The sequence below is a fragment of the Paenibacillus sp. Y859 genome (assembly GCF_056786405.1).
The window spans coordinates 634,386-749,728 of record NZ_JBXCIZ010000001.1; the positions used below are offsets into that span (position 1 = coordinate 634,386).

At 41.5% G+C, this 115,343-nt stretch carries 103 protein-coding genes, 1 tRNA gene, 1 other RNA gene and 1 pseudogene (1 of these 106 only partly in view); 37 read left to right on the forward strand and 69 right to left on the reverse strand.

Going from position 1 to position 115,343, the window contains the following annotated elements; all coding sequences use genetic code 11:
• The 4 genes in view from AC1TO8_RS03300 to AC1TO8_RS03315 are tightly spaced (at most 45 nt apart) and all read right to left on the reverse strand, a layout consistent with a single transcriptional unit that may run on beyond the window.
• Positions 1 to 280, reverse strand: partial view of a DeoR/GlpR family DNA-binding transcription regulator gene (locus AC1TO8_RS03300; protein ID WP_482054172.1) — the 5' portion only. The gene continues 479 nt to the left of window position 1, outside the view; the window shows 280 of its 759 coding nt (coding positions 1-280); the start codon lies at positions 278 to 280; its stop codon lies beyond the left edge, outside the window.
• A 45-nt stretch (positions 281 to 325) separates the two neighbouring features.
• Positions 326 to 1,795, reverse strand: a complete 1,470-nt coding sequence (locus AC1TO8_RS03305; RefSeq protein WP_482054173.1) for a rhamnulokinase — start codon at positions 1,793 to 1,795, stop codon at positions 326 to 328.
• A complete protein-coding gene (rhaI, locus tag AC1TO8_RS03310; RefSeq protein ID WP_482054174.1) occupies positions 1,792 to 3,012 on the reverse strand; it encodes an L-rhamnose isomerase in 1,221 nt (406 codons plus the stop codon). Before rhaI ends, AC1TO8_RS03305 begins: the two co-directional genes overlap by 4 nt.
• 34 nt (positions 3,013 to 3,046) lie before the next feature.
• On the reverse strand, positions 3,047 to 5,116 hold the full coding sequence (locus tag AC1TO8_RS03315) for a bifunctional aldolase/short-chain dehydrogenase (protein ID WP_482054175.1): 2,070 nt from the start codon (positions 5,114 to 5,116) through the stop codon (positions 3,047 to 3,049).
• Positions 5,117 to 5,370: 254 nt separating this feature from the next.
• On the opposite strand from AC1TO8_RS03315, the gene AC1TO8_RS03320 reads away from it, so the two are divergent.
• Positions 5,371 to 6,621 (forward strand): methyl-accepting chemotaxis protein, encoded by a 1,251-nt coding sequence (locus AC1TO8_RS03320; RefSeq protein WP_482054176.1) that lies wholly within the window; start codon positions 5,371 to 5,373, stop codon positions 6,619 to 6,621.
• Between the two features lie 74 nt (positions 6,622 to 6,695).
• Here the strand turns inward: AC1TO8_RS03320 and AC1TO8_RS03325 are convergent, their stop codons facing one another.
• Positions 6,696 to 7,730: a DUF4349 domain-containing protein gene (locus tag AC1TO8_RS03325; RefSeq protein ID WP_482054177.1), complete on the reverse strand. Its 1,035-nt coding sequence runs from the start codon at positions 7,728 to 7,730 to the stop codon at positions 6,696 to 6,698.
• 238 nt (positions 7,731 to 7,968) lie between these two features.
• Between AC1TO8_RS03325 and AC1TO8_RS03330 the strand changes: the two genes are divergently transcribed.
• Positions 7,969 to 8,613 (forward strand): metal-dependent hydrolase, encoded by a 645-nt coding sequence (locus AC1TO8_RS03330; protein ID WP_482054178.1) that lies wholly within the window; start codon positions 7,969 to 7,971, stop codon positions 8,611 to 8,613.
• A gap of 16 nt (positions 8,614 to 8,629) precedes the next feature.
• Here AC1TO8_RS03330 and AC1TO8_RS03335 read toward each other — a convergent pair whose 3' ends face one another.
• Entirely contained in the window at positions 8,630 to 8,944 is a 315-nt protein-coding gene (locus AC1TO8_RS03335; protein WP_482054497.1) for a helix-turn-helix transcriptional regulator, read from the reverse strand.
• A gap of 569 nt (positions 8,945 to 9,513) precedes the next feature.
• On the opposite strand from AC1TO8_RS03335, the gene AC1TO8_RS03340 reads away from it, so the two are divergent.
• From AC1TO8_RS03340 to AC1TO8_RS03355, 4 genes and pseudogenes are all read left to right on the forward strand, one after another.
• Positions 9,514 to 11,517 carry a beta-galactosidase gene (locus tag AC1TO8_RS03340; protein WP_482054179.1) on the forward strand — a complete coding sequence of 668 codons (2,004 nt, stop codon included), beginning with the start codon at positions 9,514 to 9,516 and terminating at the stop codon, positions 11,515 to 11,517.
• 51 nt (positions 11,518 to 11,568) lie between these two features.
• A complete protein-coding gene (locus AC1TO8_RS03345) occupies positions 11,569 to 12,552 on the forward strand; it encodes an aldo/keto reductase (RefSeq protein WP_482054180.1) in 984 nt (327 codons plus the stop codon).
• 292 nt (positions 12,553 to 12,844) lie between these two features.
• On the forward strand, positions 12,845 to 13,699 hold the full coding sequence (locus tag AC1TO8_RS03350) for an ATP-binding cassette domain-containing protein (protein ID WP_482054181.1): 855 nt from the start codon (positions 12,845 to 12,847) through the stop codon (positions 13,697 to 13,699).
• Positions 13,700 to 14,012: 313 nt separating this feature from the next.
• Positions 14,013 to 14,205, forward strand: a pseudogene (locus AC1TO8_RS03355) (helix-turn-helix domain-containing protein); the annotation flags it as partial.
• A gap of 158 nt (positions 14,206 to 14,363) precedes the next feature.
• On the opposite strand, the gene lacZ reads toward AC1TO8_RS03355, so the two are convergent.
• A complete protein-coding gene (gene lacZ, locus AC1TO8_RS03360) occupies positions 14,364 to 17,489 on the reverse strand; it encodes a beta-galactosidase, LacZ type (RefSeq protein WP_482054182.1) in 3,126 nt (1,041 codons plus the stop codon).
• Positions 17,490 to 17,615: 126 nt separating this feature from the next.
• On the opposite strand from lacZ, the gene AC1TO8_RS03365 reads away from it, so the two are divergent.
• Positions 17,616 to 18,440 (forward strand): AraC family transcriptional regulator, encoded by an 825-nt coding sequence (locus tag AC1TO8_RS03365; RefSeq protein ID WP_482054183.1) that lies wholly within the window; start codon positions 17,616 to 17,618, stop codon positions 18,438 to 18,440.
• Between the two features lie 120 nt (positions 18,441 to 18,560).
• On the opposite strand, the gene AC1TO8_RS03370 is transcribed toward AC1TO8_RS03365, so the two are convergent.
• From AC1TO8_RS03370 to AC1TO8_RS03380, 3 genes are all read right to left on the reverse strand, one after another.
• Positions 18,561 to 19,589 carry a Gfo/Idh/MocA family protein gene (locus AC1TO8_RS03370; RefSeq protein ID WP_482054184.1) on the reverse strand — a complete coding sequence of 343 codons (1,029 nt, stop codon included), beginning with the start codon at positions 19,587 to 19,589 and terminating at the stop codon, positions 18,561 to 18,563.
• Positions 19,590 to 19,635: 46 nt separating this feature from the next.
• Positions 19,636 to 20,262 carry an SGNH/GDSL hydrolase family protein gene (locus tag AC1TO8_RS03375; RefSeq protein ID WP_482054185.1) on the reverse strand — a complete coding sequence of 209 codons (627 nt, stop codon included), beginning with the start codon at positions 20,260 to 20,262 and terminating at the stop codon, positions 19,636 to 19,638.
• A 115-nt stretch (positions 20,263 to 20,377) separates the two neighbouring features.
• Positions 20,378 to 21,646, reverse strand: coding sequence for a DEAD/DEAH box helicase (locus AC1TO8_RS03380; protein ID WP_482054186.1), 1,269 nt, complete (start codon positions 21,644 to 21,646; stop codon positions 20,378 to 20,380).
• A 241-nt stretch (positions 21,647 to 21,887) separates the two neighbouring features.
• Here AC1TO8_RS03380 and AC1TO8_RS03385 point away from each other — a divergent pair, with 241 nt between their 5' ends.
• On the forward strand, positions 21,888 to 22,205 hold the full coding sequence (locus AC1TO8_RS03385) for an iron-sulfur cluster biosynthesis family protein (protein WP_482054187.1): 318 nt from the start codon (positions 21,888 to 21,890) through the stop codon (positions 22,203 to 22,205).
• 75 nt (positions 22,206 to 22,280) lie between these two features.
• On the opposite strand, the gene AC1TO8_RS03390 is transcribed toward AC1TO8_RS03385, so the two are convergent.
• The 6 genes from AC1TO8_RS03390 to AC1TO8_RS03415 all read right to left on the reverse strand — a co-directional run bounded on the left by AC1TO8_RS03390 (position 22,281) and on the right by AC1TO8_RS03415 (position 27,364).
• A complete protein-coding gene (locus tag AC1TO8_RS03390; protein WP_482054188.1) occupies positions 22,281 to 22,544 on the reverse strand; it encodes a hypothetical protein in 264 nt (87 codons plus the stop codon).
• The gene (locus AC1TO8_RS03395; RefSeq protein ID WP_482054189.1) at positions 22,541 to 23,566 is read right to left on the reverse strand and encodes a TIR domain-containing protein; all 1,026 of its coding nucleotides are present in this window, start codon (positions 23,564 to 23,566) and stop codon (positions 22,541 to 22,543) included. Before AC1TO8_RS03395 ends, AC1TO8_RS03390 begins: the two co-directional genes overlap by 4 nt.
• A gap of 199 nt (positions 23,567 to 23,765) precedes the next feature.
• On the reverse strand, positions 23,766 to 25,337 hold the full coding sequence (locus AC1TO8_RS03400; RefSeq protein ID WP_482054498.1) for a catalase: 1,572 nt from the start codon (positions 25,335 to 25,337) through the stop codon (positions 23,766 to 23,768).
• Between the two features lie 106 nt (positions 25,338 to 25,443).
• Complete coding sequence (locus AC1TO8_RS03405; protein WP_482054190.1) at positions 25,444 to 26,238, reverse strand: Nif3-like dinuclear metal center hexameric protein; 795 nt, start codon at positions 26,236 to 26,238, stop codon at positions 25,444 to 25,446.
• 26 nt (positions 26,239 to 26,264) lie between these two features.
• Positions 26,265 to 26,960: an LrgB family protein gene (locus AC1TO8_RS03410; RefSeq protein ID WP_482054191.1), complete on the reverse strand. Its 696-nt coding sequence runs from the start codon at positions 26,958 to 26,960 to the stop codon at positions 26,265 to 26,267.
• A complete protein-coding gene (locus tag AC1TO8_RS03415) occupies positions 26,960 to 27,364 on the reverse strand; it encodes a CidA/LrgA family holin-like protein (RefSeq protein ID WP_482054192.1) in 405 nt (134 codons plus the stop codon). The genes AC1TO8_RS03410 and AC1TO8_RS03415 overlap by 1 nt, the downstream gene beginning before the upstream one ends.
• Positions 27,365 to 27,539: 175 nt before the next feature.
• Between AC1TO8_RS03415 and thiD the strand changes: the two genes are divergently transcribed.
• Positions 27,540 to 28,355, forward strand: coding sequence for a bifunctional hydroxymethylpyrimidine kinase/phosphomethylpyrimidine kinase (thiD, locus tag AC1TO8_RS03420; protein WP_482054193.1), 816 nt, complete (start codon positions 27,540 to 27,542; stop codon positions 28,353 to 28,355).
• A 95-nt stretch (positions 28,356 to 28,450) separates the two neighbouring features.
• Here thiD and AC1TO8_RS03425 read toward each other — a convergent pair whose 3' ends face one another.
• The 7 genes from AC1TO8_RS03425 to AC1TO8_RS03455 all read right to left on the reverse strand — a co-directional run bounded on the left by AC1TO8_RS03425 (position 28,451) and on the right by AC1TO8_RS03455 (position 36,803).
• A complete protein-coding gene (locus AC1TO8_RS03425) occupies positions 28,451 to 29,161 on the reverse strand; it encodes a hypothetical protein (RefSeq protein WP_482054194.1) in 711 nt (236 codons plus the stop codon).
• A gap of 156 nt (positions 29,162 to 29,317) precedes the next feature.
• A complete protein-coding gene (locus AC1TO8_RS03430; RefSeq protein ID WP_482054195.1) occupies positions 29,318 to 32,794 on the reverse strand; it encodes a glycoside hydrolase family 2 TIM barrel-domain containing protein in 3,477 nt (1,158 codons plus the stop codon).
• 174 nt (positions 32,795 to 32,968) lie between these two features.
• Positions 32,969 to 33,124, reverse strand: coding sequence for a hypothetical protein (locus AC1TO8_RS03435; RefSeq protein ID WP_482054196.1), 156 nt, complete (start codon positions 33,122 to 33,124; stop codon positions 32,969 to 32,971).
• 87 nt (positions 33,125 to 33,211) lie between these two features.
• On the reverse strand, positions 33,212 to 34,219 hold the full coding sequence (locus AC1TO8_RS03440; RefSeq protein WP_482054197.1) for an SPFH domain-containing protein: 1,008 nt from the start codon (positions 34,217 to 34,219) through the stop codon (positions 33,212 to 33,214).
• Between the two features lie 20 nt (positions 34,220 to 34,239).
• Positions 34,240 to 35,106, reverse strand: a complete 867-nt coding sequence (locus tag AC1TO8_RS03445) for a TPM domain-containing protein (RefSeq protein WP_482054198.1) — start codon at positions 35,104 to 35,106, stop codon at positions 34,240 to 34,242.
• Positions 35,103 to 36,134: a TFIIB-type zinc ribbon-containing protein gene (locus AC1TO8_RS03450; protein ID WP_482054199.1), complete on the reverse strand. Its 1,032-nt coding sequence runs from the start codon at positions 36,132 to 36,134 to the stop codon at positions 35,103 to 35,105. Before AC1TO8_RS03450 ends, AC1TO8_RS03445 begins: the two co-directional genes overlap by 4 nt.
• A gap of 27 nt (positions 36,135 to 36,161) precedes the next feature.
• Positions 36,162 to 36,803: a PspA/IM30 family protein gene (locus tag AC1TO8_RS03455; protein WP_482054200.1), complete on the reverse strand. Its 642-nt coding sequence runs from the start codon at positions 36,801 to 36,803 to the stop codon at positions 36,162 to 36,164.
• 205 nt (positions 36,804 to 37,008) lie between these two features.
• Between AC1TO8_RS03455 and AC1TO8_RS03460 the strand changes: the two genes are divergently transcribed.
• Positions 37,009 to 37,815: a polysaccharide deacetylase family protein gene (locus AC1TO8_RS03460; protein ID WP_482054201.1), complete on the forward strand. Its 807-nt coding sequence runs from the start codon at positions 37,009 to 37,011 to the stop codon at positions 37,813 to 37,815.
• Between the two features lie 119 nt (positions 37,816 to 37,934).
• Here the strand turns inward: AC1TO8_RS03460 and AC1TO8_RS03465 are convergent, their stop codons facing one another.
• From AC1TO8_RS03465 to AC1TO8_RS03485, 5 genes are all read right to left on the reverse strand, one after another.
• Positions 37,935 to 38,306, reverse strand: coding sequence for an iron chaperone (locus AC1TO8_RS03465; RefSeq protein ID WP_482054202.1), 372 nt, complete (start codon positions 38,304 to 38,306; stop codon positions 37,935 to 37,937).
• A gap of 56 nt (positions 38,307 to 38,362) precedes the next feature.
• Positions 38,363 to 38,545, reverse strand: coding sequence for a hypothetical protein (locus tag AC1TO8_RS03470; RefSeq protein ID WP_482054203.1), 183 nt, complete (start codon positions 38,543 to 38,545; stop codon positions 38,363 to 38,365).
• Positions 38,546 to 38,792: 247 nt separating this feature from the next.
• Entirely contained in the window at positions 38,793 to 39,209 is a 417-nt protein-coding gene (locus tag AC1TO8_RS03475) for a hypothetical protein (protein WP_482054204.1), read from the reverse strand.
• An 84-nt stretch (positions 39,210 to 39,293) separates the two neighbouring features.
• Positions 39,294 to 40,580, reverse strand: coding sequence for a DUF5050 domain-containing protein (locus AC1TO8_RS03480; protein ID WP_482054205.1), 1,287 nt, complete (start codon positions 40,578 to 40,580; stop codon positions 39,294 to 39,296).
• Positions 40,581 to 40,987: 407 nt separating this feature from the next.
• Positions 40,988 to 43,612, reverse strand: coding sequence for an adenosylcobalamin-dependent ribonucleoside-diphosphate reductase (locus tag AC1TO8_RS03485; RefSeq protein ID WP_482054206.1), 2,625 nt, complete (start codon positions 43,610 to 43,612; stop codon positions 40,988 to 40,990).
• Between the two features lie 273 nt (positions 43,613 to 43,885).
• Here AC1TO8_RS03485 and AC1TO8_RS03490 point away from each other — a divergent pair, with 273 nt between their 5' ends.
• The 6 genes from AC1TO8_RS03490 to AC1TO8_RS03515 all read left to right on the forward strand — a co-directional run bounded on the left by AC1TO8_RS03490 (position 43,886) and on the right by AC1TO8_RS03515 (position 49,958).
• Entirely contained in the window at positions 43,886 to 45,652 is a 1,767-nt protein-coding gene (locus tag AC1TO8_RS03490) for a DEAD/DEAH box helicase (RefSeq protein WP_482054207.1), read from the forward strand.
• A 1-nt stretch (position 45,653) separates the two neighbouring features.
• Positions 45,654 to 46,595: a YqhG family protein gene (locus AC1TO8_RS03495; protein ID WP_482054208.1), complete on the forward strand. Its 942-nt coding sequence runs from the start codon at positions 45,654 to 45,656 to the stop codon at positions 46,593 to 46,595.
• Positions 46,596 to 46,829: 234 nt separating this feature from the next.
• Positions 46,830 to 47,870 (forward strand): hypothetical protein, encoded by a 1,041-nt coding sequence (locus AC1TO8_RS03500; RefSeq protein WP_482054209.1) that lies wholly within the window; start codon positions 46,830 to 46,832, stop codon positions 47,868 to 47,870.
• A gap of 221 nt (positions 47,871 to 48,091) precedes the next feature.
• Entirely contained in the window at positions 48,092 to 48,418 is a 327-nt protein-coding gene (locus AC1TO8_RS03505) for a PadR family transcriptional regulator (RefSeq protein ID WP_482054210.1), read from the forward strand.
• 75 nt (positions 48,419 to 48,493) lie between these two features.
• Positions 48,494 to 49,060: a DUF1700 domain-containing protein gene (locus AC1TO8_RS03510; RefSeq protein WP_482054211.1), complete on the forward strand. Its 567-nt coding sequence runs from the start codon at positions 48,494 to 48,496 to the stop codon at positions 49,058 to 49,060.
• Entirely contained in the window at positions 49,047 to 49,958 is a 912-nt protein-coding gene (locus tag AC1TO8_RS03515) for a DUF4097 family beta strand repeat-containing protein (RefSeq protein ID WP_482054212.1), read from the forward strand. Before AC1TO8_RS03510 ends, AC1TO8_RS03515 begins: the two co-directional genes overlap by 14 nt.
• Positions 49,959 to 50,106: 148 nt before the next feature.
• On the opposite strand, the gene AC1TO8_RS03520 is transcribed toward AC1TO8_RS03515, so the two are convergent.
• The 3 genes from AC1TO8_RS03520 to hflK all read right to left on the reverse strand — a co-directional run bounded on the left by AC1TO8_RS03520 (position 50,107) and on the right by hflK (position 52,354).
• Positions 50,107 to 50,316 (reverse strand): YqzE family protein, encoded by a 210-nt coding sequence (locus tag AC1TO8_RS03520; RefSeq protein ID WP_482054213.1) that lies wholly within the window; start codon positions 50,314 to 50,316, stop codon positions 50,107 to 50,109.
• A 128-nt stretch (positions 50,317 to 50,444) separates the two neighbouring features.
• Complete coding sequence (hflC, locus tag AC1TO8_RS03525) at positions 50,445 to 51,308, reverse strand: protease modulator HflC (RefSeq protein WP_482054214.1); 864 nt, start codon at positions 51,306 to 51,308, stop codon at positions 50,445 to 50,447.
• The gene (hflK, locus tag AC1TO8_RS03530; protein WP_482054215.1) at positions 51,305 to 52,354 is read right to left on the reverse strand and encodes an FtsH protease activity modulator HflK; all 1,050 of its coding nucleotides are present in this window, start codon (positions 52,352 to 52,354) and stop codon (positions 51,305 to 51,307) included. The genes hflC and hflK overlap by 4 nt, the downstream gene beginning before the upstream one ends.
• Positions 52,355 to 52,520: 166 nt before the next feature.
• On the opposite strand from hflK, the gene AC1TO8_RS03535 reads away from it, so the two are divergent.
• On the forward strand, positions 52,521 to 53,228 hold the full coding sequence (locus AC1TO8_RS03535) for an N-acetylmuramoyl-L-alanine amidase (protein WP_482054216.1): 708 nt from the start codon (positions 52,521 to 52,523) through the stop codon (positions 53,226 to 53,228).
• Here AC1TO8_RS03535 and AC1TO8_RS03540 read toward each other — a convergent pair.
• From AC1TO8_RS03540 to AC1TO8_RS03550, 3 genes are all read right to left on the reverse strand, one after another.
• On the reverse strand, positions 53,206 to 54,045 hold the full coding sequence (locus tag AC1TO8_RS03540; protein ID WP_482054217.1) for a divergent polysaccharide deacetylase family protein: 840 nt from the start codon (positions 54,043 to 54,045) through the stop codon (positions 53,206 to 53,208). The genes AC1TO8_RS03535 and AC1TO8_RS03540 overlap by 23 nt on opposite strands.
• Before the next feature lie 52 nt (positions 54,046 to 54,097).
• Complete coding sequence (locus tag AC1TO8_RS03545) at positions 54,098 to 54,274, reverse strand: hypothetical protein (RefSeq protein WP_482054218.1); 177 nt, start codon at positions 54,272 to 54,274, stop codon at positions 54,098 to 54,100.
• 590 nt (positions 54,275 to 54,864) lie between these two features.
• Positions 54,865 to 61,023 (reverse strand): S-layer homology domain-containing protein, encoded by a 6,159-nt coding sequence (locus AC1TO8_RS03550; protein ID WP_482054219.1) that lies wholly within the window; start codon positions 61,021 to 61,023, stop codon positions 54,865 to 54,867.
• Positions 61,024 to 61,157: 134 nt separating this feature from the next.
• Between AC1TO8_RS03550 and AC1TO8_RS03555 the strand changes: the two genes are divergently transcribed.
• Positions 61,158 to 61,466, forward strand: coding sequence for an IS66 family transposase (locus AC1TO8_RS03555; RefSeq protein ID WP_482054220.1), 309 nt, complete (start codon positions 61,158 to 61,160; stop codon positions 61,464 to 61,466).
• Complete coding sequence (locus AC1TO8_RS03560; protein WP_482054221.1) at positions 61,460 to 61,762, forward strand: IS66 family transposase; 303 nt, start codon at positions 61,460 to 61,462, stop codon at positions 61,760 to 61,762. Before AC1TO8_RS03555 ends, AC1TO8_RS03560 begins: the two co-directional genes overlap by 7 nt.
• A gap of 909 nt (positions 61,763 to 62,671) precedes the next feature.
• Here AC1TO8_RS03560 and AC1TO8_RS03565 read toward each other — a convergent pair.
• The 4 genes from AC1TO8_RS03565 to AC1TO8_RS03580 all read right to left on the reverse strand — a co-directional run bounded on the left by AC1TO8_RS03565 (position 62,672) and on the right by AC1TO8_RS03580 (position 64,199).
• Positions 62,672 to 62,755, reverse strand: a tRNA-Leu gene (locus AC1TO8_RS03565).
• Between the two features lie 121 nt (positions 62,756 to 62,876).
• Positions 62,877 to 63,092, reverse strand: coding sequence for a hypothetical protein (locus AC1TO8_RS03570; RefSeq protein ID WP_482054222.1), 216 nt, complete (start codon positions 63,090 to 63,092; stop codon positions 62,877 to 62,879).
• Between the two features lie 107 nt (positions 63,093 to 63,199).
• Positions 63,200 to 63,529 carry a hypothetical protein gene (locus AC1TO8_RS03575; RefSeq protein ID WP_482054223.1) on the reverse strand — a complete coding sequence of 110 codons (330 nt, stop codon included), beginning with the start codon at positions 63,527 to 63,529 and terminating at the stop codon, positions 63,200 to 63,202.
• 97 nt (positions 63,530 to 63,626) lie between these two features.
• Positions 63,627 to 64,199 (reverse strand): xanthine phosphoribosyltransferase, encoded by a 573-nt coding sequence (locus AC1TO8_RS03580; RefSeq protein WP_482054224.1) that lies wholly within the window; start codon positions 64,197 to 64,199, stop codon positions 63,627 to 63,629.
• 188 nt (positions 64,200 to 64,387) lie between these two features.
• Here AC1TO8_RS03580 and AC1TO8_RS03585 point away from each other — a divergent pair, with 188 nt between their 5' ends.
• Positions 64,388 to 65,416 carry a YkvI family membrane protein gene (locus AC1TO8_RS03585; protein ID WP_482054225.1) on the forward strand — a complete coding sequence of 343 codons (1,029 nt, stop codon included), beginning with the start codon at positions 64,388 to 64,390 and terminating at the stop codon, positions 65,414 to 65,416.
• Here the strand turns inward: AC1TO8_RS03585 and AC1TO8_RS03590 are convergent.
• From AC1TO8_RS03590 to AC1TO8_RS03600, 3 genes are read right to left on the reverse strand one after another with little or no spacing between them, the layout of a single operon-like run.
• Positions 65,391 to 68,585 carry an AAA family ATPase gene (locus tag AC1TO8_RS03590; protein WP_482054226.1) on the reverse strand — a complete coding sequence of 1,065 codons (3,195 nt, stop codon included), beginning with the start codon at positions 68,583 to 68,585 and terminating at the stop codon, positions 65,391 to 65,393. The genes AC1TO8_RS03585 and AC1TO8_RS03590 overlap by 26 nt on opposite strands.
• Complete coding sequence (locus AC1TO8_RS03595) at positions 68,585 to 69,889, reverse strand: metallophosphoesterase family protein (protein ID WP_482054227.1); 1,305 nt, start codon at positions 69,887 to 69,889, stop codon at positions 68,585 to 68,587. Before AC1TO8_RS03595 ends, AC1TO8_RS03590 begins: the two co-directional genes overlap by 1 nt.
• A gap of 2 nt (positions 69,890 to 69,891) precedes the next feature.
• The gene (locus AC1TO8_RS03600; RefSeq protein ID WP_482054228.1) at positions 69,892 to 71,028 is read right to left on the reverse strand and encodes a glycosyltransferase family 4 protein; all 1,137 of its coding nucleotides are present in this window, start codon (positions 71,026 to 71,028) and stop codon (positions 69,892 to 69,894) included.
• Between the two features lie 211 nt (positions 71,029 to 71,239).
• On the opposite strand from AC1TO8_RS03600, the gene AC1TO8_RS03605 reads away from it, so the two are divergent.
• Positions 71,240 to 72,319 carry a GGDEF domain-containing protein gene (locus AC1TO8_RS03605; protein WP_482054229.1) on the forward strand — a complete coding sequence of 360 codons (1,080 nt, stop codon included), beginning with the start codon at positions 71,240 to 71,242 and terminating at the stop codon, positions 72,317 to 72,319.
• Between the two features lie 273 nt (positions 72,320 to 72,592).
• On the opposite strand, the gene AC1TO8_RS03610 is transcribed toward AC1TO8_RS03605, so the two are convergent.
• From AC1TO8_RS03610 to AC1TO8_RS03630, 5 genes are all read right to left on the reverse strand, one after another.
• Positions 72,593 to 73,393, reverse strand: a complete 801-nt coding sequence (locus tag AC1TO8_RS03610; RefSeq protein WP_482054230.1) for a Cof-type HAD-IIB family hydrolase — start codon at positions 73,391 to 73,393, stop codon at positions 72,593 to 72,595.
• 48 nt (positions 73,394 to 73,441) lie between these two features.
• Entirely contained in the window at positions 73,442 to 74,191 is a 750-nt protein-coding gene (locus AC1TO8_RS03615) for a pseudouridine synthase (protein ID WP_482054231.1), read from the reverse strand.
• 148 nt (positions 74,192 to 74,339) lie between these two features.
• Positions 74,340 to 74,801 carry a DUF309 domain-containing protein gene (locus tag AC1TO8_RS03620; RefSeq protein ID WP_482054232.1) on the reverse strand — a complete coding sequence of 154 codons (462 nt, stop codon included), beginning with the start codon at positions 74,799 to 74,801 and terminating at the stop codon, positions 74,340 to 74,342.
• Entirely contained in the window at positions 74,791 to 75,603 is an 813-nt protein-coding gene (gene yjbM, locus AC1TO8_RS03625) for a GTP diphosphokinase (RefSeq protein ID WP_482054499.1), read from the reverse strand. The genes AC1TO8_RS03620 and yjbM overlap by 11 nt, the downstream gene beginning before the upstream one ends.
• Before the next feature lie 34 nt (positions 75,604 to 75,637).
• Positions 75,638 to 76,732: a quinone-dependent dihydroorotate dehydrogenase gene (locus tag AC1TO8_RS03630; protein ID WP_482054233.1), complete on the reverse strand. Its 1,095-nt coding sequence runs from the start codon at positions 76,730 to 76,732 to the stop codon at positions 75,638 to 75,640.
• 189 nt (positions 76,733 to 76,921) lie between these two features.
• On the opposite strand from AC1TO8_RS03630, the gene AC1TO8_RS03635 reads away from it, so the two are divergent.
• Positions 76,922 to 77,056 (forward strand): hypothetical protein, encoded by a 135-nt coding sequence (locus AC1TO8_RS03635; protein WP_482054234.1) that lies wholly within the window; start codon positions 76,922 to 76,924, stop codon positions 77,054 to 77,056.
• Here the strand turns inward: AC1TO8_RS03635 and AC1TO8_RS03640 are convergent.
• The 3 genes from AC1TO8_RS03640 to AC1TO8_RS03650 form a co-directional block, all read right to left on the reverse strand.
• A complete protein-coding gene (locus tag AC1TO8_RS03640) occupies positions 77,053 to 78,498 on the reverse strand; it encodes a L,D-transpeptidase (RefSeq protein ID WP_482054235.1) in 1,446 nt (481 codons plus the stop codon). The genes AC1TO8_RS03635 and AC1TO8_RS03640 overlap by 4 nt on opposite strands.
• A 130-nt stretch (positions 78,499 to 78,628) precedes the next feature.
• A complete protein-coding gene (locus AC1TO8_RS03645; RefSeq protein WP_482054236.1) occupies positions 78,629 to 78,871 on the reverse strand; it encodes a ferredoxin in 243 nt (80 codons plus the stop codon).
• A gap of 127 nt (positions 78,872 to 78,998) precedes the next feature.
• Positions 78,999 to 80,291: a DNA polymerase IV gene (locus tag AC1TO8_RS03650; protein ID WP_482054237.1), complete on the reverse strand. Its 1,293-nt coding sequence runs from the start codon at positions 80,289 to 80,291 to the stop codon at positions 78,999 to 79,001.
• A gap of 180 nt (positions 80,292 to 80,471) precedes the next feature.
• Here AC1TO8_RS03650 and cimA point away from each other — a divergent pair, with 180 nt between their 5' ends.
• A complete protein-coding gene (cimA, locus tag AC1TO8_RS03655; protein WP_482054238.1) occupies positions 80,472 to 82,091 on the forward strand; it encodes a citramalate synthase in 1,620 nt (539 codons plus the stop codon).
• An 85-nt stretch (positions 82,092 to 82,176) separates the two neighbouring features.
• On the opposite strand, the gene AC1TO8_RS03660 is transcribed toward cimA, so the two are convergent.
• The 4 genes from AC1TO8_RS03660 to AC1TO8_RS03675 form a co-directional block, all read right to left on the reverse strand.
• Positions 82,177 to 82,728, reverse strand: a complete 552-nt coding sequence (locus AC1TO8_RS03660) for a TlpA family protein disulfide reductase (RefSeq protein ID WP_482054239.1) — start codon at positions 82,726 to 82,728, stop codon at positions 82,177 to 82,179.
• 120 nt (positions 82,729 to 82,848) lie between these two features.
• Positions 82,849 to 83,547 carry an exonuclease domain-containing protein gene (locus tag AC1TO8_RS03665; RefSeq protein ID WP_482054500.1) on the reverse strand — a complete coding sequence of 233 codons (699 nt, stop codon included), beginning with the start codon at positions 83,545 to 83,547 and terminating at the stop codon, positions 82,849 to 82,851.
• Entirely contained in the window at positions 83,544 to 84,623 is a 1,080-nt protein-coding gene (locus AC1TO8_RS03670; protein WP_482054240.1) for a DUF294 nucleotidyltransferase-like domain-containing protein, read from the reverse strand. The genes AC1TO8_RS03665 and AC1TO8_RS03670 overlap by 4 nt, the downstream gene beginning before the upstream one ends.
• Positions 84,624 to 84,675: 52 nt before the next feature.
• Positions 84,676 to 86,085 carry an ammonium transporter gene (locus tag AC1TO8_RS03675; protein ID WP_482054241.1) on the reverse strand — a complete coding sequence of 470 codons (1,410 nt, stop codon included), beginning with the start codon at positions 86,083 to 86,085 and terminating at the stop codon, positions 84,676 to 84,678.
• 289 nt (positions 86,086 to 86,374) lie between these two features.
• Here AC1TO8_RS03675 and AC1TO8_RS03680 point away from each other — a divergent pair, with 289 nt between their 5' ends.
• Together AC1TO8_RS03680 and AC1TO8_RS03685 are read left to right on the forward strand one after the other, a co-directional pair.
• On the forward strand, positions 86,375 to 86,803 hold the full coding sequence (locus AC1TO8_RS03680; protein WP_482054242.1) for a MerR family transcriptional regulator: 429 nt from the start codon (positions 86,375 to 86,377) through the stop codon (positions 86,801 to 86,803).
• A 51-nt stretch (positions 86,804 to 86,854) separates the two neighbouring features.
• Positions 86,855 to 87,535, forward strand: a complete 681-nt coding sequence (locus AC1TO8_RS03685) for a zinc metallopeptidase (RefSeq protein ID WP_482054243.1) — start codon at positions 86,855 to 86,857, stop codon at positions 87,533 to 87,535.
• Between the two features lie 23 nt (positions 87,536 to 87,558).
• Here AC1TO8_RS03685 and gltC read toward each other — a convergent pair whose 3' ends face one another.
• Together gltC and AC1TO8_RS03695 are read right to left on the reverse strand one after the other, a co-directional pair.
• Positions 87,559 to 88,476 carry a glutamate biosynthesis transcriptional regulator GltC gene (gltC, locus tag AC1TO8_RS03690; RefSeq protein WP_482054244.1) on the reverse strand — a complete coding sequence of 306 codons (918 nt, stop codon included), beginning with the start codon at positions 88,474 to 88,476 and terminating at the stop codon, positions 87,559 to 87,561.
• A 43-nt stretch (positions 88,477 to 88,519) separates the two neighbouring features.
• Entirely contained in the window at positions 88,520 to 89,125 is a 606-nt protein-coding gene (locus tag AC1TO8_RS03695) for a rhomboid family intramembrane serine protease (protein WP_482054501.1), read from the reverse strand.
• A 118-nt stretch (positions 89,126 to 89,243) separates the two neighbouring features.
• Here AC1TO8_RS03695 and tpx point away from each other — a divergent pair, with 118 nt between their 5' ends.
• Positions 89,244 to 89,762, forward strand: a complete 519-nt coding sequence (gene tpx / locus AC1TO8_RS03700) for a thiol peroxidase (protein WP_482054245.1) — start codon at positions 89,244 to 89,246, stop codon at positions 89,760 to 89,762.
• A 111-nt stretch (positions 89,763 to 89,873) separates the two neighbouring features.
• On the opposite strand, the gene AC1TO8_RS03705 is transcribed toward tpx, so the two are convergent.
• The 3 genes from AC1TO8_RS03705 to AC1TO8_RS03715 all read right to left on the reverse strand — a co-directional run bounded on the left by AC1TO8_RS03705 (position 89,874) and on the right by AC1TO8_RS03715 (position 91,440).
• Positions 89,874 to 90,263, reverse strand: coding sequence for a DUF1499 domain-containing protein (locus AC1TO8_RS03705; protein WP_482054246.1), 390 nt, complete (start codon positions 90,261 to 90,263; stop codon positions 89,874 to 89,876).
• A 162-nt stretch (positions 90,264 to 90,425) separates the two neighbouring features.
• Positions 90,426 to 90,617, reverse strand: a non-coding RNA gene (gene ssrS, locus AC1TO8_RS03710) — 6S RNA.
• 64 nt (positions 90,618 to 90,681) lie between these two features.
• Positions 90,682 to 91,440 carry a YesL family protein gene (locus AC1TO8_RS03715; RefSeq protein WP_482054247.1) on the reverse strand — a complete coding sequence of 253 codons (759 nt, stop codon included), beginning with the start codon at positions 91,438 to 91,440 and terminating at the stop codon, positions 90,682 to 90,684.
• A 171-nt stretch (positions 91,441 to 91,611) separates the two neighbouring features.
• On the opposite strand from AC1TO8_RS03715, the gene AC1TO8_RS03720 reads away from it, so the two are divergent.
• The gene (locus tag AC1TO8_RS03720) at positions 91,612 to 91,710 is read left to right on the forward strand and encodes a YjcZ family sporulation protein (protein ID WP_482054248.1); all 99 of its coding nucleotides are present in this window, start codon (positions 91,612 to 91,614) and stop codon (positions 91,708 to 91,710) included.
• Positions 91,711 to 91,804: 94 nt separating this feature from the next.
• On the opposite strand, the gene cshA is transcribed toward AC1TO8_RS03720, so the two are convergent.
• A complete protein-coding gene (gene cshA / locus AC1TO8_RS03725; RefSeq protein ID WP_482054249.1) occupies positions 91,805 to 93,406 on the reverse strand; it encodes a degradosome RNA helicase CshA in 1,602 nt (533 codons plus the stop codon).
• Between the two features lie 345 nt (positions 93,407 to 93,751).
• Here cshA and AC1TO8_RS03730 point away from each other — a divergent pair, with 345 nt between their 5' ends.
• The 3 genes from AC1TO8_RS03730 to AC1TO8_RS03740 all read left to right on the forward strand — a co-directional run bounded on the left by AC1TO8_RS03730 (position 93,752) and on the right by AC1TO8_RS03740 (position 96,302).
• Entirely contained in the window at positions 93,752 to 94,573 is an 822-nt protein-coding gene (locus AC1TO8_RS03730; protein ID WP_482054250.1) for a YitT family protein, read from the forward strand.
• Positions 94,574 to 94,751: 178 nt separating this feature from the next.
• Positions 94,752 to 94,946, forward strand: a complete 195-nt coding sequence (locus AC1TO8_RS03735; RefSeq protein WP_482054251.1) for a hypothetical protein — start codon at positions 94,752 to 94,754, stop codon at positions 94,944 to 94,946.
• A gap of 171 nt (positions 94,947 to 95,117) precedes the next feature.
• Positions 95,118 to 96,302: a putative glycoside hydrolase gene (locus AC1TO8_RS03740; RefSeq protein ID WP_482054252.1), complete on the forward strand. Its 1,185-nt coding sequence runs from the start codon at positions 95,118 to 95,120 to the stop codon at positions 96,300 to 96,302.
• A 74-nt stretch (positions 96,303 to 96,376) separates the two neighbouring features.
• Here AC1TO8_RS03740 and pfkA read toward each other — a convergent pair whose 3' ends face one another.
• A complete protein-coding gene (gene pfkA / locus AC1TO8_RS03745; protein ID WP_482054502.1) occupies positions 96,377 to 97,348 on the reverse strand; it encodes a 6-phosphofructokinase in 972 nt (323 codons plus the stop codon).
• 18 nt (positions 97,349 to 97,366) lie between these two features.
• Positions 97,367 to 98,398 carry a tetraprenyl-beta-curcumene synthase family protein gene (locus AC1TO8_RS03750; RefSeq protein ID WP_482054503.1) on the reverse strand — a complete coding sequence of 344 codons (1,032 nt, stop codon included), beginning with the start codon at positions 98,396 to 98,398 and terminating at the stop codon, positions 97,367 to 97,369.
• 269 nt (positions 98,399 to 98,667) lie between these two features.
• Between AC1TO8_RS03750 and AC1TO8_RS03755 the strand changes: the two genes are divergently transcribed.
• Positions 98,668 to 99,999: an MATE family efflux transporter gene (locus AC1TO8_RS03755; protein ID WP_482054253.1), complete on the forward strand. Its 1,332-nt coding sequence runs from the start codon at positions 98,668 to 98,670 to the stop codon at positions 99,997 to 99,999.
• A 391-nt stretch (positions 100,000 to 100,390) separates the two neighbouring features.
• On the opposite strand, the gene AC1TO8_RS03760 is transcribed toward AC1TO8_RS03755, so the two are convergent.
• Positions 100,391 to 101,134 carry a YebC/PmpR family DNA-binding transcriptional regulator gene (locus AC1TO8_RS03760; protein WP_482054254.1) on the reverse strand — a complete coding sequence of 248 codons (744 nt, stop codon included), beginning with the start codon at positions 101,132 to 101,134 and terminating at the stop codon, positions 100,391 to 100,393.
• 433 nt (positions 101,135 to 101,567) lie between these two features.
• Here AC1TO8_RS03760 and AC1TO8_RS03765 point away from each other — a divergent pair, with 433 nt between their 5' ends.
• The 5 genes from AC1TO8_RS03765 (at position 101,568) to AC1TO8_RS03785 (ending at position 105,649) form a co-directional block, all read left to right on the forward strand.
• On the forward strand, positions 101,568 to 101,801 hold the full coding sequence (locus tag AC1TO8_RS03765; protein WP_482054255.1) for a hypothetical protein: 234 nt from the start codon (positions 101,568 to 101,570) through the stop codon (positions 101,799 to 101,801).
• Positions 101,802 to 101,807: 6 nt separating this feature from the next.
• The gene (locus AC1TO8_RS03770; protein ID WP_482054256.1) at positions 101,808 to 101,987 is read left to right on the forward strand and encodes a hypothetical protein; all 180 of its coding nucleotides are present in this window, start codon (positions 101,808 to 101,810) and stop codon (positions 101,985 to 101,987) included.
• A gap of 396 nt (positions 101,988 to 102,383) precedes the next feature.
• The gene (gene pepF / locus AC1TO8_RS03775; protein ID WP_482054257.1) at positions 102,384 to 104,174 is read left to right on the forward strand and encodes an oligoendopeptidase F; all 1,791 of its coding nucleotides are present in this window, start codon (positions 102,384 to 102,386) and stop codon (positions 104,172 to 104,174) included.
• A 115-nt stretch (positions 104,175 to 104,289) separates the two neighbouring features.
• A complete protein-coding gene (locus AC1TO8_RS03780) occupies positions 104,290 to 104,631 on the forward strand; it encodes a LapA family protein (protein WP_482054258.1) in 342 nt (113 codons plus the stop codon).
• Positions 104,612 to 105,649, forward strand: a complete 1,038-nt coding sequence (locus tag AC1TO8_RS03785) for a M42 family metallopeptidase (RefSeq protein ID WP_482054259.1) — start codon at positions 104,612 to 104,614, stop codon at positions 105,647 to 105,649. Before AC1TO8_RS03780 ends, AC1TO8_RS03785 begins: the two co-directional genes overlap by 20 nt.
• An 82-nt stretch (positions 105,650 to 105,731) precedes the next feature.
• Here AC1TO8_RS03785 and AC1TO8_RS03790 read toward each other — a convergent pair whose 3' ends face one another.
• The 6 genes from AC1TO8_RS03790 to hemE form a co-directional block, all read right to left on the reverse strand.
• Positions 105,732 to 107,660 carry an ABC-F family ATP-binding cassette domain-containing protein gene (locus tag AC1TO8_RS03790; RefSeq protein ID WP_482054260.1) on the reverse strand — a complete coding sequence of 643 codons (1,929 nt, stop codon included), beginning with the start codon at positions 107,658 to 107,660 and terminating at the stop codon, positions 105,732 to 105,734.
• 48 nt (positions 107,661 to 107,708) lie between these two features.
• The gene (locus AC1TO8_RS03795) at positions 107,709 to 108,506 is read right to left on the reverse strand and encodes a DUF92 domain-containing protein (RefSeq protein ID WP_482054261.1); all 798 of its coding nucleotides are present in this window, start codon (positions 108,504 to 108,506) and stop codon (positions 107,709 to 107,711) included.
• Between the two features lie 3 nt (positions 108,507 to 108,509).
• A complete protein-coding gene (locus tag AC1TO8_RS03800; protein WP_482054262.1) occupies positions 108,510 to 109,133 on the reverse strand; it encodes a fumarylacetoacetate hydrolase family protein in 624 nt (207 codons plus the stop codon).
• Between the two features lie 16 nt (positions 109,134 to 109,149).
• Positions 109,150 to 110,553, reverse strand: coding sequence for a CapA family protein (locus tag AC1TO8_RS03805; RefSeq protein ID WP_482054263.1), 1,404 nt, complete (start codon positions 110,551 to 110,553; stop codon positions 109,150 to 109,152).
• Positions 110,554 to 110,702: 149 nt separating this feature from the next.
• Complete coding sequence (gene hemH, locus AC1TO8_RS03810; protein WP_482054264.1) at positions 110,703 to 111,641, reverse strand: ferrochelatase; 939 nt, start codon at positions 111,639 to 111,641, stop codon at positions 110,703 to 110,705.
• Between the two features lie 55 nt (positions 111,642 to 111,696).
• On the reverse strand, positions 111,697 to 112,740 hold the full coding sequence (gene hemE, locus AC1TO8_RS03815; RefSeq protein WP_482054265.1) for a uroporphyrinogen decarboxylase: 1,044 nt from the start codon (positions 112,738 to 112,740) through the stop codon (positions 111,697 to 111,699).
• 198 nt (positions 112,741 to 112,938) lie between these two features.
• Here hemE and AC1TO8_RS03820 point away from each other — a divergent pair, with 198 nt between their 5' ends.
• On the forward strand, positions 112,939 to 114,135 hold the full coding sequence (locus AC1TO8_RS03820; protein ID WP_482054266.1) for an MFS transporter: 1,197 nt from the start codon (positions 112,939 to 112,941) through the stop codon (positions 114,133 to 114,135).
• 386 nt (positions 114,136 to 114,521) lie between these two features.
• On the opposite strand, the gene AC1TO8_RS03825 is transcribed toward AC1TO8_RS03820, so the two are convergent.
• Entirely contained in the window at positions 114,522 to 115,154 is a 633-nt protein-coding gene (locus AC1TO8_RS03825) for an O-methyltransferase (protein WP_482054267.1), read from the reverse strand.
• Positions 115,155 to 115,343 lie beyond the last annotated feature (189 nt).

The following is a 115,343-nucleotide window of genomic DNA, read 5'->3' on the forward strand; positions in this document are numbered from 1 at the left end:
CATTCGGTTGAATTCGCTTGACCGCTTCCTTAGCAATTCTTCGCTTCTCGTCAGCATGCATGATCTCCCGTTCCCCATAAGGTGTCTCGGGATGATGATCCTTTATATTCACCGCACCACCGTGAGAACGCCGCAAACGACCAGACTTCTCCAATCGATCAAGATCCCGACGAATCGTCTCCTCCGTCACCTGACATAACTCACTCAGCTCCGTTACCCGGATGCTACCTCTATCGTTCACCAATCCAACAATCATCTCGTATCGCTCTGCAACTAGCATAACTTACCTCTTTCTACAACTTTATTTGTACGATGGACCCGTCATTTATTCTAGATCCACCACTCTTCGAAACTGTCCATATGCTTCTTCCCACATCGCAGCCTGTTCAGGCTCATAAATAGTGATTGGGAAGGAATCTCTAATGACTTGCCTTGCTTCCCACACATCACTCAGATCGCCTTGAGCAATCCATTGAACAGCCAAATTACCGATGGCACTTCCTTCTGCAGGTCCTGCCCACACCGGTTTCCCTATGGCGTTCGCCGTCCATTGGCACAGAAGCGTATTTTGAATACCGCCTCCTACCATATGAAGTCCATGAAAAGCTTGCCCAGACAATCGTTCTGTCCATTCCAACACAAGCCTATATTTTAAAGCAAGACTCTCCAAAATGCACCTTACTATTGCACCGATCCCTTCAGGTGGTTTCTGCCCCGTCTGCAAAGCATAATTCCGAATTCGTTCAGACATATTTCCGGAAGGCAAGAAAACTGGATCATCCGGATCAATCATCGTAACGAATGAAGGTGCCTGTTGCGCAAGTTGAATTAGCTCTGGAAAAGAATACACCTCACCCGCTCGTTCCCATTCCCTTCTGCACTCTTGTAAAATCCATAATCCCATAATGTTCTTTAGCAACCGGAAGGTACCGTACGCACCACCTTCATTCGTGAAATTCAGATCAAGTGCCATATTACTTAGAACAGGCTCCTGCACTTCCGTTCCCATCAATGACCATGTACCACATATTAAATATGCGAAAGATCGTTCAGTAGCCGGAACAGCCACAACAGCAGAAGCAGTATCATGCTCAGCTGCAGTGAAGATAGGGATGGACGGCATACCAAGTTCATGCTGTAGCGCTGAACTTAGTTTACCAACATTCGTCCCCGGCTGGACAACTTGACCGAACCATGACTCCTTTAATCCCAACTTCCTTATTAATGTAGCATCCCATTGTCCTTCAACCGGTTTGTATAGCTGTGTCGTTGTGACATTCGTGAATTCATGGACCATTTCGCCACATAGGAAATAACGAAGAAGATCAGGAATCATCAATAAATGCTTACCGTCTTGTAATATAGGAGAATTGGCATGTTGTAGCGCCACCAATTGGTAAATCGTATTAAATGGTAAGAACTGAATACCCGTTCGACCGAATATCTCCTTCTGTGGGATCGTTGCCAATACTTCCTCCATGATCCCGTCCGTATGAAGATCACGGTAATGATACGGATTTCCAATGAGCTCGCCACTATGGCCTATCATTCCGAAATCCACCGCCCAAGAATCGATCGCCAAACTCTTTATCGTTAGCTTCTGATGCTTCGCTTTCAGTAATCCTTGCTTCATCTCATGGAATAGGCGGAGGATATCCCAGTGTAGGTGATTTCCTACCTGTACTGGGTCGTTAGAGAAGCGATGAAGCTCCTCTACTTCCATCGTGGTATCCTTCAACCTCCCAATAACGGCTCTTCCGCTACTGGCTCCGAGGTCATACGCTAGCACATTCACCAGCTTGCACCACCCTTACCCCTTACCTGTATATCTTGTTCGTAACTACTATCCATATAAGCTTTCATCGGATTCAGCGGTAAATTCTGTTCTTCCCGAATCGCATGAAGTAATGGAGTCACGTCGAATTCGTATGCTTGACGCACCGCATCCTCTGCAGCTAGAACGTCATTACGAACTTGTGCATCCTCTACTTCCGCATGGTTGACTAGAAGTGCCTTGGCAAATTGCGTCTGTACATTAAGGACAGAACGGATCATCGCCGGAATTTTCTGTTCAATATTATGACATTGATCAATCATATAAGCGATATTATTCACAGTTTGCACAATAGCCGCATCCTGATCTTCTGAAGCACTAATAATTTGATAGAATATGAGGAATAATTCATACGGATTAACCGAACCTACGATTAGATCATCATCTGCATATTTGCGAGCATTAAAGTGAAAACCACCCAATCTTTTCTCATCAATTAAATACGCAACGATATGTTCCACATTCGTGCCCTGCGCATGATGCCCCGTATCCACGAGTACTTGTGCTTGCGGCCCAAGCTTCATCGCCATATTATAGGCCATTCCCCAATCCGCTAAATCCGTATGATAGAAAGCAGGCTCGAATGATTTATATTCAATGAGCATCCGCATCTGTGGGGTCAACTTCTTATAGAGTTCAGACAAAGCTTCGTACATCCAAGCTTTACGCTTACGAATATGTCCCTGACCGGGGTAGTTAGTACCATCTGCGAACCACAGACTAATATCACGAGATCCTGTTTCTTTGGCAATATCAACACATTCTAATAGATGATCTGTCGCTTGACGGCGAACCATCGCATCAGAGTTCGTCACACTACCCAGCATATAATCCTCTTCTTGAAAAAGATTCGGGTTCACAGCACCGATGCTGAGTCCTAGACCTTCTGCATGAGCACGTAGCTTACCGTAATCCTCCACTTTATCCCATGGAATATGAATTGCCACGGAAGGAGCCAATCCGGTTATTGCATGGACCTGAGCTGCATCTTCCATTTTCTCAAATGGATTACGTGGGACACCATTCTTCTGATACACTTTGAATCGTGTGCCTGAGTCTCCATACCCCCAAGAAGGGGTCTCAATACGAAGTTCCTTCAATTTCTGTTTCACTTGGTCAAGGTCAATCCCTCTAGCCTGTTGTTGTTCCTCAAATAATGCGTAAGCGCGATCTATCATTGTTCGCATCCTCTCTTCATTCACATTAATATGATTATCTAGTAAATGCTGCCGGAACCCCACCATCGATCGTCATCATACATCCCGTTGTCTTCTCGGATTTGGAAGATGCGAAGAAAGCGATGCCTTCGGCGATATCCCTCGGATAAATATTGACCAATAATGTGGTCCGTTTGCGATAATACTCTTCGAGCTCATTCGGTTCAATTCCGTAAGCCGCTGCACGTTCATTGCGCCAATTGGAATTCCAGATCGCTGATCCTTGTAAAATAGCGTCCGGAAGAATCGTATTAACACGAATTCCGAATTCTCCACCCTCCGCTGCAATGCAACGTGCAAGATGTGCTTCAAGTGCTTTAGCAGAACTATACGCGGCTGCATTTTTCCCAGCATAAACGGAGTTTTTAGAGCCAATAAACACCATATTTCCACCGATAGCCTGCTCTTTCATAAGTTTAAATGCTTCACGAGCTACCAAGAAATAACCTGTACCCAGCACAGAAATATTGAGATTCCATTCCTTTAAAGTCGTTTCCGCAAAAGGACTGGAAGTTGCAAGCCCAGCATTATTTACGATAATGTCTATACCACCATATTCTACTGCCGCTTCTGCATAGGCATTTACAACATCCTCTTCTTTGGTAACATCCATTTGTACAGCTATCGCTCGATTCTCACCATATTGCGCATTAATCTCCGCTGCAACTTTTTGCGCACCTGCTAGATTGAGATCTGCAAGTACAACATGTGCTCCTTCAGACACTAATCTCCGAGCAGTTTCACTACCTATGCCACCCGCACCACCTGTAATAAAGGCTATCTTCCGAGAGAATTCCGTTTCTGCTGGAGCTAGAGACAACTTATATAATTCAAGTGGCCAATACTCTACGTTATAAGATTCATTCTCGCTGAGAGAGACGAAATTACCAATAGATGTGGCTCCTCTCATCACAGCAATGGCACGATGGTACAAGGCACCACTGACCTTAGAGTTGGAACAACTATTACCCGTATTGATCATACCAAGACCTGGGATTAATATGACACGAGGTGCCGGTTCGAACATAACATCCCCTTCATGCTTATTCTTCTCGAAATATGATTTATATTGCTCTATATAAGCACTTATCCCTTGGACTAGCTTGTTCTTCAGTCCTTCAACATCGTCAGCATTAGGCGTCCAATCTATGAAGAGCGGGACAACCTTCGTATGAACCAAATGGTCTGGGCAAGCCGCTCCAACTTGAGATAATCTAGCAGAGTCTCTACTATTTACGAATTGTAATATATTTTCCTTATCATCAAAAGTTAAGATCATTCTCTTCTCATGACTTACGAATCCTCTTATAAGGGGAGCGATCTGTGCGACGATGCTTCTACGCTCCAACGTGGGAAGCGCTTTCGAAGAAAGTCCACCAAATAGCTTCGCTTCATTTATATGATTCTCAATGTAATGCTCCGCTTCATTAATAATTTCGATCGTTTTGGAGTAGCATGCTTCTGAAGTATCCCCCCAAGTTACAAGACCATGCTTCTCCATCAATACCAATTCAGCCTTCGGATTAGCTAATACGCCTCTAGCAATCATTTGAGAGAGTGTGAACCCTGGTCTAATATATGGAACCCAAACGAATCGATCTCCAAATATTTCTCGGGCAATATTCTGTCCGTTATCCGCACAACATATGCTAATAATGACATCTGGATGGGTATGATCGACATGATTAAATGGTAGAAAGGCATGTAATAACGTCTCAATCGATGCCCGTGGATGTTGCGCATCGATCATGCAGTGATTCAAATACTGAACCATTTCATCATCTGTCATATCTGGCTTGCCATATAAAGGACGGATATCTTCTAATCGTAGACCTGTGAAATTACGTGCTTTCATAGTCGCAAGATCTGAACCACTCCCTTTCACCCACATCACCTCGACTTCTCGACCTCGGAAATCCTTAACGATAGTCTTCATCGATGTGTTACCGCCACCCCAATTGCATACTTGGCGATCTTCTCCAATAATGTTCGAGCGATACACGAGCTCTTCTAACCCATTTGAACAACTAGCAGCTTCCAATTGACTCCAATTATTCTGCACCATTAGAAATAACTACCTCCAATAAATATTGTGTTTTTTATATTGTATTACATTTGTTTGTGTTTGAATACAACAATTCCAAACATAAACAAATATTAATTCAAAAATACACTTTGTGACATCTTTATCTCAATTTATATATATAGTCCTTTTATCCTTATTTTTATAATTAATAGGTCTAAATATATAGACTATATAGACTATATGATGCTATTATGTGTGTTAGTAGTTTCCATATAATAAGGAGGATACATAATATGTCATGGTTTTTTAATCTACAGCTTTCTCAAAAGGTTATCGTTGGATGTTATCTCGTAGCAGCACTATTCTCAATTCCTGTCTTTGTAACCTTTATTGTTATTGGTAGGATTCTTATCGGGATTATACTAATCCTATTACTACTAGGCTTAACTTACCCCTTATCCCGCTTTATTGAGAGAACGCTTACATCTACTTTTGATGAAATAGCCATCGTTACTGCTCGAATTGCCCAAGGTGACTTTACCGAGCGTGCTAGCGAAACAGGTTCCATGATCAAATTAAATCAGTCCTTCAACAGCATGATTGACAAACTTACCAAGATTCTTAATGAAGCTTCTGTCATTACGAAGCAAGTTATGGGGACAAGCCGTGGAATTACAGACAAGAATCAAGAGCTTAAACTCGTTATGACACAGGTTGCCTCCTCTTCAAATGAATTAGCCATTGGCGCAAGTGAAATCTCTCAGGATATCGCTGGTATGACTGAATCCATTCAAGATATTGAAGAGAAAGTATCTAATTATACGATTTCAACGAAGAACATGAATGAACGTTCTATTCATACACTCAAACTCGTCGAAAGCGGTCGTCAATCCGTTGAGATGCAAGCTGAGGGTATGAAGAAGAATATTCATGCTACACAACAAGTTGCTAGTACGATCCAGGCTTTATCCATCAACGCACAAGGAATCTCCAAAATAACAAAGTCTATTTCTGAATTAGCAGAACAGACTAATTTATTGTCCCTAAACGCTTCGATTGAGGCTGCTCGTGCTGGTGAGCATGGAAGAGGCTTTGCCGTCGTCGCTGCAGAAGTACGTAAATTAGCTGAAGAGTCAGCTGCATCCACACAGGGTGTATTCAGCTTAGTAAAAAGTATTGAACAAGATGTAAAACAAGCGATCGAGCACATTCATGTCAACGAAGAGATCGTTACACATCAGAATGAAATGATCCATGAAGCTGAACAGATCTTTACCCAAATTGTACAAAGTGTCCAGTATATCACCGAACAAATTTCTTCCTTCTCTAAGGAAAGTGATGTGATGTTGGAAAGCGCTCTTAAAATATCTTCTGCGATTCAGAATATTTCAGCTATAACTGAACAATCCGCAGCGGGTACACAGCAGGTCTCTGCCTCTATGACTGAGCAAATTTCATCAATACAAGCCGTTGTTGATGAGGCAGAAACGATGAATAGAGCCGTCTTCCAGCTTCAGAAGACCATTCATATTTTCAAATTCTAATTCAACATAAGGATCAACGCAAAGAGGCCCGTTACCTAAACGGGCCTCTTTGTTTGCTGTATTATTGTGTTTCATTACTTCTGATCTTCCGTCGGATCCTGATCATCATGATGAGTCGCCTTTGGTTTCACTTTATTCCTTCCTACCAACCACAGTGTTAACCATATAACACCCCCAACAAGTAAGACAGGCAAAGCCCCGAAGAGAATGACGACTATCCACTGGAATAATAGTGTCAGAACATTTATCGTCCCTTTAAGTGCATCGTTCGCCCGTTCGAATAAAGGTGCCTGTTCTTTATCAATTAAAGCTGGATCTACGATGCCATCTTGCTGATACAAGCGAATTTCTACCGTTGAATAGGATACATTATTATTGATATAACGCATTCTTCCCTTAATCAGCTCAATGTCCTCCTGAATTTTTCCTAGCTCATTCGCAAAGGTTACTAATTCAGTCGTCTTTGTTGCTTTTTTCATAAACTCCGTATACTGAGTCTCCATTAGTTCCTTCACTTTAAGACGAGACTCCAAATCTACATACTCTTCAGTTACATCCTGACCTTTAATACTTTGCTGAAATGATTCATGTTTTATTTGCTCTAGCCCACCTAGTAATGATGAGAAGCCATTCGCTGGAACTTTAATAATAAAAGTTCCTCCAACCTCATGTGTCGATTGATTCTCTGAGAACTCTACAATGTACCCACCTGAGAGTGACACCAAATTTCTCACTTCTGATTGAGCCACTGCGTAATCCTTGATGCGCATTACCAGATTGGCTGTGTAAATGAGCTTCTTATTCAATGCCTCCGCAGTTGAAGCGCTATTAAATCCAGCTAGTTGCTCAACCGGTAGAACCGGTGATGCCGCTACAGTCTGCAATTCCTTCTCTGTTGTATTCACTTGCTGCGCAAGGTCCGCAGTTGGCTCAGTTGCTGAACCCCTATCCGCAGAAAACCCTGTTGATGTTGCCTTATTCTCCATACTGCTCTCTGACTTCGCATCAGTCTTCGCTGACGAATAGTCAGCATTATCCGAACTTGATGACCCACAGCCGCTTAACAATATTGATAATAGCAGAATGCAAATAAACCCCCGTTTACCCATACTCATTCCTCCCGCTTTCTTTGTTAATTCAGATCTATCTTATATAAGTTGTTCAAAAGATCTTCCTTTGAACATATACTTACATGTTAGACGTTTACAATACTTGGAAGGTTACACGATAATAACAATATTTCTTGTCTGTATATGTGAACTATGTGTATAATAGTAACACAAACATACGTTTGCATTTATTGATATGTATGTATCCAATCAACTTTGTCAGTCACAGGAGGTTCTTATGAAAGGTTCCACGCATCTCGCCATTGGAACGGTTATCGGCATCGCTGCAGCTATGTATCATCCGTTTTCCGTTCATAACACTGCTCTTTATATCGCAGTATCCACCTTTTCTGCTTTAAGTGCAGATCTTGATGGAAACAGTATTCTAAGCTCTAGAATAGGTAAACTTTCCAAACAAATTCGTCAACTTCTTGTCTGGGGTAGCCTTATACTCACCTCAGTACTCACATTCTTATTTCTTTACGATCAGACATTTCACGCCGAATATACTATTGTCTGTCTGATCGCTTTACTCTTTGGTTTCATCACTAAAGAAGGAATCATACGCAATGCACTGATTAGTGCTATCGGAGGATTACTAATGTATGGTGGCTGGCATTTCAATATGAATTGGTTGATTGGGCTGGGCCTATTCATCGCTTGGGCACCTTGGCTGAAACATCGGGGAATGACGCACACGGTGTGGGCTCTATGCCTATGGGGAATGATAAGCTATAGCATGGAACAACAGCTACAAGTAGATGGATTAATGGCTGTAGCGACGACCAGCTATCTCTCACATCTACTCGCGGATACATTAACACCACAGGGTGTGAAATGGTTGTATCCTCTTTATAAAAGATCCATAAAACTGCGGCTCTAATAGCCGCAGTTTTATTTCATATGAAATGATAGGTAAGCCGAAACTGATTAGGTGTCATCTCCTCTAGACGACGAAAATTATAAATGAAATAACTAGAGTTGGAGAATCCACACTGCAGCCCTATTTGTTTGACCGAAAGACTACTCGTTGCGAGTAACTTCTTAGCAAAGGTGATCCGAGCCTCCAACATATATTGAACAGGGGTTGTACCCATAATCTGACGAAACATTCGATTGAAGTAATAGATGCTATAACCGGAGACGGCCGCCATATCCGATAATGAAAGTAATTCGTGGCAGTGATTCTGAATATAGTCTGCCGTTGTGCGTATTTTATCATGATGACCGGACCGTAAAGAAAACCATTCCCTTCACCCAATTCCACCCACTCTTGCTTATCATGAACAAATACAAATCCCTTCCCTTGAAAAACCATATGAAGATTGAATTGTTGTAGTTGCCCGCTTAGGCGATTCTCTGCATGCAAGGGATCGATATAATGCCCACATGCATCTGGATAACATGTATAACCTTTAAAGCCTGGATTCGGCAAAAAATACTGAACTCTCATTTATTTCACTCCCTACAATATCGCAAGATCCTGATATAGTTCGCAATATAATTCTATATTATCTTCTGCTTCATTGATTTACAATGAATTTAGGACTTTACCTATTCTTCAAAATAACACTATTAGTGAGAGTTCAAAAAGTTAACTTTTCAGCACCGAGAAGATTGGATGAAGATAGGGAGTGAGGAGCGGAGCGTAGGCAGTACCTACGTGAGCACCGGAAGGACCGGCTGAATTCAATATTCGATGTCGAATAAGCCTCCTGCTAACCTTCGTGATCAAAAGATGACTTTTTGAACAACCTCTATCATTGAAAGGATGTCATATAGAATGAATAACTTCTCTAAGATTCAAATGGGTGTGGATTATTACCCCGAGCATTGGGATCCTTCCCTATGGGAACAGGATGCTATCCAGATGAAGGAAGTTGGCATTAAAATTGTCCGTGTTGGCGAATTCGCATGGAGTCGATTTGAGCCTAAGGAGGGGCAATTTAACTTCGAGTGGCTAGACCGCGCTTTAGATCTTTTTCACCGTCAAGGTATTCAGATTGTTATAGGTACTCCCACCCATACTCCTCCTAGATGGCTTACTGAGAAATATCCGGATATTCTACCTATCCAAGCCAATGGACAGACGTATCATGCCGGTGTTCGTGGGCATCGTTGTTTCAACAGTGTTTCATTACATTCTTATGGATCACGCATCATTGAGAAGCTAACACTTCATTACAAGGATCACCCTGCCATCATTGGTTGGCAGACTGATAATGAGTTCAGCCTAGTGTATTGTCACTGTGAATCCTGCAACGAACAATTTCGTGTATGGCTTCAAGCCAAATACGGTACTCTTGAACAGTTAAATCATGAATGGGGAACCGTGGTTTGGAGTGGTGAATACAACGACTGGAGCCAAGTAACGACACCTTATGGTGGATCACCATATCAGAATCCATCCTATCTACTGGACTTCTACCGCTTTCAATCTGTTTCCGTTCATCATTATCAACAGACTCAGATTGAGATCATTCGCGAGAATTGCCCAGAACATTTCATCACGCACAATTTTCATAGTTATCCACAAAAGCTGGACCTATACCCTTTAGGAGAGCAACTAGATGTAGCGGCCTTCGACTATTATCCGAATACGTCACCAGACAAAACATCTACAGGCCCATACAGTGGAGCGTTATCTCTAGATGTCACGCGAGGTATTAAACGACGTAATTTCTGGATTATGGAGCAATTAAGTGGACCTCCTGGTGGTTGGGGACCAATGTGGCGCACACCCTATCCAGGCTTCATTCGCGCCTATATATGGCAGACAATTGCTAGAGGCGCAGACACGGTTGTCCAATTTCGCTGGAGAAGTGCAACCATCGGGGCTGAACAATTCTGGCATGGATTGATCGATCACAGCAATGTGCCTGGTCGTCGATTTGAAGAATTCTCACAAGTATGTACAGAGGTGAATACACTCTCACGTTTATTGGAAGGAAGCGTAGTCCGCAATGATGTTGCTATTCTTCACTCTCATGACCAGCTCGTAGCTCTAGATATCCAACCGCAAGTCGAAGGGCTAGATTATTACGAGAATATCAAACAATGGCACCGAGCCTTAACCAAATTAGGTATTGGTACTGACGTTATTCATTGGACAGAGGACCTGTCTGGATACAAACTTATTATTGCACCAAGCCTATATTTAATGGATTCAACGGTTGCTACCTCTCTAGAAGCTTTCGCGGCAGCGGGAGGAACATTAATTATTACTCACCGAAGTGGTGTGAAGAATCTGAATAATGTATGCCTTATGGAGCCTTTGCCTGGCATGCTATCCTATTGTGCTGGAGTTCATGTAAGTGAGTATGATCCGATTGCCAACAGCCTCCATCACATCATTACAACGGATGAACAGACCTATTCCTCCACACAGTGGTGCGACATATTGCACCCGACTACAGCAGAGGTAGTAGCTACGTATCATGATGATTTCTATGCAGGGAAAGCGGCGATTACCGTTAATAGCTTTGGCAAGGGAAAAGTATATTATTTGGGTACCCATCCCGAGGAAAATTATATGAAATCACTACTTCATCAGTTAGCAGTAGCGCATGATATTCCACATTTCCCCGATCTACCAGAAGGTGTTCAAATATCTGTACGCATGCGTGATTCTCAAGCATTCTTCTTCCTATTAAATTTAAGTAGGGAATCTCGAAGTATTATCTTAGATCATCCGTATAAGAGTGTTCTCTATGATGGGATAACACATGAAGGAACACTAACTTTAGAACCTTATGGGGTAGAAATTTGCAAACGGTTTCCAATTTGATTACTGTTAATATATAGTTTGTCGAAAAGATAATATCGAGGAGGACAATAGATGAAATACCGTTTACTAGGGGATACAGAACTGAAGGTTAGTGAAGTTAGCTTTGGAACTTGGGCCATTGGAGGAGATTGGGGAAATTCTAATGATCAGGAAGCGATTTCCGGTCTTCAGCGTGCTATGGATGAAGGTGTTAATTTCTTTGACACGGCAGATGTTTACGGTTCGGGGCATGCAGAGGAGTTACTAGCTACAGCTACGAAAGGTAAAGAGGATACTGTACATATTGCCACCAAATTTTGTCGTGCAGGCGATGTTCAGGATCCAGCCAATTATTCAGAAGAAGCGATTCGCCAATATTGTGAGAATAGTCTAAAGCGTCTGCAACGCGAAAGAATCGATTTATATCAGATTCACTGTCCTCCACTTGCCATTCTAAAGGATGGTGTAGTGTTTGAAGTACTAGAGAAGCTACAACAAGAAGGAAAGATCCGTCATTTCGGTGTCAGTGTAGAGACGATCGAGGAGGGCTTATTCTGTCTGGACGTTCCGGGTCTGAAAGCACTTCAGGTCATATTTAACTTACTACGCCAAAAGCCAGCGAATGAACTGTTTCCAAAGGCTCATGCAGCTGGTGTAGGAATTCTTGTCAGATTGCCTCTTGCGAGTGGACTGCTTACAGGTAAATTCAATGAGAACAGTACATTTGCTGCAGATGACCACCGCAACTTTAACGCGAATGGAGAACAATTCAATGTAGGTGAGACATTCGCCGGGTTGCCTTTCACCAAGGGAGTAGAGCTTGCAAGGGAACTTGCATGGATCGCAGAAGGTCGGGGAGATATGGCACGCGCATCTATGCGCTGGATTCTTGAGAACCCGAATATCACCTGTGTCATTCCTGGATTTAAAAACGTCCTCCAAGTAGAGAATAATCTAGGTACCGTTGACGTGCCTGCATTTAGCACAAAAGAATTGGATCGATTACGTTCATTCTATGAGAATCAAGTAGAAACACATATTCGGGGAGCTTATTAGGATTAATTAGCACTATTCAAGTATGCGACCAGCCATAGGGACAGTCTCAGGATAACTATTCTGAAGGCTGTCCTTCTCTCATTTCGCCTTGACTGAAGTTGACGAATCTCATCGTCACACTAGACTTATCGGAGGTGTTCCATGCTTTATTTCACTTTGGCTTCAAAAGCTTATTCGCGGAATCTTCAATACCGCGGTGCACACATGTTACATAATGTGGCCAGTATGCTGTTCGGCTATATTTATGCTTGTGTCTGGATCGGCATTGGTCAGGATCGTTCGTTAGGAGAATATGGGGTTACATGGCATGGTGGCATATATCGCTTTCACTCAAGCCTCCCTATGGGTTTCTGGATTCACAACGAATGGGCTGGGCCATTCCTCAATCGGTACGTACAGGTCAGATCTCTCTAGACCTCATGCGTCCTATTCATTTGTTGTATTCGGACAGCGTAGTCAGCTGTGGTGGGATTTGCCAGTGAAGGATTCCTACGACATTCTGGCACAGATGTATAAAGTAGATCCGAAGGATGCCACGAAACGATTAGGTAAACTCTCCGAATTACTAGATTTACATGAATTCTGGATGACTTCCGTCCGCAAATTGTCATTAGGTCAACGTATGCGTGCGGATCTAGCGGCATCCATGCTTCATGACCCAGACATTCTTTTTCTAGACGAACCTACCATCGGTTTAGATGTCACCGCCAAACGCAACATTAGAACCTTTCTGAAGACTTTGAATCAAGACTTCGGTAAAACCATCCTGCTCACCACTCACGATATGGACGATATTGAGCAGTTATGTGAAAGAGTGATGGTCATTAACCATGGCGAGTTAAGCTATGATGGGACCATTCAGCGACTTCGGAACAAGATTGGGCTACCCACTTTATTTCGAGTCACGTTTAACAGAGAATTCAAGATTCCCATAGATGATCACTCCCATTTACCTGCTACATTCCAACTGTCAGATACAGAAACGATTCGAATTATGGAAATCAATGATTATTCCATCACTATTGAAGCTAACGGACAAAAATTGAAAGCGATGGATATTCTTCGTTACATGAGTCATTGGGGTGAAATCGAGGATATTCATATGGAGGAGCCATTATTTGAGGATATTATTCATCGAGTCTATTAGATCATTAGTAAAAGCAACCATCTTCATAATTCTAGAAATCTCACTCTTAAAAACTTGTGATACTGCATTCACGATTTGCATCGCATGCTCATAAGATGGATCTTTCATTTCCAAAGTTTACGTTCATATTCACTCCTTAATATACAAACCTATGCGTTTTTTTTCTTTTAGTTGTATTTTCAAGATGTTTGACGCTATAATGATACAAAATGTATCACACTACCTAGTGCTGATCTACAATACAATTTATATCATGTTAAGTTATTTTTATGTCTCCATTTTATAGGGTTATGATGCTTAGGGAGGAAGATGAATGAAGATTGAGAATCGAATTGCAGAATTGCGAGAGCAGAAAGGATGGACGCAAGAAGAAGTATCTACATCTATCGGGATCAGCCGTGCAGCATTATCCCACTACGAGAAAAGTAGACGAAAACCAGATTTCGAAACATTATCACAACTAGCTGATTTATTCCAAGTCTCCATTGATTATTTAATTGGAAGAAGAAATATCCCCCACAACATCTCGGAATCCGGAGAGCAAGAAATAGTAGAAGAATTAGATCCATTGAACGACAACACTTAAGATCATTCAGGAACAACAAAAAGGACTGATCTCAAAGGTCGATACTTTGACCTTTGTGACAGTCCTTCTTCTCATTATTTATTTTTGATATCCTTTCAAAGAGACACTGAAGCTATAGCTACGGTTCCCGAACAGTCTGTATTCTGGATGAGGTCTTGAACCCCAGCTATCATCACCACCAACACCCATTTGCTTGTAATTAATCCGAACGACTGTTGCATCAGACTTAGGTAACTTATAAGCATGGTCCGCAGCTTCAACTTCTGTTGGTGTATAAGGAAGAACATTCAGTTCGAACCGTGGAGATCCTTGAATAAAGAGCCCTACTTGTTGATTGTTCTCAATCGATGCGTAACGTACTTCTGTCTTATTCCCACATTCTTGTGGTCGTAAATAAGGAACCCACTGCTCGCTCACCTTACCAGAATATAGACCTACAGGTGCACCTGTATTGCGATCCCACTGATTCTCATGGGGTCCTTTACCATACCATTCTATTTGATCAAAGGAGCCACTCATCGCCAATAGTAATCCTATCTCAGGGATATCTGGAGAACCTTCTCCTGGGAGAAGATCCATATCCAAGATGACTTCTCCATCTCTATGGACGGTGTACGTAATGGTACATAATGAAGTCGTTGGAGTAGGGAGCGAATAAGATGTGATCAACTTCACCGTATGCTCTTGTATTTCGTAAGCAAACTGAACTAGCGTTCTTCTCGCGCCTGCCTCCCGCCACGTCCCACTACGTTCCTCATGACCATTCCCTCTGTCGTTATCCGTTAACGCACGCCAGAAGTTCGGAATAGGTGCTTGTTGAATTAGCTCCACACCCTTCAATTGGTACGAAGACATTTCACCTGTGAGCTTATCGAATTGCAAGAGGAACTGCTCACCACTTACTCTCAACACTTTCTCCTGGTCCACAACCTCCAATAAAGGAAGAGCATCCGACTGAGACGTAGATTCAACCTGCTCCCAAGCTATCGGTAACACAACGAATTGGTCATAGGCAATTTCATGCCCTCGCTTGGCCCACGCTGTATCTTCTTTCAGAACCAAACGCAACGTTAGAATATATTCTGATCCAACCTGACCTATCCCTGGGATAGCCTTTTTCAGATCAATCACTTCTGAGGAATTTGGATTCACAGAAATCGTCGTACGCCCTTCTTGTTCAATAACCCCATTGTTCGTCAACTGCCATACTAAATCGTAATCTGATATATTGGTAAACAAATACTCGTTCGTAATCTTGATCCGACCTTGTTGTATATCTACACTTGTAAATTCCACATTCTGGTAACACTTCTTCGTTTCAAGTAACTTGGGAGTTACCGTCCGATCCGCAAAAATTAATCCATTCCCACAAAAAGTCCCATCATGCGGAGATTCACCGAAATCACCGCCATAAGCTAGATAAGGTATCCCACTGTCTGTCTTAGTTAAGATGGATTGGTCAATCCAGTCCCATATGAAACCACCTTGCAGAATAGGATAACGGTCAAATAACTCCCAATATTCATTCAGCCCACCACAGGAATTCCCCATAGCATGACTATATTCACACAGAATAAATGGCTTTTGTGGATTGTTACGTGCATATTCCTCAATTTGATGTACTTGAGTATACATTTGGCTCTCAATATCAGATGCAGCCTCGGAAGGTCGGTAATGGAACACCCCTTCATAATGTACAAGCCGGGAAGGATCTACTTCCTTCAAAAAGTCATACATCGCAATGAAATTATCTCCCCCGAAGGATTCATTACCAAGTGACCACATCACAATGGAAGGATGATTCTTATCCCTTTGGAACATCGTATTACACCGGTCAAGAACGTTAGCCTTCCATTCTGGCTTACTGCCTGGGATGGCGTCCCCAAGTTCCTTTTGACCATAGGTCCAGCTACCATGCGTCTCTAGATTTGTCTCATCAATCACGTATAGTCCATACTCATTACACAGTTCATACCACTTCGGATGATTCGGATAATGTGAGGTACGCACGGAGTTAATATTATGTGATTTCATCAAAACAATATCAGCAATCATATCTTCTACACTGACCGCGCGGCCGGTATGAGGAGAGAACTCATGGCGATTTACACCTTTAAATACGATAATCTCACCATTGATCTTCATCAATCCATCTTCGATACCGAATTTACGGAAGCCTACCTTACAGCTAATGAACTGAACCGTATGACCATTAGCATCTTTCAACTCAAGTACTAATGTATATAGATGGGGCTTCTCGGCACTCCATTTCTCAGGATGATCTACACGAACTGAACCTTGTAACAGCGTAGATGGCTTATCATCAAGGGAGGAAGCTATACTTAACGGTTGCTGTAATATCGACTGATGTGCATGATCATACAATGCTGCCTCTATACTAATCAGGCCTGCATTCACTTCTGTATAATTATTGACGGTTGCTGTAATGGATAGTTGACCATTCTGTAGATCATCTTCAAGTTCAGCTTTTGCGAAGAAATCATAAATATGGACTTTAGGTGTTGTAAATAAATATACATCGCGAAATATACCACTCATCCGCCAGAAATCCTGATCCTCAAGCCAACTAGCATCACACCAGCGATATACCTCGACAGCCAATTTATTCTCACCAGGTACCAAGTAAGGCGTCAGATCAAATTCTGCGGGTGTGAACGTATCTTCACTATAACCAACTAAGTCACCATTAAGCCATACGTAGAAAGCCGATTCAACCCCTTGAAAGCTAATAAATACAGGGTTATCTTTCCAGTCTTCAGGTATCGTAAATGTTCGTACATACGACCCTACAGGATTATACTCTGTTGGAGCAAAAGGTGCCTTGATGTCCTCTCTTTCAGACCAAGGATACCGAACGTTAGTATACTGCGGATAATCATATCCTTGAAGCTGCCAATGAGAGGGAACCGCAATCGTATCCCAATCACTACAATCCACATCCTGTTTATAGAAATCAACGATCCGTTGTTCTGGGTTACTCGCCAAAGCGAACTTCCATGTCCCATTCAACGAATGAACATTGGCCGATTCCTCTAATTTTCCAGCTAAAGCTTCTTCCAACGATTGATATGTCATTAATGTCGCATGGGCGTCCATCCGATTTAATTGAAAAATTTCAGGATTGTTATTCCATTCGGGATAGCCGTTTGCAGGTGCTTTATAAACATATTTCTGTTTCGTCATATAAGTCACTCCTAATCTCGTAATTAAGATATACTATCACTATATTCACATTATAATATTGAAACTATTTTATTTCTATTTAAGAATTTTCGCTTCTATATAACAATATGAAACTGGAGGATCAATATGGATTCCATTGCATTTCCAATCATAACTGATTTTGACTCCAACCTTCCTATCTATCTGACTAGCGCGGGACACTGGGATAATCAAGCTCCCACATCTCGCCCTGAAGGCTTCTATTGCTACCAATGGCTACAAGTTATTTCTGGTGAGGGAGAACTCATTTTAGAAGGACATACCTACCCTGTCACAACGGGGCAAGCCATTTGTTTGTACCCTAACATACCCCATTCCTACCATGCGATATCAGAACCTTGGGAATTGAATTTTATATCTTTTGACGGTAACCTCTGCAGTACATTATTACAACAAGCTGGTATTCATCAATCCGGTGTTTTTTCACTTAGCGATAGTGATGCAATTATGGCTCATTTAACGCACTTACTAACGATTACAAGTTCAGAACGTTCCTATCTGAGTACGGAATGCTCTAAAGTTCTATATACGCTTGTACTCGATTTGACCAAATACGTTTATACGCATAACGATAATACCCAGCAGAATGTCCTCCGATTACAACCCATCATGCAATATATGAAACAGAACTGTCATCAGTCGATTACCATTGATCAGATTGCAACCTATGCAGGATTTTCCCCTCAATATTTATGCTCTCTATTCAAAAAGACGTTACATATTCGACCTATGGAATATATGAATCGGGAAAGAATTACTAGAAGTAAGGAGTTAATGTTCCTCAACCCTGCTAAAAAGATACACCAAATTGCTAAGGAATCTGGTTATGAGCATCCTAGTTATTTCTGTACCGTTTTCAAAAGATTAGAGGGCATGACTCCTGAACAGTTCAAAAAGTCCCACGGGCTGTAGCTGTAATCAACCTACTCTTACAACACTTCAATCCACAACAAACAAGGGTCCATCCATTAACTGGAAAGGCCCTTGCTCTTATTATCTCTTCTTCACTACTGACGATACAGATCACATGAATTATAAATAAACTCGTTTAAGTTCCTTACCCGATTGGTAAATTCCCGAAATCATTTTCTGTGTCTTGAGTGCTTCTTTACCGTCAATATAGAGCGCTCCACCACTCTTCAACGAGTCATAGAAATCATTAATTTGTTTCAAATGGCTGACTCCCCAGTACATTTTCACACCTTCACCGTAATCGATCTCTTCATTTGGATTCTTGTCTCTCGTTACTCTTTTTCCATCATTATATACAATAGTTGCTTTTTCGCCGATCATTTTGGCGATGCCATTCTCGCAATGAACCTCAATCTCTACAGGAGCGTCATAACTATGATAATTGATCGCAAAGAAACCACCGAAGATACCATTCTTAAATTTCACTACACCTTCAACACTATCTTCAACTTCTATAATTTCATGTGCACGATTGCCAATCTGAGCATCAACATATTCAACTTCTTCACCTACGAACCAACGCATCAAATCCATCGTATGAATGGCTTGGTCAATCAGAACACCGCCACCTTCTTTAGCCCATGTCCCTTTCCAGTCACTCTTGCTATAATATTCGTCTGAACGATTCCAAGTTACCGAACACTTTGCACCAAGGACTTGTCCAAGACTACCATCTACAATTGCATCCTTGATCAACTGTGATCCGGGATTGTAACGGTTCTGAAAGATGACTCCTAATGTAACACCGTTACTCTCACATACATCCACCATGTTCTGTCCATCTTCAGTTGTAATACTCATCGGCTTCTCAGTAAGTATATGCTTACCTTTACTCGCCGCATATGCCGTCATAGGAGCATGCAAATAATGTGGAGTACAGATATGAACAACATCAATTTCTTCCTTATCTAACATTTCCTCATAGCTTGTATAGTAACTACAATTAAATTTCTCGGCAGCTTGCTTAGCACGATCTTCTTTGTTGTCACATACTGCAACTAGTTCAGCATCATCAGATAATTGAATGGAAATGGCATGCATTGGAAAAATATTTCCACATCCAATAATGGCTACTTTGAATTTACTCATAATTAAATCTCTCCTTAATCATTATTATGATTTCGTATTCTGTGTACTATCCTTGCACTGTATCCAACCATGCCTTTGCAATAAGAGCATGACCTGCTGCTGTTGGATGCACACCATCCCCCGCCCAATAAGCCGGATCAATCTGTGTACTTGCCGAAGCAAATAATCCGTCGAGAGGGACATATAGTGTCTGGAACTCACGTGCCAAATCACGAATTGCTTGAATTTTAGGATCTAAATCCTCTCTCCATGTCTTACGATCTTCAGGTACTGGTAAACAAAAAGGCTCCACAAGAATCAATTTGGCATCTGTATGCTCGTTGGTGCGTTCAATCAATTTGCGATATCCTTCATAAAACTGCTCAACAGAGGTAGCATCATCATTGTCATAACGCCGCCACACATCATTAATACCGATGTATATTGACACCCATGCCGGATTTAATCGTAAACAATCTTCTTCCCATCTTCGATCGAGATCAATAACACGGTTACCGCTTATTCCACGATTTATGAAATTGGTATTCTTCTCCGGATATTTACGACCCCATTCTGCAGCTGCAAGAAAAGCATATCCAGAACCTAAGCTACCATTATCCGAATAATTTCTTCCACAATCCGTCACACTATCCCCTATAAAAAGAATAGTTTTATTATTTTCAATCGAAATCATACACATTCCAACTCCTTTACCAATATTTATTCCTAGAAACATCTACTCTATTCTACTACAACAACACCGTCTATTAAAGATGTCTCCAAGAATGAAAAGTGGAGAGACTTCCGAGTTATCCCTTGTAAACGCGGGACTCTTTCATACCCGATTTATTGGGAGATTTCCCTTTATATTTGTTCGCTCCAGAATATGGTTTCTGGTCATTCGATGCCTTCTGTTTAGGTTTGATCGGTTCCGCTGTAATCAGCATTGGATAAGGATGACCCTTCACTTCAGGGATACTCTTACCAATTAATTTCTCAATATCCTTAAAGAACGGCATTTCTTCAATCTCACAGAAGGAGAGGGCGATCCCACTCATTCCTGCTCTACCTGTACGCCCGATACGATGAACATACGTTTCCGAGATATTGGGTAGGTTGAAGTTGATTACATGGGACAACTCATCAATATCAATTCCCCTTGCAGCAATATCTGTTGCAACCAGCACTCTCGTTATACCACTTTTGAAATTACTTAGTGCAAGTTGCCGAGCCCCTTGTGACTTATCTCCGTGAATCGCCTGAGCTTGTATATTCGCTTTGGATAGTTCACGTACCACACGATTAGCACCATGCTTCGTTCGTGTAAATACGAGAGCCGATGTAATGGATGTATCCTCTAAAAGATGAGCCAATAACTGTTGCTTATTTCCTTTATCCACAAAATAGACAAATTGCTCAATCTGACTTGCAGTAGAAGACACCGGGGTAATCTCCACTTTCACCGGATCAACCAGTATCGATTTCACCATTTTGGATATTTCTGGTGGCATCGTAGCTGAGAACAACAATGTTTGTTTTTTAGCAGGGATTTTTGAAGTTATTTTTTTCACATCATGAATAAAGCCCATATCTAGCATCCGATCAGCTTCATCCAGTACGAATATTTCGATATACTTAAGATCAACACATTTTTGATTCATTAAATCGATAAGCCGGCCTGGAGTCGCAACTAGAATATCGACCCCCTGATTTAAGGCCCGCTCCTGTGTCTTTTGCGATACGCCACCATATATTGCACTACAGCGAATATCGGTGTAACGCGCGTATGATTCAATATTGTCATGAATTTGAAGTGCAAGCTCTCTTGTTGGCGTTAGAATTAAAGAACGAATACGGCGTGGAGTATTTCTATCACTTTGCCGCTCGATTAGTAATTGTAGAATTGGCACAGCAAATGCTGCTGTTTTCCCTGTTCCAGTCTGGGCACAACCAAGTAAATCTTTCCCAGCCAATATAGCCGGAATCGCCTGTTCCTGTATTGGTGTTGGCGCAGTATAGTTCTCATCCCCAAGTGCTTTTAAAATTGGGTGTATTATTTTCATATCAGTAAATGTCATGTTGTCTCCTCATTCTTTAATAATTATATTTTTAAGTAGGAATAAGGTTAATTCCCTTATCCTAAGGTCGTTTCAAAAAAAGCATACAAGCCACACAAGGACGTGACTAGGTTGATCCCAGTACACGTCCTATTGTATCAATACATCGACTCATCCATCCATTATAACACTTTGTCGAATATGTAGTATAATTATCTTCTTAGCAAAAAAAAATCTCTTATTTGAGGAGCGCGAATAACCCGTGAATATTCAAATAACACCACTGGCTAAAGAAAAGTTAATGGATGCACTTGGAGACCAACCAGGATACTTCAAGCTTTTTTTTGATACCGTAGGTTGTGGCTGCGATGGAATAACTGTACTCTTGATTATGACCCAACCAGACATTGGTGATATAGAAATAGAAGCTAACTCTCTTCCGTTTCTTATTAATCTGCAGCAAGAAATATATTATGAAGATGTGATGTCACTTGATGTGGATCCCAATTTCCCATCCTATAAATTATCCAGTCATTCAACCATTTACAGTAGTAACGTGAAGACTAGAGATATTCGTTAGAAAAAGACAAATAAAAACAAGGCCACTGTATTTCTACAAGTACCTTGTTTTTTTATTTATAAAAATATATTTAAGTTATGCAAACGAAGGTTTATGTTCATAAACAGTTCCACTAAGCACTTTAACATACTCCTTATCGCTTCCTTCAACAGAAGGTCCAACAAATAGTACTTTACCTTGAATTTTGCGGGCATTTGCTCGCATACGTTTGGCTTGTGGTACTGAACTTCCTCTAGCTACGGATTCATTACTAATTGCGGACGTTCCATCCTTCACTACCCAAGGCCCTTTGGCGGGTAAATTAAGTTGAGATTGCCGAAAGTTGTCGTTATTATTCATTTGGTTTCCCCTCCAACTAAATGCCTTATGGTACGAAGTAATTCATCATTATATGAGACAATATCCTCAAGGTTCCCTTCTGGAATCATTTCAACACCAGAAATATGAACGGAAAGGACATGCTCCTTACCTAAAGGATAACATAGCACATATACGTCCGCAACTTCCTTTCGCTTGAAAAACGTCCACTTACCACTATTATATACATCAAGTACATAAATGGATTGTGACTTTTGATCCATAATATTCGTATTAAATGGATAAAATTTACCCCTGCCGACATTCCCACCAACTTGTCGAAGCCCGTCAGTTCCGATTGTCTGCCAGAAGGCCGCACCTGTGACTCGACAATTAAGTGGTGAAATAAATGAATTACGAACAGCTTCACTTAAAGCATGGTATTTCTGATCTTCTGGAACCGTAACATTTCGGTTGAATTCCCAAAAAAAATGAAGAATACTTTGTTTTCTCTGCAATTCCTCCTCCTTCTGCTTAAGAAGCACATTTGGATCCAAATAATGTTTCTCACGCTCAATAATATCTAATATTTTGATGCAAGCTGAAGTAACCGCTGCTTCATAATTACGATCGTTTCTACATTCATATTCCAAAATTGTTAAACCCGCAAGATCTGAGAGCAAATGGAATTGTGTTATATTCATATCATTGATTAGATCGTCCCTATGAGTTACTTCTTGTGGGACCATGCAAAACACACGATTCCTTCTCAGTTTGCCCCAGAATAACCCCATCTCAAAAATCGTATTATCCCTCGTAATAAAGACATGCTTTCCACGAATAAGAGCAACATCATCTGGAGAGAATACAAATATCCCGTAATCACTCTGATCCAATATACGTTCTAAAGATTCCATCGTATATTCATTAGCACCAAAGGTTCCTGCAAACCATGGTGTTACTTGAACTGATCTTCCAATTTGAGATTGAATCGCACTTGCGTACCTAATAGATTCTCTTGCAGATCCAATGAATAAATTCGGCTTGATATGTATGGTAGACAATGGCGTGTCTCCTTTTTGAGAAATTCACAAAAATTCATTATCACCCATTATACAGTATTACCATATTTTAGCGAAGAGTTTCTTGATAATGGATATTATTTTACAATATGCAAGCTAAATAGAGCCTATCTACTCGGAATACTCCGAATGGACAAACTCTATTTACTAACCGGTTCACAGCCTACTTACGTTTACTTGTTTAATACGGATCAGCTATATGACCTTTATCTTCTGCATCTTGAACGCCTTCTTTGGTTCGTATAGCTCCGAGGGGGCCTCCAAATTCTTGATCCTCGGATTTACTTGGCTTTATTCTATCTTTTAACCCTAAACCTTCCGCTACCCTACGTCCGTAATCCTCATCGCACTTAGTGAATAGATCAACCATCCCTTGTTGAATATGCGGGCGACTCGTTTTCAATGTATTCACAAGATTAAGAATCAGATCATCACGTTCCCAGTCTTCGAACTCCCGATATCTTTCACCTGCATACTTGTAATCGTTGGTACGCTCAATCACTTGTCGTACCAGATTTCCTTCTACACGAGGTGTATGTTCTTTCCCTGTTTTCTTCGCTTCCTGTAAGCCCCCTAGTGTAGATGGTTCGTAATTGATATGGGGATTCTGCCCTGGAGCGCTGTCTACTCGGTAATCCATTTGCCCACCACTCTGATTCGTTGCAACTCGCTTCTTCGGAGCATTAATAGGTAACTGCAAATAATTCGGTCCTACACGGTATCTCTGAGTGTCCGAATAAGAAAGCGTTCGTCCCTGCAGCATCTTATCATCTGAGAAATCAAGCCCATCCACATGCACTCCAGTGCCAAATGCGACTTGTTCCACTTCCGCAAAATAATTGTCTGGATTTCGATTCAGAATCATCCGTCCTACTGGAAGAAAGGGATATCTGTCCGTCGGCCACAGCTTCGTATCATCGAGAGGATCGAAATCAAGTTCAGGATGTTCATCATCACTCATGATTTGGACACATAACTCCCATTCCGGATTATTCCCCGATTCAATGGCCTCATACAAATCTTGAGTTGCATGATTAAAATTCTTGCCCTGAATATCCTCCGCTTCTTTCTGGGTTAAGTTCTTGATTCCCTGCTTAGGTTCCCAATGATACTTAATCAGAACTGCTTCTCCCTCAGCATTCACCCATTTATATGTATTGACTCCTGAACCTTGCATTTCCCGATAGTTAGCTGGAATACCCCACGGTGAGAATAAAAATGTGATCATCATTAACGCTTCAGGCGTATTCATAATAAAATCAAATATACGTTCCCCATCCTGAATATTCGTAACAGGGTCCGGCTTGAAAGCATGTATAAGATCTGGAAATTTGATGGCATCCCGTATAAAGAACACTTTCAAGTTGTTACCAACGAGATCCCAATTACCGTCCTCCGTATAAAATTTGACAGCAAATCCTCTCGGATCACGTAATGTCTCTGGGGAATGACTCCCATGAATAACAGATGAGAAACGGACGAATACAGGCGTCTGCTTTCCCTTCTCTTGAAATAGTTTAGCTCGGGTATACTTTGCAATAGGTTCATCCCCAACACTTCCGTAGGACTCGAAGTATCCATGAGCACCTGCACCTCGTGCATGAACAACGCGTTCGGGAATTCGTTCCCGATCAAAATGCGTGATCTTCTCGATATAGTGATAATTTTCGAGCGTTGTAGGTCCCCGACTCCCCACCGTACGCATACTTTGGTTGTTGTCGATTGGATGCCCCTGGTGATCTGTCAACGTCATATCTTCTTTGTCATTCACTTGGCATAACCTCCTTTAAATGTCATAATTATCATGCGCATATTTTCAGTGATTTATGCAACGATGTGACAAGTAAAGAGTCCATATGTCAAATGATTTGAAAGATCGGTTCGTCTGAAATAAATTGAACAGGAATATTGGGATATTTATCCTGAATCCAGTTGGCAAGATATTTCATACCTGCCCATTCACTCTCAGCATGCCCCACAACGATCAGAGCCTTTTCTTCATTCTGAAAGACAGCATCTCTAACATACTCTGGCGTTTCCCATTCTGGACCCTCTCCATAGATAATTAAATCAAGATTATACCTTTCGTACAATGGAATGGCCAGTTCACCACCACCTCGATATCCAACCAATAAGCCGATACGTTTACATGCCATTCCGATATGACCGACAACTCGTACATGACTCATATTCAATTTATTCTTCACATGGTTTGCCACCTCTTGGACAGACATTTCAGGAATTTCAAGAATAGTCGCGTAAGGTAGTTCTTCTTGCACCAAATCATTCCAATCCAATTGATGTAGCAATCCTGCCATAATCCCATCCGGTTTAGATCGATGAATCAAATCATGACAACGATAAATAGCTATACCACTTTCTTCAATCACTCTTACCTTCTCTTGAATCACTGGATCCTCTTCTAACTGTTCTTTATTTCCAAAGTGGCTATAGAATAAGCCTTCATGTGTAATTAACAAATTAACACCTAACGTTCTCGCCCTTTCAATCACAGACTGACTCGCTACAAATGTCGTTGCGATTCCTGTCACTCTTGCATTCGGTTCTCCGTAGTGAAGAATATCGACGCCAGCTTCCATATGACCTGTAGATTCCTTCAAAGTTTGTATAACTTCCCCTATAGTAATGTTCATTTATATTCAGACCTCCGTTTCACTAATTAGTATATAAAATGATTCATTAGCCAGACAACCAAAGGAGCGATCATTGAGCCGGCAATCGCACATACGGTCATCGCTACAGAACTCATCGAGACGGACTCCTCACCGTATTCGAGCGCTTTCGCGGTACCGAGCGCATGGGAAGCCGTACCTAGACCGATCCCAATTCCAATGGCATCTTTTATTCTAAACATCTTCAAGATATAAGGTCCTCCAATAGCTCCCGTAAAACCAGCAATCATCACAAATACGGAGGTTAAGGAGTAATCTCCACCCAAGTTATCCGATATTTGAATCGCTACGGGTGTAGTAATAGATTTGGGCAATAACGAGAGAATATATAATTTAGAGAATCCCAAGATGATAGCTAAAAACATCCCACTGAACATCCCTACAAATAACCCCGTCAGTGTTCCCCCCAAGATAGCTGCTAGATTGCGACGAAGCACATGGCGTTGTTTATATAACGGATAAGCTAAAGAAACGACAGCCGGTCCGAGCAATTGGTTAATCCATTGACCACCGATCATATACATTTCATAAGGAATCCGAAAATACAATAGTAAAACAACGACAGCAACAGTAGCTGTTAATGCAGGCATGAGCACGGGAATATGAAACCGTCTATAGATCATAGACATAACGATGTAAATACTTACATTAGCCAGAACAATTACTACTGCAGTCATAAACATTATATTCCTTCTCCCTTCTCTCTCATATCGCTGGTATCATTTACACTCCTAGTACCTCGCCCTGCTAACCACTGACTGGCATGTGCCGCAGCTCCAATCGTCAACACTGAACTTACAATGAGCACAAGGATCAACAACAATCCTCTTCCATTAAATATGTCCATGTGATTCACAATCCCTGCAGTTGCTGGTATAAAAAACAGTGGAAGATATGATAATATCGTATTCGATCCTACTTCGATCCAAGTCACAGGGATCACCTTACACAATAATAAACCAAAGAGAAGCAACAAGCCTACAATACTTCCTGGAATCGGGAGATGAAGCAGACCCTGTATGTAGTCACCAGCCAAATAAAATAAATATAACAATCCGACCTGAGATATAATTCGAATGATTTTCATGATGCTTATAGTCCCTTCATTAATTCAACTTATTTTTTTAAAATGATCAACTCTAATAGACTAACAGAGTTTTCAGTTTTTTTTCAATCCATTTATGAAAATTCCAAGAATGTTTGATATAATCAACTCAATTCACATTTTATAAACTTAGATATAGACGAAGGGGACGTTCGAATTGTCAAAAATCATTAAAACTTTAACTATTGCCGGTAGTGACTCCAGCGGGGGCGCAGGCATTCAAGCGGATTTGAAAACTTTTGAGGAATATGGTACCTACGGTTTCAGCGCCTTAACTACTATTGTAACGATGGACCCAGACAACGGCTGGCATCATAATGTCTATCCAATTGATGCAGCACTCGTCGCTGAACAGTTGAAGACTGTCTTTGCTGGTGGTCCCGTCGATGCCATGAAAACCGGTATGCTCGGAAGTGTAGACATTGTGCGTGTTGTGGAGCAATCCATTAAGAATAATCGTCAGACCAATGTAGTCATTGATCCAGTCATGGTATGTAAAGGCGAAGATGAGGTGCTGAATCCCGAGAGCGCTAACGCTATCCGTGATCTACTTCTACCTTTAGCTACCGTAGCAACGCCCAATCTATTCGAAGCAGGCGTACTGTCTGGTCTAGGCAAGCTCTCTTCGATTGAAGATATGAAGGAGGCTGCCCGCCTTATTCACGGCCTTGGTGCAAGTAACGTTGTTGTCAAAGGTGGAAAAGCACTTGGGGGAGAATTAGCTATTGACGTCTTTTTCAACGGATCTGAATATACAGTCTTTGAAGCTGTCAAAATTGAGCCCGCAACGAATCATGGAGCTGGCTGCACCTTTGCCGCTGCGATTGCTGGTGGTTTAGCTAACGGTCTGTCGGTTAACGATGCTGTAGCGAAAGCCAAAGATTTCGTCTTAGCTGCCATTCGGAACGGTTTTGCATTTAATGAATATGTGGGTCCGGTCTTTCACGGTGGCTATCGTTTGGAGAAGGAATAACGTTTAAGGGTAAAATCTATACAGAGAATAAATGGCAGTCCAGAAGGTGATGATACGCCTCTGAACTGCCATTTTCGTTTCCAGACAACAACGTATCAACCTTCTTTGTACTTCCTATGTTTCCTTCTTCTATTTATACAATAAATGACGAACAACATCATAATTAGAAGGGTCGATCCTGCAACAATACAAATATTGTTTATGTTAGGAGCGTTAATCTCCACCCGAACAGGTTCAGATTCAGTCAATGAAATATTCCAGATTAATGTATTTCCCTCTATTTTATTAGCGTTATGATCACCAAAGAGGTCTATTGGTAACGTAAGCGAGAAATCAAAAGCAAGCTGATTAAGAATAAATTGACTCAGCTTTTCCGGTAACCCATAAGTACGAATGCCCTGTAATATTTCAGGTTCATATTCTGTTAAATTAAGCTGTGCAGAAACATTATATTTTGTATAGAAAAATTTATCCGTTTCTTTCACATCCACCTTAATCCCCTTGAAATCGCCTTGAATATCCTTCATCTCTTGAAATGAAGCATAAGATTTCAACAATTCATACTCCGTCTTGTCACCAGTTTGGTTTTTGTTAACTTGAATTCCCAAGTCATTCATCGAGGTCTCAAGTGCTTTATCCAACGACTTACCTATAAGCATATTGATACTAGCATCCATCTGTAGATTCACGCTGATATCTACACTTCCGTTCTTATGTACCTCTACACCTACTGCCCCTTTAGCACAACCTGTTAGCATCATCACCATCAAGAGCAACAGAATGAATAGCATCTTATTCTTTGTCAATTTAATACCTCCAACTATACGTCAAAATGATCGGTGTTTAGAATATAAGTATACACAATTTCAATCCCAGACTGAAATGACATTCAGATAGACGAATAACGGAGCCTTCTCATATTGAGAAGGCTCCGTTCAGTTTATAGATAAAATTCAATTTAATTATATTTCCTCAGACTGAAACTGAAATGATTTGAAATTAAACTGACTACCCGGAAGGAAGACGAAAGTGACCGTCTGTAGACCTTTGACGTGCTCGATAACATATTCACGTTCACAGTAGCCCTCAGAGAAACTGAATTCAACCAATTGTTTAACATCTCCCTGCTCACCGTTGAACAGTACATGGATTGTATTATGATCGATTGGTGAATGTCCCTCAATAACCAGCTTACAACTACCTGTTTCCCCGAAATCCATATCTTCAAAAATAAGCGATACGTTATTCCCAATATCTTCAATCGCATCAGCAGTAACAGTGAAGGAATCTCCATACAGCGTATTATTATCAAGTACGCTTAATCTTTCGAATCCTTTCAAGCGTTTCTTGAACTCGAAGCCCTTGAGGTGAATTTTATGGCGCAACACGAAATAGATCGATGTCACTCCCGTTAACGTTTTCGGTAAAGTATACGTTTCCGCCTGATATTCATTCCATATCGTTGGCTTGTGATAGGAAACGACTGTCAGCAATTCTGCTTGGGCTTCTCCCGGTATACCTTCCCAAATTTCGATAGAGAACTGTTCGCTATCCAAAGAAAAGATTGGGAGTGTAATTTCATTCGAGCCATATGGGCCAAAATCAATTCTCTCAAAACTAATCAGACTTTCGACATCCCTAGAAGTTGCCATTCCCCGATCATTACCATTCGTTAAATTATAGCTTGTATCACTATGATAAGCTGCTGATACGAATTCATAAGGATTAATAAAGGCATGACCCATATTTTGAATTTCCATTTCTATTAATGAATACATCTTAATTTTATCGGAGCCATTCTTTGTTGCACATCGAATATAGACTTTTCCATCTCCGAGAGCTGTTACCGTAGCTTCATGACCATTAGACTCGATTGTAGCAATGTTAGATTCTACACCTGCCACATTCGTAACTCTCCATTCAACCTCCTGATAGGTTGCATCAATTGGATAAAGATTGACACGAACCGGAAGTGTTGTTTGTTCTGGAGAGAACTGGGTGCCTTCAGGATAAACGATCTCCAGCTTGCGTACCGGAATTTCATCTGCTGCTTGTTGTTCTAGTTCGTGATTCGGCTGCGATTCATCATGCATAGCTGAATAGCTGTATAATGCTAGCTCCTCTTCAGCTTCGCCAGCATACGAAGGCGCAACAGAAGACAAAGTAAGTTGACTTGTAGGAAGTCCCTTCGAACTTACTGTCACCACAATTGTACCAGGCTCATTCGTACTGGCTATGATCGCGAGCAACTTACCGCTGAACAATCTTCGATTGTTTCCTTTGTAAGAGTCATAATCAGTGCTATCTCCATTATCCAAGCCTACTAGACGAGCAGGTCCATCAACCGTGAGATGTACACGATTATTGGCGTTGGCTACATGATTTCCATCCTCATCATTACTTGATATCTCAATGAAGATTAAGTCAGATCCGTCTGCTTGCATGACCGTGTGATCCGTCGTCTGTACGATGGTCGCTGCATCACCGAAAGAGCGCTGAATATCCGTCGCAATAACTTGACCATTCTCATCATATGCTACTGCTTTTAACGTGCCCTTCGTATAAGGCAATTGCCATTCTCCAATCAGCTTCTGACCATGTACATGATCAATGTCGAATACGCCTTGTGATTGTTCATTGAAGAATAGTTCAATCTTCGGAGCATTGGAACATACACGAATATCGATCATTTGCCCTTCAGAGAAATCCCAATAAGGAAAAATATGCACCATCGGTGCTTTCTTGTAATCTGTCCATTCCGCTTGATAGATATAGAAGGAATCCTTCTTAAATCCTGCTGTGTCTAATTGGCCGAAATAAGAGTTTTTAGTAAAATAAGGTGTTGGTTCACCGATATAATCAAACCCAGTCCATATGAACTGACCTAACGAGAATGTCGCATCACGATCTGCGATAATACAGTGTTCTGTACTTTTAGCTCCCCAGCTTGTTGAGCTGTTACCAAGGGATGAACATTGTTCGTCATCATCAGATAGAACGGACTGTGCAAGTGGGAAATGATAGATCCCCCTGCTCTGTACAGTAGAGGATGTTTCACTGCCGTAAATAAACCAATCTGGATGCTCTTCATGATGGCTTTCATAATATTTCTCCGCATAATTATAGCCAGCGAATTTCACGATATCCGCACATTTCTGAGCATTTATCCAAGGCATATAATTCGAGCCAATCGTAACGACAGCATTCTCTCTCGGGTCATGCAGTTGTACCGCAGCTAACAATTCTCTCGTTACCTCTTGTCCTCGTTCATCAGCATGTGTGTCGTATATTTCATTTCCAATACTCCACATTAACATGCTAGGATGATTTCGATCTCGGCGTACCCAGCTTGCAACGTCTTTCTCCCACCATTCTGAGTAGAATCGTGCATAATCAAATGGATTTTTAGGCCGTTCCCACATATCGAACGCTTCAGACACGATTAATAGTCCCAACTCATCTGCAAGCTCCATCAGTTCTACCGCCGGCATATTATGGGCGGTCCGGATCGCGTTAACTCCCATTTCTTGAAGAAGGGTCATTTGACGTTTCAAGGCAACTCTATTAATAGCTACGCCTAGGCTTCCTAAATCATGATGCTGACACACACCATATAGTTTGACATGACGTCCATTCAGAAAGAATCCCTTTTCTGTATCAAAAGCTATCGTCCGAAAGCCAAAGTTCAGTTGCTCATCATCGATGACCGTATCATCTATGATAAGTTCTGTTTGTAATGTGTATAAATTCGGATCGATAACATCCCATACCTTCGGATTACTGACAATTAGCGTGGACTTTATTTGTCTATCTTCCGCATGAAATTGAACCTCAGATTGCGTCACTACATTCTGTTTACCATCCACAATACTGTGTCTAAGCTTATAGGTTGATGAGGTGCTACGGGATGCATCGATCACAATCTCTGTATCCACTTCTACATTCCAATTCGACTCCTCTTTCATGGTAGTTACATAGATACCATGCGGAGAAATATGGGAAGTTGGATACGTCTTGAACCATACGGAACGATAGATTCCAGCTCCAGAATACCAACGGGAATTTGGTGCTTCATGGATAACATGAACATAGATTTCGTTCATTCCCTCTATTAGATAAGGGGTAATATCCATTTCAAAGCTAGAATAGCCACTCTTCCATGTTCCAACTTCATGACCATTTACGTACAACGTTGAGTCCATATATACGCCTTCAAAATAGAGGGTGTATAAGGTATTCGGACATATTTCTGTTTGTTCTATCGTCTTTTTATACCAGCCGTCCCCATCTTCATATAGATGATTCGAATCATAAATTAACCAATCATGTGGGAGCGTTACAGCAGCCCAATCACTGCATTGAGATACCGAATCGTAATTCGATCGTAGCGGCTGTTTCGAAAAAAGCCACTCGTTATTAATCTTCTGTTTCTTACTCATGTATTGTTATCTCCTTTGTCGATATGCTTGTTGTCCATCGATTATACTTACCAAGTTGAGTGATTACAAGGCATGTCATCACTTATTCACTTATGGGATAGTGTGCAATTTCTACTAAAACAGAGCCCCGCTTAGGTGAGCGGGGCTCTGTTTTAGTTTTTAGTTTTTAATTTTTCAACATCCATTCGCAACCATACTCGACGCTTCAAATTTAGCATCTGTTTCTTCCTGGCGATCACGGATCGCACTAGTGATTTGATGGAGTTCTTGCTGTCCTGACTCCAGTGACTCTAATTTTTGTAGAATCAAATCTAATTTTTGTTCGCTCATATTTGAACCTCCAAATCACTTTTTGAAAACGAGTCATAAAGTCATCCGTAGATTGAAGTTCATCAACTTCAGCGACTGCAAGCCTAGTTACAGCTTCTGACCGCAATCCGGACAGAAATTAGCACCTTCGGTTTTCGCACCACAATTTGGGCAGAAGTTGGGCTTTTTATGGCCTTCCGGAGAAGAGGAAGCAGCAGAAGCAGACTGCTGGTTTCCAGCCGAAGACTGTTGGTTTTGATTTTGGTTTTGATTTTGATTTATATTTTTCATCATTTCATTAGCCACATTCATTCCCATCATCATACCCGCCATGTCCGAAGCAGCACCGCCGCCTTTTACTTTTCCGGAGGATATACCGTCCGTCATACTAACCTGTTGATACTTCTGCAGATTACCAATCATTTCGTGGGAAGCCGTTTTCGTAATCATGTCTTGAATTTCTTTAGGGTAATTAAAGCTCATCACTTGAAAGCCTGTAATTGTCATCCCGTTATCCATGATCTCCATATCCAAATCTTCGCGGATACCTTTGGCAATATCCGAAGCGTTCGCCTGCAGATTAAACATGTCTTTGCCTTCTCTGCTGATCCATTTCATTAATAACTGATCTAACACAGAAGTAATTCTAATTTTAATATCCTCGACAAGATAACTATTTTTAATTCCGGCAATCTTATCGATCAGCGTAACATAATCATTGACTTTGAAATTGAATGTGCCGTTAGCACGAATAGGCATACCGCCTGGAAGCTGTGGAGTCGGGATCAGAATCGGATTTTGCGTTCCCCATTTGACGGTGAATTCCTTCGTATTGACGAATAAGACTTCCACTCTCATCCCGCTGTTAAAGCCAAATTTAAACCCTTTCAACGTGGATAGGAATGGAATGATGTCCGAATCAATATTGAATTGCCCTTCATCCTCGAAAATCCCTTCGATCTTGCCGTTATTTACGAAGATGGCATCTTGCCCAGATCGGATAATTAATTTACTTCCTTTTTTAATTTCACGGTTGCTCCACTTCCAAAAAATCATATCATCTCTAAACTCTTCCCATTCCACAACGTTAGCAAATTGGTTTTTGAAAAACCCCATTATTATATCATCCCTTCTATTTAAAATGATCCTCTACTGCCGCTATGCGAATGACCACCTCGAGTCGTACCTCCGCCACCTGAACCGCCGCCATTGTTCTTTTCGATCTTCCGTTTCGTTGTCGTTGTTCGAAGGTATTGGTCCCGGCGATCCAGAATCCCTGAAGTGCTTGCATCCTCGTACGTATGCCGATTTACCGTCACACGACCACCAGAACGATAAGCCATCAGACCTACGATAAGCCCACCAAGTCCTAATGATACAGCCAATTGAAACCAACCATTAAATAGTATGTTATCCGGATCAACGTTTGAGTTCATATTTGAGGTCTCATTCGGGTAAATACTTGAGTTATTACCTGAGTTTATACCCGAGTTAGTGCCTGAGTTAACACTTGGCTCAATTCCCATATATTCATATGCTGTTTGAATATACTTTTGAAATGCAAGTCCGTAATCGCCATTACTTAAATCCGGTGTAATTTTATCGCGGATCTTATCAAGCCTACTGTCATCCAGATAAACCTTAGCTTTATAAAATCCAGCGAAATAGATCTCTCTATTTCTCATATCCATAGTCAATATAACCGCATTACCATGAGGCTTATCATATCCAAATGCCTGTTCATCGTAAAAGTCATCCGTCATATCCTCCACATCAATATTGCCATCGTTGTTAGAAGTTAAAATGATAATATCCGTTTCTCTTTCGGCTCCGTATTCATTAGCCATCAGATTCAACTCATCATACTCTCCCTGATCTAGCAGACCCGCTTCATCATATATTAGCGTTTTTAATTCTGATGCTGTAGCTGTCATCTCCATAGGAACCGCTAGGTACACAACGAAGAAGAACAGGATGGCAAGGATCGTTCTTTGCTTGTTCACCAGAACCCCCCCCCCATCATCAACGAAATTAGCTTCAGTGAAAGTAAGCTGGCACCAGAAATACTTGCAAACCATGCGGTCACTTTCACCTTGCTGATCGGAGGCTTCCCAACGATCTTACCCGTCTGGCCGTTCATAGCAAACGTATACTTTGACTTATTATAGTCATACTGTACCATCCAAACCGGAAGCAGGACATAATCCGCCTGTTTGACACGGGTATCAATTTGCTTATTCGTGAAGCTCATCGTTGTATATCCTGAAGTCGCAGACTGAATATAAGAATTAATGTATTCCTTAATCTTTTCTTTCGCACGCGGGTACAACTCTTTATCGTTATAACTATATTTTTCTGCGATATAGCCAGCAAGATATGGCGTTTTAAATTCTTTTAGTTTTCCGTAAGGAAATGGCTCTAATTTATCCATCAGTTCATCATTCATTTTCTCCGCGGCATCAATCGGTACCTTCACATAGTTGAGACGAATCTTTCGGTATACATCGAAATGCTGCGTTTCCGTAATCTGATAGTCTCCTTTTCTGTAGGTTCTCACCTTCGTGCCATGACCATGAACCTCCACCTTATTATGTAATTCATATAACCAGAAGGGCACATACAATCCGGTTATTCCTTCGACTCGATCCGCTGTCATAAAGTCATTTGGCGTCAGACGTCCATTCTTGCACCATTTCCGAAAAGCATTCATCGCTTCTTCCTTACTAATTGAAAAGGGGATGACCATCGCCGGAGCAAGCGTCCCCGTCAGCCGATCACCGATTACGACAGCTGAACCACAGAAGCTACAGACCGTTGCCGCCGTCTCGGCTTCAGTCATGATAACTGCTCCGCAGCTATTACAATGATACTCCATAACCTCATTCTCCGAAAAAACATGGGGACTGATTGGATCAGGAAGTTGCTCAATATTATCTTCTCTTCCGCAGCTTTGGCATGATAACATTCCTGTCTTACTATTAAAGACCATACCATTACCACAGTTTGGACATTTATATTCAATTACTGACATCTACTCACCTCTATCACAAATAAACTGTTATTCATTATCTTCTGGATTCGCATTCATACTCTTCTCTAATTGTGCGATCAGATCGTCCAAATCATCCTTCGGTTCTGCTCTAAGTTCAGTTAGAGCCATAGCTTCATCATATGCCAGATTAACCTTCTCTTCCATAGCATTGAGGATGGAACTGTTCGCACCTGCAGAAGAGCTGCTGGAATTCAATTTTTGCTGAGCTTTCGTGGAAGCTATTTTGCTCTTCAGATTGGCTCGTCGTTCTTCGAGCTGACCTACATCTGACACGATTTTGTCCTCCATTTGTTTCATACTTAGGGCGTTAGCCGCAGCTGAATCGTAGGTAGCTTGTAATTGATTGGCTTTCTCTACTTGCGTCTCCTTTCTCTCAAGGAACTTCCGAGCGCCCTCATCATCGCCAGCTTCCACAGCCTTCTCCGCATATTTCTGCAGCTTTCTAATCTCAGCTTGGCATTCATCGAGCGCTCTCTTCGCTCTTCGCTCATCCGATACCACCGAAGCTGTCTCCGCTTTGACCTTGCCCAGATCACTGTTCAAGCTCCGCATATAATCATCAATTATCTTCTCTGGATCTTCTGCCTTATCCAATAACGCGTTAATATTGCTTGCCATAATATCTTTAAATCTTGACAAGATTCCCATGATGACCCTCCTCATTAAGAATTCCATTACACATATAATACATCACTTTGAGACAAAAGGTTTCATTTCCTGAAAGGCATTTTAAAAAATGGATTGCGATTCATAATGAATTCCACCTTAGAATAATCGTTAATATCAGCGTTCAACTATTAGACTAGAATGATATAATACGTTTATATACTGTTTAAAAAGGAGGTTTAATATAATGAGTCTACAATTTAATTTGTTTCCAGATGGAAGATCTAAAGCACTTACAATGAGTTATGATGATGGGCAAAAGCATGATATTCGATTAACCGAAATTTTTGATCAATACGGAATTAAAGGGACCTTTCATCTCAACAGCGCGAAGTTGAACACCCCAGGGTTTCTAACGAATGACGATGTACGAAGTATTGCACGTAATCATGAAATCTCGGCACATTCTGTAACCCATCCTCACTTGGACCGTCTTCCTTTGCCTATGGTTGTGGATGAACTATTAGAAGACCGTAAACAGTTGGAAAAGCTGGTAGACTACCCGATTCGAGGAATGTCTTATCCATTTGGTTCTTATTCGCAAACTATCATCCCCACGCTGCAAGCAGTGGGCATCGAATACAGTCGAACCGTTTCTTCCACTAAACAATTTGATGTTCCGCTTGATTTCATGGAATGGCATCCGACCTGCCACCACAATGATGACATCAATAAGATCTGGGAGCGTTTTACTACACAAAGATCATCACAGAAACTTAGCCTATGCTATATTTGGGGACATAGCTACGAGTTTGAAGATCAGAACAACTGGGAACTAATGGAATACTTCTGTCAGAAAGCCGGTGGACATCCCGATGTATGGTATGCGACAAACATTGAAATTTTTGATTATGTCACCGCTTTGCGCAACCTAAAGTTTAGCGTCGACCTCTCGGTTATTGTCAATAATTCGGCAGCCGATGTATGGGTATCCATTAATGACGTACCAGTTCATATTAAAGGCGGCAGCACATATAATTCAAAGCTAAATTAGGTGCTCTTTCTACAATTACCTAAAAAACAAACAGTCCTGATGCAGAAACTCTTCATTGGGACTGTTTGTGTTAGTATATTCTATTATCTTTGTGATGAATCTTTAATAATTCGATTTTTCTATTTCCGCCAAAAAGTTGAACAGTCTGCCTTATCCAAAATATTAAACTTAATCATTTTCTCAAGTAATGAGAAATCAACCGGACTATCCCACTGGATACGTACCAACTGCTTGGTTTGATCATAGCCAGCCTGCACAATCTCATCAGAAAAATGATTAATCCCTGCACACTCAGGGGCAACAGCCAAATGATGTTTGGCTACGCTAAAGCCAACAATATATGTGCCGTGATCGGTAAACATAGGCTGATTCCACGCAATTTTCGGCTCTAAATTTGCAAAATTGCTAACTACCCAAGCCAAAACTTCTTCCGTTCTCTCCCGATGTTGTGGGTTATCAATCTGCGCTAAATATTCTGCAAATACTTCCATGTCCTTCTCTCCTGAAAAAAATATTTTTGAACGAGGTAATTTTCCATTCCAATATGTCAATAAGCCATGGCATCCATTACTTTTTTACTTCTTCGGGTAATCATATCTAACGGGGTGAAACGGTGCAACTTTATTTCAAATCTACACCGGCTGTTACCGACCTGATCCTTATTGTAGGCTGTGAGAGTCATTAGTAACGTCTGAACAACAACCATCATGCTTATTTGAGTTTTCTTCATTTGGATTGCCTCCTTGAATGACGTTCACAGCCAGGAATGTACAACAATAAACTAACTATCGCTAAAAGTATCTTTATCCTACTATTCCTTTGTTACATTAATGACGTGAACTGGAAGCGGCTTGTTACCATTTTCCCACAATTCCCAAAAGATTAATGACTTCAAATCATCTTGGGGTCTTCTCTAAAGAATTAGAGACATAGTATTTCATCATTTAAGTTTTAGGTTAACTAGCTGTCTCTATTGTTTATTGAGCTAGATGAAGCCCTTCTTTCCACTCAGTTTCTAATTCGCGGCCAAACTTTCTGACTGCATCATCAACTACATTTATCGAAAAATCTTGTTGCGACCCAAAAAATCTAAGTCTATATATTTTTTCTTCTCTTAGCTTTTTCCAATCCAATTGGTAAAGATGTTTCTCAAAAGAGACATACATACCATTTAATATAAAATTGTTTAACATCTCCAATGGGAATTTTGAAGTTACCTCAATATAATTTTTTATAGTTAAATTTGTCCATCCAAAACACAATTCATAAATTTTATTATTTTCTCTATAATACTTGAAATTAAGTTGGCAACCTTCGTCTTCCCCTGGTATACATCTTAAAAAAGTGAATTCGACAAAAGTACCATTGTTCTTTTTGTCATGTAGTTTAGCCATCTTCTCAAACTCCTTTAACAACCTGAATTAAGAGAAATATATTGACAAGATATTAGCTGGTTTTATTTCAATTGCCTTTTCATTTCATTCAACAGTAATCTCTTCAATGCTAGTGACATCAGGATTGTAAAAGAAAATCTTATCACCCAGTATGTGAAGGTAAAATGTTTTGTGGTCGCTGAGCTTTTGGGTTGTCTTATCGACTAGGTTTATCCGAAATAATTTCTTAGTATATTCTGAGTGGTTGCTGTAATATAACCAATCTCCTTTCACGTTAATATTTTGAGCATCATGTTCCGAGATTTTCTTTAATGACTTTCCGTCTGTACCCATTGTGTAAAGCTGCCCATCATAGTTAAAGAATAATGACTGGTCTTTTACATCTACCCACATGATATAGCCGCCATCCAACAGTTTCTTTTTATTATTACCATCAATCTCCATAACGAATAATTTGTTGAAATTAATCGTATAGAAAATATTTCTACCTGTTATAGCGATACTCGATACACCATTCTTTTCAAGCAACTCATTTGATGTTCCGTCCACCTTCATGCGATATAGCGGTTTATGCATAGAAGTTCCTTCCGTGTAATATATCCAATCACCCATAACTGTTACCAAGTTGCTCCCAATTCCAAAGTCCTTTAGAAGCGTTCGATCTGCCCCGTCTAAATCTGATTTGAAAAGTTTATTGTCACTTGTATAATAAAGAATTTCGTTAACGATGTTAAGATACTGGACGAATTTTCCATCACTGACTTTTTGTCTTTGGGAGCCATCTGTATTTACTTTGTAAAGTTTGCCGCTGTCACGATGATTATTGTAATAAATCCATTCTTTATATTCCACATACAAGCCATCGTTGTTTAGGTTACCTATTGTGTTTCCACTGACGTCTAGTGATTGTTTTGAGTCGTCCGTTATAATCGTTACACGATGGTTTTCATAATTTACCGACGCACCTAACGCTTCGGAGAGAAAACGAAGGGGTACCAATATTCTCCCATTTATTAACTTTGGAGCAGCTATAAGCGAAAATTGTTCGTGATCTTTATAGACCGTTTTAGAACCCATGCTTAGCTTAACCGTAGTGGTTCCTTTCGATATGAATACATCGTTGTTCTTCCATGAGATTATTTTACCTCCTAATGAATCCACAATAGAACGGATCGGGACAAAAACCGTTCCTTGATCATTAATAGGTTCCACATCTAAATTTATTACATAATCATTTACACTAACGATTATCGATTGTTTATCTACCGAATTTGCAAAACTCGTTCCTGAGCTTAGTAAACAAAAGGACAAGAGAAGAACAAAAGCCCTCTTCTTCAATATAGACACCTCATTTTCTGTCAATTTTTGCAACTTAAAAAAACCCCTCTCAAAAAATGTTTTTAGAAGATTCTATATAGTAATCTAGACGCAACTTTAAACCCAAAGTTCGCATTAAAGGAAAAATATTATTACCCAGCACTGTTGACCTAAGCTGCCCTTCAGTTTAGTACCAGTAACTACCATTTCAATCAACTACCGTTCGCCGTTAGCTTGATGTTGATAATCTATGATCTGCATTATCAATCTTCGTTAATTTTTGTTGTAGATCTAGCGGGGTAACCCATTAAACAAAAGCCTACAGAACTATTGTTCTGTAGGCTCAACTATCAGTATTTTTATTAGAATTTATATGATCCATTTTTCGCAACATTGTAGAATTTTTCGCAGCTTTCGCGATCCATCACAAACGATCACCAAAGTAAATATTAAACCTCACCCTACGAGCACTTACTATATCCACAGTTACTACACGTCTTACATCCTTCGATGCTGATAAGTGCAGCTGAACCACAGCTTGGACATAGGTCACGAGATGTTTGCTTTATCCCCTGATGATGTTGACCAGAGCCAGCGTTCGCTGATTCTACTGCGCGCGCTACAGGTGCTGGATCATGATCATGATCATGTTCACTCCCTGCATCACTCTGTACATGAGATTCTAGTGCTTTCGCAACCGCGTCTGCGATGGATTCCACACGATTCGCACCGAAGCCAATAGCGCCTGAACCACCGATTCCTTTAAGATGCTTAATAAGGAGTTCCACTTTCTGCCCATGATCTCCATAGCGGAGGAACAAGGAACATACACGACCTAAAGCTTCTGCCATAGCGAATACGTCAGATCCTGCCTTACCAACATTCAGGAAGATTTCGCTAGGGATTCCATTGAGATCGTTGATTGTTATATATGCCATCCCAAATGGTGTATTCACCTTATATGTCGCTCCACGCAGAACTTGTGGACGTCTCTTATACTTCTTATCAACGACTTTCGTCTCTTGCGATTCAACGGACGCTTCAGACGTCAGACTTCCACTTAGTGATTCTAGAGCAGCATCTTCACCTGCAATATGATCCACTACTTGATTCTCTTCTTCCACTTCTTGTGCCACATTGTCCACAGATTCCTTCTTTTCCGTATTGAGAACTTGCGTGTCACGACTACCATCACGATAGATGGTTACGCCTTTGCAACCGAGATCGAATGCCAGCTCATAGAGCTCTGCCGTCTCTTCTACGGTAAAGTCGGAAGGACAGTTGGCTGTCTTCGAGATGGAGCTATCTACCCAGCGCTGAATCGCTGCTTGTACATAAATATGCTCTTTAGCGGACAGATCCATCGATGTAACGAAATAATCCGGCAATTCCTGACCAGGATGTGCTTCAATCCACTCCTGCGCGATCGGCACGAATTGCTCATCATAACCTAGACGACTTTGACGATAATATTTGAATGCGAAATATGGCTCAATCCCCGTTGAAGTCCCGACCATTGTACCCGTACTACCTGTCGGTGCTTGCGTAATGACTGTCACGTTACGCATACCTTTTTCTCTAATAGCTTGGCCAACTTCTGGGTAGACTTCCGTCATATTACGCATGAATCCACTTTGTAAGTATTTCTCAGCATCAAATGCTGTGAATGAACCTTTCTCTTCCGCAATATCTGCCGATGCCAAGTAAGATTCGCGAGCTATGAAACCAAATACTTTATCAAGGAATTCCAATGATTCTGGGCTACCGTAACGAATATTCAGTTTAATCATCAATTCTGCGAGCCCCATCGTACCTAGACCTACACGCCGCTCCTTCTTCTGGTTCTTCTCATTCTCTTCAAAATGGTAAGGTGTCTTGTTAATGACATTATCCAAGAAGCGCACCGAATAACGAGTTGTTGTTGCTAGTTCATCCCAATTCACATCATGCGTCTTCGCATCGTAGAACTTCGATAAATTAATCGCAGATAAATTACATACACCCCAAGCCGGCAAGCCTTGCTCACCACAAGGATTCGTACAAATAATCGGGTTAAAATACCAACTGTTAGACATATCATTATAACGTTCCATGAATACGACACCAGGTTCAGCGGATTTCCATGCCGCTTCCGTAATCGTATTCCAAATTTCACGTGCTTTCACCGTACGGTACGGGATCACTTTGCCTCCAGCTTGCTTCCACTTATCTAAATCGCCATCCCACGTTTCATCGTAACCAGGCATTGATGTGTCTGGGAATACTAATTCCCAATCTAGATCTTCTTTGACAGCCTTCATGAACCCATTGCTCACACAAACAGATAGGTTAGCATTCGTTACTTGACCCATCGTCTGCTTCACCGTAATGAAATCTAGTACATCCGGATGCCAATCGTTAATCATCAACATGAGCGCCCCACGTCGGCTACCACCCTGTTCAATTAGACCCGTCGTATAACTGAATAGACCTCCCCATGATACAGCACCACTTGATGAACCATTTACCCCTTTGACGATCGATCTATGCGGTCGAAGGGATGATAAGTTTATCCCCACACCTCCACCACGTGCCATAATCTCTGTCATCTCCGAAAGAGTGTTCATAATACCGCCACGGCTGTCTTTTGGTGAAGGGATAACATAACAGTTAAACAAGGTCAGTTCTTCACTCGCACCAGCTCCTGCCGCAATCCGTCCCCCAGGAACAAGCTTCCAATCATCCAACAGATAACGGAACTTCCCTTGCCATTCGGCTTGAAGCTCTGGTGTCTCCTCAACAGAGGACATCGCCTTCGCTAAGCGATCCCACATCTCTTCAGGTGTCTTCTCAATATTCAATGTAAGCTTCTCAACTTGAGACTCTACAAGTTCGCCACTGCGCGTTTTCACCGTTACCGATCTACCCTCGCGCTTAACAATTTCGCCTACTTCCTTCGTTGGGAATTTAGGGTCATCCTTCGTCAGGACTAGAACTACATCCCCTACCTTAGCGTTATTACTATCCGCATCTTTCCACGCGTATCTATCCAGAAATATTTTCTCACTTAAGCCCTCTAATCGGCTTGTATGCTGTAATTCGCTCAAAAAAACAACCTCCCATTAATGGTATTCATGTTTTGAAATCCGAGATTCCAAAACTATATTCCACAATATATTGTGCTCAGAATATTATACTACACTACATATTGTAATTCTATGCCGAATTGGTGAAATTTCAGCCAAGAAACCTATACATTATTAGACAATCTTCATTTTCCTCTATCAACCTCTTTCTTTCATCATTAGTTATGAACTCCACTACTTCAGTGCATACTACACCTTACAGTGAATTCTATTCATTCAAAAGGGAGGGTAATCATGGATACGCCAAGCACTCATCCTCACATTATGACGACACAAGAGTTGCCCGTTCCACTCGTGATTGATAATCGTTGGCTTGAAGATTTAGAGAATCGTGTTGACAAAGGAGGACCTTGGGGCGACTGGCGATTGTTCCAATTAGCTGTACAGGGTGAAGAATCCCGTTTGGTTACAAGTTTTGATGAATTACAATGTCTTAAATACCTTCAAGGTCTAACCCCGCTTCCCCATCAAATAGATACAGCACGTAAAGTATTATTTACCATGTCTGGGAGAGCTATTCTGGCAGATGAAGTAGGGCTGGGTAAGACAATTGAGGCTGGACTTATTCTAAAAGAATATATCATTCGCGGGCTAGTCTCGAAAGTGCTTATTCTCGTACCGGCGTCATTGGTTCTTCAGTGGGTTCGTGAATTGAATAGTAAGTTTGGCATTCCAGCCGTCGCTCAGAAGAAAGCCTACTCTTGGAACTCAGATATCGTCGTAGCTTCTATGGATACAGCGAAGAGAGATCCTCACAAGGAAATTCTATTAGATCAAGAATATGACATGCTCATTATTGATGAAGCACATAAACTCAAAAATAAGAAGACATCGAACTACCAATTCATCCAAAAGCTCAGGAAGAAATATTGTCTGCTACTCACAGCAACTCCTGTTCAGAACAACCTTGGAGAGTTATTCAATCTGATCACACTGCTGAAGCCTGGTCAACTTGGGAAACAGGGTGAGTTCTCCACGAACTATGTTGTCGATAAGCGCATCGCTAAGAACGAAGGACTATTGAAAGACGAACTTTCTAAGGTCATGATTCGTAATCGTCGGGGCGAAGGTCCTACTATTTTCACCAAAAGAACGGTTCGTAATGTCAATCTTCAACTATCTCCTGACGAGCAAGCTTTATATGACGGTGTGACTTCTTATGTGAAAGATCAGTATGAAGCAGCCGGAAGTAACCTCAGCAGTATGCTGTCTTTAGTAACCCTTCAACGCGAAGTTTGCAGTAGCCGTGATGCTGTATTCGTTACGTTAGTAAATCTAACTAAGAAAATGCCCGAGGACTCCCCTCTTCGCGCCAAAATATGGGATCTCGTCTATATGATCAAAGAAATCAAGTCCAACACCAAGGCCGAGAAAACGATGGAGCTTATCCGCGATATGAATGAAAAAGTGATCGTATTTACAGAATACCGTGCCACTCAAGAATATTTATTGCAGTATTTTCGTGCACATGGACTGAATTGCGTTCCTTATCGTGGAGGTATGAATCGTGGTAAGAAGGATTGGATGATGGATCTATTTCGTGGTCGAGCACAAGTGATGATTGCTACGGAAGCGGGTGGCGAAGGGATCAATCTACAATTTTGCCACCATATGATTAACTTCGATCTGCCATGGAACCCGATGCGTGTAGAGCAACGAATTGGGAGAATCCACCGATTAGGACAACAGAATGATGTGAAGATATTCAATTTATCTACGACAGGAACGATTGAAGAACATATTTTAAATTTGCTACATGAAAAAATTAATATGTTCGAAACAGTCATTGGTGGACTCGATGTCATCCTAGAGCGATTCGAGAAAAAGGAATCTCTAGAGAAAAGTCTCTATAAAATAGTATTGGAATCCCAATCGAATGAGGAGTTAAGACAAAAGGTTAGTTCACTCGGTCAAACATTAGATGAAGTAAAGCGGCAAGTTGAAGTTGAAGGCATAAGTGACCTAAGTGACCTAAGTGAATTAAGAGAGGAAGAGGCATGACATGAGTATGTCTTCTGATCAAGTACAACAACATATGATGACTTATTTAGAAGCGACCGACTGTCAAGTGATCGAGAAATCTCCATATCATATCACGGTGAAGTTATCGCCCCAAGCTGATAAGCAACTAACGAATCGTCCCTATTATTGGGGATTTGTTGAGCGTACGGGAGTAGATCCCGAAACTTTGTGCTACACCTTTGTTTTCGATTCCGAACGCTACACCGTACCCGATGTGAAGCCTGCTCCTATAATGAATAGTGAGGGGATTCCGCAAGACAGCATTCTGTCACGCTATTTCGATGTAACACCTACGGTGCCTCGCATGGGACCCGGTCGAATTCTACGTGAAGATGTGAACTATGGAAGCCAACGACTTCAGCAAATATGGGATGCTGCTAGACGGGAAGGCTCCTCTGTCTATTTATTTGAAGAACCAGGAAACTTACAACGTCGCGCACTATTCTCTGCCGCCTATGAACCTTGGTTAGCGGTCTGCTTCAAAGTAGAAATGACTTGTGATGTGAAAAAAGAACAACTCCATTTCATGGGGATCTCTTTGTTAAGTGGTGTCATAACCAAGGATTTCCGTCAACAATTAGCAGGTCGAAGCTTAAGCCCGAGAATTCCCGAGAATGTTCATATTAATCCTGCGGAACTGTCTTTAGGCAAGGCTGCCGAACAGTTACAATCCAATCTGATTGCTACACTCAACCAACTCGACTACCAATGGGCAGATCAAGCACAAGAACGGTTAAAGGAAGAGCTCGCGATTATTGATAGTTATTATGAACATATGATGAATGACCCCGATGAAGAGAAGAATAACCACATCCGTGAGCAATACGATGCAAGACGTAGTGAAATGTCCTGGCAATACGAGCCCAAAGTGAAACTGTCCGCCATAACTTGCGGTCTATTTCACCTCAGACCTATGCAGTAGAGATAGTATGACTTCCATCGCTAAAAGAGGGCAAAATAAGACCCTCTCTTTTCATTGGCCTCATGACAGTTTGCAACACCCTTTTTAAAGCCTGTCCTTTACACTGTAATAAGCTCCCATTAGTGCGAGTAAGACCGGCTGAATTCAATATTCGATGTCGAATACGCTTCCCGCTATGCTTCGTGATCAAAAGATGACTTTTTGAACAACCTCTATTTGTGAAAGGTGGATTGTATGAACTTCTTACCTCCAGTGTCCAAATTAATGATCGCCCTGCTCAGTGTCCATTTGTTGATGTCTGCCACTCAGCCTTCGGCTTCTGTATCTACTGTCAGTGCTGCAGCAATATCTAAAAAATCCTTTGTCGTGAAAAAGACTACAGTGCAATCCCCCAATGAGCCTTCGGATTGGGCTGTCACAACAGGTCAGAGTTCAATTCCTGCTCCTTCCGTCTTAAAGACTCTTACCGAGACTGTTGTCGAGCAACTTTCAGAACAAGCATCATTCGCTTCTTGGAAGAATTCCGAACTTGGGTACTTCCCGCTAGGACCTGGTACACATAGCTGGCTCGTTACCGTATCCATGAATCAACAAGAACTCGGCTATCTCATCTTCACAGCAGAAGACAGTGATACCCAAGCCTATATACTCAGCGAATACGGACGCAGTCCCTCGGTACCTTACGATCTAACTTCCCTGCATCAGACCTTGATGCAGTCAGACATCATTTCCTCATCATCTAAGTATGCGTACCCAACTAACATAGAGCCTCTCTATGCACCATTACTCCCTTTATGGAAAATATCATTTGGGAACTATGAGACCTTATACCTTAACGCACTAACCATGGACGTCCTTCCTTGGGACGAATCGCACTTAAAGAAGCTCAACCTACAAACTTCTAAGCTAAATACCGCACACTTTACTGAACAAGATTACTCTTTTACATCCGCAGCTGCGGTAGCTCGACAAGGGGAAAGAGACCCACTAGCAAATCTCATGTGGATCACAACCCCACGTCTATCGCTGCTATCTGACGACGATATAGTCAACTATATCAATAATAATAACAACTTAATCTTCACGGCACCCTATCATAATGATGATGTGGGCGGACCCTTTGCAGTATCAGGTTTTCAGAAGTGGACCTCTAGTAAAGCTACTCCGCAACAAACTATTTATGTAGGTACCGGTCTGAGCGGACAGCGATATCTTCCCTTATCTCTCTTACGCAGCAAAGGGGAATTCCGTGCTTTCCCTGAGTTGACAGAATGATCTTGTTATGTGGATGAAAAGGTTCAATCTATAAAAGAAAAGTCAAATATAAAAGATCCTAAAACAAATAATTTATAATAGTGTGGGTGTCAGGTGCATCCGCACTATTATAAATTATCAGTACCTTGCAATGGATAGTACCATGTGATATATTCTTTTCAGCAAGTACTTTACATGAAACGGTACTGTACATTAACTAGTAGTGAGGGAGAAGTTGTTGGGTGAATATTCAATTCAAAAAAGGTGTTTTGAATCTATGTGTTCTTGTCCTTCTCGACAAGCAAGATCGCTACGGATACGAACTCGTACAAAAGATTTCCAATCAGATTGCCATTTCGGAAGGATCGGTTTATCCCCTCCTTCGCCGTTTGACAAAGGAGGGTTATTTCACGACCTATTTGCAGGATTCAACGGAAGGTCCTCCACGGAAATATTACAAGTTGACAGAGACAGGTCGCCAGTATCTTCATGAACAGTTGGCGGAATGGAGGAATTTCACGGATGGCGTGAATACATTAATCGAGGAAAGTTTACGGAATGAAATTTAATTTTCCGACAGATAGTTGAAGCATTGTAATCCAATCAAGAATAGATCAGAAAATTTATTTGGAAGGAATGTTTAGATGAATAAGGAAAAATTTCTAAAGGAACTAAAAGCAACTCTAACACGACTTCCTATCAACGACCGGCAAGAAATATTACAGGACTATGAAGAGTATTTCACAAATGGGCTTTTAGATGGGAAATCCGAGGAGCAAATTGCAACCTCCCTTGGTTCTCCAAAAAATATAGGCAAAGAGTTGTCCGCAACATACCATCTTGAAAAAGCGAATACTACTGTAACAACGGGTAATATTATGCGTGCAATGTGGGCTCTTATTGGTTTAGGGTTCTTCAACCTTATTATTGTCCTTGGACCATTCATTGCAATACTCGCTGTAATTATTGCTGGCTGGGTGGCAGGCATTGGATTTATAGCAGCACCTCTCCTCGTTTTGCTAAATGTTATTATTTACCCAAGTACATTTGAGTATTTCGATTTATTCAGTTCAGTAGCCTTGTGTGGACTCGGTTTCTTCATCGCAATTGGTATGCTATTCGCTACGAAGTCTTTGATGAACGGTTTTGTTTACTATATGAAATTCAACATGAAACTTGTGAAAGGAGGTTTAAAACATGCTGAACATTAAAAAGCTATCGATTATTGCTTTGCTCCTTTTACTAGTCGGTGTTGTCGGAAGTGTTTTGACCTATAATTTAACACAAAAATCCGAATGGGTTACGGAAGAAATCACAATTAAAGATGAGAATTTCACGAACATTAAGATATCAACCAATGATGCTCGGGTTGAACTGATTCCCACAAATGAAGCGGGTGCTTTTATCGAAATTTCAGGACGTGGTATAAGAAATAATGTTTCGGCTACCGTTCGGGACTCCATTTTATCAATTGTCTATAAAGAAGCGAGTCCTAAATTTTATAATTTCGACATTGTTCCGAAATCAGAAACATTGAAAGTGTATGTACCGAAAAAACTGTATGACACCGTCCAGATTCAGAGCAGCAATGGTTCGATTTCAGCAGAAGATATGGAGGCAAGCGAAGTAAACGTTAAAGCGAATGACGGACGGATTGAATTAAGAGATATTCACGCTGATTCGATTATTATTGAATCCGATAACGGTCGAATAAAAGCGGAAAATATGATTGGCTCTACCATCAAAGCTAAAGCAAATGATGGGCGTATTGAGTTTAAACGTATTCAGGCAGATTTAGTCTCCGCCGTTGCTGATAACGGAAAGATCGGGCTGGAAGAGATCAAAGGCAAGCTCTCAGCAAATGCGAATGACGGGCAGATCGAATTGTTGACAGACTCACTTGATTACCCGATTGACTTCACTACCAATAATGGTCGCATTGATATTTTGACTTCTACCGAGCCTACAAATGCGACGATTCATGCACAGGCTGATAACGGAAGCATTAAGATTTTCGGCGAAGAAAGATCTAACGTTACAATTGGATCGGGAGAAGTTAAAATCAATTTATCTTCGAAGGATGGAAAAATAACTGTGGAAAACCGATGATTGTCCGTACCACTTCTTGAAAGAAAAGTTATTGGTAAATATAACAGCTATCATTATACAGCGAAGCAAATTCAAGCAAAATACAGTGACGCTTTTGCACAATATATTAAAGGGTCAGAAGATAAGGTTCGAATAAAAGTAACAAAGGTTAATTCTCTTCCCCGTCAGTATCTTGCCATGATGCCTCGGATATGGGATGTCTATTCCGTCTCCACAAAGTCAGACCGATCGGTATCATACCGAACCATTTCGTGGACCAAGGCTCTTTTACCGTTGTACGACGCTCTTCACGCGGTGTTTCTATATAAGTGACGACTTGTTCTGTAATGTATTTCACCAATTTTAGTTCATCTCCCACAACTACTCATCTCCTTTGCTCATTGGTCGCATTGAGAGTGCTTATGACTAGGTTGTGCAATTAGCAGAGGATTTAAACCAAAAACCGCGCCCTCTCCGAAGTATCGGAAAGAACGCGGTTCTTAATTATTACTTACCTAGCAAAATTTTAGCATACGGTGAATCGATTGGTAACATGATGACTGGTTCGTTCTTTAGTGTCGTCACATAGCTATCTAACGTCCGATAGAAGCTGTAGAATTGTGGATCCTTACCATATGCCAAGTTATAGATCCTTGCCGCTTCTCCTTCGCCCTCCGCAATAATCTTCTTCGCATCAGCTTGCGCTTGTGCAAGCAGCTCAGTTGACGTACGATCCGCTTTAGACGTTATTTTACGCGATTGTTCATCACCTTCAGATAAATAACGAGCTGCGATCGATTGACGGTCAGAAATCATCCGGTTATACACACTTTGTTTATTCTCCTCTGGTAAGTCGGTACGTTTGATACGAACATCAATAATCTCAATCCCATAATCATCTCTCGTTAATGCATCAATAACATCCTTCGTTATCTCATCATTAATGTTACCGCGTTCAGTATTCTCACTAATGATATTCTCATAGTTCACTTCTGATAACTTACGGCGAACAGAGTTATATACCGCTTCATTGATTCGTTGAGTACCACCATTAACCGACTGAACGGTTCTTAGAAACTTCGAGGCGTTATTGATACGCCATACGGTATAATTATCGACGACAATCGGTTTCTGATCTTTCGTAAGTATGGTGGTAGGAGCGCTATCATAAGTCATCTGATATCTAGGCAAAGTTGAAAGATTCTCAATAAACGGAATTTTAAACTTTAATCCTGGCTCTGATACTGCTCTTACTGCTTCACCGAATCTAAGTACGACCTTATATTCTCCTTCCTTCACAACATACATAGATCCTGATCCCAAAATAAGGATAAGAACGACCGATACAAGAGCTATCCATTTATTCTTCATTGTGTAACGCCTCCTTGTGGAGCAGTTGTAGCAGGTGGATTGGTTGAATTAGTTGAGCTATTCGAACCACTGCGCATGAGCTCATTCAATGGTAAGTAATTCACCGTATCACTATTTGTATTCGTAATAAATATTTGTGCATTAGGTAGAATTTTCTCTAAAGTTTCTAGAATCAGACGGCTCTCAGTCACGTTTGGATTATTCACATACTCCGCATATATCGCGTTAAATTGAGCTACGTCACCTTGCGCATTTAATATCCGTGACTTCTTCTCTCCTTCTGCATTCTCCAGAAGTGCTTGAGCCTCACCGCGTGCTTTGGGAATAAGATCATTCTCATACTTCGCAGCATTGTTAATCTTCGTATTCTTCTCTTCACGCGCATTCGTTACTTCACGGAATGCTTCTGATACTTGGCCGCTTGGGGGTTCAATATCCTGGAATTTAATATCGATAATTTGAATACCCGTATTGTATTTGGTCTGGAGTTCAAGTAACTTCTCTCGAACCTTATCTTGAATGACCGTCTTACCATCTGTAATCGCATAATCTAATTTCTCTGAACCAATAACAGCACGGATCGAAGAACTGGCCGCATTACGCAGAAATTGCTCTGGATCATCAATATTAAATAAATAATCGCGGATATTACTTATTTTCCACTGAACGACAGCGTCCGCTGATACGATATTCTCATCGCCCGTAATCATCATCGCTTCATCTTCAACTTCAACTGATTTATTCCCCTCTTCACGGTAACCGATATGTATTCGTTGTGTCAGTTCCGCTGGGACCGTTATAACCTGTTGAATCGGATAAGGCCATTTGAAATGTAATCCTGCCGAAGATTCATGCGAATACTTACCGAATGTAAGAATAGCAGCACGCTCTTGCTCTTGCACCGTATAGAACGAAGATGATCCTACAAACAGAATAATGATTGCTGAAACAATACCGATAACTATTTTTTTTACTGTTCCCGGCTTAAAATCTGGCATCTTTGGACCACTATTACTGTGGTTCTGATCTTGATTACTAAAGCTCAATAATATCTCTCCCCTTCTGAACAAATGGTTCACTATAGGGTTAGTACGTAAGAACTAGATAATGGTTTCTTCTTTTTCTAAAAAAAATATTTCTATGAATTTTCTCCACATATTTGCACATTCTAACATTCAGTTACTCAAACGAAAAGAGAGGTGCTACGAAACAATGATCATCTTATCCAGGAAAAGTTATCTACTAGCTATTACGATGGCTATCGTTTTACTATTTAGTACGCTATCCAACCCAAGTTATATCATTGCTGCCCCTGAAGATCCAGCTCAATCTGCCTTCACCAAAGAAACCATTCTAATTGATGCAGGTCATGGGGGAATCGACGGAGGAACATCTTTTCAAGAAATTCTAGAGAAGGATATCAATCTTATTGTTGCCAAAAAAGTATATATGCTCCTCCGAAGCAAGGGTTACGATGCCGTATTGAATCGTTCAGGAGATTACGCCCTCAGCGATGACAATCATTGGTTGAACAACTCTTCACGTCACCTTCGCGATTTAGCCCAGCGTAAGGAGTTAAGTCGCTCCATTCCGACACAAATTGTGGTTAGCCTGCATGTCAATTGGGGAAAGAGAGCCAACAAACGTGGCCCACTCGTGTTGCATCAGAATGAAGGACGTAGTTTCCTTCTTGCCAATATCATTCAACAACATCTAAATCCTCTATACACCACACACCAACAGCCTGTATATGGTAAACCGTATTATATTCTCAACTATGTTCTAGACCCAGCCGTTATTGTGGAGATGGGTTTTCTAAGTAATGCTGAAGATCGGGCCATGCTTTGTAATCCACGTAAACAACTAGCCATAGCAGAGGCCATTGTAGCAGGTATTATTAGTTATTTGACGGTATCATAGGAGCAGGATTCCACCCCCAAACTTCTCTCGCAAGATCAGTTATTCCGACAAATTCCACACTTTCCTTCATTTGTGGAATTTGTGCTTTAAGTGATTGGACAGTTTTATCTCCTTTTGTACTGACGTGACCAATAGTGACACAATAGTGATGATCCTTGGCCCATAATTCTACAGCTTTTAATTGCCTACTAATATGACTGGTCGTGTGAACATCATCTAAGAAAATATGATTGGCTACAGGAGGTATGCCCATTTGGTTTGCAAGCTTACCAACGATCGAACGATAATTGGTACTGCTATCTATATAGATCAATCCTCTTTCTAGACAGACTTGCATCACCACAGACATAATTCTTTCATTGCCAGTTATTAGAGAACCCATATGATTGTTCATTCCAATCGCGTATGGAATATCATCAATCGCATCTTCTACCCGCTTACGAACTTCTGTATCACTAAGTTCTGATGTTATGGCTCCAGGTCCAAGCCAGCTCGCTTTCCCATGCTTAGGCTCCATTGGTATATGAACGATGACATCATAGCCCTTCTTATGGGCTAACTCTGCATCCCGATGACTTGTTGGCAGGAATGGCATGATGGCCACTGTTATTTTGACAGGCAATGATAACATTTCTTCCGTTCCATTCTGTCCATTACCGAAATCATCAATGATCACCGCTACCTTTGGCTTGGCCTGAGAGGTTTCAGTACGCACTCCCGCTGCATCCGCATTTCCAATGTTCCAAATCAAGCTGAACCCAAGACAGACAATTACCCATTTACGACATTGTACAAACCGACTACTTATTGAACGCATATAGATCACCCCTTCTTACTTCTGCTTTCATTGTTTGAGTAAGGAGGGTTATTTATGTATCAGAGCACAAAAAAAGACGTACCCACAAAATATTCAAGCCCAGTTCCTCGTGTATAATTCGCTCGATGCGGATATCGTCAATCCCGTAAACTCTTAATTCTTTCGGCATTACCCGCATCACGACATATACTTCATCACCTTCTCTTTGTTCTAGTTCTTTCTTAGCCACCTAATACAGACAAATATAAAAGAGAAGCCTTCTAAATCAAGGCTTCTCTTTTATAAATCGATTATGCGGCCAAGAGGACTCGAACCTCCACGGTTGTTACACCATTAGAACCTGATTCTTGAAATTGGGGTTTCGGTGTGATCGCTACGCATCGGATTCATCGACTGAAATCCCCAGTGGGACAAGGGATTTCAGCTATCTAGCTAATGTCGAAGGATGATTCACTAATTGGCTCTTTCAACCATCTCGTAAGTCCGACAATGTCCGAGCTGATCCTGGCAGAGAAATCCCTTACATATCTCTCTGCGCCTGCTCCAGCATCCCAAACGGCAATACTACTGGACCCGAGTTAAAGTTGTAAACGCGATTCATTGTTCCTTGACCTATCTTCCTATTTTGATTTAACAAAAAGACGCCCTTCGTCCGTACTGGGACGAGGAGCGTCAGTTCGCGGTACCGCCCAACTTGATGGAACCGCGTCAAAGCGCAATTCCATCAAGTTGGTTCTGCGGTAACGGGTGGATCCTGTAATCTTAAGATACAATCCGAACGGGCTGTTCTTGACGAAATCGCCTCCGAGCTGGAGGTTCTTACAGCTTCAAATCTAGACCAAGGCCCACATTCAGAACGCGAAGGATTAGCGCTACCGACTCTGCGCGAGATGCAGGGGAGTCAGGATCAAATGTATTTGCCCCTTTACCATTAATAATGCCCGCGTTAGCCAGTTGATTAATGGATTGCTCTGCCCAATTGCCCGATATGTCCGAGAACATGGAAGCTACGGATACGTTCCTCAAATCCATTATCTTGGCGAGAATAGTTGCCATCTCAGCACGAGAGATCTCATTGTCCGGCTTGAAGGTTCCGTCTCCATAACCTGCAATTATACCATTTGACTTGAGAGCTTCAATAGCCACCTCTGCCCAGTGACCATGAGTGTCGTTGAAAGTATCGGAACCTTCAGCTTTGATTCCCAATGCTTTGACGAGCATTGTAGCGAACTCTGCTCTTGTAATGAAGGAGCCAGCACGGAAAGTGCCATCGGCATACCCTGTCACAAAACCGATTTGCGAAGCCAACGTGATTGATTTCGTACTCCAGCCTGTTGTCGACACATCATCAAAAGTAAGAGCAGGAACGGTTTCTATTGCGTGTACGATCGTACTCTTCAACGCTTCAACGTCTACAAGATCACCCTTGAGCGTTGGTTTTCCAGGCGTTGGTTCCGGTGTTGGCGTTGGTGTCGGCGTTGGCGTTGGCGTCGGCGTCGGCGTCGGCGTTGGTGTCGGCGTTGGCGTTGGCGTCGGCACATACGCTGCAGTCGGTGTCGCTATCGCTCCGTTTGACTCGGCGCTCTCCACTCCTTGATCTAGCGCTGTGACGACATAGTAGTAAGTCGTTCCGTTCGCTACGGTTGTATCCTTGTAACTTGATGCTGTCACATCCATTGCGATTGTCACATAAGAACCGCCTGGCGTCGTGCTTCGCTTCACGTTGTATGTGTACGTCGCATCCGATACGGAGGTCCATGCAAGACTCACTTGCGAGTCGCCAGCCGTTGCTATCAAGCCTGTAGGCGCTGCTGGCACAACAACCACTTCAGTTGGAGTCGCACTTGCTTCATTGGACCAAGCGCTCTCCACTCCTTGATCCAGCGCTGTGACGACATAGTAGTAAGTCGTTCCGTTGTCTACGGTTGTATCCTTGTAGCTTGATGCTGCCACATCCGTTGCGATTGTTACATAAGAATAACCGGACGTTGTGCTTCGTTTCACATCATATGTGTACGTCGCATTCACTACGGATGTCCATGCAAGATCCACTTGCGAGTCGCCAGCCATTGTCGTCAACACAATCATATCCAGCGTAATGATGGTCACCTTGGCAGCATTGCTCGTTGCCGTTGCCCCGGTGTCGGGGCTGGTCACTACACAGTAGAAGTAGGTTGTTCCCGCTGCATCAGTCGGTGCGGAATAGCTGCTGTCTATCGCTCCATCGATGAGGGTTCCTCCGCTGTTGCTGTTTACCGTGTTGCTATACCACTGATAGGAGAGTACCCCTTCGCCGCTTGCTGCAACGGATAAGTTGGCAGCTCCGCCTACACCCGTCGTCACGTCTTCGGGCTGAGTGGTGAATGTCAGATCTGCAGTTGCATCGGTAGCCCAAACGAATACCGGAGAATACGTGATATTCCCTGCAGAATCCTGGATTGCAGCATACATCCCGGTTCCGGCCGTCTCATTCGACATATCAAGCGTACTTGAGACCGTGCTCCCGCTTGCCTGGTCCTGAATGGCTTGGATCGGTGTGGCGGATCCAGCCGTAGCGGTGAAGTTAAGGGTCGTCAGCTGACGATCTGGCTTCTGCAGATCAAGCGTTTCCGTGCCAGTGTCGATTTGTGGCGCGAAGGCGTTGTACTTATCAAGCGACGGGGAGTACGTAGTGAAGTTCAGCTTGTTCCCGTCGATCGTCATCAGCCTGACGAATCCGTCGCCGTTAGACCTGAAATAGGTGTCCGTACTCGTCTGAGAGCGGCTGATATCCACTACTTGATAGTTGGCTAGCATCTCAATGACATTCCGATCCGTTCCGGCAATGGGAGTCACCCGAGTGAATGCGCCCGGTTCATGTCCGCATAGAACCATGACGACATTGCTGTTAGGCGTGACGATTTTATTGAATATATCTTGCCCAACAGTTTCACTATTGCCGTTAGTATCTACATAATACTGGCCTTTATAGCTCAGATATTGGTGAACTCCGATGATGGCGTTGCGATCACGGTATTTGCTCAATACCTCGTTGGCCCAGCTGACGGTTTCGCTGCTTGCCTCTCTGCCCATGCCGAGATAGAGGAATATGAAGTCCTTGCCGTCTATCGTGACCAGGTCGTAATGATTGGTATTGTCGTCGATGTTGCCTCCATACCAATCGTTGTTGATATATCTCGACTCGCCGAAATACTTCTTATAGTTCCTATAATCGCCGCTTGTATAATCTCCGCGGACTCCGGTATGGTTGCCGACATCATGGTTCCCGGAGAGAACTCCGTTCGGCACGCCGGCGTCATCCAGAATCTGCTGCGCGGCGTCGGCAATCTGCCAGTTGGAGGTTACGTTCAGGTCGACCAGGTCGCCGGTATTGATAAAGTAACCGATATCGCCGTCCTGATATTGAGAAACTGCATAATTGGTCACATCAGAATAAAAGTGATTAAGCCCCGTGAAGTTCGTATACATCTGAGGGTCGGAGAACCACATAAAGGTATCGGAGCCGTTATCGACATAGACCAGATCGGCTTTGGTCTTGATGATGCCATCGGAAGCATATTGGGCCGAATCGACGACGAAGCTGTTCTGGATGCTCGTCTGCTTCTTGTACAGAACATCCCAAGTTGTAGTTGTCGGATTATACACCGAGAAACGAATCGTTTCCCCAGGCTTCGTACTTCCGTTATAGCTTAAGATCACATTACCTGTATAGGATCCGACGTTGACATCAAATTCATGCGACGGAACCTCTGAAGATGCGTTGGTGCTCATATTGGCATCGGTTGAACTCAAAGCGTTGATCTGATCATCGCTGAGTTCTGCTTTTCCGCTGTCTTCAGTGACCGTTCCGCTGACCGGGAAGAGCTCCGCTTTATAGAAGCTTACGTCCAACGGGTCGTTCAGCGCAGAACTGACGTTCAAATTTAAAGAGTATGATTGTGTCACGCTGTCAAAAGCAGAACCGACATTGCTATAAGTCGGCGAAAGCGCAAGCCGGGTCGCAGCATTGCTAACCGTAAAGTTAACTTGTTTGACCTCGCTGCCGTTAAAATAAAGCGATAAGGTGTGTGGCCCGTCCGTTAAGGTCGTCGTGTTGATCGAGAAAGACTCGGCGTTATAAAGCGGGTCCATGTCATCGGCAGAGATATCGAACAACAAGCCAAGAGTGGCCAAACCGAGACTTGAACCGGCCGGATATCCGTCGCCGAGAGCATAAGCCGCAGTGTCGGAGTAGGTGACGTTTTCGGTCTTCGAGTAGGAGGTGCTGCCAATGGCGACAGGGGCGTATTTATTAACACCTGTCGGGGCATAGGCCTTGCCGTTCGGCATGATAAGCCTGATATTCTTCAACTGGATATCGTTGAGGTTATCCGTTCCGAAAGGCGTTTCTCCAAGCTTGAAATAACCCGACGAGTTACTGGGAGCAATTCGGAGCTCGTTCACACCGGAATGCACTTCATTTAATAGTTGCACCTGTTCCGGTGAGGTCAGCCAATAGCTGGTACTTCCGGTACTCGTTTTCTGGAATCGGCCATCCACATTCCAGGCGCTTCCGTCCTCAGTTGGTGACAGCACCGAGGCATATGGGAAACTAGTCGGGTTGAGACCGTACGTGTAAACGGACAATACAGGTTTCTGCGTGACCAACGTTCCATCAACAGGTTCCCCGTCTAATTCTACGCTTAATTGGCCAGCAGATTGGGATGTATAGGTAAGATTCAGCGTGTCGTTAACCACTGCGTTGTTTTTGAGATTAATCTCGTATTCTGAAGGATCCTTTTCTACCGTACGATCCATCATCACACCGTTAGGGATTTTTACAGGATCCGTATAACTATTCGTATCCTCGCTTTGCTGCGGGCCGGAGATATACACTTTGTTGAAAGTTACCGTTCGGTACATTTCGGTAACAGCTTGCAGCGAAACGGTTTTTAAATGGATCACGCCGCCTGTCGTTATGGATGCAAAATTCGAATCTTTCAGATTGATCCTGACCTTCTGCGATCCGTGCCCGTCATTTGTCGAGCCTTCGTTGAATATCTTGTCAAGGTTGACGCTGCTGCTGCCGTTGCTCAAGGTGATATTCCAGTCGTCATTCGTGACATCCGGGTCTGTTGTCACATCCACATAAAGATAAGGTGTAGCATGGGTGTTGATGCTCCAGCCGCCGCCCGGGATCGTCGCGGTGGTACTCGGCCAGCCTATCGTATCCTGTGTATCTATTCTCAGATTTGTGATTGCGACGGCGCCGCCGGCATTGATCTTGAGATTCCCGCCTGTCGGAGTCGACCAGGTTAGCCCGCTGTGCAGAATATCATAAACTGCATTTGACTCTGAGAGTCTGACCAACGCCTGAACTGCATTTTTCAGATTCATCCATGCAGTGTCCACTTCGCTCTGGGTGGCAGAATCGCTTGCCTCCACCGTCTGAGCTGCTGCCAATTCAGTTTGAAGTGCCGACCACGTAGCGGAGGTATAGTCGGATTCATTCAATGCGGTTGCTGCCGCAATCTCCGCTTGAAGAGCAGTTTTGATAACAACCGTCGAGGCGCTTAGCAAGGTAAGCTGCATGGTTGTCGGATCAAAAGCAATGCTTGAGCCCAACTGGAAGGTGTTGGCGAAGGCCGCTGCATAGTAGCTCGAGCCCATATTGCTGACAATAACGCTGCCGTTGCTGGGGATGGTATAGATGCCTTGGGAACTTCCTGCGGCTGTGTTCTGTAGAACATTGCCCGTATTGTCGACAACGATCACATTGCTCGTCGAATCAGGTGTCGTGACCGAGCTACCGAAGACACTGGTGTAAATGACGGTTTTATTCGCGGCCGTCATCGTGTTGGGAACGTCGGTTGTCGGATTGATAGCCGTGACGCCGATCCCGCCGTTCGGGAGCTTGATCGCGGTCAAAGACGGGTTGGATACGGTCAATTTGAAGCCGGAGAAGTTGCCTGCTTTCGCGGCGGCGGCAATCACGCCTGTATAAGCGCCTGTGTCTGTTCCTCCATTCGTTGCACTGTATCCAACGATTTTCGAAAACTCCTGAGCAAAGGCACCTTGATCGGCCGGCGCCGGCTGGTAGGTTGGTACGCCTGTGTCGGTGGCTTTTAATTTGATGACAAGCAGGTTCGTAACACCCAAAGCATTCAGGTTTGCCACTGTTGTTTGATTAGTTGCCCAGGAGCCGTAGTACACGATGTTGCCGGAAGCGTTGAATCCGATCCGGTAAGAATACACGGTCCCGGTATTGTGACTGATATAGTCGGCGAGTCCCGTTTCGCCTATATAAAGCGCATAGGTACCATAAGTGGAGAGACTAATAGTGCCATTACCGGTGCCGTCATTCACTTTATCAATCGGAATGGTATAGCTTCCGTTGGAGGGGGTTGCGATCGTTACCCAGTATGGACTTGTCGCAGCGCCGGTGCCGCCGTTATACGTTTGGTCTGCAAGCTGATACGCATCGCTGGCATTTGCACCTGTAGCCGGAATATATTCGATCAAATCGCCCACGTTAAGGCTGTTTATGACAGCTTGATACGTTGCACCTTCGCCGCCTATAACAAAACTGTTCTCGGGAATTTTTGTGCCGAATGTACCGTCACCGGCAATCGGCTTTGAAATGACACGGCCAACAGCCTTGGTTGTGGTGTAACCGCCTGTTACATCAGTGTCCATGACCTGAACGATAACTTCCGAGGCTGTTGCTGGATAAGCGGGCGTTGTGGCAAGACCACTCTTGGGGGTGTACATAAAATACGTATTTGCCGTATTAAGTATGTTAGGGTTGACGCGCAAGACGTCATAGCGATTGCCCTTGTTTATCACGAAGCTCGCATAGGCTTGTTTTGAATAATCGACGGCGGCAGAAACCGTGATCGGATTTGTGAATAGAGTTGTGAAGATCAACGAAACTGCCAAAAAGACGTTCAGAGCACGTAAGATTGGTTTAGTATTCAACTTTTTTGTAATGTTTTTCAAATTATTCTGTCTCCTTCATGTTGTTAGAAGTTTTGTCATCTAATTAGGTTACTACTTAGGTACCCATATATGAAACTATTGGAAATTAAGATAGAAATAGAAAACAAATAAGAGAACGGAAAAGAGGTTACATCGTGAAGCTAAAGCCAGAGCAAATCTCAGGAATCAGCAAAGGAGATCCAGAAATTGCAGCCTTTATCACGACGTTAACTCAAACCATTGAAGAGCATGCCCAGCGAATCGAGCAACTGGACTTTTTGCCTCGATTCACAAACACACTGGTGCATGATTGCTACGCCACATACTTCAAAGAGATCTACAACTTTGTCCATGCGTTATGTAACTCTCATTTATTACGTGAATGCATAGGCATTGAAACCTATGATAACCAGCCTTGGACAACTGATATGAAAGCGTTTTCCAAGAGACCTGGGAAGTGGTAAAGGAAGCTGGCAGAAAGAAAAAGAGCAAAGCAGCAAATCTAGGGCAGCGATTTCAGCTTCACAAAGAAGCCATTCTTCGCTTTATTCGTGATGCCTACGTTCCCTTTGATAACAACCAAGCCGAGCGTGACATTCGCATGGTGAAAATTAAAATAAAAGTATCTGGCTCCTATCGAACGCTATCTAATGCAAAGCAATTTGCTCGTATCCGCAGTATAATCGCTACATTCCGCAAACAAAATCTTTCGATTCTTTCTTCACTCACTTCGGCTTTTAAGGGTCAATTTAGCTTCTAGAGATACCTAAGTAGTAACCTATTTAGTATAGTTATCCATTGTTTTCGAGACATTAACAATATGTAAACATCGTGTAAATTCTTTTTACATATTGTTTAATATTTGCACCTTCTTTGTATTAAAAATTATCAAGTGCCAGCTTCGATTACCAATTACTTGCACCAAAAACACACGGACCTCACGCGGTCCGTGTGTATAAGAAATAAATTAATGCAACATGACTTATGCAATTCATTGAAATAACTGAAGCAAACAACAACTCCATGCGGGCGTGCTGGTACGATTCCGACGAGTGACATTGCTTGAAGCCAAGTTATTGTTTGTCGGCTCACTGTGGCTTAAGATGCAACGAAATACTGGCTTTAAAGTGGGATTCGATTTCCTTCGAACAAGCCCTTCACTCAATGCAAGCCCAACCGAATGAAGTAAACGTCGCTAAAGATGAATTTACTCATTCTGCTATCCCTCCCTAATCTCCAATTGAACCAAACAAGATATTGTACCCCATTCTCATTTTGTTAGGTGCTGTAATCGGCTAGACAACTGCCTATCTTACCATGCAATTTATATCGGGTGTCAAACTTTTGAAGTTGCATTTCAAAATAGGGATTCCGTATTATTTTCAAAAATACTACAGCCCACAAAATGGCGGAATAGCGCTACTGAGAGAAGAGTTTAAGCAGTTCATAAACGAGGAGAAAGCAACGAGCGATATACACATATTCAACCACCTGAGAACATCGGAATCTCGATTTCATTGTTCCTATTCATAAAAATAAAGCAATATTAGTAGAATGGTAGAAAAACCAGTCCGAATCCTTACTACCCGACCCATACAACGATCATTCAAACTCAGACAAAAAGAAACGAAGCCTTGCTAGGCAAGGCTTCCTGGGTTTAAGAGTATGATGCGGTCAAGAGGACTCGAACCTCCATGGTATAACTACCACTGGCACCTGAAGCCAGCGCGTCTGCCAATTCCGCCATGACCGCATATGATGATGCTACTATGTTGAAACAACTCAAAACCACACTAGCATCATGATTTTATCATACCTATTTATTACAGTAAATCACGTCATTCTCCACCGATTATAGTAGTAACTCACCTTCACTATTTCAATGGATCAAGTCGGGGTTCACTGGCTAATTGGTAAATGTAATTGCGATCCAGCTTGACCACATTTCGATTAGGTCGTCGAATGAGTACCTGCTCTGCATCCCATGCCACTACAATCCCTCTTATATCATTGCTTGCGATTGAATCGCGAACGACACGAACTTTCTCACCTTGAACACGAAAAGCATCCAATTCTCCATCACTAATCATTTCACGAATTCAACTCCCTACATTTATAAAAAGGACCTAAACAGTTACATTTAGGCCATATTATTAAATTACACACATTAAGTATTCAATTCATATTGAACCCAGAATTATCGCTGCACATGTTCTTTACTATCGTTCTTCTCGAACCAGAAATCTAGCACTGTAGCAGACATCACTCGACTGTTCAGATACTCAACTTGTTGAGGTGTGAATATTTCCTTCCACGAGAACGCTAATTCCTCACACAAGCTCACAATAGTTAACAATTCAGACCAAGCGACATAACGTTTGTACCAAAAAAATTGAGGGTGTTCAAGCATATAGGGATATAAATCATCAAATTCTGTATGTTTACAATCTACCGCACGTTCGAAATGAATCTTTGCAGCGGCCAACTTATCAACAAAGAATTGTTCTGTTATCGGTTCTTTCCCCATTGTGTTGCCTCCTCTCTCTTCCTTACACTTTATATTATAAGCTATTCGTATTCCACTTGAAAGGTATTGCGAATATTTGGGCTTATCATATCCTATTTTATTCGAGAAAAGTAATCGTTCCATCGGTCAATGATGCAATCTTCACAAGCGATTCAACTCTAAACCCTTGCTCTCGAATCGTGCGTGCTCCTGCTTGGAAAGACTTCTCAATCACAATTCCTAATCCCATTAGTTCTGCTCCAGAACGTTCTATGATCTTGATCAACCCTTTGGCAGCATCACCATTAGCAATAATATCATCAATAAAAAGCACCCGATCTTCACTCCTTAGATACCGTCTTGATAACATAATATCCGTCACTATTCCTTTGGTGAAGGATGGTACGCGCTCACAATATGCATCTGGATCAGCAAGAAGTGTCTTTTTGCGACGTGCAAATACGAGTGGCACTCCAAGTTCATAGGCAGTAGCGAAACCAACTGAAATTCCGGAAGATTCGACCGTCACTACCCGTGTAATTCCAGACTCCCTGAACCTCGCTGCAAACTCTCTACCCATTTCCATCGTTAATTGAGGGTCTACTTGATGATTCAATAATCCATCAAGATTCAATACTTGATCGGACAATATTGTGCCTTCTTCAATAATTCGTTGTTTTAGTAATTCCATAGTGTTTACCCTCCCATGCCAATTCTTTGTCGTAAAAATACCATATATATAGCCCAAACATCAAGTACATTTGGACAAGTTACAGAGGTTGTTCAAAAAGTCACCTTTTTGAACTCGCACTTATAGTCATGTCCCACTCTTTTTCAACATACCTTGTACTATTGCGAAGTATGTTCAAGGAGGTAACAATGAAAAACTTAGGTAGAATTTTACAAATTGCATTTACTTACATAGGTACCATTGTTGGCGCCGGATTCGCTACTGGACAGGAAATCCTCCAGTTCTTCACTCAATATGGAAAGTGGGCTACGTTGACTATTATCCTTTCAACCATCCTCTTTATTTGGTTAGGTACGAAGATGATGATCATTTCACGAACCATTCGTGCGAAATCCTATGAAGATCTAAACAAGTATTTGTTTGGACATAAATCAGGCGGGTACATCAGTATTATCATGCTGTTCGTTCTCATCGGAGTAAACAGCATTATGCTTGCTGGCGCCGGTTCTGTATTTGTGGAACATCTAAATCTCCATTATCAGACAGGTCTAATTATAACACTTGTAGGTGCCTATTTCTTACTTCGTCGAGGCATGCATTCCATTATGTACATGAACAGTATTGTTGTACCCATGATGCTGACCATCTCACTGCTCATCATCTCTAATACATTGCAATCCCCAAATGCAGATCGTTTCATAACCTTATCTACCGATACGAACCTAACGATGGCATGGCTATCACCAGTACTCTATACGGCATTCAATCTCGTTATGGCACAAGCAATACTTGTCCCCCTAGGTAGCCGAACTGAGAGCCTTACTGTCATTAAATGGGGCGGAGTTATTGGAGGACTGGGCGTTGGATTTATGTTAATGGCCGCCCATTTCGCCCTGTCAGCGCAAATGCCAGGCATTACACAATATGAGATTCCAATGGGCAATATCGCATTTCAATTGGGTGTAGCCGTACAATTGATTTACGTACTGCTCATATTCCTCGAAATATTCACAACCTTTGTTGCGGATATATACGGGGTTAACTTACAACTTCAACAACATTTTCATTTTTCTCCCAAAGTGATCTCCGTGGCCATCATGCTGACATGTTTTATAGTTAGCCAATTCGGATTCAGTTATTTATTGTCCATTTTATATCCACTCTTCGGTTTTCTCAGTTTATTTTGGGTCGTCAAATTGATGGTTGCAACGAAATGAAATGAGCTGTCGGCATCCTATCCTGAATATGTTGTACGATATAGGGATGACAAGTCATCATGATAATCTGCCGTGTTGAAGAAATCTCCTGCAACAGAGACAACGCAGCCACCATTCTCTCCTGATCGAAATTAACTAATATATCGTCAAAAAGTAAAGGGATCGATACTTTTGATTTCATCGTACCTGCTAAAGCGAGTCTCATGGCCAAATACATCTGCTCAGCCGTGCCTCGACTAAGTTTCGCACTATCAATCAGTCCTTGGTCGCGGTGCTCAGCAAGCAGCTCTTTCCCTCCCATTTTCATAACAATGCGAGAATAAGCACCTTTAGTTAATCGTGCGAAATAGATTGACGCCATCTTCAAAACTTCTGGTTGCTTCTCTTCTTCATAAATACGACGGGTTCTTGAGATCAATTCCGAGCAAATAGACATCACAGCATAATCAGTTGTTAATTCTTTTAAAGATGCTTTCTGTTCCTCAAGTTTCTGAATCGCTGTATCATGTAGACATAACAATTCTAATTGGTCCCGCTCCTGCAACAACCTTCCATGTTGTTGTTGCAACTCATTCCAGCGGGACTCAACCTCGTTCAATTCCATTTCATGATGTTGACATACAAATTCTAATCCCGTCTCATCATGAGTATTTAATACATTTAGAATGGCTTCTCTTCGCTGATCATCTGAGCCGCTAAACATCGAAATTTCCCACTGAAGAATGCTGTCCTTTAATTCCGAACGGTGCTTATAAATCCCCCCACGTCGCAAATAGTCCTCCCCACTGACGGCTTCTCCTTCCATGGTTAGTTCCTCTTTGAGAGATGTTACTCGTTGTAACTCATCTGACAGAAGCTGCAACTCTTCTTCTAAAGGTTCTAATCTCGAAGTTAGTATTTTACGTTTACGAACCTGTTCCTGATACTCATCCCATTCTTTCTTCTTCAGTTCAATCCATGCTCCAGGAGACAAGTCCACTGGATTTACACCTTCTGACAACAGACTTAACGATTCTGTTTCATAATCAAGACAATCCTGGTGTAGCTGATGCATTTTACGATTTATCTTATCTAGATGATCTATATTCTCTAACCCTTGTTCTGCCAACACATACATATCAAGTACAGCTTCTGGTGAGAGCTGGAGGTTAAGATCTCGTTGTCGTAACCAACCCTCCCATTGCTTCTCAAGCTGTTCAAAGATGCGCTCTTCCTTCGACATACCTTCTTCAACCCTTGAGAGTTCATGCCTTAACGTATTCATACGATCTTGATAGGCCTTGAGTTCTATCATCAGCTTATCTATCTTTTGCTGCCAAACTAACCATTGATCCATCAATTTACGTAGTTCACGCACACCTGTCTCTACTTCCGTCGCATTGATCGGATGCCTCTTTGCAGCTTCACCATCAGTAGCATTGAAGGGGTTCGTTATAAGACGACACATCAACTTGGTGATGTCTTCCAGATCCTGTCGTTCATCTTCAACAAGTCTAGAATCTGCACGTTTGCCACGCTGAGGTGGAGACTTCAGAATTCCATTCCATAGTAGAACGACATCCACAAGTAATAAAATGGATGCTATAACTATAGCAGGCATAGGAAATCCTCTGCTCCATACAAGTAGTGGAACGACAATTGTCAAAATGCTACTACCCCATAGAAATCCACGAGTTATTGTCTTCAAGCGCTGCTGTATAACTCTATCACTCTCAACTTGTCCCAAAGATGTTAGCCTTACCATTCTATTCTCACGCCAACGCTCTAGAGTTTCTTGCAACTCATTCCAAAGCGCAGTCATTTCTTGTGAGCTACGAGGTATCAACATAGCAAAGCGACTGTTCCCCGCATCCCACTCTTCCTTGTATGCCTGCTGAGATCTACGATAACCTACTTCCGTAGTATCCATTTGCTGCCGTAACTGTTGTACCTCCACACCTAGACTCTCTATTCTTCGATCATAACTGGAAAAGCCAGCTGAATAACGACGCACAGACTCGCGTTCACCTACTGATGTAGAGAAATTCTGAAGTTCAGTCCTGGTCCAAGTTGAATCTATCTGCCGAACAATACGAGTTACCCGCATATCTAACGCAGATGCTTCAGCTCTAACTTCTTGCAAGTCTCCCTTTTTTGCATCATAAGATTCTCTTCGAGTACTCAAGCGTTCAATTAGATCGCCCTGATCTTCAAGTTCCATATCATATGGCAACTGATCAAGTTGCGCTTGTATCTCTAATTGACTGCGGAGAAGTTGCGTTTGCCGAAGATAGGCTGTATCCGTTTCTGCTTGGAGTGACTCCCATCTTCGTACGCCTCCTTCAGGAAAAAACGGAACTTCTGGAAGAGAAGACTCCTGAAGCTTTGCCTCCATCCATTTTAGCCACATTGGTCTGATCTCTTGCGCCTTTCTTAGGAGTAGATGACGTTCAATAGAAATTTGGCGAGTCCACTCCTGTCTATCTAATAGCTCAACTGTCTCCATCCGTGTTGAAGCATTGTCATTATACCGCTTCAGAAAGGAGCGACTTACAGATATTTCTTTCTCCAATTGCTCCATCGTTTGCAGCACTTTTGAAATATCTTGTACACGGCCTTTTGGCTTGTATAACTTCTCCATATCCTGAGTAAGTTTGCGTTCAGCCTGAATGATCTCACTTCCACCACCAATCCCTGCATGAAATAAGTAGCTGCTCATTTCATCGGATTGCAGTGAACGTATTTCCTGAAGTTCGCTTAACGATATCGCAAATAACTGATTGAACATTTCACGAGATAACCCTCCCAAAAGTTCACGTTCCAGTTCTTGTTGGGTCACCTGCTGAACTTGTCCATATTCATCATTTCTAATAATCGAGAGCTTCTCCGTTCGGTTAGCAGATCCACTTCCTCCATCTCCAGTCGTTGCGAACCGGGAAATGATCCATCTGTTCCCCCCTGCATCTATTGCTGTAAGAATGCCTCCATGAACACCACCAGCCAGTGGCTCATATCTTTCAGTGGGATAAGACCGACTAGGGATTCCAAAGAGCATGGCACGTACAAATTGCTGAATCGTGCTTTTACCCGCTTCATTAGGTCCAATAAATACCGTAGTTCCCGGATTGATCGTTATATCTTGTTCCTTCAAGCGCCCAAATCCATGAATCTGTAGTCTTTCAATTCTCATCACTTTCTGCCTCCGTCACTAGCCTCGTCAAGAAGCAACATAGCACCTAGCTCCCCAGCACGTTCTAGCCATTCCTGTCTTTCCTGCTCACTAGTTTCATTCATGATCCCCCTAATCACTCGATTGCTCATAAGGGGAGCCAATGCCTTATCCAGCAGTTCCTTCGTCAACTCATCATCTTGGTCTACTTTCTCTGCAAGACGAAGCATCTCACCTAGAAAATGATCTTCGCGCATAAGTTCAGAACGATCAATTTCTATACCCGATTGAAGTGAAATGCTCTCGCTCCATACTAATCCACCGAATTGTCCACTTTCTGCTCTTGCTATTTCTCTACGCCGTAATTCATCTTCTAGTTCGCGTGCTACATGTCCACTTTCTAATGCACGATGAATGGAACTGCGTCCTGTTATGATCCAGCGTACGATACTCATTCGTTCTGGACGAACAATTCGAATGTCATCCACCTTTTCCTCAACTCGCATTCGCCATTCATCTATATCATGAATACCATCAATCGATATTTCTTCTCGAACATAGCGTACATGATCCAATTCATGAAAAATTAACTGAATTGAGGCATCCTCAAAAACTTCAACAACATAGCATCCCTTAGGTCCAGTCTCCTTCACACTTCTCCCTTGAATATTTCCAGCGTATACGATATGTGGATACTCCTGAATCACTCGCCGCTGATGAATATGTCCAAGCGCCCAATAATCATACCCAGATGATTCCAATTCTTTACGCGTGCAAGGTGAATATGTCTCATGAACGGGATCTCCATCTACATTGGCATGCAGTATCGCAATATGAAACAGCGTTGACTCATCTTCTCTACGAAATTTCAGAGCTGTGTTCTCCGTTACTTTGGACGTTGGATAGGAAATGCCACTTACAACGGCAACCTCCTGTTGGTCCGTTCGTCGTCTAGCTCTATAACTCTCCACCTCAGGACCGAATACATGCACATGATCCGCAGCCTTAATTTGCAGCCTAGGTCCATCTAATGGATCATGATTCCCATGGATAACATAAATATGTATTCCGTGACTACCAAGCTCCTCGAATGCCGCTTGCAAACATAAATGAGCTCTCAATGAGCTATCTGCTGCATCATACACATCACCACTGATCACAATGAAATCTACTTGTTCAACAATTGCGACTTCTATTAAATGTCGCAAGGCAGTGAACGTGGAATCCCTCAAATGCTGTCGAATAGAATCCGACAAGCCCTTCATACCAGCAAACTTGCTGTCTAAGTGTAAATCAGCGGTATGAATGAAGCGAAATGGAATCATTCTTATCCACTCTTTTCCATGTCATATTGTAAGTATATGGTCTTCAGAACGTTGACTACATGGGTAAGGGAATATTCACTCTTCGCTTTCTCCCAAGCAGAACGGGCCAGTTCATATCGATAGGATGGATCACTAATGACCTTCTCAAGCGCATCACTGAGGGCAACAACATCTTCAACAGGAACAAGCAATCCATTCACACCGTCTTCGATTTGTTCAGGTATTCCACCAACGTCACTTCCGACGAGTGCAAGGCAGCTTAGAGCTGCTTCAGCGAATACTGAGCCGAAAGACTCCGCTCTAGATGGCAATACGAAAATATCGAAGAAAGGAATAAACTCTTCTGGATGTAGCGTATATCCATAAAATATCGTTTCATTATAAATTCCGAGCTCACGTGCCAATCCCTCAAGCTCCTTACGAAAGGGCCCGTCACCGATAATATGAAGCACATAGTCATATCCCCGATTTTTAAGCTCAGCACAAGCTTTGAGTAGAATATCCAATCCTTTCGCAGGGACAAGACGGCAGACCGTAACAAGCTGTGCTATCTCATTCTCATGGGGGATCGGTCTGAATCGTTTCTCATCAAATCCGTTCGGAATGACGTTAATAAGTTCAGGGTGATTAACATAAGGTGACACATATCCTGCAAAGGATTGCGATACCGTTATTAAGCGATCACTCTTGTGTTCCAACTCACGATATAGGGATACTAGAAATTGATGCTCAGGTCCATTCTCTTGAATCTTCCCATTGAGGATTAACTCTCCTTCATAACTAGAGTGGATCGTTTGGATCAGTGGTGTATCAGGAAATAATTGTTTCAACGCTAGTCCAGCAATCGGATGATGTGCATGAATTAGTTCATATGGTTGTTGAATACGCATATGACTCCACCAGAGATAATCTCTATAAGTCTGAATATATTTCTGTACGATGTCACTATCTTCATAAATGGTCCAGTCGAATGTATCAAATACAACTTCTTCTTGACCCTTGTTGCGAATTCTCCTCGGTAACCAGAACATATCCATCTCCCAGCGGGAGGAACTGAACCGCTCCTGCATATAAGGAATCATAGATGATACACCACCCGGCTGTTCAGGTGGGAAGAATAATGCTTGTAACAATTTCATTGAGTATTCCCTCTTTCTATAATGTCAGTCATATCTATCATCCGAGGATTTATGGTATATTAAGAACATACGTTTCATTATGACGGATTAATCATTCGTTGTATATAAAATTCACATTCAGGAACGAGGAATATTGATGCCATCTTCACTTTGGTCCTCCCCTATCATATCGGGGTTCGCTGCAACATGTAGTTTTTATATAGTATTCATCATGACAGTGATGTGTCTCATTATGTACAGCAAACAACGTAGACAAGCTTACCTATATATGGTGCTTGCCTTCCTCTTTATTATGGCATACGAAGGAATGAACATCCATTTCAACCTAACAGAAGGAGATGTTGTATATAGGTATTCTCTATGGTCTATGCGGATGCAGGTCTTCTCATTTCTACTTTTAAATGCATCCGTTTATCTATTGTACCGAAAGATGAATAAAGCTGGATACATACTGCTTGGATTGATGATATTACTATTTCTTGTTCCACTTTTCCCCTTAGGGTTCCCACCATTTAATACCCCTTCGGGACAGTTTCTTTATCTTAATATCCATCAAGGATTCGTTATTATTATAGGTCTGCGGTTGATATCACCCCGCATTGGGCAACAATACAAATACATCTTCGGCTCGATGGTAAGTCTAATTTGGGTTATCATGACCATTATTAATCTTTATACAGATCAGATGAATACAACGCTCAATATATTGAGGTTATTACTTCCACTTGTGTATTACACGGTTATCTTTTTTATATTATTCCAAAGAATTGTTGAGCAAATGCAATCCATCTATCGTTCCTCTATTACAGATGGATTAACGAACCTCTATAACCGACGGTTCTTCATGAAAAATGTGAATCGTTATGTGGATCAGGGATTAAAGGTTTCTATCATTTTTTGTGATATCGACAACTTCAAGAAATTGAATGACACTCAAGGTCATGCCAAAGCAGACGATGTATTGATTCAGGTAGCTAATATTCTCGAAGAAGAAGTGTCTGGAGTAGGGCTATCGGGTCGATATGGAGGAGAAGAACTAGTAGCCGCATTAGTCGATAAACGAGCCAATGTAAATCAGATTGCAGAGAGCATACGAGCACGTGTTGAACAAGAGAGCATCGTAACGATCAGTGTAGGACATAGTAGTCTCAGAAAGAATGTAACTGCAGATGAATTAGTATCACAAGCAGATCAAGCGATGTATCGTTCCAAAACGACAGGTAAGAATAAAGTCTCTCCTTTTCATGCTCCTAGATCTAAAAAACGGCCTGTTCAAGATCAAGGCCACTGAGAAATCCACACACATTAGTGTAGGATGCCGCTACAATGACGGATTGTCCTTACGATCGCTGTTGCCCTCCGATTTCTTGATTGTATACCGCATAGCGGTTGAAATCAGAGGGCAAAGGCGAACACTTTCGCTACTTCGAATAGTATACCTTATTTTCTGCAAGGTCCGTTCTCGGAGCGTCTTTTCAGAACATCTATTTTCGCCTATAAGAAACAAACGGGTTGTCCCTAGCCATTTTCATGACTATTGGGACAACCCGTTTCTCTTTACTATTTAGGAGAGGCAGTATTTAAGGAGCGCAGCATGTACACCATCATCATTGTTCGAAAGTGTTATTTCATCTGCCGCCGCCTTCACTTCCACAGGCGAATTATCCATCGCAATACCTTTTCCTGCAAATGTTAGCATCGTGATATCGTTATAATAATTCCCGATCGCTAATATCTCTTCCTGTTGAATACCACGTTTCATAGCAAGTTGCTTCAATGCATTTCCTTTAGAAGCCTCTTTATTCATGAGATCTATGAAGTAATCTCCACTGCGGAGCATCGTAAGATCGAATGTCCAATTGCTTAATTCTTTATATAAATCATCAATAACATCCGATTCAGCGAACATCGTGAATTTGACGATAGGGTCTTTAAATTCAGTCCATTCTGGCAGATTCGATGGTAACGTCAGATAATTCTCATACATACCTCTTATTACTTCATCTAAACTCTCCACGCTATCCACGAACATTTCTAACGGTGTGTTAACATCAAAGTGAATACCTTTATCCCTACAATATTCCATAAATGGCGTTAGCGACATGTGATCCATGGGGAATTGATGAACGATCTCACTCGTGTCTACCTTAGCAGTTGCTGCACCATTATGACTGATAACATACCCCGTTAATCCCATCTGTTCCATAAAGGGTATCGTATTCTGAGGTCCCCGGCCCGTGCACAAAATAATTTCTGCCCCTGTGTTAGATACGGCCTTCACGGTCTCCATCGTCTGTTCACTAATTTCATGATCATCATTCAAAAGAGTTCCATCCACATCTAGTGCAATTAGTTTGTATTTCATAACTCCATCCATCCTTTACTATCTCTGTATTTATCTACTTATCTATGATCATTCCTTGCCTAACAAGGATAACTCGTCCATGGTCAGCTCACGGTATTTACCAATTTCAAGTTTGGGATCAAGCGGTAGCTGCCCCATTTGAACTCTCTTTAGGTATACCACCTTTTTACCTACAGCTTCAAACATCCGCTTCACTTGATGAAACTTACCTTCATGAATCGTCAGCGATATCATAGAGATGATTCGATCTCCATCTTGTTCTTGGCTTAGCACAAACAGCTCCCCAGGCAAAGTGGTATAACCATCGTCCAGTGTGACCCCAAGTGCAAATCGAGCTATATCTTCCGCTCCAACATCCCCGTCCACCTTCGCTTCATACGTCTTTGGGACGTGCTTCCGTGGTGACAATAGATTATGTGCAAACTTTCCGTCATTCGTTAAAAGTAGTAATCCCTCTGTATCTTTATCTAGTCTTCCAACTGGAAAAGGTTCAAACAAGGCATGCTCAGATTCCAACAAATCAAGCACCGTTGCTTCACGCTTATCTTCCGTGGCAGATATGACTCCTTGCGGCTTATGCAGCATGATATAGATAAATTCCTTATAAACTATCCCTTTTCCATCTACTTCAACCGTATCATTGAACGGATCGACATGCAACCCGCTATCTTTCGTCATGGTACCATTTACCGTAATACTACCTTGCTTAACCATCCTCTTAATCTCACTTCGAGAACCATAACCAAGATGAACTAGTACTTTATCAATTCTTTGCGTCTTCCGATTTCCTCCACTCATATAAACGACACCTCCAATTCTTCACTTATGAACGAAAAAAAAGCTCCAATCATAACCTATATTTGTGGAACAACCCGCTATGATATCACATAGCAGGTTGTTCCATTATTCGTATCAAGATAAACATCATCCTGATTGTTATCCATACTCATTCACTAACATGAGTCTTCACTCTCTGTGGCCGTTCAGGTCCCCGACGCTGTGGAATATTGCGTTCAATCGTTAGATCCGCCAAATCAACCGCCTGTTGTAATACTGGATCAACAATGACAATGGTTAGATCATAATAAAGAAAAGGATTCTCATCAAATCGCTCCAATTGATCAGCATAACGGCGAACTTGACTCACTAATGAACCCAACTCAATTCCGAGTGACAAAGATGGATACTGCTCCAATGTATCAGCAGCACTATGCAACATCTTCCTACCACCAATGATATTATTATTTCGGAAATGATATAGTCCGACCGCTACCTGTAGAAGACCTTTATACAATGGATTCCGGTTATCACGAAGCCACAATTCTTCAAGCACCTCATGGCATTCGAAATAATCCTGATCACGATTGAAATAAATGAGGTAGGCGACGTACAATTCCTCATATTTCATCCGTATTCTCACCTTTTTTGGTTCTGGCAATCAATTGCTTCACTTCATCTAGAAGCACCTTCATTTCATCCATATCATGGCTCTGCCAGATGTCATTGAATCGATCTTGGAATCCAATAGCCTCATTAACTAAATGGTAGAAGTACAACTGGTGGATCAGTGAAAGCACCTGTGTAGTCACATTCGAGTCATCCTCAAACTGCTTCTGTGCTTCCAATATATCTTCACGAATACTCGACATCTCATTATCTAATGTTGATGCTGCTTCCCCTGCCTTTTTCAACCGCTTGCGAATATTATCCGGTAAACTCTCTGGATATTTATAGCTTAGAGAATGCTCTATAGTCGCCCAAAAGTTCATCGCTAGTGTACGAATTTGAATCTCAGCAAGTACAATCACTTGTCCAAGTGCGGTTTGAACAGGATATTCTACAATCATATGAAAGCTACGATACCCACTTTCCTTATAATTGGTAATGTAATCCTTCTCATACACTACTTTTAGATCTTTCCGATTACGAATGTATTCAGCTACACGACGTATATCCACTACGAATTGACACATAATTCGAATGCCAGCAATATCCTCAATACCCGTTTCAAGCTTATCCATAGGGACATTTAAGTGTTTTGCCTTATTTAGAATACTAGATATTTTCTTCACTCGACCTGTAACAAATTCTATGGGAGCATATTCTTCGCGCTTCTTCAATTCCGAACGCATCGTTTTAAATTTAACTTTCAATTCCTCTACTGTCTGTTCGTAAGGGAGCAAAAACATGCCCCAATCCCTATTGTCCATTCCCATAAGCTAGCGAACCTCCTGTCTTTCACCTTCAGTGATGATCCGCACCTACCGCTTCTGATATATGACTAAATCCATCCTGAAGTAGGTACTTTCTCAATTCAGCATGAATCTTTCGATTCACTACTGGTCCTTCATAGATAAGTGATGTATATATTTCAACCAGACTCGCGCCTGCCCGAATTTTCTCATAAGCATCCTTACCAGTAAAAATTCCCCCAGAACCGATAATCGGTAGGGAGCCCTGACTCTGACGGTAAATTCGAGAAATAATTTCTGTAGATCGATTACTTAGTGGTTTACCACTCAATCCACCGCTTTCCTTCGCATTAGAATGATTCAGCCCTTCTCTTGATAAAGTCGTATTCGTTGCAATGACACCTGAAACGCCACTTGTTTGAAGGACTTCTACCATAGACTCAAGCTCCGAATCACTCACGTCTGGAGCAATCTTCACCAATATATGTTTACTCTTATTATGCTTACGCGCTTGTTCTTGCATTTCCTCCATGATATGCGAAAGTAGAGAAGATAATTCACTACCATACTGCAGATTACGCAAGTCTGGCGTATTCGGTGAACTAATATTAACTACGAAAAAATCACCATAAGGATATAATTTGCGTATGCATTCCTGATAATCCTTATAAGCTTCTTCATTTGGGGTTAGTTTATTCTTCCCTATATTTATAGCAACTGGAATTCGCCGCCTCTGATTCGTTGAAAGTCTTCGCTCCATTGCATCTATACCTTCATTATTGAACCCCATGCGATTCACAAGTGCCTCATCAGGAGGTAATCTAAATAGACGCGGCTGTTCATTCCCCGATTGCCCCTTAGGTGTTACTGTTCCCACTTCCATAAATCCAAACCCAATGGAAGAGAAGCCTTGTACAGCTACCGCATTTTTATCCAATCCTGCAGCTAGACCAACAGGGGTCGGAAAGTGTAAGTCGAATAAATCAACAGCAAGATCAGCTGTTTCCTTTACACCCCATAAACTTTGTAACACATGGGATACGCCCGGGATGGAGCCAGCAGTATGTAATCCTCCAACGACGAGATGGTGCGCTTTTTCTGGATCTATTTTAAAAAGTATCGGTTTAGCTACGTTTTTATACAACACAAGTTCTCCTCATCTCTATCTACTTTTTGATCTCACACTTTTATAGTTTATCCTTTTACAGTTTAAAAAGAAAGTGAAACTACCACTATATCAGACTCCATTTTATAATGATTAGTGTTATAGCTATTTATTAAAAAACACATTACAATTGGATTAGTGAATGAAAATCATTGAAAGAGGGTTATCTTTATGGCAACCAAACGTAAACCACCTACACTTCAACATACCAAACAAGAAGTGAATAAGAAAGCGCTCTTATGGGTTGGACTCAGCATATCTATCGTCGTCATTGCAATGATCGTTCTACTTATTTTCAACATTTAATTCAACCAACGGTATTTTTTGAGCGGGTTCGTCTGATCCTGTCTATGCTGTGATCGATAACGATCTGTTGGAACCCGCTCTTCATCAGGTAGAACCCCTTTTTCTATACGTACTTTCGTGCCCATGGGAACAAGATCGAATAACTCCTCTATATCCTCCTTCAACATTCGTATACAACCTAATGATTCGTCACGACCAATACTACCAGGCTCATCCGTTCCATGAATCGCATAATTGCTAGAAGATAACTGCATTCCACGGCTACCAAATTCACCATTAGACCGTCCATTTGGGTTTACAACCTTATCCGATATAATAAAGTCATCCTCTGGTGTTTTGTCTCCGCCCAGCCCTACTTTGTAATTACGCAGTATGATATCTCCACTAACTACCGCCAATCGATAGTTCTTTTTATCCACAATAATCTCTAATGGCTCTTTAAAGAACATATCCCCTTCCATACCCGAATCAGAACCCGTCATTACTGAGCCTTCTTTATTACTCGACGTTGTACCTGAGTCACCCCCAGCAGTAATTGGGGTAGTTGCTGTTGCCGGTATTGTCGCACCTATGCTTGCATTGATCTCATTAAAATACTTCTTCATCACTTCCGTTGAACCGGATATTCTATTTCGCGGAAATGGTTGTACTAATTCACTAAAACTTTCAGGTACACGCCCCTTTTCTTGCACAAAAAAGCGAATTGCACTTGATAATGCCGCTAGTTCCTCTTGCTTCTTAACCCATAATACGGCAGATGCCTTGAGTGTCGTTGCATCAGGTGGTGTGCATGCACATTCATTGGAATCATAAGGTTGATAGGTCACTTGTGCCCCATCCGTTTTTTCTAACGTAAATGATATGGGCATATTTCGTTTCCATATCAACCATTTGTCTTCACGCTCCATCTTAAGCACAGCAATCCTTGGTGGTAAAGCACCTGAACGAACAAGCATATTCGATAGCGTTCGAGCCTTCTCATCCGGTGAACCATTGGGTTGCGCTGTAAATCGAGGACTCATAAGAGGAGTATTCTGCTTTAACTCCCTCTCAGTTACAATTACTTCTGGTTGCTGCTCTATTTCATTCATAGCAATCTGTTCCACATCAGGAACCAAAGCAATCGTATCTCCTGGCGTATGTACTGAAGGTATAAAGGTCAGGAATAAAAGGAGCAGCGTCAGGAGGATGACACGTACTTTACGAATGCGACGTTCTTTATGGCGTGATATCTGCAAAATTCTATCTTCGTATTCCTTCCAAACATCATCCGGCACCTTACTCTTTTCAAAAGCTTCAAATACTTCACTAGATTGATTAAAGCAATAATTAGCTTTACCTTCCTGTCCATTCTTTTCGTATTCCTTACCTAATAAGTACCATCCCATCTTATTCTCAGGATGTAGCTTCACATATTCTTTAAGGTATATAGAATCTTTCATCTCATCTGGACCCCCGAAATACCGTTTTACTATATATATCGGCAGAAAGACAAAAAAAATAGACATCCCCACATCAAGCTATATCGTGAGTATGCCTATTTTGTTATTTCACACCTGTCAAAACCTATCATTAACCCTCTTTATTAAAAGGTTCGTCTGCAATCTTGATAGAATCTGTTGGGCAACCATCACATGCATCATCTAAATCATCAAACATGTCTTCTGGTATCACAGTCACACCACGGTTAGCGTCGTCTCCGTAGATAACTTCAGCTATTCCTTCATCGTCATAATCATAAATATCTGGTGCTGTTGCACCGCACGCCCCACATGCAATGCAAGTATCTTTCTCTACCCATGTATATTTAGCCATTATCTTCTCTTCCTCCTGTATATCCATTCATTACAGCCTTTACGTCAAGCGACATCATCCATAATATTAAACCATTAAAAATGAATTTTCAATTGATTTCGAACAATATTACCAATTGTTATCCTAGTTATGACAATTTATCATCGGATTTATCTCTGAAATCCATTTGCAATGAAGTTCCTCTAACTTTATGATTCCGAATTAACACCGATGGATCATCACCTAACATTCCTGCTGTCAGAACCGCATTCTCACCGAACTTGTTACGTAACAAGTCCATCGCCTTCGTTAAGGATTCCTTCTTAGGTTGCTGTTCATAATTAAAAAGATCCAATTGAATCGCTGAATCTTCTTTAGACACTAGATGTTGCAGCGTTACACCTAGTAATCGAACGGGCTTATCCCAATTCCAGTGTTCATGGTATAATTGGCAGGCCTGCTCATAAATATCATCCGTATGATCTGTCGAGACATTCATTGTGTGGGTACGTGTAATGGTCTTCATATCTGGTGTTCGAATCGTAATCTGCACTCCACCAGCAACCAATTGCTGTCGTCGAAGCCTACGAGCCACTTGATCGCTTAAGTTGAGCAGAACACGATGGATATCTTCTTTCGCACAGATATCCTCAGGGAGTGTCGTTGTATGGCCTATCGACTTGCTCTGTTCACGCCCTTCTAACACCGGTGAGTGATCAATCCCGTTCGAAGCCTGCTTCATCCATACGCCGAGCACACCGAAATTCTGTTTCAATAATTGCTCATCCGCTTCGGCTAACTGCCCAATCGTGTGAATATTAAGTTTACGCAATTTATCTGCGGTTCGATCACCAATACCAAATAATTCAACACATCGCTTATCCCAAAGAACCTTAGGAACATCTCGGATACGAAGTATCGTTAGACCGTTAGGTTTTTTCATATCTGAAGCCATTTTTGCTAGTAGTTTATTCGGCGCGATACCAATTGAGCATGGGAGCGATAGTTCTTTATACACTCTATTCTGAATTTCTGTAGCAATCTCATATGGGGTTCCAAATTGTTTGGATCCTGAAATATCTAAGTAACACTCATCGATCGATGTCGCTTCCATACAAGGTGTGTAATCATAAGCTATCTTCATAAAAGCGTTAGAATATTTACGATATGCATTGAAATCTGGCGATATAATAATCAGGTTAGGACACTTCTTCAGCGCTTGATTGACAAGCATTCCCGTTGTTATACCTAAACGTCTTGCAGCATATGAACAAGTGACAATAATTCCTTTGCGTAGTTCAACGCTTCCTGCTACAGCCGTTGGCTTATCCCGGTATTTATCGGGCTCTTCCGCTTCATGTACAGAGCAATAGAATGCATTCATATCGACATGAAGTATAACCCTGCCATTAGCTGGATAATATTCATCGATTGTTCTCATTATAATACCCCTTCTTCGTTCATTTATATGACGATAATGTCAGCATACCCTCCTCATACGAAGAGGTCAAGAAATAAGCTTGGCAAAGAAAATTGAATTCTTTGTTACATTCCAGCGTAGAAGTGCTATAATTATGAACTATAAAAACGTCATTACAGTGAGTATAAAAGGAGGGCTATAATGTCTGCATCCATTGCTATATTCGATACAACCTTACGAGACGGCACTCAAGGCGAAGGAGTCAGTTTATCGGCGGACGACAAATTGAAAATTGCCAAAAAACTAGATGATCTCGGTGTTCATTATATTGAAGGTGGCATTCCCGGCAGCAATAGCAAAGACATTGAATTTTTCAAAAGAGTTCAAGAGCTTAGGTTACGTGCAAAAATCACTGCATTTGGAAGTACAAGACGCAAAAACACGGAAGCATCTCAAGACCGAAATCTACAATCTATTCTTGAATCAGGTGCACAGGCTGCAACTTTAGTTGGGAAGTCATGGGACTTCCATGTCCATACTGCACTTCAAACAACATTAGAAGAGAATTTAGCCATGATCTACGATTCCATTTCATTCTTGAAACACAACGGACTTGAAGTGATCTTTGATGCTGAACATTTCTTCGATGGCTACAAAAATAACCCGGAATATGCACTTACAGTTCTCCAAAAAGCCAATGATGCTGGAGCTGATTGGTTAACGATGTGTGATACGAACGGTGGAACTCTTCCCCATGAGATTCACGATATCGTCAAAGCTGTTGCTACATATTTACCTGATGCAAACCTAGGTATTCATACTCATAATGACTGCGAACTTGCTGTTGCTAACACATTGAGCGCTATACAAGCTGGAGCAAGACAAATCCAAGGAACAATAAATGGTTATGGCGAACGTTGTGGAAATGCAAATCTATGCTCGATCATCCCTACGCTTCAGCTTAAAATGGGATATGACTGCATTGAAGCCGAATCGTTAAAACAACTATCCAACACCGCTCGTTATGTAAGCGAAATCGCAAATGTACACTTACCCGTTAACCAGCCTTATGTTGGCAGTGCTTCATTTGCTCATAAAGGGGGCATCCATGTCTCTGCAATTCTGAGAGATTCACGCACCTATGAGCATATCTCACCGGAACTTGTTGGTAATAAACAACGAATCCTCGTGTCTGAGTTAGCCGGTCAGAGCAATATTCTGTCTAAAGCAAAGGACATGGGCGTAGAATTTGACCCCACCCTTGAACAATCACGTATAGTAATTGATAAAATTAAGGACTTAGAGCATCAAGGTTATCAATTTGAAGCAGCGGACGCTTCCTTGGAGCTCTTATTGCGTGAAGCAAATGGACAAATATCTGAGCTCTTCATCTTTGAATCCTTCAAAATGCTTGTTGAAAAAATTGCAGGTAAACCTGTCGTTTCTGAAGCATTTGTTAAATTAAAGATTGACGGTCAAAGCGTATACACGGCAGCCGAAGGAAATGGACCCGTCAATGCTCTCGATAACGCCTTACGGAAAGCACTTGTTCAATCTTTTCCAGAACTCAAAGAAATGCATCTATCTGACTACAAGGTACGTGTCCTAGATGAGAAAGATGCAACAGCAGCTAGAGTACGTGTTCTGATTGAATCGAAGAATATGGATAGTACATGGAATACGGTCGGTGTATCTGGCAATGTGATTGAAGCCAGTTGGGAAGCCTTAGTCGACAGTATGCGATATGCACTCTTGGGTCAGATTGGGCAAGTTGAGAAACTTCCGGATAATGCAGGCCAACATGGTCTTGTCAATCATTAATGGTTAGAGTATCACGTGAAACTTATACTTCCTTATATTTCAACAAAACCTCGGCATCCACAATGGACACCGAGGTTTTGTACTATCAAGATTTAATTAACTGTTGTACTTTCTTTTCCAATTCCTTTGCCGAAATAGTCCCGAGAATAACTTCCTGAATCACACCGTGTTTGTCGATCATCACATTTGTTGGAAAGGCCGCTCCCCCATATTGATCAAATATCGTTGCCTCAAGATCAAGTAGCACAGGAAAATTCAAATCATATTTCTTAACGAATGTCTCAGCATTCTTTTTATTATCAAACTTGGTTACATTTACACCATAGATTATAAGATCATTGGAATAGTCATTTGCTATTCTTACTAAATCAGGTGCCTCCTGCTTACAAGGATCACACCACGAAGCCCAAAAGTTCACCATGATCGCTTTGTCCTGTTTACCACCCACACTATACATATCCCCATCCAAACCAGTCGCAGAGAATGGAGGTGCGAGTAAACCGACCTTAGGGCCAGACTCCGTCGGGAATGGTTTGCCCATCTGAAATACAGCTTGCACCCCAGGGTCTGCATTCTGATACACAGCTATTGCTAACAAAATAATTGTGACAATCAATACAGTTATGTTACGCTTCATGAGGGTTGACTTCCTTTTCTTAAAGTTATTACGTATTATTCTACCCTCTTTCTGAAATAACTTACAGCGTTCTCCTCATGAATATTTGCTAAGCGCTAGTTATTGTATTAATCCCTCTCATTATGAACGACTTAAATAGGCATATAGATCACTAAGTGTATCTACCCTACGCTTGGAGATATCGATGAGATATGACTGCCACAACTTAGCAGTCATCAACGCATCCTCTAAAGCATGATGTCTTCCTATAATAGGAATATTACGCTCTATTAATAATTCATCAAGTCCGTACCCATCTCGCCGTGGTTCAAGCCAGCGCGCAATCATCATCGTGTCAATGATACGATGTCTTAAATGAGTCTTTGAAGTCTTCCATAAAGCTGCATTTAGAAATGCCTTATCATGAGCACTAGCATGGGCAATTAGCACTCTTCCCCCTACAAAAGACATAAACTCATGCAGACCATTCATAAGTGATGGTGCACCATCTACCATCCCCTGTGTGATCCCCGTCAATTCAGTAATATGCCGTGGAATCTGCTTATGGCAATCCACCAATGAATAGAACCTTTCCTCCTCAATGATATCAGCACCCACCATTCTTACAGCACCGAAAGACAAAATTCCATCCCCCTGTTGGGAGGAAAAACCCGTAGTCTCCAGATCAAACACAACCGTCTCAAGCTTTGATAAAGGAATCATTAACGCATCTGGACGACGCCGTTCTTTCAATAATGAACGGATAAAGGCCATATATTGAGCCGTTGGCGCCCCTATGCTGTCAGCTTTTGTAGATGGAATTCCCTCATGCCCCTTCATCGTTTCTTCCAATCTGCATATCGCAACATACGCTGTAGTACTCTATGTGTTCTTTTCACTGTTCCCAAGCTTTCACGAAGGTCATGCATGATTGGTTTTCTCTTCAGATCTTGTTCCGGAATATAATTACTACCTATAAATAACCCATCAACTATGGTATAAGAAGTACTTGCCCTCAATTGAATAGCTATTTCAAAGGCTTTATGACAATTTTCAATGGCGATATCCCCGGCACCTAGAGACATCAATTTATCTAACCTGCTCTGTGTCATCGTATCTTGTACACTGAATTGTATTGCCATAAATCTCACGAAATTCACTAACGGAATATAGAGACCATATTTAACATCGAATTCACCTGCATGTTCACCAAATCGCTCAGTTATGACTCTCCCCACTAGATTTAATGTTGCCTTATGTTTAACCGTATTGCGTAATATGGAAAATGGTAGTTCAGGGGAATCTTCGAACACTTGATATAGTGCTTTTTTAAATTGCTCAGTTAAGATATTGTCGCCAGCTATATGACGTACATCAGCTGCTATGATCAAATAACGAACTGGCTCCCAACTCATATCTCTTCCCCACTCCACTAATGTCGCTTTCCACTCCTGCAGCGGCCTTCTCCACATGGGTTCTGAGCACATCACTTTCCCTAGACATTTCTCATATCCCAAATAAGCCAGCCTGTCACACACGATATTGGAAAACTTCTCGAAATATTTATTGTTGCCCTCACTAAAGTCATCACTGATAATCATTCCATTATCTTGATCACTCCACAGGGTAGATTCTAGACGCCCAGCACTTCCGAATACAACGAACGAATAAACTACAGGTGGTAGACCATAACCGTCTACCACCATTTCTTCTTCACAATTTCTCAATACTTTAGCTACAAATAAATCATGCATTTGATTGACAAGAGACATCCATTCTGAGATTGGCAATACATGCTTCAACTGCTGAAGCTCTGTCTGATATTCACTACGTCTATCTTTTAATTCCTCCCAAGATGTTGAGATTGCAATTCCCTTCAAGTCTATAATCTGCTCTAGTGAATTTAATGATGTCAAATCACCCGCCCCTCTCCTTACAAGCATTCTGGCTAGCAGATCATAATCATTGTTAATTTATATCCGGTGTTGACGTATTCACAGGTTTTGCTTCTGCATTTACTAGTAATTTCATTTGTTCAGGATAACCATAGGTACCGTGTTCACTAATATCCAACCCCATCATTTCTTCTTCTTCCGTAACACGAAGCCCCATAATCTTTTTCATGGCACCAAGAATAATGAATGAGACCGCAAATACGAATGCGAAGGTACCAAGGACACCTAATGCTTGAACCCCTAATTGCTGAAGACCTCCGCCATAGAACAATCCTGCTCCCCCTACTCCCGTAGCCTCAGCCAATTCTGCAGTAGCGAAGAATCCAGTAGATAGAGCACCCCATACTCCGGCAATACCATGAACAGATACAGCATAGATCGGATCATCTAATCCAGCGCGTTCTAACCATTGTCCAGCTAAGAATGCGACCGTCCCTGCAATAGCACCGATGACAATTGCTGCCCATGGTTCAACAAAAGCACAAGAGCCTGTTATAGCTACCAACGCGGCAAGCAGGCCATTCAACATACTCGGAATATCACCCTTACCAAAAATCATCCAGGAGATAGCAAGCGCGGCCAAAGCTCCAGCAGCTGCTGCAATATTCGTTGTAAGCGATACGTATCCAAAGAAATCTCCTAATCCCGTCAATCCGCTGCCTGGATTAAATCCGAACCAACCAATCCAGAGAATAATAACACCCAGTACCGTGTATACTTGGTTATGTCCCGGAATAGAATTCGGCTTACCATCTTTATTGTATTTACCTAGTCGCGGTTTTAATAAATATGTCGCTACAAGCGCTGCCGTAGCACCTGTCAGATGGACTACAGTAGACCCAGCATAATCTTGCATACCTAACTCAGCAAGCCATCCTCCACCCCAAACCCAGTGCGCGACGACTGGATAAATAACGACCATGAACAATATTCCAAATATAATATAGACACTTAATTTAGCACGTTCTGCCATTCCGCCAGAAGCAATCGCCAATGAAATAGCAGCGAACGATAATTGGAATAAAAACTTCACCGTTAAAGATACATCTGAACCTGCTAAGGAATTGAATGAACTTGCCATACCTTCTCCACCTAGGAAGAAGCCCGTTTGACCAATGATTCCATTACCATTACCAAATCCTAGACCAAATCCAACTGCCCAGAAGGAAATCACTGAAATACCCAAAGTCAAAATTGTTTTACCTGCAACATGACCAGCATTCTTCATACGAACAGATCCTGCTTCCAACAACACAAAGCCTGCTTGCATGAAGAATACTAGTATAACTGCTAAGAAGACGAAGACTGTGTTAAGCCCTGCTTGTAATTCCAAATTGCTTGCCCCGCCATCTGCAAATGCACGTATTGGAAAAGCTAACAATGCTACCATACCCAAAAAGACACCAATCCATCTTCTTCTCATAAAAACCATCCCCTCATCGTGTCAGGTTATATAACATAAATTATTATCCTGTATTGCGATTATAAGCACCAACAGTAATAACTGACAATTCTTTTTTATTTATCAATAGAATAGATAATTCTTATGTTATAAAATGTAACACTTTGAATATAATATTTATCTATAGTTTTCACTTCACATATAAAACATTTTATCGTCTAGAAAGTCTAACGTTTGACTGTATGGTTGTTCATCAGGTATCATATTTTAAATAAGTACTTAAATGAGGTGATTTCACATCGGAGATATCATGTTATACCGAATTGGAGAATTAGCAAGATTAGCTGGCATCAGCGAACGAACCATCGATTACTATACCAAACTAGGGTTGATTACTCCCGAAAGCCGAACTCAGAAAAATTACCGTCTATACAGTAATGAAACCTCTGAACGTCTGGTACGTATTATTCAGTTAAAGAAAGAGAAGTATACTTTAGAGGAAATTAAAACTAGATTAGACAAATGGAATATGATTATCGAGGAAACGCAAGTTTCAGACAAGCTGACCCATCTAGAACTGCATATGTTTCAGTTAGAGAAGGAACTAAGGGAACTTAGCCCACTAATTGAACAGATGAAGCCTGTGCAAGCTAGACGTACACTTACACAATTGCTACCACAAGGAGCAGCTTGTATAGAGGCACTGAAGATTCTACTTGATCATGGACCGTTACTATAAGTTCGAGCTTTACTCAATTTAAAGTACCACTATTATATAGGAGGTTAATAAATGAATTCTAATTCCATGTTTATACTAATTATTATCGCATTCTTATTCTCACTGTGGGCACAATCCCGTGTTAAGGGAACTTTCAATAAATGGGCTACGGTACCCGTCCATAACGGATTGACTGGTTATGAAGCCGCTAGGCGTATGTTGGATGCTAATGGTCTCCAGGATATTCCTATTGAGCCTATCAAAGGTTCTCTAACCGATCATTACGATCCCATTCATAAGGTAGTTCGTTTGTCGGAAACCGTGTATTACGAAAATTCAATCTCAGCTGTATCTGTAGCCTGTCATGAGATTGGCCATGCTATACAACACAAGGAAAGCTATCCTATGTTAGTAATACGCCATCGAATGTTCCCGGTTGTTAATTTCGCTTCACGGATAGCACCTTTCCTACTCATTGCAGGATTTATATTCGCTGCTACCAACCTAATCGGTCTTGGAGTCATTTTCTTCTCTGCAGCTGTAGCATTCCAACTTGTGACATTGCCGGTTGAATTCAATGCTAGTAGCCGCGCTCGTACGATCATGATTGAACAAGGATTCATTTCCAACGATGAAGAACGTGGTGTAGCTAAAGTACTAAATGCTGCCGCGCTTACTTATGTAGCTGCTGCCTTGATCTCAATTCTCGAATTAATTCGTTATATCATGATCTTTACAAGCAATCGTGACTAATCAAGTCAAAGAAAACCCCGATTTTATACAATCGGGGTTTTCTTATTCTCATCCATAAATTCGAAGTATTTAAGTAAGAAATTACGAAATGCCTGTGCAACTAAAGGTAGCTTATCATCAGATCTATGAATTAATCCGATCGTACGCGTTATTCTCGGTTCAATTACCCTAACACGAGCAGGTTGAAGTGGATTACTTTGAAAAAAGGCCATCTCAGGCAACAGACTAACTCCCATCCCCGCCCCAACCAATCCACGAATTGTATCCGTTTCTTCTCCCTCAAAGGCGATTTCCGGTGAGAATCCGGCATCAAGACATGCCTGCCATACAATTGGACGCAGAGAATATCCTTTGCTAAACAAAATGAATTTATCTTCCTTTAGTTGATCCAAAGTTATCGATTCCTGCTCTGCCAATATATGGCTTTGGGGAAGTATAGCATACAGTTCCTCAGTCAAAAGAACATCACCTTCGACCTGTTCATGCCCCTCTGGAAATGGAGATATAAATGCCAAATCAACTTCGGCAGATATGACATCTTTAATTAGCGATGGATACATTCCTTGCTTGAAACGGAATCTCACATTGGGATAACGCTTTCTAAACTCTGCAACGACAGACGGAATCAAGTGAATGCCGAGACTATGGGGAAAACCTATTCTGATCTCCCCACGTTCTGGATCTAGAAATTCATGAACCTCAGCCACAGCTTTGTCCAGATCCTTCATAAGCGTCTCTACTCGCTTACAGAACAAATGACCTACAGGTGTCAATTGTAAATTTCTACCCTTTTGCATAAATAAATCTACGCCTAGTTCCTGTTCCAATTGATGAATCTGCCTACTTACAGCAGACTGAGCTACATGAAGTTCTTCAGCCGCTTTCGTCACATGCTCTTTCTGTGCAACTTTCATGAAATAGTGCAACTGTCTCAGTTCCACGTGAGTGATCGCTCCAATCTAGAATGTATATTCTTGATCATATTTATCGTCGCTTCTTAACTAGCCTAATCATGAGTCCATATACGAAGAACCCGCCAATCAAACCACCGAAATGAGCCATCCAGTTAATTCTAACAACCATGACTGAGAATATAATCCCAAACATAAGCATAGCATACAACGTCTTCCGAGAGGACTCATCTATTATTTTGCGTTGAAGCAACGCGATGTATAGTAAAGCGCCATATACACCATAGATCGCACCTGAAGCACCCACAGATATAATATTGGCACCTATTTGAGTATAATATAGAGTCGATAGAACATTCCCTACAATGCCGCTTAAAACGTACAGCAGTGCGTATCTCCACCAACCCATAAGTCGTTCTAGTGGCGGTGCGAATACTAATAACGCGAAACAATTAAACAGCAAATGGTCAAATCCATTGTGAAGAAACATCGCGGCGATATATCTCCAGCCTTCAGCACCATTTACAAGTCCACCGAATCGATATAATGTCACTATATCAGTTGAGCCGCCGTTTAGAGATAATACCAAAAACATGATGACGTTAGCTAGCAATAACAGTGTCGTCACAGGATAAAATTTAATATAACTTTTCCAATCTTCATATCGGATAAATATCATAGTAACTTTCCTTTCTTGATACTTAAATAAGTCCAACATTGGTAATACATTCTCAAGTAGATTATAATAATCTTGGCAGTCTTTCACTTAAATCAAATAATCAAGGAGGAATCTCACAATGCCACAAGAACGTACAGGTATAGCTACTCTTAAAGGTAACCCCATTACATTGGTTGGTCCAGAATTAAAAGCAGGTGATTCCGCTCCCGACTTCACAGTAAGTAAAAACTTGCTTGAAGAAGTATCCCTGAAGGATTATGCTGGTAAAATAAAATTAATCAGCGTCGTTCCCTCACTTGACACGGGAGTTTGTGACGCACAGACTCGTCGTTTCAATGTAGCTGCAGATCAACTAGGAGACGATGTCGTTATTCTTACGATCAGTATGGACCTTCCATTCGCTCAAGAGCGTTGGTGTGGTGCAGCAGGTGTTGAGCGTGTCGTGACATTGTCTGACCATAAATCATCTTCTTTCGGTGAAGCTTATGGAGTATTGATTAAAGAATTACGTCTTGATATGCGCTCAATTTTCGTTATAGATAAAAATGATAAACTTGCTTATGTTGAATATCTTAAAGAAATGACTGAACATCCGAATTACGAAGATGCTATAGCTGCAGTCAAAGAACTACTGTAATCCATGCTAAAAAGCGAGAGGAAGAGAACATCTTTCTCTCGCTTTTTTTATATAACATATAATAAATACTTGTCCATTATGATTCTATATTTCTTATAAGTTGAATCTTTATTATGAAATTTTATATTTAGCTAATTTCTTATCTAAAATGCCAAACAAATGGAGAATGTAACGATAATTAGCTCCCAAATCTCCTAATGAACCTCTTGAAGCTGAGTAGATGTCGACAGCGCTACGAACTGGGGTAACTGATAATATAGATACTGTAATATCCACTGTACGTCCCATAGCGCTCCTCTTCTCTAGAATGATCTCTCCAACCGAGGGCACTTCATGCAAAACCTTATAACCTGGAATTTTTTTTAGCGTGGAAGTCACTTCCTCCCATGCCTTGTCCTTCGATAAATTATAATAACGCGTTTTCATTTTAGGATCTTTCGCTCGGTCACTCGTTCCCTCTTGACTCCGTATGACCCCCATCAAAACTCTCTTTAACGACAAGACCGTTCCCCCTTTATATTATCCATCATTACATACTTATTAGTTTAACATTGAACTGTTCAGAACAAAAGAGGTGTTGCCATTCTAGAATAAAAAAAGCATTCCAATGTCATTAAACTGTCGACATTGGAATGCAGGTAACATATAACTTATTAGATAAAAAGGAATCCCGCTTATGCCGTTCGGTCAAATAGCCCTCTGAACCTGCAGTAGCAGGTGGGTGATTTCAGAATTGTTTATGAAGTCCCCATGTCATATAGACAGGGCGTTCCAGCCACACTTCTTATCAATCTCCCTAGACAATCATCATTGGTTCAAAATAACGATCAACCGTGGCGAACATCGCAGGATGTATTTTCATTATAATCCTAATCTCTATAAAAGTAAACTCAAATGAAGTCGTTTTCAAACTCCACCCTTATTCCATGGATTTTTCTTTTTTCTGCTCCGCTTTCTCCTCATCTAACAATCTCAAGCGCTCTGCTTGCTCCTGCATCTTAAGGAATGATCCGTAAAAGTTAAAAAATGACCATAACGCAATTAATGTAATGACAAAAAAGAAAATCAATACTGGGTAGAGTGATGCTATATATAATAGTAGTCCACATCCCAGTACAGTTGAGATCATCCGAAAAGGTCTAATAATGGTTAATAGGATTGCATTCTTGATAATCATAAAGACACCCAAGTGATAATGAACAACCATCGAGAAGAAGTTAAACATAGAAACAAATAAAATAAGAAGCAGTAACAACATGACTCCGCCTACAAGTTGCAAATTATCCATGGTCATATATACTTTATAGTCGACCCACATCACAACAAATAATAATGTGTAGAATATTCCACCAATCATGCTTTGCTTGTAATTTCCCTTGTATCCTGTAAAAAATGTTCGGAATACAGGCACTTCCGAATCTCCCATAACCCACTTACGTACAACAGCATATAATGCCGAAATTGCAGGAAATAGTACGAACGGAGCTAGAATACCCAGTACCCAATTTAATAATAACTGATCATCTGCCGTCGCTTCCGTTGTAATTAACAAGAATTTGAGTATTAACACCAATACAAATGGTGATGAACAGATAAGCCACAGTATGTTAGTATACGCAATCCGTGTAATCCATTCCGTTAATTTATAAATTCCTCCCATTGTGCCCTTGAATTCCAAAAGTTCTCCCCCTCTGTAATTATGCTTGTATATAATAATATAACGCATTTCCTATCGACAAAGCCAGTGCCTAATTTTCTTAAGGCTGGGTAGATGTCTAAACAAGCTTCAACCTACTACATAGAATATAAAGTAAACCAAGTAATTCACAAATTAAAGGAGGTTTTCACAATGTCTGCCCCTATAGGATTTGGCGGTTTCACTTCAACAGGTGCCATTCTCGTATTGTTCATATTGTTGGTTATCATCACACGTGCGTTCATTCTCTAGTTTCAAATGAAACTTATACTTTATTATACTTCAAAAAGGCGGAGTGCATATGCACTCCGCCTTTACGTTATAACACACAAGTCTAATTAACTAATTATTCGAAAGAGCTGTCAGGACGTTTCGCCGGACGAGTGCTACTGCTGCTACTTGGACGAGGTTTATTCGTACGTGCAGAAGAATCACGAGAAGCTCCACCATCTTTGTTATAGCTACTCTTACCTGCATAACCACCACGACTACCGCCACCACTACTGTCACGATCACGACGATAGTTGCTTCCGCCAGTGCTTGAACCAGAAGAACTGCCGTTACGTGAACCATAACTGCTTGATGGTTTACGACCACTGCGAATGTCTGGTTTGCGACGTTTTGCACGCATTGGATCTTCTGGTGTCAAATGGATATCCGAATCCTTTTTATCACCTGTAAGAAGTTTCATAGCTGCTGTTAGCAATTGAACCGAATCATATTGCTCCAACAATTGAATCGCGATGCCTTTATACTCGTTCAATTCACCCTTCTCCAACGTCTCAAGCAATCTTTCTGCTGTAACCCGTTGTTTACCTTCAATAGCTTCAGCCATTGTAGGAAGTGGTTTGCGAGCAATACGGTGGCGTGTAACACGCTCGATAAAGTGGAAATGATCCATTTCACGTGGAGTTACGAACGACAACGCCGTTCCTTCTTTACCTGCACGACCAGTACGACCAATACGGTGTACATAGCTCTCAGGATCTTGAGGTAGATCGAAGTTAATAACATGCGTTACACCAGAAACATCGAGTCCACGAGCCGCAACGTCAGTTGCAACTAATACATCAATACTACCGTCACGGAATTTACGCATAACTGCATCACGTTGATTCTGAGACAAGTCTCCGTGCAATCCGTCTGCTGAATATCCACGCTTTTGCAAGGCTTCAGATAATTCATCTACACGACGCTTTGTACGTCCGAATACGATAGCAAGATCAGGTGATTCCATATCAATAAGGCGACTAAGTGCTTCGAATTTTTGACGTTCTGGAACCTCAATATAGGCTTGTTCAATAAGTGGACCTTGATCTACTTGTTTAGAGATAACGGAAATATGTTCCGGATTACGCAAGAACTGTTGCGCAAGCTTCTGAATGTTAGCTGGCATTGTTGCGGAGAAAAGCATCGTTTGACGTTCCTCAGGGACTAGCTTAAGAATGGATTGAATATCTTCCATGAAACCCATATCCAGCATTTCATCAGCTTCATCAAGTACAACGGTTTGGACATCATTCAAACGAATCGTTTTGCGATTAATATGATCCAATAGACGACCAGGTGTACCAATAATAATCTGAGGTTTGTTCTTTAGGGAACGAATTTGGCGGCTAATATCTTGGCCACCGTAAATTGCCAACGAACGAACTCCTGCAAAGCGGGCAAGTTTACCAATTTCTTCTGATACTTGAATAGCCAACTCACGTGTTGGAGCCATAATCAGTGCCATAATTCTGTCTTCATTTTTGCTGATTTTTGAAATCAACGGTATACCAAATGCTGCTGTTTTACCTGTACCTGTTTGTGCTTGACCAATTAAATCTCTTCCTGCTAAAGCAGGGGGAATAGCTTGTGCTTGAATGGGTGTAGCTTCTTCAAACCCAAGCTCCGTGATTGCTTGGAGAATTCTCGGATCCAAGTCAAATTCTGCAAATGTTTTCAAATATATTCATACTCCTTCTATAGAGTGGACATTCCACTTCATCATAAGTGGACATTCCACATTCTTGTCTGTATTCTTAAGTAGCGGCATACAGTTATAGGGTAGCCATACATGCCATAAAATATTGCATGAACAAAATGTTCATGCTTTAAGTCGGGATATTTAACCATTCTAATGACTAATGGGTTATTATTTCGCCGAAGAAAAATCGAAAATAATACTATTGTACAACCCTACTCAAGAACATCCAACATATTATATCACATAACGAATTGCGATTACTACTACAGTTATCAAGTTTATATAAATATTTGTCTCAACACAACTATCAAAGGTGGGTTTATTTTGTTCGAAAAATGTTGGAATTCGTTTGTTGTCATTCTTGGCGCCGCTATCATAGCATGCGGTTTTAATTTATTTCTTATTCCGCATCAACTTCTCAGTGGTGGTGTATCTGGTTTATCTTTACTTATTAGTTATTTCAGTAATTTCAGTGTCAGTACTATGTATTTGCTCATTAATATTCCCATTCTAATCCTTGGCTGGTTTAAGCTAGGGAAGAAATTTATAAGTTTAAGCATTCTTTCCGTAGTTGCAACCACATGGTTCATCGCACTGATCCCAGTAAAATTAATTGCAACGGATATACTCCTAGCTAGCGTTTTCGGTGGTGTATTAGTCGGAATCGGCGCTGGAATATCATTCCGTATTGGTGGATCCTCTGGAGGATTTGACATCATTGGATCATTAATTACACGTTATCGTGATTTCCCAGTGGGTACTATCCTTGTTGGAATGAACGCTGTGGTCATTCTAGCCGCAGGATACTTCAATGACAATTGGAATATCGCCTTAGCTTCTATGGCTTCAATCTACATAACCGGAAAAGTTCTGGATTTGATTCATATCAGCCATATTAAGGTAACCGTATATATCATTACTAACCAAACCGAAGAACTTCTTTCAAAATTGCTTGAAATCCCACGGGGTGTCACCAAAATAAAAACAGAAGGCGCTTATTCTCATGAACCGCGAGATATGCTAATGACAGTCACTACTCGCTATGAGCTAGCAGAACTTAAGAGCATCATTAAAAAGACTGATCCACAAGCATTTGTTAATATTGTTGAAACCGTCGGCGTGATGGGTTCATTCCGTAGAAGATAATTCATGAGGATAGCCGTGTTATATTATCCATATATATGATATATTAAAGGTGCACAGTTCCCATTTCTTTACCATAAGATTTAGCCTCATTCTTAATGCTTAGGCACTAAAGACTTTTCCGATTCGCTACTCTAGAAATTTTGGTGGTAAAGAATTCGTAGGAGGAAGGGTGATCTTTATGGAAATGGAATCGGTAAAACTTTCCCAAATTGTATTGCGTTGGTATCCAGATATGATGCCTTTCCTGAAGCAAAGTGAACTGAATTCACTCATTATGCTCAGAGATGGTCTCAGTATTCTTGAACCGCATGATGCCATGGAGATTATCCAATTCAGCATTTGCGAGCATCAAAACTTAAGCCATCTTCATTAACAAAGCGCTAAACAGATTACTATGCCGCCATCCCCTCCTTGCTGGTGGGGATGGCGGTATTTTCCATATGTACTGACACATTATCTTAAAATGTGACAAAGCTGTCCTTTCAATTCTCTATTGATTCTATATAATTACAAAGAGACAGTACCTTATAAGGGAGAGAGAAAAATGAACATCATCTGGGCATTATTGCTATTCGTATTAGGTAGTACAACAGGAACTCCGTCAGACGATCACAATTCTATAAGCACCCTGCAATCATCCATTCATTCAGCTATCACTGCTTCCCAACAAAAAGACTCTGAAACTACATTGGGTCATATTTCGTTTGATCCGTCGATCAAAGTTGATCCACAGTTAGACGCTCCCATTGTTAAAGGGATTTACGTAACCGCACATAGTGCTGGTGGATCACGCATGACCGAGCTTCTAAATCTCCTTGATTCAACAGAACTCAATGCGATGGTTATAGATATCAAGGATGATGCTGGATACATAACGTATAAATCAGACAATCCAATCCTTCAAAAGGATGGTAATCTTAAACCATACATTGGTGATATTAACCTACTCATGGAGCGTCTACAAAAGCATGATGTCTATCCCATTGCTCGGATTGTCGTATTTAAAGATACATTCCTTGCTATGAAGCAGCCAGATCTATCTTTCGTCAATAAAGATGGAACACTATGGAAGAATGGAAATGGCGACGGGTTTGTAAATCCCTACAGCAAGGAAGTTTGGGATTACAACATCGAACTTGCCAAAGAAGCAGCCAAGTTAGGTTTCAAAGAAATACAATTCGACTATGTTCGTTTCCCTGAAGGTTTTGATAAGCGAGCTGATATTTTGAAATATGTCAAAGGTGATTCCTCTCGTGTAGATATCGTTTCTGACTTCGTACAATACGCACGTCAAGAGCTAGCGCCACTTGGAATTCGTATATCGGTTGATATTTTTGGGTATGCCGCTTCAGTCCCCGCAGCCGAAGGTATTGGTCAAGATATGGTGAAAATTTCTGAGAATGTAGATGTTATAGCCCCTATGGTATACCCAAGTCATTACTCTACAGGATGGTACGGAGCGACCAATCCAGATAAAGAACCATACAACGTAATCAAAGGCTCTATGGTTGATACTCATAAAAAATTGGAAACACTAGGAGATCATAAACCAATCATACGCCCTTGGATTCAAGATTTCACCGCTAGTTGGCTTGGAAGCGGACATTACACTAAATATGGGAAGAAGGAAGTAGAAGAACAAATTCGAGCGCTGAAAGATATGGATGTTCATGAGTATCTGCTCTGGAATGCTAATAATCGATACAGCAAAGATGTCATCTACAAATAAATATGAAATAGGGGGTGTCTCAAGCCATTGTCCATGGCTTTGGAGACACCCCCTATCTTTATACGATTTATTCATTATTGAGACAGACGTGCTGCCAGTTCATACAATTCCATATTGAAATCTTTCTTACTGTTAACGACCTTGTCAATATCGGTCAGCACTAACTCATTTTTAATGATTCCGCAAGCTTTATCTGATTCACCCTTAATGAGCATCCGCACTGCGAAATCACCCAATCGACTAGCAAGATTTCTGTCTGCTGGCGTCGGAGTACCCCCACGTTGAATATGGCCTAATACAGTTACCCGCGGCTCCAAAGAAGGACAACGTTCAACCAATTGCCTAGCTACGTCTTCTCCACTTCCTGCACCTTCAGCAACGATAACGATACTATGGCGTTTACCATGAGCGAAATTCTGCTCCATACGGTCTGCTATTTCATTCATATCGTAAGGCACTTCAGGTACTATAATAGTCTCTGCGCCTGACGCTAACCCGGCATATAATGCGATATCACCACAGTGTCTACCCATAACTTCTACAATCGATGAACGCTCATGAGACGACATAGTGTCTCTTAGTTTGTTAATCGCATCCACAACAATACTTACGGAAGTATCAAAGCCTATTGTGAAATCCGTAAAAGAAACATCGTTATCAATCGTACCCGGCAGCGCCATCGTATTAATTCCCAACTTACTTAGCTTATTAGCTCCATGGTAAGAACCATCGCCACCGATGACTACTAGACCGTCAATTCCGTGCTTTCGCAAAATTTCCGCACCTTTTTGTTGACCTTCTAGCGTCGTAAACTCTTTACATCGCGCAGACTGAAGAACGGTTCCCCCACGCTGAATAATATCTCCCACACTCCGTAGATCCATAGAGAATATATCATCATTAAGAAGTCCTTGAAATCCTCTTTGAATACCATATACCTCCAAGCCATAATACAATCCACTCCGAACTACAGAACGAACCGCTGCATTCATGCCTTGAGAATCTCCACCACTTGTTAATACTGCTATTTTTTTGACTGACATGATCTCTCTCCCCCTAATTTATCATTTGTACAAATATTTACGAATCCATCGGCTATTGATGAAGAAGAAAATCCGGGTAAGTGGGCTCCCCTTCATCAAATGCTTTGAAGCAGTAACGACTTCCTGTTGCTCACTAACTTTCGGATCGGATAAATAGATTGCCAACAAACCCTCAATGATCATTCGATGAAATGAAGTTGACGGGATTGTCATAACGTCTTTTCTTGCAGACTCCACAATCATAGTAATTCTTTGCAACATCGTTTCGGAATCATGATAATAGTTGCAAAAATTAAGATCCCCACCCAAGCGATCTTCTTCCTGATCAATCAAATAATCCAACAAAATATGCAGACAACATAGATGTGGGAAATAAGATTTATAAATAGAAGCCGCTTCATCACTAGATAACCCTTCATACGATGCAGCAAGAAATAGCGTATATACCGCTAAGGTAGACCCTGTAGCGGCAGCAAATTCTTGCCACTCCAAATGAGGTGCTCTATACCTCTCCGATAACCACCAATTCAGAAGTGCCTCTTCTCTAAGTAGCGGATCAATATGCTTATATACCTGCAAATCCGTATACAGACTAACCAAATCCTTTATGTACGGCTGCGCAGCATTATAACCTGGAAGCATTCGAATACACTCCTGACAGGTCTCAACTAATCTAGATAGATAACCTCCATCATTCACTTCCTGATGCAAAGCATAATAATCGCATTGTTCTGCTTGAGGATCAACCGCATCCAGCATGGATTGATGCAACAATCTGAAGTCCTCTGGATCCATGGACGTACTTCGATCACACAAATTATCAAGATAATCACTAATCGTTTGATAAGAGACGATGAGACGAATTAATACATTCCTATCCGGCAGATCAATAGCTGCATAAACAGCACCGCCTTGACAATGAAATTGTTTCGTATCGATGCTGGCAAGTGCCTGCATCCGTAACTCTGGATCCGGGATTGCGAAAGCTATCTTGCGCCAAGCGCTTAATTCTCTGCGCACTTCCGGCAAAATATGTTTATATACCCGGCTCATAAGACTTAATGGATTACGAGGAACTTGATTTAGGTGTTGCACATTATCATTCACTGACGGGTGCCTCCACAATGATTGTCTACTTATATTCCTGACCAAATTATTATTATTATAATATGTACCCACCATTTGTACAAATAAACTAAGTCACTTTCTTTAATTCTTCTACAAACGAATCGAAATATATCGAAAACCAACCCTTTCACACCCGTATCCCATTTCCTATGATATACTAACAACCATTACTTAAAATAAGGAGTCTTCAATCCATGTCTATAGATGAATCACTCTCTTGGAGACGATTATTCTCTTTCTTTTTACCCCTTGGCGTAGCCGCATCACTAGTGACCATTTCACACGTCATTATCAATGGGACACTGGCTCAAGCCGCGAATCCTGAAACAGTCATTGCTAGTTATGCCATCGCATTAAGCTTTTTAACCATTACGGAGCGTCCATCCTCATTATTGAGGCAGACATGCTCAGCACTAGTCAAAGATAGAATATCATTTAAAGCACTGACCTATGTAACCAAAGTCTTTTTAGCATTTGTTATGCTTGTAGGCTTTCTAATCGTATATACACCTGTTGGTCATGGCATATTCAAATATTTATTTGGAGTAGATTCTAGCCTATTGTCTTCTGTCATCGATGTCTACCAGATCCTCATGTTTGTTAGCATCTTTTCTGTTATTCGCAATATATATCAAGGTGTCATTATTAGTCATAACCGCACGAAATGGTTAACAATTGGGATGATCTTCCGTCTCGCTGTTATGTATGCACTTTCCCTATATTTCGTTATCTCTGACAATATTACAAACGGACGTGTTGGTGCCATTATATTCTTATCAGGGATGATCATAGAAGCAGCTGTAAGTTATTGGGAAGGGAATAACATCGTACGTAACATGCCGCTCAAGCAAATAGATCACGAAGTTGAATCGAAGGCTGATGTCTTCTCGTTCTATAAACCTTTATTGCTATCTTCCTTCATTGCTATGTTTATTGGTCCGATGATTAATATCATGCTTGGAAAAACGACAGGTATACTCTTGTCCATATCTGCCTTTGCCGTTGCTAGTAGCCTGATGCAATTAATACTGAGTTTCTTCACTTATATTCATCAAATTGTGTTGAACTTTTACAATATTAATGCTCCTTTAGTCAAAAAGTTTGCGCTCAGCATCGGGTTTATCCCTTTCGTGCTACTTGTAAGTATCGCTTACACACCACTTGGCCCATGGGTGCTAGAACATATGATGAACGTTAATGGAAAATTGTTAGATGAAAGTCTACTTACGTTACGTGCTTTCGCACTATATACACTGGTTATGCCCTGGCTTGACTATGGAAATGGCTTAATCCTTCTTCGCGGTCAGACAAAAGTCATGTTCCGTTCTCAGACTGCAAATGCCGTTTGTACTATCCTTTTCTTGATTATTCTAATAATATTTACGCCAGGATGGAACGGAATGGTTGGTGCGCTCTCCCAGTCCTTTGGACTTCTAGCTGAATTAGTCATTGTTTGGATCGTTATTCGCCGTACAGACAAAGAACCTGCGCTTAAACCAATACAGCAGACTCAGAAGGGGCATTAACGATATGCGATGACATGGTGACAGAAAGTTTGCAATTGTGCATCTTTCTTCTGTTGAAGTGAATGGAGTAATTGCAGTGTATGCACTTATTTCTCGCAAGCCCCACCATTCTGCTAATTTAAATGTTGTTTAGGCTCTTATTCGCCGGCGGTAGATTTTCTAACCTTTCTAACGGAAGCCACAGACCTTATTTCACGAAAAAACACCAACATGAAATTCTAACGGAAATACTGACCTCTATATGCGCATTAACAGCTCAAATCCGAAGAAGAAGGCCTAATAAGGTCACTCACTTCCGTTAGAATCTTATACTTTCTATTATGTGAAAAAAACACTACATCCTCGTTGACCACGGGGTGCAGTGTTTTTATAGTTTAAATACTTTTATTTGTTATCCGATACGTTCCATTTCATCTTCGCTAATCTCGAAGTTCGTATAGACATCTTGAACATCGTCATTATCTTCAAAGGTATCCATCATTCGTAGTAGTTTCTCTGCATTCTCACCTTCAACATCAATCGTATTCTGGGGAATCCATCTTACTTCAGAACTACTAAAGTCAAGGCCTTCTTCTTCCAATAGCCTCTTAATTGCTTCGAATTCATGTGGATGAGTTAACACCTCAAAACTGTCATCATTCGTTATGACATCTTCAGCACCAGCTTCAATAGCTTGAAGCATCAATGTATCCTCATCCAATTCTCCATGTTTCTCCCGATCAATAACAAGTAGCCCTTTTTGATCAAACATATAAGAAACACAACCAGACTCGCCCATGTTTCCTCCAAGCTTATTAAAGATGGATCTTACATCCGCTGCCGTACGATTGCGATTATCTGTCAGACATTTCACCATAATAGCTATGCCACCAGGGCCGTAACCTTCATAGTAAATTTCGTCGTATTCTACATTATCACTATTACCTGAGGCTTTCTTAATCGCACGTTCAATATTATCAACTGGCATATTAATCTGCCGTGCATTCGCGATAGCCGTCTTTAAACCGAAATTGGCATCCGGATTAGGTCCACCTTTACGAGCTTGTACATAAATTTCACGACCAAGCTTTACAAATTTATTGTTTTTAGCCTGATCTGCTTTCCCTTTACGATCTTTAAATAACTTAAACTTCATAACGGAGCGCTCCCTATAAGTGTGTGTTCAAAAAGTCAGATTTTCAGCACCGAGAAGATTGAATGAAGATAGGGAGTGAGGAGCGGAGCGTAGGCAGTACCTACGTGAGCACCAGAAGGACCGGCTGAATTTAATATTCGATGTCGAATACGCCCTCTGCTATACTTCGTGATCAAAAGATGACTTTTTGAACAACCTCTATAAAATTGATTATTTCATAGCTACTAGTGTATCATTCTAACGCTAATTCGGTCAAAGGCATGAATGTGTTCATTTGACATATATTCAAATATAAAAACAGATCTAAACACCATTAGAAACTATCAATTTTATTATTTTTGTTCAATAAGCATCTTTTTCTCCGTTTTTATTTGCTTTTATAAGTGCGTCTGCGTTATCATTTTATCAAAAGAGCAAACGGAGAAATGTGAATATGATAAAAAAACATGAAATATACAAAAAAGATAATTGGAATATGATGACCATCGAAGTTCAAGGTAAATATCTCGTACTTCGTGAAATCTCCGATCAATGGGGAGAGGAAACTCAAACTTTTCTAAGTCGGCCTGCCTTGATGAATTGGGCAAATAATCGTTTTCCCAAAGAAGAGTATGTCGGTAATGAAGACGAATGGCGCACAATTATTGCGGCCTTCAAAGGAGTTTAATTTATAATGGATTCCAGTAGCAGTTTAATATTTGTCATCTGCGCTTTTATTCTTGGTGTAGCGCTCATCATGGGCAAGAATTCCGTCCCACCATCATTAAGGCGTTGGATGGCTCTCGCCGCCATCATTATGATCCTTGTTTCCTTTATTTTAATCGTCATTAATTTTCTAAACATGGGTTCCTAAGTTTAGTGGGATACTACTAGTAATAATACGTGTAGGACTGGATATACTATGGATGCCAGTTCAAAAAGTCAGATTTTCAGCACCGAGAAGATTGGATAAAGCAAGGGAGTGAGGAGCGGAGCGTAGGCAGTACCTACGTGAGCACCGGAAGAACCGGCTGAATTCAATATTCGATGTCGAATACACTTCTCGCTATACTTCGTGATCAAAAGATGACTTTTTGAACATCCTCTATGAGTTAATTGTATATGCAAAGGAGGTACACGTTTGGTCATGGTACCCAAAACTGTATCACTAATACTCACTTTTAGTATATTGTCCAGTCCCTTTTTTCCACTAATCGCTGCATCACAAGGAACCCAACCTTTATACTCAAATCACGTAAGGAGGATTCCCATGGACCAATTATTGAAACGTTCAGAAGTACCTCAAGACCATCAATGGAACCTACAAGATTTGTATGCTGACCAATCGGATTGGGATCAAGCTTACACCGAAGTTCAGAAGAAACTATCCACGGCTGCTAAGTTGGAAGGAAAGTTAGATACAGTCCAATCCGTGAAAGAATGCTTCACGCTAGAAGATGATATTTCCAATCATGTTGAACGTCTATACGTATATGCTCATATGCATCATGATGAAGACACAACGAACCCTACATATCAAGCACTAACCCAAAAAGCTAAAAAGTTAAGTGTCGATGCGAATGAGGCACTTTCTTTTGTCACACCTGAAATTTTGTCTCTGCCTGATGATAAACTTGACGCCTTCATTGCAGATTCAACCCTATCCGATTTCAAATTCACTCTACAAGAGATGAAGCGTGAAAAGGCTCATGTTCTTACGAAAACAGAAGAAGCTCTGTTAGCTCAGGTAGGTAACTTATCTCAAGCACCGCAAACGATCTTCGGTATGATTAACAATGCAGACATGAAATTCCCTAAGATCAAAGACGAGAATGGTAAAGAAGTTGAACTGACTCATGGAAGCTATATTCAGTATCTAGAGAGCCCTAATCGGGAAGTTCGCAGTCGTGCTTTCAAAGCAGTCTATGAAACTTATGCCAAACAGAAGAACACCATTGCAGCGACGTTAAGCGCTAATGTCAATAAGAATATTTTCTACTCACGTGTTCGCAAATACCCTTCTGTACTTGATATGTCCCTGTATGGCGACAACATTCCGAAGGAAGTGTACACCAATCTAATCGATACAATTCATGAGAGTTTGCCTTTACTCCATCGCTACATGAAACTTCGCAAGAAACTGCTTGGAGTCGATGAATTACACATGTACGATCTCTTCGCTCCTCTTGTAGACGAATACAAGATGGACATCACCTATGAAGAAGCAAAGAAGACCATTAAAGATGGCCTCAAGCCACTTGGTGATGATTATCTTAGCGCCTTACAGACTGGTTATGATGAAGGATGGATTGATATCTACGAGAACGAGGGAAAACGAACTGGCGCATACAGCTGGGGAGCTTATGGAACACATCCTTACGTCCTTTTGAATCATAAAGATAATCTCAATAGTATGTTCACATTGGCTCATGAGATGGGTCATGCATTACATTCATACTATTCTGATAATGCGTTGAAATATCGTGATGCACAATACACTATTTTCTTAGCGGAAGTGGCTTCTACTACGAATGAGGCGCTGTTGATGGATTACTTATTGAAGAAATCAACTGATCCTAAAGAAAAGATGTATCTTCTCACTTACTATGCAGACCAATTCCGTACAACGGTATTTAGACAAACGATGTTTGCAGAGTTCGAGAAGCTAATCCATGAGCATGCTGAACAAGGCGAATCCCTTACTCCACAAGCACTCTCGGATATCTACTATGAATTGAATCTCAAATATCATGGTCCGGATATGGCAGTAGACAAAGATATTGGAATGGAATGGGCACGTATTCCTCATTTCTATAACAGCTTTTATGTATACAAGTATGCTACTGGCTTCTCAGCAGCAACTAGCTTCTCCAAACAAATTTTGGAGGAAGGCCAGCCAGCGGTTGATCGTTATCTAGGATTCCTCAAAAGCGGGGGAAGCGACTACTCCATTAATATTCTAAGTAAAGCGGGTGTGGATATGTCCTCGCCACAACCGATCCGAGATGCTATGAGCGTATTCGAAGAATTAATAACACAAATGGAGCAACTGACTAAGTAATATGTGAGACTGTTATAAAATCCCTTGTCCATTTGGTCAGGGGATTTTATAATGTGATTACAGCCCGTAATCACAAGATGTCTTTTTGAACAACCTCTTGAAAGGAGATGTCTACATGAAAATGCAATGGTCATTAATCGCTGGACTTATATTTGCTTTATTAACGGCCTTATTTGCCGTCATCAATGTTAACCCTGTTCAAGTTAACTTTTATTTCAGTGAGGTAAGTATTCCCTTAATTCTGCTAATACTGGGATGTACGCTCATCGGCGGATTAATCGTTGGTTCTTATGGAATTTATAGACAATATAAACTACAGAGAGAAATAAAACGACTATCTACCCAACTGGATATAGTCATTAAAGAAACTAATTATTTACCACCAACCGAACCTATTTCAGCATCCAGCACGGAAGATATTAAGGAGGTAGATCCTATTGTCGATCCAACCAAATGAGACATATATTATAAATTTTCTTCAAAAGTTACTTAACACACCGAGTCCTAGCGGATTCACTGCTCATGTCATGAATTGGATTGAGGAAGAGGCCAGAGCCCTCGAGATTCCCTTGACATGGAATCAGAAAGGTGGCGCCATCTTAACCGTACAAGGGCATGATAATAGCCGTACAATAGGTCTCAGCGCCCACGTAGACACTTTAGGCGCTATGGTTCGAGCTATCAAGCCTGAAGGCACACTTCGACTCTCTTTAGTCGGTGGATTCATGCTGCAGGCAATTGAGAATGAGTACTGCACCATACATACACGTAATGGTAAGATTTATACTGGAACTATTCTAAGTACTCATCCTTCGGTTCATGTCTACAACGATGCTCGTGATTTCAAGCGTCTAGAAGAACATATGGAAGTGCGTATTGATGAGCTTGTAGACAGCAAAGAAGATGTGGAAAAACTAGGAATATCAGTCGGCGATTTCATATCCTTTGACCCAAGAGCCGTCGTTACGGACAGTGGATATATTAAATCCCGTCATCTCGATGATAAGGCTAGCGTTGCGGCTCTATTCGGTCTACTCGAATCGATGAAGCGTGAACGCTGGAAACCACGGACTACGCTAAAAATTCTGATCTCCAATTATGAAGAAGTCGGACATGGTGCTTCCTCCATACCTGATGATATCGAGGAACTGATTGCGGTTGATATGGGATGTATTGGCGATGATCTTAGTTGTAAAGAAACGGATGTATCCATCTGTGCCAAAGACTCATCAGGACCTTACGATTACGATATGACAAGCCGTCTCATCTCCTTAGCCGAATCAGAGAACATTCCATATGCCGTCGATGTATATCCGTATTATGGATCTGATGCCTCTGCTGCGCTTCGAGCTGGCAACAATATTCGCGCAGCTCTTATTGGTCCAGGTGTTCATGCCTCACATGCTATGGAACGTACACATAAGCAGGCCATTCTAAATACGACAAAGTTACTTGCAGCATATTTACAGCAGTAACAGGTTAGTTCACAGAAAAAGGCACAGTGCTGAGAATTACGCACTGTGCCTTTTTTGTTACATCTATCAAGTTTTCTTAACCTTACATTTTCTCTGCTAATTCATTCAAATACGTCCAACGCTCCATCAGATGTTCAAGTCTTTGCTGTGCTTCCTGAAGCTTATTCATAAGCTCCTGTAGCCGGGCAGAGTCATCAAAGGATTGCTCCATCTGGTGATTTATGTCCACTATATTCTGTTCAGCAGCCTGAATTAGACTATCGATCTGTTCAAATTCCCGCTGTTCTTTGAAACTGAACTTGATTTTCTCACGTGATGATTCAAGTTCATTCTCCTTTGGGGAGACAACGATTGGTTTGTGTACCGGTTCTGCAGGTTGATCATTGCGCTGACGATCTGGTCCTTTGGACACATTCTTAGTCATCCATTCCTCATATTCACTATAAGAACCTACATGAACTCTAAGGCTTCCTTCTCCTTCAAATGCAACAATCTTATCTACCGTCCGATCTAAAAAGTACCGATCATGTGATACTACAAATACGACCCCTGGAAACTCATCTAAATATTGTTCCAAAACAGCCAACGTCTGAATATCAAGATCATTCGTAGGCTCATCAAGCAACAACACATTCGGCGCTCCCATAAGTACTCTCAATAAATAGAGACGTCTTTTCTCCCCACCAGATAGTTTGGAAATGGGCGTCCATTGAAGCGTAGGAGTAAACAGAAACCGTTCCAGCATTTGCCCGGCTGTAATGGTACTTCCATCTGCCGTAGTAATCACTTCCGCTACTTCCTTAATATATTCAATAACACGTTGTTTCTCATTCATCTCTTGATGCTCTTGAGTGAAATAACCAATATTTACAGTAGTACCCAAACTTATCTCTCCACCATCTGGCTGTAATCTACCAGTTATGAGATTAAGTAGTGTGGACTTCCCAGTACCGTTCGGACCGACAATACCCACTCGATCTTCGGGCACAGCAATATAACTGAAATCCTGAATAAGAACATTGTCCTCATTTGTTTTGTGCAGATGATCTATCTCTAGAATTTTACGCCCCAGACGGCTTGATGCCACTGACATATCCATCGATCCCGCACGCTGTATCCCTTGCTGATCTTTCATTTCTTCGTAGCGATCAATCCGTGCCTTCTGCTTAGTAGACCTCGCCTTCGGTCCTTTACGCATCCAAGCAAGCTCACTCCGAAGTAAATTCTGCCTCTTATGCTCTGTAGACGCCTCTCTGTCTTCGCGATCTGCTTTCAATTCCAAGAATGCTGAATAATTGGCTTGATATCGAAATAACCGCCCATAATCGAGCTCCAACATAACGTTAGCCACTCGATCGAGGAAATACCGATCATGGGTAATCATCAGTAACGCACCGCGTCGCTTCTGTAAATATTGCTCAAGCCACGCCACTGAATCCGTGTCGATATGGTTCGTTGGCTCATCTAGAATTAACAACTCGCAGGGTTGAATCAACGCGTTAGCCAATGCTACACGCTTGCGTTGCCCACCAGACAGCGTCCCCATCAAGTCTTCAAATTGTGTAATTCCTAGTTTATTCAGAATGATCTTCGCTTCACTTTCAAGATTCCAAGCCTGTAGTGTATCCATCTCTTGATTCAGATCCAACAGTCTTTCCAACACCTTCTCATTTGAAGGATCAAGATCTAATAAATCCATCGTTATTGTATAGTCACGCACGACTTTCATTTGCGGATCATTTCCTTGGAATACTTGCTGTAAAACGGTCATTTCTGGATCATAATCAGGATTCTGTGCTAGTGTTCTAATTCTAACACCATTCCCAATGGATATTTGGCCTTCATCCGGCTTCTCTAATCCCGCAATTATACGTAAGAGAGTTGATTTCCCCGTTCCATTCACACCAACAATCCCAATTTTATCTTGATCTTCCATACCGAAAGATGCATCTTTAAAAAGCACCTTTTCTCCGTAACTTTTACTTATATGTTCTACAGTTAATATATTCATTTTTAATTTTCCCTACTAACTTTTCTTATTTGGTTGGCAATCATTTGATTATAGCATGAATGCTACCATCGCTCCAACGATGGAGCTCCACATATTGACTGCATCATTGTTCATTCTGATCCAACCACGAATCTGCTTCGTACTTTGCTCACAGTGATGCAACACTTCCACTTCTTTCCCACAAACACGGCACTGATACATGACTTGAATCGTGGCACCTAATATCGAATCTGTAAATGCTCCTGCTAATCCAGCAACAAGACCTATGAATACCCACATCAACAACGGACGTAATTGAAAGTCCGATGCCGAAAGTGCTTCAAAGATCCATGCGAATCCCCCAATCATAGCTCCACCCGTTGCTGCAGCCGCACTTCCAAGGATTGATACTCCACCTGATGTCCCTACTGTTAACACCTTGCCATTCAAAACCGAACGTGGAGGTCTAGCGCTTAAGCTACCGATCTCCGTAGCCCAAGTATCAGCAGTCACCGTAGCCATGATGCCAATAAATAGAATTCCCCATTCAGGATGAGGCCATATCGCATTCAGAATACACAGGAGCATTCCAAGTCCACCGTTCGCTAGCACTTGTCCTGCATCGCGCCGTCCAGTCTTCGCGTAGGACTTCTCCATCTCCGCTTTATGACTGTGGCGAAACTTGGATATCACAGAAGAGGAACCAAAGAATACAAGGAGAATTCCGAACCAGAATAGCCCTCCTGCAGCGAAGTACACCGTCCCCATGATGGTAGCTGCCACCGCACCTGAACCTGAGAGTGATTTCTTCCGATATGCTGCCGCAGACACCATTAATGCACACACAACGCCTATTACCCACATCATCTGTTATTCAATGACACAGCTTCCAAGCTGGTTATCCCCCCACAAGAGTTCAAATTGATCACCTGAAGATACCGGTCCAACGCCTGCGGGAGTACCTGTGAAGATGAAATCTCCTTTGCCTAATCCATAATGTGAACCGATATAGTCTATAATTTCTTGCACAGAAAAGATCATATCGCTCACATTACCACGCTGAACTTCGACTTTATTCATAATAACCGTGAAATCTTGTGATGCAAGCTCTTCTATCCCTGGGAAAGGAATGAATGATGTCAATGGTGCTGATGATTTAAATCCTTTAGCTGCTGTCCACGGATGACCCTTTCTCTTAATGACCTCTTGAACATCACGCAAGGTGAAGTCAATTCCCAATGCCATAACATCGATCAAGTCATCGACTGCAAGGCCTGCCTCATAATTCCGACTAATTCGAAATACCAATTCACCTTCATAATGAACTGCGCCTTGATCCTTGGGTAACGTAATTAAGCTCTTATCTAATGGAACAACAGCATGAGATGGTTTCATGAATACCATCGGTTCTTGCGGTATATCATTTCCAAGCTCTGCTGCATGTAATCTATAGTTACGCCCTATACAATAAACATTACGAATCATTGAATCCATCGGTTAATCAGTCCTTTCACGATTTAGGCATATAGACGTTACCGTCTTTATTTATTCTCACGCTACCAATAGACAACTTCTCTATATCTTGAAACAATTGTTGACCTTCTTGATCAGACATCGGAACGGGTTGACCTACTTCAGTATGGAAAGGGATAAGCTTAATCTTGCAATCCCCCTTAGGAGTACAGGTGGTTGCGAATACAGCTGTTCTCCATGTAGATGCAGTACTCGATTTAGTAAATATGAAATTACCTGTACTATAAGCGATCCATTTCCCTTTATATTGCTCAAGTCCTTGAAGAACATGAGGATGTGCCCCAATCACGAGATCTGCTCCAGCATCTACGAATTGGTGTGCTAACTCTGTCTGATTCTTTATTGGTTGCAATTCTTTCTCTTTGCCCCAATGTGCCATGACGATAACGATATCCGCCTTCGTACGAGCGGTAGCAATAGATTTAAGGGCTTCGGCTGGACTATATGCCGTAGCAACACCCGGTTTGCCTTTCCCAGCATGCCAATCTTTATCGGGTACAACACGGCTAACGGCAATAAGCGCAATCTTAACTCCTTGACGTGTGAAATATGCAGGAGCATACGCTTCATCCGCATTCTTACCCGCACCCGCATACTGAATCCCGCTTTCATCTAAATATTTCAATGTATCCAGCAGCCCTGAAACCCCTTGATCCAGTATGTGATTATTGGCAAGCCCTACAGCATCCATTCCAGCTTTCTTAAGGGCATCTAGCGCCTTAGGTGATGACTTGAATACATATTGTTTATTCATTGCTCCTACTCCAGATGTCGTCACTGGCGACTCAAGATTAGCAATCGTTAAATCATCATTATGGAAAAGATCACCCAAATGTTCGAAGGGATAGTCGTACCCTTTTTCTTTCAGCATCCCTTCTACTTTACCCGCAAACATCATATCTCCTGCAAAATTAAATGTGAGAATACTATCTGAGTTCGCAATAATCTCGCTAGAATCATCCGATTCAATAGGAGCTTCAAGTTCGGTAGAATCATCGGGTTCAGTAGAAGCTTCAGAATCCTTAGAATCCTTAGAATCCTTAGATTCCTTAGGTTCCTTAGGTTCAATAGGTTCGATTAGAGGTTTAGTTACATCCATTTCTTTCGATTCCTCATTTTTACTTGTTTGATCCTTCTCTACCTCTTTAGATAGAGTAGGTTTACTACTCTCACCATCAAGCTTATCAGCTTGAACAACTGGACGCTCTATTGCGATCGATTCATTCTCTTGCGCTTGATTCCCTTCTGTAATCCAATAATAGGATAGTAGAATAACAATCGCAGAGACAAGAAACGTATTTAGTAGCACCCATGATTTTCTAAAGCGCTTATTCTTTTTCTTTCTAGTCGATCTATTTTTATTAGTACGTGATAAATGCATTATTTACTCCTTCTCACACGATATTGAATTTAGTATCTTGAAAGACTCTCATTTCAGTATATCAGGTTACGGCAAACAAATAGAACCCCCGAATGAATTCGGGAGTTCTTCTATAGTATTTGAGGCTTACGACCTATTCTATTGCTGGACTATTTCCCTAAAGAAGCCCACACTGCATCACGAAGAGTCTCCATATAGAGAGGATCACTATTCAATGAATCTGTTCTCATTAGTCGGATATCTAGATCCTTCGAGATATCTTGAGCTTCAATATCTAAGTCATATAGTACTTCCAAATGATCAGATACGAAGCCAACAGGGGCGACAAGCACATTCTTCACCTGTTCCTTACTGAGTTCTTGAAGTGTATCGAGAACATCCGGCCCAAGCCATGGCTCAGCAGTTCGTCCAGCACTTTGCCATGAGAACTGCCACTGTGCCACACCTGTCTGTTCAACAATCGCACGTGAAGTTTCCAACAATTGCTCTGGATATGGATCTCCCATTTCGAGTATCCGCTCCGGAAGACTATGTGCACTGAATAACACCATAACATCCTCGCGCTTAGCGCCAGCCTCCTCGAATTGATCCAGCTTCGCACTTACACGCTCGCTAAGCGCCTGAATCAATTGTGGATGGACATGATAACTCTCAACGAAAGTCATTTCTATCCCTAGCTCATTCGCCTTCTCTTGCGCTCGTTTAATATAACTACCTACACTCATCACTGAATAATGAGGTGCTAATACGATCCCTACAGCCCGCTTAATCCCATCTTTAGCCATTTGATCCACACCGTCTTCTATCAAAGGTGCAGCGTGCTTAAGTCCTTGGTAACATACATACTCAATTTCGGATTGATCTATACTTTGGTTAAGAACGGCTTGTAATTCTCTTACCTGTTGGTTAGTGTTCTCACGAAGAGGAAATACTCCACCGACGATAGCTTCATAACGACTTACTAAATCTTGAAGTTGTTCCGAAGTCGGAGGATGTCCTCTGCGGATATGCGTATAATAAGCTTCAATTCCTTCTAGACTCTCTGGTGTTCCATATGACATAACTAAAACGCCTACTTTAGATTTCACGAAATTACCACCTTAAACTCAGTATAGGTTTATATTATGGTCGTTAAGAGAGTACTTATGCTCTTAATTGAGAAGCCGAATATTCATGAACAAATTGTGTTAATTCACGAAGTTTATCAATGGATGCTTCTGGGAACAATCCATGCCCCAAATTAAATATAAAGCCAGGTTCCTGTATGCCATCATCAATAATTTCTTTGGCATATTGTTTAATGACATCTATAGGCGCTGTTAATATATAAGGATCTAAGTTGCCTTGCATAGCAAAGCGTCCATTCGTTCTTCGGCGTCCTTCAGAAATAGATACTCTCCAATCCAATCCCATCACATTAGTCTGAATATTGGTGAGCGTCGGTAACAGTTCTCCTGAACTAACACCTGGAAAATAAATCTTGGGTACATTCAAATCGGATAGTTCGGCAAAAATACGAGTAATCGTTGGAAGCACAAACTTTTCGAAATCCTTCGGAGACAATGCCCCCACCCAACTATCAAATAACTGAAAAGCCTTACCACCATTAGCGATATGGGCTCTTACATATGTAATGACCATATCTCCCAACTTGTCCATCAGTAAATTCCACAGATGTGGCTCGTTATACATCAGAGTCTTAGTACGGATATAACTTTTCGAAGGTCTACCTTCAATTAAGTAACTAGCTATTGTAAAAGGCGCGCCTGCAAAAGTAATAAGAGGAACTTTCAATACTTTATCTAGAATTCGAATGGTCTCTAAAATATGACTGAGATCCTTATCCACATCAATGGGACGAAGACGCTCTATGTCTGCTGCCGTTCGTATAGGATTGTTAATAACTGGTCCTATATCCTTCACAATATCGAAATCAATTCCGAGTGAAGCTACAGGATTCATAATGTCCGAGTACAGAATCGCAGCATCAACGCCTAACTTCTTTACAGGCATTAATGTAATTTCAGCTGCTAGCTCTGGTTGACGGCAAATTTCAAGAAGACTATATTTTTCTTTGATTTTACGGTAATCAGGATCAGTTCGACCTGCTTGTCTCATGTACCATACGGGTACATGCTTCACTTCCTGCTTATAACAAGCTCTGGTGAATACGTCATTGTACGTCATCAGTTAGCCTCCAGTATAATAATTTCCCTACATATTATTATGCCCTTTTTAAAAGTAAGTAACAACTAGCTCACAATGTAATGTCATGACAATACTATGACATTGTTATCCACAGACACATCGTCTTTTATGATATAATTATATATTACTCTTTTTTGGGAAATTGAAATCACAGCTTAGAAAGGACGTGTACGGCACGTGAATACTTGGAAAATAAACCTTATTGTTCTTTGGATCGGTCAATTTCTCGTCAATGCTGGAGTAACCATGATCACACCTTTTCTAGCTTTATATCTTGCTAAAGATTTAGGAGTACAGGGCGAATATGAAATTGGTATATGGGCTGGGGTCATTTTTGCAGCGAATTTCTTGACGGCTTTCATATTTCAACCATTATGGGGTAAACTAGCTGATCGCTATGGACGTAAAATTATGTTACTACGATCTGGATTTGGAATGGCAATTGTCATCGTTCTTATGGGTTTTGCACGAAGTCCATGGGAATTATTAATACTTCGTCTTCTGAACGGAACGATATCTGGATTCAATCCAGCCGCAATCTCGCTCATATCAGGAACAGCGCCGAAAGCCCGTATGGGGTTCGCTATGGGAATTATGCAATCCGGTATGGTAGCTGGTACTATTTTAGGTCCACTCATTGGGGGTATCTTGGCAGATCTCATCGGATTTCGTCCCATTTTCTATATCACTGGCGCTTTAGTACTTGCCGCTTCTTTATTAGCGCTATTCTTTGTCAAAGAAACCTTTGATCGCGAAGAAGCTTCACACGCACCCGTGGTATCCGTTATGCAAGGTTTCAAAGAGCTAGCTCATATTCCTCAATTACTAGCACTTTTTGCAGTGACTTTCCTACTGCAGTTCGCTATGGTAAGCCCTATGTCGTTGCTCCCATTGTATGTGCAGAAGTTACATGCTTCAACCGTCAATATTGCTTTCTGGGCAGGTCTAGTCTTAGCCGTAACAGGAATCTCTAATATGATATCATCACCAATACTTGGTAAAATTAGCGATAAATTCGGCTCACATCGCATCCTAACTTACGCACTAATAGGAACAGCTCTAACCATTATTCCTCAGGCTTTTGTTCAAAATGTCTGGCAGCTCATCGTAATCCGCTTCCTCATGGGAATCTTTATGGGTGGTTTGCTACCGAGCGTAAATTCCCTCATACGCTCCTATACTCCGGACGGCATGGAGAGTCGCGCATTCGGATTTAACAGCAGTACACTTTCTCTAGGAAATATGATGGGTGCACTCATTGGAGGACTTTTGTCAGGATTTATTGGTATCGAGGGTTTGTTTATCGTTTCGGGTTGCTTGCTACTTCTGAACGTGGTGTGGGTAAGACGAAAGCTGTATTCCCGGAATAACTAACAAGGGTATCACGGACAAGCATCCAAGCTATGTATTAAAAAGACGCCTTTCGGCGTCCTTTGTGAAAGAGTACATATAGTGAGGAAGTTTACGTTTCCGATGCCAGTGATCCATCGTATCGCTAGCAGATATGAGCCGCAACACCAACACCATCACCAATAATCACCTTTCGTCTCCACTATTCACTATTAAGTGCAATAAGTACATCTAAATTCAACCCAATCCCTCTGAAGTTAACTTTAGTTGCATGGAGTACATCTAATTTTCTTGAAACTCCATTTTTCAGCGTTACCGCCATTTTTAAGTGTAGTTTTGCAACTAATTCTCTCTTTCCCTACATTTCCTGCTAATTAAATGTGCTTTATGCATCTATTCTAGCCTCACCTTCATTTCACCCATGAAATCGACAATCCATCATAATCTGGTAGCAATGTACTAACGAGTCGCTCATCAGAAGCAACTTGCTCATTGAAACTGCGCATTCCCAGTACAGCTGGACCATTCTTCTCTGGGTTCAAGGTTCTTCCACGTAAGAAGCAGTTGTCGCCCACAATGACAGAGCCTGGGTTCGCCAACTGGATAGCGTATTCCAGATACAATGGGTAATTTTCTTTGTCCGCATCAATGAAAAAGAAATCAAACTTTCGCCCGTCTTGCTTGAGACGTTCCAAACTATCAAGCGCAGCACCTACCATATAATTCACACGGCTCCCAAAACCCGCCATTTCAAGATTTCGCTTCGCTAACTCCGCATATTCTTCCTTTAATTCCAAGGAAAGTACTTGCCCATCTACAGGAAGTCCTTTTGCAATACAAATTCCGCTATATCCTCCAAGAGCACCAATCTCAATCGCATTGCGTGCACGAGATGTCTGAACAAGGATCGTTAGAAGCCTACCATATGCCGGTGCCACTGACACTTCTGGCATGCCGTGCTCTCTAATGCTTTCTTTCACCTGCTCCAATTGCTCATCATCTTGATACAATTGGTTAATATATTCTTCAGGGGTGAGATTCAAATTCTTTTCCTCCTCTAACTAACTTTCCATATTAGCCTATTTGTTTTATAATTGATGTTTGGTTGCATCGTTATGGGTTACTAACGTTATTATTGTATGTGTTTTGTCGGAAACCGGCAAGACTGCATGAAATTTATAGGTCTCCTGATGGTGCCCGTGTGGCGTCAAGGATGGCCGGATGGGGTTGAA

Excerpts from the sequence above, each read along its gene's own strand:
- AC1TO8_RS03765 (WP_482054255.1), top strand. The coding sequence starts at position 101,568 with ATGATAAAAAAACATGAAATATACAAAAAAGATAATTGGAATATGATG.
- AC1TO8_RS03695 (WP_482054501.1), bottom strand. The coding sequence starts at position 89,125 with ATGATATTTATCCGATATGAAGATTGGAAAAGTTATATTAAATTTTAT.
- AC1TO8_RS03660 (WP_482054239.1), bottom strand. The coding sequence starts at position 82,728 with ATGAAGCGTAACATAACTGTATTGATTGTCACAATTATTTTGTTAGCA.
- AC1TO8_RS03575 (WP_482054223.1), bottom strand. The coding sequence starts at position 63,529 with ATGGGGAAAGAACCGATAACAGAACAATTCTTTGTTGATAAGTTGGCC.
- AC1TO8_RS03590 (WP_482054226.1), bottom strand. The coding sequence starts at position 68,585 with ATGAGAATTGAAAGACTACAGATTCATGGATTTGGGCGCTTGAAGGAA.
- AC1TO8_RS03535 (WP_482054216.1), top strand. The coding sequence starts at position 52,521 with ATGATCATCTTATCCAGGAAAAGTTATCTACTAGCTATTACGATGGCT.
- AC1TO8_RS03760 (WP_482054254.1), bottom strand. The coding sequence starts at position 101,134 with ATGAAGTTTAAGTTATTTAAAGATCGTAAAGGGAAAGCAGATCAGGCT.
- AC1TO8_RS03750 (WP_482054503.1), bottom strand. The coding sequence starts at position 98,398 with ATGAGCCGGGTATATAAACATATTTTGCCGGAAGTGCGCAGAGAATTA.
- AC1TO8_RS03795 (WP_482054261.1), bottom strand. The coding sequence starts at position 108,506 with ATGATGTGGGTAATAGGCGTTGTGTGTGCATTAATGGTGTCTGCGGCA.
- hflC (WP_482054214.1), bottom strand. The coding sequence starts at position 51,308 with ATGAAGAATAAATGGATAGCTCTTGTATCGGTCGTTCTTATCCTTATT.
- AC1TO8_RS03615 (WP_482054231.1), bottom strand. The coding sequence starts at position 74,191 with ATGAGTGGAGGAAATCGGAAGACGCAAAGAATTGATAAAGTACTAGTT.
- AC1TO8_RS03415 (WP_482054192.1), bottom strand. The coding sequence starts at position 27,364 with ATGAAAATCATTCGAATTATATCTCAGGTCGGATTGTTATATTTATTT.
- AC1TO8_RS03805 (WP_482054263.1), bottom strand. The coding sequence starts at position 110,553 with ATGCATTTATCACGTACTAATAAAAATAGATCGACTAGAAAGAAAAAG.
- AC1TO8_RS03490 (WP_482054207.1), top strand. The coding sequence starts at position 43,886 with ATGGATACGCCAAGCACTCATCCTCACATTATGACGACACAAGAGTTG.
- AC1TO8_RS03770 (WP_482054256.1), top strand. The coding sequence starts at position 101,808 with ATGGATTCCAGTAGCAGTTTAATATTTGTCATCTGCGCTTTTATTCTT.
- AC1TO8_RS03595 (WP_482054227.1), bottom strand. The coding sequence starts at position 69,889 with ATGATTCCATTTCGCTTCATTCATACCGCTGATTTACACTTAGACAGC.
- AC1TO8_RS03780 (WP_482054258.1), top strand. The coding sequence starts at position 104,290 with ATGAAAATGCAATGGTCATTAATCGCTGGACTTATATTTGCTTTATTA.
- AC1TO8_RS03390 (WP_482054188.1), bottom strand. The coding sequence starts at position 22,544 with ATGAATAATAACGACAACTTTCGGCAATCTCAACTTAATTTACCCGCC.
- AC1TO8_RS03400 (WP_482054498.1), bottom strand. The coding sequence starts at position 25,337 with ATGACGTTGACAGATCACCAGGGGCATCCAATCGACAACAACCAAAGT.
- AC1TO8_RS03570 (WP_482054222.1), bottom strand. The coding sequence starts at position 63,092 with ATGATTAGTGATGGAGAATTGGATGCTTTTCGTGTTCAAGGTGAGAAA.
- AC1TO8_RS03410 (WP_482054191.1), bottom strand. The coding sequence starts at position 26,960 with ATGTTTATGACTGCAGTAGTAATTGTTCTGGCTAATGTAAGTATTTAC.
- AC1TO8_RS03790 (WP_482054260.1), bottom strand. The coding sequence starts at position 107,660 with ATGAATATATTAACTGTAGAACATATAAGTAAAAGTTACGGAGAAAAG.
- AC1TO8_RS03580 (WP_482054224.1), bottom strand. The coding sequence starts at position 64,199 with ATGGAATTACTAAAACAACGAATTATTGAAGAAGGCACAATATTGTCC.
- AC1TO8_RS03340 (WP_482054179.1), top strand. The coding sequence starts at position 9,514 with ATGAATAACTTCTCTAAGATTCAAATGGGTGTGGATTATTACCCCGAG.
- AC1TO8_RS03675 (WP_482054241.1), bottom strand. The coding sequence starts at position 86,085 with ATGAGAAGAAGATGGATTGGTGTCTTTTTGGGTATGGTAGCATTGTTA.
- AC1TO8_RS03665 (WP_482054500.1), bottom strand. The coding sequence starts at position 83,547 with ATGAAGGGGCATGAGGGAATTCCATCTACAAAAGCTGACAGCATAGGG.
- AC1TO8_RS03500 (WP_482054209.1), top strand. The coding sequence starts at position 46,830 with ATGAACTTCTTACCTCCAGTGTCCAAATTAATGATCGCCCTGCTCAGT.
- pepF (WP_482054257.1), top strand. The coding sequence starts at position 102,384 with ATGGACCAATTATTGAAACGTTCAGAAGTACCTCAAGACCATCAATGG.
- tpx (WP_482054245.1), top strand. The coding sequence starts at position 89,244 with ATGCCACAAGAACGTACAGGTATAGCTACTCTTAAAGGTAACCCCATT.
- AC1TO8_RS03460 (WP_482054201.1), top strand. The coding sequence starts at position 37,009 with ATGAGTCTACAATTTAATTTGTTTCCAGATGGAAGATCTAAAGCACTT.
- AC1TO8_RS03370 (WP_482054184.1), bottom strand. The coding sequence starts at position 19,589 with ATGAGTAAATTCAAAGTAGCCATTATTGGATGTGGAAATATTTTTCCA.
- AC1TO8_RS03375 (WP_482054185.1), bottom strand. The coding sequence starts at position 20,262 with ATGATTTCGATTGAAAATAATAAAACTATTCTTTTTATAGGGGATAGT.
- AC1TO8_RS03635 (WP_482054234.1), top strand. The coding sequence starts at position 76,922 with ATGGCAACCAAACGTAAACCACCTACACTTCAACATACCAAACAAGAA.
- AC1TO8_RS03440 (WP_482054197.1), bottom strand. The coding sequence starts at position 34,219 with ATGGGGTTTTTCAAAAACCAATTTGCTAACGTTGTGGAATGGGAAGAG.
- AC1TO8_RS03585 (WP_482054225.1), top strand. The coding sequence starts at position 64,388 with ATGAAAAACTTAGGTAGAATTTTACAAATTGCATTTACTTACATAGGT.
- AC1TO8_RS03680 (WP_482054242.1), top strand. The coding sequence starts at position 86,375 with ATGTTATACCGAATTGGAGAATTAGCAAGATTAGCTGGCATCAGCGAA.
- AC1TO8_RS03315 (WP_482054175.1), bottom strand. The coding sequence starts at position 5,116 with ATGGTGCAGAATAATTGGAGTCAATTGGAAGCTGCTAGTTGTTCAAAT.
- AC1TO8_RS03365 (WP_482054183.1), top strand. The coding sequence starts at position 17,616 with ATGGATTCCATTGCATTTCCAATCATAACTGATTTTGACTCCAACCTT.
- AC1TO8_RS03380 (WP_482054186.1), bottom strand. The coding sequence starts at position 21,646 with ATGACATTTACTGATATGAAAATAATACACCCAATTTTAAAAGCACTT.
- AC1TO8_RS03650 (WP_482054237.1), bottom strand. The coding sequence starts at position 80,291 with ATGAGAACAATCGATGAATATTATCCAGCTAATGGCAGGGTTATACTT.
- AC1TO8_RS03610 (WP_482054230.1), bottom strand. The coding sequence starts at position 73,393 with ATGAAATACAAACTAATTGCACTAGATGTGGATGGAACTCTTTTGAAT.
- AC1TO8_RS03755 (WP_482054253.1), top strand. The coding sequence starts at position 98,668 with ATGTCTATAGATGAATCACTCTCTTGGAGACGATTATTCTCTTTCTTT.
- AC1TO8_RS03475 (WP_482054204.1), bottom strand. The coding sequence starts at position 39,209 with ATGGCTAAACTACATGACAAAAAGAACAATGGTACTTTTGTCGAATTC.
- AC1TO8_RS03330 (WP_482054178.1), top strand. The coding sequence starts at position 7,969 with ATGAAAGGTTCCACGCATCTCGCCATTGGAACGGTTATCGGCATCGCT.
- AC1TO8_RS03640 (WP_482054235.1), bottom strand. The coding sequence starts at position 78,498 with ATGAAAGATTCTATATACCTTAAAGAATATGTGAAGCTACATCCTGAG.
- AC1TO8_RS03515 (WP_482054212.1), top strand. The coding sequence starts at position 49,047 with ATGCTGAACATTAAAAAGCTATCGATTATTGCTTTGCTCCTTTTACTA.
- AC1TO8_RS03325 (WP_482054177.1), bottom strand. The coding sequence starts at position 7,730 with ATGGGTAAACGGGGGTTTATTTGCATTCTGCTATTATCAATATTGTTA.
- AC1TO8_RS03735 (WP_482054251.1), top strand. The coding sequence starts at position 94,752 with ATGGAAATGGAATCGGTAAAACTTTCCCAAATTGTATTGCGTTGGTAT.
- cimA (WP_482054238.1), top strand. The coding sequence starts at position 80,472 with ATGTCTGCATCCATTGCTATATTCGATACAACCTTACGAGACGGCACT.
- AC1TO8_RS03685 (WP_482054243.1), top strand. The coding sequence starts at position 86,855 with ATGAATTCTAATTCCATGTTTATACTAATTATTATCGCATTCTTATTC.
- AC1TO8_RS03350 (WP_482054181.1), top strand. The coding sequence starts at position 12,845 with ATGGGGTTACATGGCATGGTGGCATATATCGCTTTCACTCAAGCCTCC.
- AC1TO8_RS03740 (WP_482054252.1), top strand. The coding sequence starts at position 95,118 with ATGAACATCATCTGGGCATTATTGCTATTCGTATTAGGTAGTACAACA.
- AC1TO8_RS03510 (WP_482054211.1), top strand. The coding sequence starts at position 48,494 with ATGAATAAGGAAAAATTTCTAAAGGAACTAAAAGCAACTCTAACACGA.
- hemE (WP_482054265.1), bottom strand. The coding sequence starts at position 112,740 with ATGACGTACAATGACGTATTCACCAGAGCTTGTTATAAGCAGGAAGTG.
- AC1TO8_RS03345 (WP_482054180.1), top strand. The coding sequence starts at position 11,569 with ATGAAATACCGTTTACTAGGGGATACAGAACTGAAGGTTAGTGAAGTT.
- AC1TO8_RS03605 (WP_482054229.1), top strand. The coding sequence starts at position 71,240 with ATGACAGTGATGTGTCTCATTATGTACAGCAAACAACGTAGACAAGCT.
- AC1TO8_RS03405 (WP_482054190.1), bottom strand. The coding sequence starts at position 26,238 with ATGAACATTACTATAGGGGAAGTTATACAAACTTTGAAGGAATCTACA.
- AC1TO8_RS03495 (WP_482054208.1), top strand. The coding sequence starts at position 45,654 with ATGAGTATGTCTTCTGATCAAGTACAACAACATATGATGACTTATTTA.
- AC1TO8_RS03620 (WP_482054232.1), bottom strand. The coding sequence starts at position 74,801 with ATGAAATATGAGGAATTGTACGTCGCCTACCTCATTTATTTCAATCGT.
- AC1TO8_RS03320 (WP_482054176.1), top strand. The coding sequence starts at position 5,371 with ATGTCATGGTTTTTTAATCTACAGCTTTCTCAAAAGGTTATCGTTGGA.
- AC1TO8_RS03455 (WP_482054200.1), bottom strand. The coding sequence starts at position 36,803 with ATGGGAATCTTGTCAAGATTTAAAGATATTATGGCAAGCAATATTAAC.
- AC1TO8_RS03540 (WP_482054217.1), bottom strand. The coding sequence starts at position 54,045 with ATGCGTTCAATAAGTAGTCGGTTTGTACAATGTCGTAAATGGGTAATT.
- lacZ (WP_482054182.1), bottom strand. The coding sequence starts at position 17,489 with ATGACGAAACAGAAATATGTTTATAAAGCACCTGCAAACGGCTATCCC.
- AC1TO8_RS03465 (WP_482054202.1), bottom strand. The coding sequence starts at position 38,306 with ATGGAAGTATTTGCAGAATATTTAGCGCAGATTGATAACCCACAACAT.
- rhaI (WP_482054174.1), bottom strand. The coding sequence starts at position 3,012 with ATGATAGATCGCGCTTACGCATTATTTGAGGAACAACAACAGGCTAGA.
- AC1TO8_RS03645 (WP_482054236.1), bottom strand. The coding sequence starts at position 78,871 with ATGGCTAAATATACATGGGTAGAGAAAGATACTTGCATTGCATGTGGG.
- AC1TO8_RS03600 (WP_482054228.1), bottom strand. The coding sequence starts at position 71,028 with ATGAAATTGTTACAAGCATTATTCTTCCCACCTGAACAGCCGGGTGGT.
- AC1TO8_RS03720 (WP_482054248.1), top strand. The coding sequence starts at position 91,612 with ATGTCTGCCCCTATAGGATTTGGCGGTTTCACTTCAACAGGTGCCATT.
- AC1TO8_RS03450 (WP_482054199.1), bottom strand. The coding sequence starts at position 36,134 with ATGTCAGTAATTGAATATAAATGTCCAAACTGTGGTAATGGTATGGTC.
- AC1TO8_RS03800 (WP_482054262.1), bottom strand. The coding sequence starts at position 109,133 with ATGGATTCAATGATTCGTAATGTTTATTGTATAGGGCGTAACTATAGA.
- yjbM (WP_482054499.1), bottom strand. The coding sequence starts at position 75,603 with ATGGACAATAGGGATTGGGGCATGTTTTTGCTCCCTTACGAACAGACA.
- AC1TO8_RS03470 (WP_482054203.1), bottom strand. The coding sequence starts at position 38,545 with ATGAAGAAAACTCAAATAAGCATGATGGTTGTTGTTCAGACGTTACTA.
- AC1TO8_RS03430 (WP_482054195.1), bottom strand. The coding sequence starts at position 32,794 with ATGAGTAAGAAACAGAAGATTAATAACGAGTGGCTTTTTTCGAAACAG.
- AC1TO8_RS03435 (WP_482054196.1), bottom strand. The coding sequence starts at position 33,124 with ATGAGCGAACAAAAATTAGATTTGATTCTACAAAAATTAGAGTCACTG.